Annotated in this window: 89 protein-coding genes (1 of these 89 running past the window's edge); 30 read left to right on the forward strand and 59 right to left on the reverse strand. The window is 43.3% G+C overall.

Annotated elements, in window-relative coordinates:
• Window positions 1-219: 219 nt before the first annotated feature.
• Entirely contained in the window at window positions 220-645 is a 426-nt protein-coding gene (locus Q4546_RS08500; RefSeq protein ID WP_303446092.1) for a septal ring lytic transglycosylase RlpA family protein, read from the reverse strand.
• Window positions 646-950: 305 nt separating this feature from the next.
• Window positions 951-2,276 (reverse strand): aminotransferase class V-fold PLP-dependent enzyme, encoded by a 1,326-nt coding sequence (locus Q4546_RS08505; RefSeq protein WP_303446093.1) that lies wholly within the window; start codon window positions 2,274-2,276, stop codon window positions 951-953.
• A 270-nt stretch (window positions 2,277-2,546) separates the two neighbouring features.
• On the opposite strand from Q4546_RS08505, the gene Q4546_RS08510 reads away from it, so the two are divergent.
• Window positions 2,547-3,038, forward strand: a complete 492-nt coding sequence (locus tag Q4546_RS08510; RefSeq protein WP_102439310.1) for a TIGR00645 family protein — start codon at window positions 2,547-2,549, stop codon at window positions 3,036-3,038.
• Between the two features lie 159 nt (window positions 3,039-3,197).
• Here Q4546_RS08510 and Q4546_RS08515 read toward each other — a convergent pair whose 3' ends face one another.
• The 5 genes from Q4546_RS08515 to Q4546_RS08535 all read right to left on the reverse strand — a co-directional run bounded on the left by Q4546_RS08515 (window position 3,198) and on the right by Q4546_RS08535 (window position 9,420).
• Window positions 3,198-4,499, reverse strand: a complete 1,302-nt coding sequence (locus tag Q4546_RS08515) for an anaerobic C4-dicarboxylate transporter (RefSeq protein WP_102475487.1) — start codon at window positions 4,497-4,499, stop codon at window positions 3,198-3,200.
• A gap of 418 nt (window positions 4,500-4,917) precedes the next feature.
• Window positions 4,918-5,898, reverse strand: a complete 981-nt coding sequence (locus Q4546_RS08520) for a helix-turn-helix domain-containing protein (protein ID WP_303446094.1) — start codon at window positions 5,896-5,898, stop codon at window positions 4,918-4,920.
• A 526-nt stretch (window positions 5,899-6,424) separates the two neighbouring features.
• Entirely contained in the window at window positions 6,425-7,165 is a 741-nt protein-coding gene (locus Q4546_RS08525) for a zinc metallopeptidase (protein ID WP_303446095.1), read from the reverse strand.
• Between the two features lie 269 nt (window positions 7,166-7,434).
• Window positions 7,435-9,078, reverse strand: a complete 1,644-nt coding sequence (gene groL, locus Q4546_RS08530; RefSeq protein WP_102439565.1) for a chaperonin GroEL — start codon at window positions 9,076-9,078, stop codon at window positions 7,435-7,437.
• 51 nt (window positions 9,079-9,129) lie between these two features.
• Window positions 9,130-9,420 (reverse strand): co-chaperone GroES, encoded by a 291-nt coding sequence (locus Q4546_RS08535; protein ID WP_076538652.1) that lies wholly within the window; start codon window positions 9,418-9,420, stop codon window positions 9,130-9,132.
• A 225-nt stretch (window positions 9,421-9,645) separates the two neighbouring features.
• On the opposite strand from Q4546_RS08535, the gene Q4546_RS08540 reads away from it, so the two are divergent.
• Window positions 9,646-11,025, forward strand: a complete 1,380-nt coding sequence (locus tag Q4546_RS08540) for an MATE family efflux transporter (RefSeq protein WP_102475480.1) — start codon at window positions 9,646-9,648, stop codon at window positions 11,023-11,025.
• A gap of 26 nt (window positions 11,026-11,051) precedes the next feature.
• Window positions 11,052-11,420, forward strand: a complete 369-nt coding sequence (locus tag Q4546_RS08545; protein ID WP_102475479.1) for a hypothetical protein — start codon at window positions 11,052-11,054, stop codon at window positions 11,418-11,420.
• A 90-nt stretch (window positions 11,421-11,510) separates the two neighbouring features.
• Here Q4546_RS08545 and Q4546_RS08550 read toward each other — a convergent pair whose 3' ends face one another.
• Complete coding sequence (locus Q4546_RS08550) at window positions 11,511-12,116, reverse strand: FxsA family protein (RefSeq protein WP_303411823.1); 606 nt, start codon at window positions 12,114-12,116, stop codon at window positions 11,511-11,513.
• Window positions 12,117-12,352: 236 nt separating this feature from the next.
• On the opposite strand from Q4546_RS08550, the gene cutA reads away from it, so the two are divergent.
• From cutA to Q4546_RS08575, 5 genes are all read left to right on the forward strand, one after another.
• The gene (gene cutA / locus Q4546_RS08555) at window positions 12,353-12,676 is read left to right on the forward strand and encodes a divalent-cation tolerance protein CutA (RefSeq protein ID WP_303446096.1); all 324 of its coding nucleotides are present in this window, start codon (window positions 12,353-12,355) and stop codon (window positions 12,674-12,676) included.
• On the forward strand, window positions 12,673-14,523 hold the full coding sequence (locus Q4546_RS08560) for a protein-disulfide reductase DsbD (RefSeq protein WP_303446097.1): 1,851 nt from the start codon (window positions 12,673-12,675) through the stop codon (window positions 14,521-14,523). Before cutA ends, Q4546_RS08560 begins: the two co-directional genes overlap by 4 nt.
• Before the next feature lie 152 nt (window positions 14,524-14,675).
• Entirely contained in the window at window positions 14,676-16,334 is a 1,659-nt protein-coding gene (locus Q4546_RS08565) for a cation:proton antiporter family protein (protein WP_102439570.1), read from the forward strand.
• A 414-nt stretch (window positions 16,335-16,748) separates the two neighbouring features.
• Window positions 16,749-17,891, forward strand: a complete 1,143-nt coding sequence (galK, locus tag Q4546_RS08570; RefSeq protein ID WP_102531477.1) for a galactokinase — start codon at window positions 16,749-16,751, stop codon at window positions 17,889-17,891.
• Between the two features lie 27 nt (window positions 17,892-17,918).
• Window positions 17,919-18,950 carry an aldose epimerase family protein gene (locus tag Q4546_RS08575; RefSeq protein ID WP_102531478.1) on the forward strand — a complete coding sequence of 344 codons (1,032 nt, stop codon included), beginning with the start codon at window positions 17,919-17,921 and terminating at the stop codon, window positions 18,948-18,950.
• Between the two features lie 104 nt (window positions 18,951-19,054).
• Here the strand turns inward: Q4546_RS08575 and Q4546_RS08580 are convergent, their stop codons facing one another.
• Window positions 19,055-19,480, reverse strand: a complete 426-nt coding sequence (locus Q4546_RS08580) for a hypothetical protein (RefSeq protein WP_102439573.1) — start codon at window positions 19,478-19,480, stop codon at window positions 19,055-19,057.
• Between the two features lie 411 nt (window positions 19,481-19,891).
• On the reverse strand, window positions 19,892-20,893 hold the full coding sequence (locus Q4546_RS08585) for an NAD(P)H-quinone oxidoreductase (RefSeq protein WP_102439574.1): 1,002 nt from the start codon (window positions 20,891-20,893) through the stop codon (window positions 19,892-19,894).
• A gap of 215 nt (window positions 20,894-21,108) precedes the next feature.
• Between Q4546_RS08585 and Q4546_RS08590 the strand changes: the two genes are divergently transcribed.
• The 6 genes from Q4546_RS08590 to Q4546_RS08615 all read left to right on the forward strand — a co-directional run bounded on the left by Q4546_RS08590 (window position 21,109) and on the right by Q4546_RS08615 (window position 25,415).
• On the forward strand, window positions 21,109-21,861 hold the full coding sequence (locus Q4546_RS08590; protein ID WP_102475474.1) for an ABC transporter substrate-binding protein: 753 nt from the start codon (window positions 21,109-21,111) through the stop codon (window positions 21,859-21,861).
• Window positions 21,862-22,221: 360 nt separating this feature from the next.
• The gene (locus Q4546_RS08595; RefSeq protein ID WP_303446098.1) at window positions 22,222-22,767 is read left to right on the forward strand and encodes a DUF6702 family protein; all 546 of its coding nucleotides are present in this window, start codon (window positions 22,222-22,224) and stop codon (window positions 22,765-22,767) included.
• Between the two features lie 315 nt (window positions 22,768-23,082).
• Window positions 23,083-23,814 carry a DUF1538 domain-containing protein gene (locus Q4546_RS08600; protein WP_076538618.1) on the forward strand — a complete coding sequence of 244 codons (732 nt, stop codon included), beginning with the start codon at window positions 23,083-23,085 and terminating at the stop codon, window positions 23,812-23,814.
• Between the two features lie 69 nt (window positions 23,815-23,883).
• Window positions 23,884-24,657, forward strand: coding sequence for a DUF1538 domain-containing protein (locus tag Q4546_RS08605; RefSeq protein ID WP_102439577.1), 774 nt, complete (start codon window positions 23,884-23,886; stop codon window positions 24,655-24,657).
• Window positions 24,658-24,660: 3 nt separating this feature from the next.
• On the forward strand, window positions 24,661-25,011 hold the full coding sequence (locus tag Q4546_RS08610) for a P-II family nitrogen regulator (RefSeq protein ID WP_076538613.1): 351 nt from the start codon (window positions 24,661-24,663) through the stop codon (window positions 25,009-25,011).
• The gene (locus Q4546_RS08615; protein WP_102439578.1) at window positions 25,008-25,415 is read left to right on the forward strand and encodes a CBS domain-containing protein; all 408 of its coding nucleotides are present in this window, start codon (window positions 25,008-25,010) and stop codon (window positions 25,413-25,415) included. The genes Q4546_RS08610 and Q4546_RS08615 overlap by 4 nt, the downstream gene beginning before the upstream one ends.
• Before the next feature lie 143 nt (window positions 25,416-25,558).
• Here Q4546_RS08615 and Q4546_RS08620 read toward each other — a convergent pair whose 3' ends face one another.
• Together Q4546_RS08620 and Q4546_RS08625 are read right to left on the reverse strand one after the other, a co-directional pair.
• Window positions 25,559-26,281: a single-stranded DNA-binding protein gene (locus Q4546_RS08620; protein WP_102439974.1), complete on the reverse strand. Its 723-nt coding sequence runs from the start codon at window positions 26,279-26,281 to the stop codon at window positions 25,559-25,561.
• Window positions 26,282-26,346: 65 nt separating this feature from the next.
• Window positions 26,347-27,714, reverse strand: coding sequence for an MFS transporter (locus tag Q4546_RS08625; protein WP_102475472.1), 1,368 nt, complete (start codon window positions 27,712-27,714; stop codon window positions 26,347-26,349).
• A 340-nt stretch (window positions 27,715-28,054) separates the two neighbouring features.
• Between Q4546_RS08625 and uvrA the strand changes: the two genes are divergently transcribed.
• From uvrA to Q4546_RS08640, 3 genes are all read left to right on the forward strand, one after another.
• Window positions 28,055-30,973: an excinuclease ABC subunit UvrA gene (uvrA, locus tag Q4546_RS08630; RefSeq protein WP_102439976.1), complete on the forward strand. Its 2,919-nt coding sequence runs from the start codon at window positions 28,055-28,057 to the stop codon at window positions 30,971-30,973.
• An 89-nt stretch (window positions 30,974-31,062) separates the two neighbouring features.
• Window positions 31,063-32,103, forward strand: a complete 1,041-nt coding sequence (locus Q4546_RS08635) for a M20/M25/M40 family metallo-hydrolase (protein WP_303446099.1) — start codon at window positions 31,063-31,065, stop codon at window positions 32,101-32,103.
• Between the two features lie 326 nt (window positions 32,104-32,429).
• Entirely contained in the window at window positions 32,430-34,259 is a 1,830-nt protein-coding gene (locus Q4546_RS08640; protein WP_102439978.1) for a DEAD/DEAH box helicase, read from the forward strand.
• Window positions 34,260-34,391: 132 nt separating this feature from the next.
• Here the strand turns inward: Q4546_RS08640 and Q4546_RS08645 are convergent, their stop codons facing one another.
• Complete coding sequence (locus tag Q4546_RS08645; protein ID WP_102475503.1) at window positions 34,392-35,327, reverse strand: DMT family transporter; 936 nt, start codon at window positions 35,325-35,327, stop codon at window positions 34,392-34,394.
• A gap of 269 nt (window positions 35,328-35,596) precedes the next feature.
• On the opposite strand from Q4546_RS08645, the gene Q4546_RS08650 reads away from it, so the two are divergent.
• Entirely contained in the window at window positions 35,597-36,700 is a 1,104-nt protein-coding gene (locus tag Q4546_RS08650; protein WP_102439979.1) for a phosphoribosylaminoimidazolesuccinocarboxamide synthase, read from the forward strand.
• Window positions 36,701-36,790: 90 nt separating this feature from the next.
• Here the strand turns inward: Q4546_RS08650 and Q4546_RS08655 are convergent, their stop codons facing one another.
• The 3 genes from Q4546_RS08655 to Q4546_RS08665 all read right to left on the reverse strand — a co-directional run bounded on the left by Q4546_RS08655 (window position 36,791) and on the right by Q4546_RS08665 (window position 42,080).
• Window positions 36,791-37,924 (reverse strand): DUF1624 domain-containing protein, encoded by a 1,134-nt coding sequence (locus Q4546_RS08655; RefSeq protein ID WP_102439980.1) that lies wholly within the window; start codon window positions 37,922-37,924, stop codon window positions 36,791-36,793.
• Between the two features lie 228 nt (window positions 37,925-38,152).
• Window positions 38,153-40,309 (reverse strand): ExeM/NucH family extracellular endonuclease, encoded by a 2,157-nt coding sequence (locus tag Q4546_RS08660; RefSeq protein WP_303446100.1) that lies wholly within the window; start codon window positions 40,307-40,309, stop codon window positions 38,153-38,155.
• Window positions 40,310-40,535: 226 nt separating this feature from the next.
• On the reverse strand, window positions 40,536-42,080 hold the full coding sequence (locus tag Q4546_RS08665) for a S10 family peptidase (RefSeq protein ID WP_303446101.1): 1,545 nt from the start codon (window positions 42,078-42,080) through the stop codon (window positions 40,536-40,538).
• Between the two features lie 264 nt (window positions 42,081-42,344).
• Between Q4546_RS08665 and Q4546_RS08670 the strand changes: the two genes are divergently transcribed.
• Entirely contained in the window at window positions 42,345-43,361 is a 1,017-nt protein-coding gene (locus Q4546_RS08670; RefSeq protein ID WP_102439983.1) for a phosphotransferase, read from the forward strand.
• A gap of 110 nt (window positions 43,362-43,471) precedes the next feature.
• On the opposite strand, the gene Q4546_RS08675 is transcribed toward Q4546_RS08670, so the two are convergent.
• Both Q4546_RS08675 and pmbA read right to left on the reverse strand, forming a co-directional pair.
• A complete protein-coding gene (locus tag Q4546_RS08675; protein WP_303446102.1) occupies window positions 43,472-44,836 on the reverse strand; it encodes a hypothetical protein in 1,365 nt (454 codons plus the stop codon).
• Between the two features lie 194 nt (window positions 44,837-45,030).
• Window positions 45,031-46,374: a metalloprotease PmbA gene (gene pmbA / locus Q4546_RS08680; RefSeq protein WP_102439985.1), complete on the reverse strand. Its 1,344-nt coding sequence runs from the start codon at window positions 46,372-46,374 to the stop codon at window positions 45,031-45,033.
• Between the two features lie 355 nt (window positions 46,375-46,729).
• Between pmbA and yjgA the strand changes: the two genes are divergently transcribed.
• The 4 genes from yjgA to Q4546_RS08700 all read left to right on the forward strand — a co-directional run bounded on the left by yjgA (window position 46,730) and on the right by Q4546_RS08700 (window position 51,657).
• Window positions 46,730-47,263, forward strand: coding sequence for a ribosome biogenesis factor YjgA (yjgA, locus tag Q4546_RS08685; protein WP_303446135.1), 534 nt, complete (start codon window positions 46,730-46,732; stop codon window positions 47,261-47,263).
• A 24-nt stretch (window positions 47,264-47,287) separates the two neighbouring features.
• Window positions 47,288-49,885 (forward strand): Ig-like domain-containing protein, encoded by a 2,598-nt coding sequence (locus Q4546_RS08690; RefSeq protein ID WP_303446103.1) that lies wholly within the window; start codon window positions 47,288-47,290, stop codon window positions 49,883-49,885.
• Between the two features lie 245 nt (window positions 49,886-50,130).
• Window positions 50,131-51,009 carry a LysR substrate-binding domain-containing protein gene (locus tag Q4546_RS08695; protein ID WP_303446104.1) on the forward strand — a complete coding sequence of 293 codons (879 nt, stop codon included), beginning with the start codon at window positions 50,131-50,133 and terminating at the stop codon, window positions 51,007-51,009.
• A 150-nt stretch (window positions 51,010-51,159) separates the two neighbouring features.
• The gene (locus Q4546_RS08700) at window positions 51,160-51,657 is read left to right on the forward strand and encodes a hypothetical protein (protein WP_102475466.1); all 498 of its coding nucleotides are present in this window, start codon (window positions 51,160-51,162) and stop codon (window positions 51,655-51,657) included.
• Window positions 51,658-51,854: 197 nt separating this feature from the next.
• Here the strand turns inward: Q4546_RS08700 and Q4546_RS08705 are convergent, their stop codons facing one another.
• From Q4546_RS08705 to Q4546_RS08875, 35 genes are all read right to left on the reverse strand, one after another.
• Window positions 51,855-53,003 carry an ABC transporter permease gene (locus tag Q4546_RS08705; protein ID WP_303446105.1) on the reverse strand — a complete coding sequence of 383 codons (1,149 nt, stop codon included), beginning with the start codon at window positions 53,001-53,003 and terminating at the stop codon, window positions 51,855-51,857.
• Window positions 53,000-54,184, reverse strand: coding sequence for an ABC transporter permease (locus Q4546_RS08710; protein WP_102439990.1), 1,185 nt, complete (start codon window positions 54,182-54,184; stop codon window positions 53,000-53,002). The genes Q4546_RS08705 and Q4546_RS08710 overlap by 4 nt, the downstream gene beginning before the upstream one ends.
• A gap of 38 nt (window positions 54,185-54,222) precedes the next feature.
• Entirely contained in the window at window positions 54,223-55,197 is a 975-nt protein-coding gene (locus Q4546_RS08715) for an HlyD family secretion protein (protein WP_303446106.1), read from the reverse strand.
• Window positions 55,187-56,587: a TolC family protein gene (locus Q4546_RS08720; protein WP_303446136.1), complete on the reverse strand. Its 1,401-nt coding sequence runs from the start codon at window positions 56,585-56,587 to the stop codon at window positions 55,187-55,189. Before Q4546_RS08720 ends, Q4546_RS08715 begins: the two co-directional genes overlap by 11 nt.
• Before the next feature lie 193 nt (window positions 56,588-56,780).
• Window positions 56,781-58,229, reverse strand: coding sequence for a metalloprotease TldD (gene tldD / locus Q4546_RS08725; protein ID WP_102439992.1), 1,449 nt, complete (start codon window positions 58,227-58,229; stop codon window positions 56,781-56,783).
• An 89-nt stretch (window positions 58,230-58,318) separates the two neighbouring features.
• The gene (locus Q4546_RS08730; protein ID WP_303411861.1) at window positions 58,319-59,149 is read right to left on the reverse strand and encodes a carbon-nitrogen hydrolase family protein; all 831 of its coding nucleotides are present in this window, start codon (window positions 59,147-59,149) and stop codon (window positions 58,319-58,321) included.
• On the reverse strand, window positions 59,073-63,455 hold the full coding sequence (locus Q4546_RS08735) for a YhdP family protein (RefSeq protein WP_303446107.1): 4,383 nt from the start codon (window positions 63,453-63,455) through the stop codon (window positions 59,073-59,075). Before Q4546_RS08735 ends, Q4546_RS08730 begins: the two co-directional genes overlap by 77 nt.
• Window positions 63,455-64,945: a ribonuclease G gene (gene rng, locus Q4546_RS08740; RefSeq protein WP_102439994.1), complete on the reverse strand. Its 1,491-nt coding sequence runs from the start codon at window positions 64,943-64,945 to the stop codon at window positions 63,455-63,457. Before rng ends, Q4546_RS08735 begins: the two co-directional genes overlap by 1 nt.
• Before the next feature lie 94 nt (window positions 64,946-65,039).
• On the reverse strand, window positions 65,040-65,627 hold the full coding sequence (locus Q4546_RS08745; protein WP_102520456.1) for a nucleoside triphosphate pyrophosphatase: 588 nt from the start codon (window positions 65,625-65,627) through the stop codon (window positions 65,040-65,042).
• A gap of 2 nt (window positions 65,628-65,629) precedes the next feature.
• Window positions 65,630-66,118, reverse strand: coding sequence for a rod shape-determining protein MreD (gene mreD, locus Q4546_RS08750; RefSeq protein WP_102475458.1), 489 nt, complete (start codon window positions 66,116-66,118; stop codon window positions 65,630-65,632).
• Window positions 66,115-67,017 carry a rod shape-determining protein MreC gene (gene mreC / locus Q4546_RS08755; RefSeq protein WP_303446109.1) on the reverse strand — a complete coding sequence of 301 codons (903 nt, stop codon included), beginning with the start codon at window positions 67,015-67,017 and terminating at the stop codon, window positions 66,115-66,117. Before mreC ends, mreD begins: the two co-directional genes overlap by 4 nt.
• A gap of 63 nt (window positions 67,018-67,080) precedes the next feature.
• Complete coding sequence (locus tag Q4546_RS08760) at window positions 67,081-68,130, reverse strand: rod shape-determining protein (RefSeq protein ID WP_076538556.1); 1,050 nt, start codon at window positions 68,128-68,130, stop codon at window positions 67,081-67,083.
• 309 nt (window positions 68,131-68,439) lie between these two features.
• Complete coding sequence (locus Q4546_RS08765) at window positions 68,440-72,219, reverse strand: DUF6701 domain-containing protein (protein ID WP_303446110.1); 3,780 nt, start codon at window positions 72,217-72,219, stop codon at window positions 68,440-68,442.
• A gap of 49 nt (window positions 72,220-72,268) precedes the next feature.
• Entirely contained in the window at window positions 72,269-72,745 is a 477-nt protein-coding gene (locus Q4546_RS08770; RefSeq protein WP_303446111.1) for an MSHA biogenesis protein MshP, read from the reverse strand.
• Window positions 72,735-73,601 (reverse strand): PilW family protein, encoded by an 867-nt coding sequence (locus Q4546_RS08775; RefSeq protein ID WP_303446112.1) that lies wholly within the window; start codon window positions 73,599-73,601, stop codon window positions 72,735-72,737. Before Q4546_RS08775 ends, Q4546_RS08770 begins: the two co-directional genes overlap by 11 nt.
• Window positions 73,601-74,128, reverse strand: a complete 528-nt coding sequence (locus tag Q4546_RS08780; RefSeq protein WP_102440001.1) for a prepilin-type N-terminal cleavage/methylation domain-containing protein — start codon at window positions 74,126-74,128, stop codon at window positions 73,601-73,603. Before Q4546_RS08780 ends, Q4546_RS08775 begins: the two co-directional genes overlap by 1 nt.
• Complete coding sequence (locus tag Q4546_RS08785; protein WP_102520487.1) at window positions 74,118-74,621, reverse strand: Tfp pilus assembly protein FimT/FimU; 504 nt, start codon at window positions 74,619-74,621, stop codon at window positions 74,118-74,120. Before Q4546_RS08785 ends, Q4546_RS08780 begins: the two co-directional genes overlap by 11 nt.
• Window positions 74,622-74,808: 187 nt before the next feature.
• The gene (locus Q4546_RS08790; RefSeq protein ID WP_303446113.1) at window positions 74,809-75,273 is read right to left on the reverse strand and encodes a type II secretion system protein; all 465 of its coding nucleotides are present in this window, start codon (window positions 75,271-75,273) and stop codon (window positions 74,809-74,811) included.
• 181 nt (window positions 75,274-75,454) lie between these two features.
• Window positions 75,455-75,958 carry a type II secretion system protein gene (locus Q4546_RS08795; protein WP_303446114.1) on the reverse strand — a complete coding sequence of 168 codons (504 nt, stop codon included), beginning with the start codon at window positions 75,956-75,958 and terminating at the stop codon, window positions 75,455-75,457.
• A gap of 184 nt (window positions 75,959-76,142) precedes the next feature.
• Window positions 76,143-76,664 carry a type II secretion system protein gene (locus Q4546_RS08800; protein WP_303446115.1) on the reverse strand — a complete coding sequence of 174 codons (522 nt, stop codon included), beginning with the start codon at window positions 76,662-76,664 and terminating at the stop codon, window positions 76,143-76,145.
• A 121-nt stretch (window positions 76,665-76,785) separates the two neighbouring features.
• Window positions 76,786-77,400: a prepilin-type N-terminal cleavage/methylation domain-containing protein gene (locus Q4546_RS08805; protein WP_303446116.1), complete on the reverse strand. Its 615-nt coding sequence runs from the start codon at window positions 77,398-77,400 to the stop codon at window positions 76,786-76,788.
• Between the two features lie 129 nt (window positions 77,401-77,529).
• Window positions 77,530-78,048: an MSHA biogenesis protein MshF gene (locus Q4546_RS08810; protein ID WP_303446117.1), complete on the reverse strand. Its 519-nt coding sequence runs from the start codon at window positions 78,046-78,048 to the stop codon at window positions 77,530-77,532.
• A 37-nt stretch (window positions 78,049-78,085) separates the two neighbouring features.
• Window positions 78,086-79,303, reverse strand: a complete 1,218-nt coding sequence (locus Q4546_RS08815; protein ID WP_102475451.1) for a type II secretion system F family protein — start codon at window positions 79,301-79,303, stop codon at window positions 78,086-78,088.
• Window positions 79,304-79,305: 2 nt separating this feature from the next.
• On the reverse strand, window positions 79,306-81,060 hold the full coding sequence (locus tag Q4546_RS08820; protein ID WP_102520449.1) for a GspE/PulE family protein: 1,755 nt from the start codon (window positions 81,058-81,060) through the stop codon (window positions 79,306-79,308).
• Window positions 81,057-82,352, reverse strand: coding sequence for a lipopolysaccharide assembly protein LapB (locus Q4546_RS08825; RefSeq protein ID WP_102475450.1), 1,296 nt, complete (start codon window positions 82,350-82,352; stop codon window positions 81,057-81,059). Before Q4546_RS08825 ends, Q4546_RS08820 begins: the two co-directional genes overlap by 4 nt.
• Complete coding sequence (locus Q4546_RS08830; RefSeq protein ID WP_102440009.1) at window positions 82,349-83,281, reverse strand: ExeA family protein; 933 nt, start codon at window positions 83,279-83,281, stop codon at window positions 82,349-82,351. Before Q4546_RS08830 ends, Q4546_RS08825 begins: the two co-directional genes overlap by 4 nt.
• A gap of 23 nt (window positions 83,282-83,304) precedes the next feature.
• Window positions 83,305-84,981: a pilus (MSHA type) biogenesis protein MshL gene (gene mshL / locus Q4546_RS08835; protein WP_102440010.1), complete on the reverse strand. Its 1,677-nt coding sequence runs from the start codon at window positions 84,979-84,981 to the stop codon at window positions 83,305-83,307.
• Between the two features lie 13 nt (window positions 84,982-84,994).
• A complete protein-coding gene (locus Q4546_RS08840) occupies window positions 84,995-85,306 on the reverse strand; it encodes an MSHA biogenesis protein MshK (RefSeq protein ID WP_102440049.1) in 312 nt (103 codons plus the stop codon).
• Between the two features lie 4 nt (window positions 85,307-85,310).
• A complete protein-coding gene (locus tag Q4546_RS08845) occupies window positions 85,311-85,961 on the reverse strand; it encodes an MSHA biogenesis protein MshJ (RefSeq protein WP_102440011.1) in 651 nt (216 codons plus the stop codon).
• On the reverse strand, window positions 85,958-86,560 hold the full coding sequence (locus Q4546_RS08850; RefSeq protein WP_102475449.1) for a fimbrial assembly protein: 603 nt from the start codon (window positions 86,558-86,560) through the stop codon (window positions 85,958-85,960). Before Q4546_RS08850 ends, Q4546_RS08845 begins: the two co-directional genes overlap by 4 nt.
• A complete protein-coding gene (locus Q4546_RS08855; protein WP_303446118.1) occupies window positions 86,557-87,486 on the reverse strand; it encodes an MSHA biogenesis protein MshI in 930 nt (309 codons plus the stop codon). Before Q4546_RS08855 ends, Q4546_RS08850 begins: the two co-directional genes overlap by 4 nt.
• Window positions 87,487-87,940: 454 nt before the next feature.
• Window positions 87,941-89,863 (reverse strand): RNase E specificity factor CsrD, encoded by a 1,923-nt coding sequence (gene csrD, locus Q4546_RS08860; RefSeq protein WP_102440014.1) that lies wholly within the window; start codon window positions 89,861-89,863, stop codon window positions 87,941-87,943.
• Window positions 89,864-90,275: 412 nt separating this feature from the next.
• Window positions 90,276-91,517: a malic enzyme-like NAD(P)-binding protein gene (locus tag Q4546_RS08865; protein ID WP_102440015.1), complete on the reverse strand. Its 1,242-nt coding sequence runs from the start codon at window positions 91,515-91,517 to the stop codon at window positions 90,276-90,278.
• Window positions 91,518-91,955: 438 nt separating this feature from the next.
• Entirely contained in the window at window positions 91,956-92,168 is a 213-nt protein-coding gene (gene rpmE / locus Q4546_RS08870) for a 50S ribosomal protein L31 (RefSeq protein ID WP_076538513.1), read from the reverse strand.
• Between the two features lie 126 nt (window positions 92,169-92,294).
• Window positions 92,295-93,059, reverse strand: coding sequence for a FimV/HubP family polar landmark protein (locus tag Q4546_RS08875; protein WP_102440016.1), 765 nt, complete (start codon window positions 93,057-93,059; stop codon window positions 92,295-92,297).
• A gap of 77 nt (window positions 93,060-93,136) precedes the next feature.
• Here Q4546_RS08875 and priA point away from each other — a divergent pair, with 77 nt between their 5' ends.
• The 6 genes from priA (at window position 93,137) to Q4546_RS08905 (ending at window position 100,444) form a co-directional block, all read left to right on the forward strand.
• Window positions 93,137-95,332, forward strand: a complete 2,196-nt coding sequence (gene priA, locus Q4546_RS08880) for a primosomal protein N' (RefSeq protein WP_303446119.1) — start codon at window positions 93,137-93,139, stop codon at window positions 95,330-95,332.
• Between the two features lie 154 nt (window positions 95,333-95,486).
• The gene (gene argS / locus Q4546_RS08885) at window positions 95,487-97,232 is read left to right on the forward strand and encodes an arginine--tRNA ligase (RefSeq protein WP_303446120.1); all 1,746 of its coding nucleotides are present in this window, start codon (window positions 95,487-95,489) and stop codon (window positions 97,230-97,232) included.
• Window positions 97,233-97,817: an SPOR domain-containing protein gene (locus Q4546_RS08890; protein ID WP_303446121.1), complete on the forward strand. Its 585-nt coding sequence runs from the start codon at window positions 97,233-97,235 to the stop codon at window positions 97,815-97,817. It abuts the gene before it with no gap.
• Between the two features lie 175 nt (window positions 97,818-97,992).
• Window positions 97,993-98,517: an ATP-dependent protease subunit HslV gene (hslV, locus tag Q4546_RS08895; RefSeq protein WP_076538501.1), complete on the forward strand. Its 525-nt coding sequence runs from the start codon at window positions 97,993-97,995 to the stop codon at window positions 98,515-98,517.
• 22 nt (window positions 98,518-98,539) lie between these two features.
• Window positions 98,540-99,865 (forward strand): ATP-dependent protease ATPase subunit HslU, encoded by a 1,326-nt coding sequence (gene hslU / locus Q4546_RS08900; protein ID WP_303446122.1) that lies wholly within the window; start codon window positions 98,540-98,542, stop codon window positions 99,863-99,865.
• 186 nt (window positions 99,866-100,051) lie between these two features.
• On the forward strand, window positions 100,052-100,444 hold the full coding sequence (locus tag Q4546_RS08905) for a gamma-butyrobetaine hydroxylase-like domain-containing protein (protein ID WP_303446137.1): 393 nt from the start codon (window positions 100,052-100,054) through the stop codon (window positions 100,442-100,444).
• Between the two features lie 151 nt (window positions 100,445-100,595).
• Here Q4546_RS08905 and acnB read toward each other — a convergent pair whose 3' ends face one another.
• On the reverse strand, window positions 100,596-103,193 hold the full coding sequence (gene acnB / locus Q4546_RS08910; RefSeq protein WP_303446123.1) for a bifunctional aconitate hydratase 2/2-methylisocitrate dehydratase: 2,598 nt from the start codon (window positions 103,191-103,193) through the stop codon (window positions 100,596-100,598).
• Between the two features lie 436 nt (window positions 103,194-103,629).
• Between acnB and hxpB the strand changes: the two genes are divergently transcribed.
• A complete protein-coding gene (hxpB, locus tag Q4546_RS08915; RefSeq protein ID WP_303446124.1) occupies window positions 103,630-104,292 on the forward strand; it encodes a hexitol phosphatase HxpB in 663 nt (220 codons plus the stop codon).
• A gap of 82 nt (window positions 104,293-104,374) precedes the next feature.
• Here the strand turns inward: hxpB and Q4546_RS08920 are convergent, their stop codons facing one another.
• The 5 genes from Q4546_RS08920 to aceE form a co-directional block, all read right to left on the reverse strand.
• Complete coding sequence (locus Q4546_RS08920) at window positions 104,375-106,588, reverse strand: patatin-like phospholipase family protein (protein WP_102440027.1); 2,214 nt, start codon at window positions 106,586-106,588, stop codon at window positions 104,375-104,377.
• Between the two features lie 107 nt (window positions 106,589-106,695).
• Entirely contained in the window at window positions 106,696-111,138 is a 4,443-nt protein-coding gene (locus tag Q4546_RS08925; RefSeq protein WP_303446125.1) for an EAL domain-containing protein, read from the reverse strand.
• A 194-nt stretch (window positions 111,139-111,332) separates the two neighbouring features.
• A complete protein-coding gene (lpdA, locus tag Q4546_RS08930) occupies window positions 111,333-112,763 on the reverse strand; it encodes a dihydrolipoyl dehydrogenase (protein ID WP_303446126.1) in 1,431 nt (476 codons plus the stop codon).
• Window positions 112,764-112,921: 158 nt separating this feature from the next.
• Window positions 112,922-114,904 (reverse strand): dihydrolipoyllysine-residue acetyltransferase, encoded by a 1,983-nt coding sequence (gene aceF, locus Q4546_RS08935; RefSeq protein WP_303446127.1) that lies wholly within the window; start codon window positions 114,902-114,904, stop codon window positions 112,922-112,924.
• Window positions 114,905-114,915: 11 nt separating this feature from the next.
• On the reverse strand, window positions 114,916-115,343 hold the end of the coding sequence (gene aceE / locus Q4546_RS08940) for a pyruvate dehydrogenase (acetyl-transferring), homodimeric type (protein ID WP_102440031.1). 2,236 nt of this gene lie beyond the right edge of the window; 428 of the gene's 2,664 nt are visible here — the last part of the coding sequence; its start codon lies off the right edge, out of view; the stop codon is at window positions 114,916-114,918.

Here is a 115,343-nt window from a genome sequence, read left to right on the forward strand (position 1 = left end):
CTAAATGCTAAATGCTAAATGCTAAATGCTAAATGCTAAATGCTAAATGCTAAATGCTAAATGCTAAATGCTAAATGCTAAATGTTGAATGCTAAATGTTGAATGCTAAAGAGAAGAGCTTTAAACAAATGACGCGAGATAGGTCATAAAGAACAGAGAGATTAACTAAGATGTTGAGCCTAGTTAAACAGAGTCAAATAGTGGCTCGCGATGGCAAGGTTAATGTTTGTATCTAAAGGTATTGCTGTCGTCTAGAATGTCAATTTTGATCGCTACAATCCCTTGATCAACACTGGCTATTTGTTGAAACGCTTTTTGAGAAAGATCGATCACTCGGCCTTTAACAAATGGGCCGCGATCGTTAATTTTTACATCGATGCTTTTATTATTACCGGTATTGGTCACCCTCACTATAGTGCCAAATGGCAAGGTTTTATGGGCTGCGGTATAGGCTCTCATATTGTATTTTTCACCACTTGCCGTCAGTCTGCCGTGAAATTTACTGCCATACCAAGAAGCTTGCCCTGCTAGCACATGAGATGTTGAATATTGTGTTGTTTTAGAAGCATCGATGGGCACTCGTGATGAACAGCCTGTTGCCATAGCAAGGAGTAACACACTAAACATAAGCTTAAATTTAATCATTGTGTTTACTACTCGCTCTTTAAAATAATGCTTCATTTTATTCGCTGCCTTGTAAGCACAAAATGCTCTCAGACAACTCGCTAACCTTAGCCTGCAGTGTAGATGAGAACATTTAAGCTGTCACTCAAGATGACTTATAACACCACCATAGCAAGCGCAGCATCACATAAACCCTGCTCATGTTCACTCCCTTGTTCATGTAGTAGCTGCTGGAGCCTATATGTTATGGCTCGCTAGCAACCGTGGATTCTGCCCCCCCGTTATTACACTGACTTGCACTTATGACACTTTTTAAAAGCAAAACCTTATGCCAACGCTTGTATCTCAGAGAGTGCTTTATCAATCTCGGCTTCGTTATTAATTAAGCTCGGCGCAAAACGCGCGTATGAGTCACGATAAGGCGTCGAGCTCATAATGATGCCCTTAGTGTGCATATGCTCTACCACCTGTTGCGGTGACAAACCATCGACATCAAAACACACCAGCCCCGATGATAGTTCAGTGGCCATTGGCGTATACAAGGTGACATGTGACATTTTTGCCAAGCCTTGCTTGGTTTGGGTATTGAGCTGATGAATACGCTGTTGCACATTGGCTTTACCCAAACGCATATGTAGCTCAAACGCTGCAGGCAATGCCCAGCGATGTTCAAAGGAGTGAAAGCCTCCTGGTGACATATGTTCACCCATTGGTACTTGCGCTTGGGTGCTATTACCTAGCCACACATCGTAGGATAGGCTGAAACTTGGGATCACTGCGCTGCAGTTATTCCAGCCGCGCTTTGAGCCCCATATAATGCCAGTGCCACGTGGGCCAAAGATCCACTTATGAGTGCCAGCAATAAAAAAATCACAGCCTAATGTACTCACATCAACATCCTCGATGCCAAAGCCATGTACGCCATCGACACAAAATAGGATTTTATCAGCTTCAGAACGTGAGCTGTTGGCTTTGGCAATCACATCTGCCATAGCGCGGATAGGTAATTTAACCCCAGTGGAAGAGTGAACCCAAGTCACAGCCACCACCTTAGTCTTTTGATTAATGGCCTTTGCCAAGTTATCGATAACTTGCAAGCTTGTCACTGTGGCAGGGGTGTCATATAACGTAATACGGCGCACGTTAGCCCCTGTTCTTTCTGCACGCAGTTTTAAAGACAGATCGGTAGAGTAATGATCGTGTACGGTTTGCACTACTTCATCATTAGGGCGTAATTTAAGCCCGCTGTATACCAAAGATAACCCCATCGTTGTACTGTCAGTGAGGGCAATTTGTTCGGCTTCACCACCCATATAGCTTGCTGCCGCAGCGGATATTTTTCCATCAATGGTTTCAAAGTGTTTATGCCAATAATCTGAAGGATTGGCATCTAAGCCTTTGCGGTGTCGCTCAATTTCATCTGCCACAGGTTTAGGGTGAGAAGCCAACAAAAAGGTAGAAAGGTGAATGTAATCGTCAGTTAAGAGGAAAAGCTGTCGCAGCGCAGTCCAATCTCCAGCATTGATATTATCAGGCATTAACGCTGCTTTATTGCCCTCAGCAGCGGCATCAGCTGCATTGCCTATGCTTGTCCCAATGACACTTCCAGCTAAGGCTAAACCCATTCGACTTAAAAAATTACGACGTAACATAGATAACTCTTTATTAATCGCTGTGTACCGTTAATAAAAAGTAGCAACCGAATGCAGGAGTGTCTATTAATTGACCGCAAGTGTCACTGCGGCGCCGAAAAGTCAGTCTTAAACATGATTAAGCCTGTTTGATAATGTACAAGTTGGGTAAGTGGGGAGATGATCTCGCTTGCTAGTGTAGGTAAGCACAGTTAAAGTGCACTCTGTTTTGATCTAACAATCATCAACTTGATTGATTGCAGCGTTTTTTATCTGAAAGGTTAACTATATATGGAAAAAGTGTTTGAAAAATTAATGTATGCATCACGCTGGATCATGGCACCGATTTATTTAGGTTTAAGCCTTGTCCTATTTGCGTTAGGTATCAAGTTCTTTCAAGAGATTTTTCACATCCTACCGATGATTTTTGAGATGAAAGAAGTTGACCTGATCTTGATTACACTATCGCTAATCGATATCACTTTAGTGGGCGGCCTTCTGGTGATGGTGATGTTTTCAGGCTATGAAAACTTCGTTTCACAGCTAGATGTGGGCGAAAACAGTGACAAACTAAGCTGGCTTGGAAAAATGGATTCAGGCTCACTTAAAAACAAGGTAGCCGCATCAATTGTGGCCATATCGTCAATTCATTTACTTAAAGTTTTTATGAATGCCGAAAATATCGATAACGACAAAATCATGTGGTACTTACTGATCCACATTACCTTTGTATTATCGGCCTTTGCCATGGGCTACTTGGATAAAATTAGTCGCACAAAGTAGCTGCTGACCTTAAGTTGCAAATCCAAATAAAAAAAAGCCTCGATACGGTTAAGCATCGGGGCTTTTTTCGGCTTGCAGTTTGTCGGCATTAAAGCTGACACCTGAAAGCATGCTGCATTATTGCTCCAAAGAAACGCCTTAAGTAGATTGTAAATACACCTACAAAATAATCTCAGCTAATACAAATCCAATCATCACCGAGCTAACAATCGTCACCACACCGGGTACCACAAAAGGATGGTTAAATACCCACTGGCCAATACGGGTAGAACCTGTGTCATCCATTTCAACAGCCGCCAACAAGGTTGGATACGTTGGCAATACAAATAAGGCACTCACCGCAGCAAAAGAAGCAATAGCAGCCTCAGGGCTAACCCCTAGCATAAATGCCGATGGCATTAACGCCGCTGTGGTTGCGGCTTGCGAGTACAACAACATGCTGGCTAAAAACAAAATGATCGCCAACATCCACGAATGCTCTTCTAGCAAGCCACCCGATAGCGCTTTAATCTCTTCTAAATGCCCAGCAACAAAGGTGTCACCTAGCCACGCAACACCTAATACACAAATACACGCACTCATGCCCGATTTAAAGGTCGCCGCATTAAGCACCTCAGCTGTATCCACTTTACAAAACAGGGTAATCGCCGTCGCTGCCGTTAGCATAAACACCATAATCGCTTCATTTCGCGGCAATGTCGGATTATCAATAAGACCTACAGCATCACTAATCGCCGTGGCGTAAAACACCACTGCCACAATTGCTACCAGAAAAACCATCACCGAACGCTTAGCCCCTGCTGGTAACTCAGTGCTGTTCACCTCGCGTTTGCTCACTAAGCCATGAGCTAAACGGTCTTGATAAACGGGGTCATCTTTCAACTCTTTACCCATAAATTGGGCAACAAAAGCGCCGACCATACAAGCAATAAAAGTAGCGGGAATACAAATCATCAATAAGCTGATATAGCCCACGCCTTTGCTTTCAAGCATGCCGCTCATTAGCACAACCGCAGCTGAAATAGGTGAAGCCGTAATCGCAATTTGAGAGGCAACAACTGCAATACTTAATGGCCGTGAAGGACGAATGCCCTGCTCTTTCGCCACCTCAGCGATGACAGGTAAAGTAGAAAACGCGGTGTGGCCCGTACCCGCAAACAGTGTCATGGTATAAGTGACAATCGGAGCTAAAAAAGTCACCTGCTTAGGATTTTTACGTAAAACACGCTCAGCGATATTCACCAAATATTGCAAACCACCCGCAACTTGCATCGCCGCAATAGCCGCGATGACCGACATAATAATCAAAATCACATCAATAGGAATGGTGCCAGGTGTCATCCCTAAGCCAAGAGTTAACACCAACACACCCAAACCGCCAGCAAAGCCAATGCCAATGCCGCCTATTCGTGCGCCGATAAAAATGGCAGCCAATACCACCACTAACTCAATTGTTACCATAAATCCTCCCAAGCATTAATTGCGCGCACTCTACTGCAAAGTTAATAGACCCAATAGATGATTAAATCAATAAAACCTTAATTAGCAGAACAATTATCAATAAGTGTTAACTAGGGCATGTTGTTCTTTGCGGGTTGATTTTGTTCGAGATAAAACGGATTAAGCGCGGCGAGTGAATTGCCGCCTAGCAATCTAAGCACTCTTTGTTCGCAAAAAATTCGCTCAACAATGCAGAATCCGATTTAGCCGCCCCCTTCGGGCAGCGTTTGTTGTCCATTTTTACTACGTTATCGGGTTTTTATGTAGAATAAAATGTGTTGTGCGCAAAAGAGGTTTACGCTTGGCGACTTACTCCGAGCTTATTTCGACGCACTGACTTTGTGCCCTTATTTCCCACACCTTATTTCCCACACCTTACTTAAGGCGTGTCTTTGTGAAGTAATTCCATCAAGCCAACGAGTGCGGCAAACAGCACGGCGCCAACAGGCCAAATAATCCAAGTGATGCCCCAAGCCATTGTCCAAAAGCTCCAGCCAAGATAGATAGCAATGAGCAAGGGCCAATAAAATCCAGCCAACTTCTCGGCTCGTTTAGTACGTCTACTTGTTTCTGTCTCTTTCACTGTTTCTTTCAATACATTGCTATAGGCATCATATTTTGCAGAAACCGGTAAAATAATGAATAGACCAACCGCAATGATAAAAAGCAGTACATCTATCATTAATAAAACAATGTCTTGCTCAAAAGAAAAAATACTCACGCACAGCAGCGGAACAAAACTAACAATAAAACAGAAAATACCTACAGATAAGCGCAAATTATAAGCTGGCCTAAACTGTTTACGTTTTTCATGAAACACGCTGTGAACACCATAAGCGAGTTCAAATGGTTCATCTTCTATCGCCGCTATTTCATCTTTATATTGGTTTGTCTTGATAAAAAAGCTCACCCCAACTGACACCAAAATCAACACACTCACAATACCCAACGCCGCTGCGATATCACCCGTCATGTTAAATCGGTTTGTTTCCGCCATAGCCATAAAGAAAAATAACGGCATTGCAGAACAAACACACAAAACCACGCCTTTGGTGACAACATTGGTCATTGCGATTTTATGCTCAACATACTCAGTCGCTTGCTCTAGGGTAATATGGTTAATGCCTAGTTCTTTGGCTTCAGTAGCAACTTTAAATTCCTCGTTCTCATCCTTTAGTAAGAAGTCTGTAGACACATCAAAAATCTGTGAAAGCATAACGATTTTATTTAAATCAGGAATGCTATTTGCCCCTTCCCATTTAGAAACAGACTGACGAGAAACATTCATTTTCTCAGCCAACTCTTCCTGAGACCAACCCAGTTTCTTCCTTAATCTAATAATCTTATCTGCAAGTATCATTAGTGAATCCCTTTAATCAATAATTGAGCCACAAGCATAAGAAATCAGCCAGTTGCTCACTAGCAAGCCAGCTTGTTAATCTGTCAACCAGCAGTTGCGTTATTGATTATTAAGCCATAATTCGGCTATTTTTTGTATCTAATTGCTCAATTAGCGATTGAGTGTAGGCTATGAAGCAAAGAAAGAATTTAATCAGTCACCCGATTTGAAATCGCTTAAAGAGTCGAGACTAATCCAATTAATTTGATTTGTATCAGCTCACCATGACATTCACTCACCGACACGCCGTAAACTCATCCATGAGGGCTCGAACATCCCATCCATGGGATGAACGGTCGTCTCGCTAATACTCATGGTTCACCTATTGAATATCAGTTTAATCCTCAGCCTTTTAACACGTTCAGCAAAAATACCAAAGTCAGTAAGCACAAAGCCCCGAACAGCCAAGATTATGGTTGTGTTTAATAATTTGATTGAGGAAATAGAAAAAGTTTACTCTGCCCCTAACAAAACCCCAGTGATTCTATTAGCGACGCAGTACCGCTATCCAGCGGCCAAGATTGAGCAAGCTGGCTAGCGAGCCAGCCACGTAGGTCAGCGCCGCCGCTTTGAGAATCTTCTCCGCATGCTTTATGTCACCGTCGTGCAGGTAATTGCCCTCTTTGAGTATGGGCAGCGCCTTGCCATAACTGGCGTCAAACTCCACCGGCAAGGTCACCAGATGCACAATAGTGCTCAACCCCATCGACAGCACGCCGATTAAAATGGTCAACGCGCCCGCCTGTGGTATACGGGTGAGCATTAAGACCACTGGCGCCGCGAACATCATTATGCCGGCGATACGCTCACCGACCATAGCGGTTCTAGCGAGCTTCTGTCGCATCAAAAACAAAGACTCGCCGCGAGAATCCTGTAGCGCATGCCCTACCTCGTGGGCAGCGACAGTCACAGCAGTCAGGGAGTGACCAGAATAGTTATCCGGCGTAAGGCGAACAGTCTTAGCGGCGGGATCATAATGATCGCCGTCAGGCGTCTCTTCAACCTTAACGTCATTTAGGCCAAAACGATCTAGAATATGGCGAGCAAATTCTCCACCGCTACCTTGATGACGGTAGCGATCAGTGGGCTGTTGGTACTTGCTCATGATGTGCTTGACCCACAAGCCAGGCAAGAATACACAGGCCGCAATGACAATAATTAGAATAATCCATAGCATGAAAACCAGTATGCCATAAACCTTGGTATAACTCTCACGGCTTTTACTCAAAGCCAGTACTGTGGATGCGTGTAGTCGCCTGCAAAAAATAAGTATTTTATAACAAAATTTAAAGCCAACAAAAAGCCCCGATACAGTTAGGTATCGGGGCTTTCAATTTCTTTTACAAGAAGTTCGGTTCTAAGCTTTTAGGCTTTAGACCAACATAATCATCTAACGCAGGAAAAATCGCTTTAGAGCAAGGCTTCTTGCCACGACGTTTAGCTTTTCATAAACGAGTGGCAAGGTAACGCAGCTATAAACGATTTTAACCAGTTAGATTACATCATGCCGCCCATTCCACCCATACCACCGCCCATACCGCCCATATCTGGCGCTGCAGCTTCTTGTGGAATTTCAGCTACCATTGCTTCGGTGGTGATCATTAGACCGGCAATTGATGCTGCAAACTGTAATGCACTACGGGTTACTTTAGTTGGATCAAGAATACCCATTTCTAACATGTCACCGTAAGTGTCGTTACCAGCGTTGTAACCGTAGTTGCCGCTGCCGTTTTTAACAGTGTTTGCAACAACTGAGGCTTCTTCACCTGCGTTGGTTGCGATTTGACGAAGTGGTGCTTCCATTGCACGTAGTGCGATGATTACGCCGTGCTTTTGGTCTTCGTTGATCACTTCAACTTCAGAAATCTTAGACGCTACACGTACTAGTGCAACCCCACCGCCAGGAACCACACCTTCTTCAACGGCTGCACGTGTTGCATGTAATGCATCTTCAACACGGGCTTTTTTCTCTTTCATTTCAACTTCTGTTGCTGCGCCAACTTTGATTACTGCAACACCGCCAGCAAGTTTTGCCATACGCTCTTGAAGTTTTTCTTTGTCGTAGTCAGATGTTGACTCTTCAACTTGTTGTTTGATTTGCGAAACACGGCCAGAGATTTGCGCTTGCTCGCCGTTACCATCGATGATGGTGGTGCTGTCTTTAGTGATAACAACACGTTTTGCTGTACCTAAGTCTTCTAGGGCTGCTTTTTCAAGTTCTAGACCGATTTCTTCAGCGATAACAGTACCGCCAGTTAGGATAGCGATATCTTGTAGCATTGCTTTACGACGGTCACCAAAGCCAGGTGCTTTAACAGCAGCTACTTTAACGATACCGCGCATGTTGTTGACAACTAATGTTGCTAATGCTTCGCCTTCAACGTCTTCTGCAACAATAAGCAGTGGCTTACCTGTTTTAGCTAGACCTTCAAGGATTGGTAATAATTCACGGATGTTAGAGATTTTCTTATCAACTAATAAGATGAAAGGAGAATCTAACTCAACGCTGCCTGTTTCAGCTTTGTTGATGAAGTAAGGAGAAAGGTAACCGCGGTCAAACTGCATACCTTCTACAACGTCTAATTCGTTTTCAAGGGCTTGGCCTTCTTCAACGGTAATAACGCCTTCTTTGCCTACTTTTTCCATTGCTGTTGCAATGATTTCACCGATTGATTCATCAGAGTTAGCAGAGATAGTACCTACTTGAGCAATGGCTTTAGAATCTGCACATTCTTGCGAAAGTGCTTTAAGCTCAGCAACGGCTGCAATAACTGCTTTGTCGATACCACGCTTAAGATCCATTGGGTTCATGCCAGCAGCGACTGCTTTAAGGCCTTCAACCACAATTGATTGTGCTAATACGGTTGCAGTAGTTGTACCGTCACCAGCCGCATCATTGGCTTTAGAAGCAACTTCTTTCACCATTTGTGCGCCCATGTTTTCGAACTTGTCTTCTAGTTCGATTTCTTTCGCTACCGATACACCATCTTTAGTGATTAGCGGTGAGCCAAAGCTTTTGTCTAAAACGACGTTACGACCTTTTGGGCCTAATGTTACTTTTACTGCGTTAGCAAGAATGTTGACGCCGTTAAGCATTTTAACGCGACCGTCACTACCAAATAATACTTCTTTTGCTGACATTGTTATGTTCCTTCAAATTTGTTGATGATTGCAAAGGGTTAATGTTTAAAATTAACCTACAACAGCCATTAGGTCTGACTCAGATAAGATAAGGACTTCTTCACCATCAATCTTTTCTTTTTTCACGCCGTAACCTTCGTTGAAAATCACTACGTCGCCAACTTTAACGTCAAGGGCTTTAACTTCACCGTTTTCTAAAATGCGACCATTGCCTACTGCTAGGATTTCACCACGAGTTGATACTTCTGCAGCGCTACCAGTTAATACAATGCCACCAGCTGATTTTGATTCAACTTCTAAACGTTTAACGATTACGCGGTCATGTAATGGACGAATATTCATCTACGGACTCTCCTAATGATTTGGTGCCCTAAAACGAGGCGGTTTTAACAAAATGATAAGGGCATTACCCCTTTGATGAATGATATATGGGGGTCGATGTTGACAGTTCCAAGTGTATTTTAAAAAAAACTGCGATTTAATTGTAAAATTTGTGGCTGCTAATATTTAAACCATCTTGAATGCTGCTAGAATTTGGCTCCCGTTTTCGTGTTTAAGTCGAGATAGATGAAAGATAAACATGGGTTGCTTAACGCACCAATAGGTCGTGTGCTATTCAATATGAGCCTCCCCAACCTTATCGGTATTCTCACCATTTATGGTGGCAGCCTTATAGATACATATTTCATCAGTCTTTTGGGCACTGAATCATTAGCGGCGGTAAGTTTTACGTTTCCGGTGGCGATTATTTTTTCCAGTATTGCCATTGGCATTGGCGCGGCGGTTTCCACTAACCTCGCCCGCTTAATTGGCGCAGGTAATCAACCCCAAGCTAAAGCGTTTTTGTTTGATGCCTTGTTGCTAACATTTTTATTGGTGAGCGCGTTAGTGTGCATCGGGATTATGGCCATTGACCCGCTATTCACCCTACTGGGCGCTAATGAGTTAAGTTTGCCACTTATTCATGATTATATGCTGGTGTGGTTTTTAGGGGCGCCATTATTGGTGTTATTGATGGTGGGCAATCAGGGCATTCGCGCCACCGGTGATACTTACTCCCCTGCGATCATTATGTCGGTGGCAGCAATTATCAACCTTATACTCGACCCTTTACTTATTTTTGGTCTTGGGCCTTTCCCTGAGCTGGGTATTCAAGGCGCGGCCATTGCCACTTCAATATCCTGGTTATTTTCAGCCTCTGTGGCTGTGTATATCTTGGTATTCAAAAAACAAATTTTGGTCTTCACCAAATTAAGTAAGCACCGGATTATCAAAAACTGGTGCAAGCTGGGGCATATTGCCCGCCCTGCGGCTTTAATGAATATGATTAACCCTATTGCCAACGGCATTATTTTGGCCATGCTTGCCAGAGTCGATCAAGCTGCGGTGGCGGCTTATGGTGCAGGGGTGCGCTTAGAAACCTTATTTATTTTGGGGATCATGGCCCTTAACTCCAGTTTAATGCCGTTTGTGGGGCAAAACTTGGGGGCGGGGCAACATCAGCGGGCTAAAGATGCCATGATGCTGTCACTGCGGTTTGCTCTTGTGCTGCAAACCTTACTGTATCTGCCTATCTTTTTGAGTGCTGATTTTATTGCGCAGTTATTCAGTAATGATGCTGTGGTGATCGATTGGTTGAGCTTTTATATTAAAGCCTTACCCGCAGCCTATGGGCCATTAGCAGTGGTGATTATCTTCGCCACTTGTTTAAATGCCTACCATAGACCGATCCAGTCGTTAGTGATTAACTTAGTCAGGCTGTTTATTTTAATGCTGCCATTGGCGGCCATTGGCTTATACTTTGGCGGGGTAAAAGGTTTATTAATTGCGCTGCCAATAACCAATACCATTATGGGCATTGCCTGCTATGTGATGGCCAGTCGGATCACTGAGCCAGAGTCCGTTACCGCGTCAACGGCCACTAAGTCAATTAACACCATAAATTAACAGGGATGCACAAGGGTTAATACACAATGAAAAGATCAATCAACGCCGCGCTATTGTCAGCTTTTGTGTGCCCGGGTACAGGGCACTTATACATAGGTAAAAAAGCCATAGGTTGGGGCATTATTCTGGCTTGTTTTATCAGTTTATGCGCCATCATGACCGTGCTGATGCAGCGCGCTCAAGCGGTGGCTGATGATATTGTCGCGGGAAATATTGCGCTGGACTTCAACAGTCTTTATGCCGCAGTGCACGACAGCGTGACCCTTGATTTACCCCCTTCAGTATCGATGGCCACTTGGGTGTTATTTATTTGCTGGGTTGGGAGTACGGTTAGCGCGTATTGGATGGCTGAGCAGCTAGACAAACCTTCAAAGGATTCGACTCTCGCACCTTAAGTTAATGCCGTAAACAAGCAGCTGAATTATTTGAGCCATAAAAAACGCTAGCCTTGCTAGCGTTTTTTCATTGAGTCACCAAGCTAACAATTAGTCTTTTTTGGGCTTATCTTGCTCGCCCTTTTGCTCACTATCTGCGCGAGGCTCATCCTGTGGGGTGATATCTTTAATTTCTACCTGATGGGTTTCAGGGGTTAAATCATTTGGATCAAATTTGCGTTCAAAATCACCGTCAAAGGTATTGCCGCCTTGGTTAAATGGGCCATTTTGCCCAAATGGATTTTGGCCTGGTTGACCTTGTGGACCAAAGCCGCCCTGAAAACCGCCACCAGCAACCACGCGCATTTGCATACGTTTAAAGATATAGCTGGCAATCGGTGAGCGAGTAATTGGGGTTAGCAATAACAAACCGATAAAGTCAGTCACAAAGCCCGGAAACAATAACAGTAAGCCTGCCGCGGCGAGCATCATGCCTTCGACAATTTCTTTACCCGGCGCTTCACCGCGCTCAAGCTTAGATTGCACTGACATTAAGGTGCTTAAGCCTTGGCTGCGCACTAGTGATACTCCCACAATCGCAGTGAAAAACACTAATGCGATGGTATTCCAGGTGCCAAGCACATCGCCCACAGAAATTAATACTGACAACTCAATGGTCGGAACGATAATAAATACAAACAATAAAACAAATAACATGTGGGCCTCAATTTTTTCACTGGCTATGAAAACTAAATGGGGGTTATCCGGTCTTAATTCAAGACGTGTCACGATTATCATCAATGACTAATGCAAGCGCTTACGAAAAAACGTACAGTATTGCACTATTGAAATCGCGATAAACATAACATTAGCAACAACAATAAAGATAAACCGCAGTTTATGTTATTAAGCTTAAGCTAACTTTAAGGCAACCAATAGATGATAGCATTCCAATGCCAGCAACTTACTTATTAGTTATAACAACTTGCCCTGATAACGCCAGTGCAAAACGCATTGCATCAACGCTAGTGGAAACTAAAGCGGCTGCTTGTGTGCAATTAATTCCACAAATAGAGTCAGTTTATGTGTGGGATGATGAGGTCTGTCATAGTAGTGAAGTCGCTTTACACATAAAATGTATTGCTAAAAATTATGATGCAATTCAACAAATAGTGACCCAACAGCATCCCTATGAAGTACCTGAATTAATCGCTATGCCTATTACTCAAGGCTTGCCAAATTATTTAAAATGGATAGAAGAAACTTCCCAATCATGAAAAAAATATTTGCGCTTATTTTTACCTCTTTACTCCTGCTAACGCCATTAGCTCACAGTGAAGGCATTTTTAGCAGTAATAAGTTCAGCTTCCTTCAGGGCGAGCCAGAGTTAATGCCTGTTGAAGAGGCTTTTGTATTTGATTATCAGCAAAAAGATAATCAATTAGCCATTAGCTTTGTGATTGCCGATGGTTATTACATGTACCGTGACAAGTTGCAGTTTTCTGCCGACGGCGCAGTGATTGGCGATATAGACCTACCCCGAGGCAAGGTTCATAACGATGAATATTTTGGCGAACAAGAAGTGTATTACACCTTTGTTGAGCTGCCGTTAGCCCTTAAAGAAGCCGCCCAAGGCAGCCTAGTACAAGTGACCTTTATGGGTTGCGCTGAAGGCAAGCTGTGTTATCCGCCTACCAAACGTGATGTTAAGCTAGATGCTGTTGCTGCTAACGATGGCAAGGTAAAGGGCAAAAAAGCCATTATTGGTGATACGCCAGCTAAAGCGGAATCAGCGACAGCGAGCAATACGACAGCGCCTATCACCCAGCAAGACAGCTTAAGCCAAATGCTGGCCAACGATAGTTTAATGTGGACCTTAGTTATCTTCTTTGGTTTAGGTATTGGTTTAGCCTTAACCCCTTGTGTGTTCCCAATGTACCCGATTTTGTCAGGCATTATTGTGGGGCAAGGGAAAAAGTTATCTACCGCTAAAGCCTTCACACTATCAATGGCCTACGTTCAAGGTATGGCGATTACCTATTCATTATTAGGTTTAGTGGTTGCCTCTGCGGGCATGAAATTTCAAGCGGCATTGCAACACCCTGCTATTTTGATTTTCTTAGCGGTAATGTTTGTACTGCTGAGTTTATCTATGTTTGGTATGTATGAATTACGCCTGCCGGGCAAATTCCAAGACAAGATGAATACCCTGTCGAATAACCAAAAAGGTGGCAACCTTGTTGGGGTGTTCTTTATGGGCGTTATTTCAGGTTTAGTGGCGTCGCCTTGTACCACTGCGCCGCTGTCTGGTGCGCTGATTTATGTTGCCCAAAGTGGCGACTTACTACAGGGCTTCTTGGCGCTGTATGTATTAAGCATGGGTATGGGGGTACCATTACTGATCATTGGTACTTCTGGTGGTAAATTACTGCCGCGCGCCGGCGCATGGATGGATATCATTAAGACCATTTTTGGCTTCTTGCTGATTTCTGTCTCAATCGTGATGATTGGCCGCATCTGGCCAGGACTGGTATCTGATGTATTGTGGTCAATTTGGGGGATTAGCTTAACGGGCTACCTCATACACCAGAACAAACTATCAGAGTTTAACTGGAAGCAAACCACCCGTGGCATCATACTTACGCTGACTTTACTCGCCAGTTTCTCTTATGGTTTCCAAGCGGTAATGACTGCATTGGGCCATCAGGCGCCATCAATCAGCAATGAGACTAACCAAAGCAAGCAAATTAGCCATGGTGAGTTATTCATTCAAATTAAGTCACTAGAAGACTTAGAAGTTGAGCTAGATAAAGCCAGCCTTAGCGGTAAAACCGTGATGCTAGATTTATACGCTGACTGGTGTGTGGCCTGTAAAGAGTTTGAGGCGATTACCTTTGCTAATCCAATAGTATTAGAGCGTTTAGATCAAATGGTGTTACTGCAAGCCGATGTCACTAAAAGTGATGCCATTGATATTGAACTGCTTGAGCACTTCAACGTATTAGGCTTACCGACCCTATTAATGTTCGATGAAAATGGCAATCAGCGTGAAGATTTACGCGTAACCGGCTTTATGGGGCCTAAACCCTTTGCTGAGCACTTGGATTTATTGCTGAATAAATAAATTTATTCTCAACTAAGATATTGAAAATGGTCAATTTATTTATTAGATTGGCCATTTTTTTAATCCTGAGCTATTTTTTAATACCAAGTTGATTCTTTTCTTATACAATCTACTTACCTACAACCTAGTTTCAACAAATCGAATAAGGCCTTATGGAACCCGCAATTCTCATTGTTACGCTATTATGTGGCATGCTTGTTAGTCGAGTCGGTTTACCACCACTAATTGGTTATCTTGCAGCAGGTTTTTTACTGTTTATTTTTGGGATCCAAGATGAAAGCTTGCCACTGCTGCAGGAACTAGCTGACCTCGGCGTCATGTTACTGCTGTTTGCTATTGGGCTTAAATTAGATGTCAAAAGTTTACTCAAATCTGAGGTGTGGGCCAGTTCCAGTTTGCACTTAATTGGCTCGATATTATTCTTTTTACCCATCTTAAAATTGCTGGGATTAGTAGGGCTAGACAGGCTAGTTGATTTAGATATTGATCAGCTGTTACTACTGAGCTTTGCCTTAAGTTTTTCAAGTACCGTATTTGCCGTCAAAGTGCTGGATGAAAACGGTGATAGCCAAGCCTTGTATGGCCGTATCGCCATTGGTATCTTGATTATGCAAGATATCTTCGCAGTGCTATTCCTCACCATTTCAAAGGGTGATTTCCCCTCCATTTACGCCTTAGGTTTATTGCTGTTACCACTAGTTAAACCACTAATTTATAAAATATTCGACCGCGTTGGCCACGGCGAAATGTTGATTTTATTTGGCCTGACTATGGCATTAGTCATGGGCGCTTGGCTGTTTGAAGCCGTTGGCTTAAAGCCGGATCTAGGCGCATTGATTATTGGTATTTTACTGGCAGGCCACGCTAAAGCGTCCGAGCTTTCTAAATCAATTTACTACTTTAAAGAGCTGTTTTTAGTCGCGTTTTTCTTAACCATTGGTTTAAATGGTTTGCCAACCATTGCCGATGTGGGCCTAGCTGGGTTACTGGTGCTATTAGTGCCGTTTAAAATCATGCTGTTCTTTATATTATTGACCCGCTTTAAGTTGCGTTCTCGTACCTCGCTATTTGCCTCATTCAATCTAGGTAACTACAGTGAGTTTGGCTTGATTGTTGCTGCGGTAGCCGCATCAAAAGGCTGGTTACCTGCCGAGTGGTTAATCATTTTAGCAGTAGCCTTGAGCATCAGTTTCTTAATTGCTGCGCCCCTTAATGCGGCGGTCAACAAGTTCTATCAGCGCTACCATAAAACCTTTATCACCCTTGAAAAACACCCGCTACACCCTGAGGATAGACAAATTCCTGTGGGTAATCCGCGCTTTTTGATTTTAGGGATGGGCCGGATTGGCTCAGGTGCTTACGATGAGCTGCGCGCTAAATACTCAGGCGAAATACTGGGGATTGAACACAAGCAAGAACTGGTGGATTTTCATCGCTCTGAAGGCCGCAATGTTGTGCAAGGCGATGCTAGCGATACCGATTTTTGGGAAAAGCTTGAGCGGGCACCGGGGCTTGAATTGGTGCTATTAGCCATGCCACACCATATTGGTAATATGTTTGCGGTAGAGCAACTTAAAAAGCTCGATTACCAAGGTAAGATCAGCGCCATTGTGCAATATTCTGAAGATGCAGAGTCACTGAAAGAGCAAGGGGTTAACAGCGTTTATAACCTTTACGAAGCTGCAGGTGCTGGTTTTGTGGACAATGTTATTCATGAATTACTTGAGCCAAACACAGAAGAAGAATCAGAAGCGAGCGTTGATAAAGCCAGCGCAGCCACTGAAATCACCCCTAACTTGAGCAAGCCATAAGCGTAAATAGTTAGCGATATCCTCTATTCGCTATGCTAAACCGATAAGCGCCTTATTAACATTAAGGCGCTTTTTTATTGTTTAAAATGCGCTTTTATATCAATCAGCCAAGGTTAGCCAGCGTCGCTATTTGGGTGGTTATAAAGCCAGTTTATACCTCAAATTTGTTCTGCCAATAAAACAGTCAACGTAAACCCTTACATTAACATACCTCTTTAGTAGTACAAAGGCATTGAAATTACTGTTATTTCCACAAAACCGACTACTCTTAAGCTGCAAATTGTATCAATCGAGTTTTCAGTAGTTACAGCCACTGGCAAGTCGTGATATAAATCACATTATCAATTTAAAATTTAATACTTTTATACCGCTTAGGTAACTTCGTAACTCGACATTCTTTGGAACTGTAACTGTATGTCAAATCCTGCTCAAAAAGCCATGAAGTTGTTTGTACAAACATTTGGAACTACGGCTGACGACCTGTATCAAGCACCAGGTCGTGTCAATATTATTGGCGAACACACGGATTATAACGAAGGATTCGTTTTACCCGCTGCAATTAATTTTCACACTGTTATTGCGGTTAAACATCGTAGTGATAACACCTTTAGAGCCGTGACTGATGCCTTTGCTGGGCAAATCGAACAATGGCGTTTTGGTGAAGAAAACGCCATTGAAGATAAAGGCAGTTGGGGAAATTACCTAAAAGGCTTTACCGCCTCAATGGCTCAATCTGGGCTTAAAGCTAAAGGCATGGATATTGCCATTGTCGGCAATGTGCCACTGGGCGCAGGCATGTCGTCATCAGCAGCTCTTGAGGTGGCCTTTGGCACTGCCATTAGCTACGCCAGCCAACTGCATTTATCGCCATTAGCCATTGCACAAATTGCCCAACGTGGAGAGCACAGGTTCATAAAGTCAGAATCTGGCATTATGGATCAAACCATTAGCGCACTGGCGGTGGCCGATCACGCCTTATTGATTGACTGCTTAGAGTTAGACGGCCGCGCAATAGCGATTCCTGACAGCTTAAGTTTGCTGATTGTCGATCCTAGCATCGATCGCCAGCTGTTAATTGACCGCTTTGATGCCCGTAAACTGCAATGTCATCAGATTAATGAATTGCTTGGAGTTGAGTCACTAAGGGAAGTCAGCCTTGGCCAGCTAAACAGTGCTAAAGCTAGCTTAGGTGATGAACTTTATCATCGAGCTAAGCATGTACTAACTGAAAACCAACGCACTGTGAATGCCGCCCGCGCTCTAGAGCAACAAGATACTGCCCGTTTCGGCCAATTAATGGCCCAATCACAACAATCCATGCGCGATGATTTTGACATCAGCACCCCTGAGATTGATGCCTTAGTGAAAATAATTAAAGATATCATTGGCACCAAAGGCGGCGTAAGAATGAGTGATGGTTGCGTGGTAGCGCTTATTGATCATGAGCTAACCGATGCTGTGGTCAATGCCGTTGAGCAGCTATATCCACAACAAACATCCTTAGAACCAATTATCTATTTATGCTCTGCCAGTGGCGGCGCAGGCAGAATTGAATAAGCAATTCTATTGCTATAAGAGGCATTAATGTTACAAATCACCACACTTGAACCATGGCAAGATCCTCGCGGAGGATGGGTAGAACGTATTCGAGTCGACAACGGCAAGGTTGCTATTGAAGTGTTAAGTCTAGGGGGAATTATAAACGCCTTATGGACTGAAGATAACCAAGGCCAGCGAGATAACATCGTTTTAGGCTGTGATAGCGTCAGCGATTATTTAAACCAGCCGGCTTATTTAGGCGCCATTGCAGGGCGATACTCTAACCGCATTGCTAATGGTCAGTTGCAGTATCAAGGCAACCACTATCAGCTCGATATAAACCAAGCGACCAATTGCTTACACGGTGGCGCTGAAGGTTTTCATTTAAAGCATTGGCATATGCAAGCCCTTGAAGACGGGGTGAGATTAACCCTTGATAGCCCAGATGGTGATATGGGCTTTCCGGGTAATTGTACGGTGCAATTAGATTATCGCTTGGCTGACAATAGTTTACTCATTGAAATGCAAGCAAGTGTCGATAAGGCCTGCCCTATTAGCCTCACCCAGCACAGTTATTTTAATTTAGAAGGCGCTGATAGCTTAACTAATGCAGCGCATTTGATCCAAGTGGATGCCAAGCAATATTTGCCAATGAATGAAGTGGGTATTCCAACTTCAATTGCTGCGACCACTGGCAGCGATTTAGATTTAGCCCAAGCCACTGCATTTGCTGTGCAAACTCATCGACCTGCTCTTGCTGCCACCAATGGTTTTGATCATTGTTATGTGCTTAACAATGCTGAGCAAGTCTGTCGATTTGGCTGTCTTTCAAGCCCTAAAACTGGCCGCACCATGACGATTTACACCAATCAACCTGGGGTGCAGCTGTATGGCGCAAACTTCCTTGAAGGCGTAAAAGGCTTTGACGGCCGTATTTACCAGTCTCACCAAGCGGTATGTATTGAACCACAAATGCTGCCAGACTCACCTAATCAAGCCGATTTACCCGGTAAGCCTTGGATAGAGCCAGGACAAGTTTATCGCCATGTGAGCCGTTACGAGTTTGGGGTGATTTAAGCCTAAGCGATTACTGTTGAGCGATTGATTTACTAATAAACAGCCAATAAAAATGGAGCTATGATTTATTATCATGCTCCATTTTTTGTCTTTAGCGCTTTATGCTAATCGTCACTGTCATCACTGATACCGAAGTCGGCATCAGCATCTTCAAATTCCATTTCACTGTCATCGACATCGATAATCTCATCCACCGCTGCAACTTTTTTGGCTTTTGAGGCTGGCGCAGAGTCTGGCACTGAAGATAATTCGATATGCGCTTCATGTTTTGCCATAAACTCAGCTCTAGCAGCAAGCCATGCTGCTTCATGCTCAGCTTTGGCGGCTGTTAACTGCTGGGGTTCCAGCTCATGCAGGTTAACCTTAACGATATCCTCTACGTACTCGCCAATCGTGTTACGACTAACATTAAATAAGTAGATTCGACCGGGAGACGCATCGGGGAGTCGGTTGTCATGGACGACAATTGAGGTGCCACGTGGAGTACGAAGCTCACCATACCAAACTTGTTTTTTTGCAGTGTTATACATATATGCTAATGCCCTTAAATCAACACATACCTAAAAAATGTGCATTTTAGCAGCACACAGTTTATTTACTAACCTCTACGCAACGCGCATGATTATTGAGGATAATTAATCAAAAACTTATGAAAAAATCAATATATTATTAATGAAGTTTTTTATATTTTTGCCATTTTTTGCCAGTGCCATATCGCCATCGTCTTATGCTGCAAATCATCTGAGTTATGATTTTCCCAAAGTGTTATGCACCCAGTCTAATTTAGCGGCGCTGCAAGCTCTAATTTAGTTCAAATATGACAGCCTTCAAGTCAGCTATGATAAAAAGACTGTTTTGAATTTGATGCCTTACTATTGCCTAATTCTTGCTTAGGTCTTGTTTGTTTACATCTTACTTGTTTAGGTTTTGCTCATTTAGGTTTAGGCTTCGCCTAGCTGCAGAATAATCTTGCCTCTATGCTGACCTGACTCCATATATTGATGCGCTTTTACGACCTCATCAAACGGGAACACTTTATCAACCCGGATCTGCACTTGTTTAGCATCCAGTAATGGCCATAGCTGTGCTAATAATCCAGCGGCGATGTCAGCCTTAGCCTCGACACTTTGCGGCCTAAGCGTTGAGCCAGTCCATTGAATGCGTTTGGCCATAATACTAAAAATATTCACTTCTGCTTTAGCGCCGCGCTGGGTTGCCACTGACACCATGCGGCCATCAAAAGCCAATACCTTTAAATTGCGGTTGATGAAATCACCACCCGCAATATCTAGCACCACATTGACCCCTTCAGCTTGTGTTGCTGCAAGGATAGGCTCAACAAAATCATCTTTATGGTAATTAACCGCCATACTCGCCCCTTGGTCGAGACAATATTGGCATTTTTCATCGCTACCTGAGGTAACAAACACTTTAGCGCCTAGGGCTTTGGCAACTTGTATGGCGGTGGTGCCAATACCGCCAGAGGCGCCGTGGATCAGCACTGTTTCACCGGCTTTAAGCTTGGCGCGATTAACCAAGTTTCCCCAAACCGTGAAACAGGTTTCCGGTAAGGCCGCCGCTTGTACAAAGCTGTAGCCTTTGGGGAGCGGTAAGCAATGTGAGGCGTAAGTGATCACTTGCTCTGCATAGCCACCGCCAGGCACTAAGGCACAGATCTTGTCGCCGATTTGCCATTGCGTGACATCTTTAGCCATTGCAATGACTTCCCCTGCCACTTCCAAGCCTAATATCGGGCTAGCACCTTTTGGCGGCGGATATGCGCCTTCTCGCTGCTTAATGTCTGGGCCATTAACCCCTGCTGCATGTACTTTTATGATCACTTGCCCAGCTTTAAGCCTAGGTAATGCTGAATGGTTAAAGCGCATCACTTCAGCTGCGCCCGTTTCATTGTAAATCACATGCTTTATGCTGTTTACGATCATTTGGCCCGTCCATATTATTTATTGCGTCACAAAAAAATTAACTTTTCGCTAGCAAACTGTCGTTTTAGGTTACTATATTTACTGAAAGTGGCTAGATTTAATTCAACTAACTGAATTTAAGCAAGCACTAGGTTTAATAGCGGAGCATAGTGCGGTGAAAACTAGCTAAGTAAGGCTGCGCCATTAGCACTTATTCTATTGAGGCCAACACTACCGTGAAATATATTATCTCTCTACTACTACTGGTTTCTTCATCCCTTGCAGCCAAGCCTGTATTGATCGCATCGGATATTTGGTGCCCTTATATTTGCCAGGATCACACCGGTTATGTCACTGAACTGACTCGGCGCTCATTTGAAGTCATGGATCAACAGGTGCATTTTATTGCGGTACCTTTTAATCGCGCTTTAAAGGAAGTTAAAATTGGTAATATCGATGCCATTCTTGCAGTTACACCAACCCATATTGAACAATTTAATTTATATACCGACACACTGATTGTTGGCTATACCAGCACGGATTTTTATACTCGCGCAGACGCTTCATGGTCATTTCAGCAATTAGACAGTCTTGATGGTGCGCTAGTGGGGATTATCGGAGGTTATGACTACGGCGAGCAGCTCAATGATAAAATTAGCCGTTCAACCGACTTTTACGCCGCCACGGGAGAGCAACCCATGATGTTGAACATTAAGCGCCTCGTAAATGGCCGATTTGATGTGATACTGGGTAATAAAGTCGCTATTGAATATACTGCATACAAAAATGATGTAGCTAATCAAATCAAATACGCCGGTTCATATGGTGAGCCAACGCCTTTATATGTAGGCTTTAATCCTAATCAAAGCCGTATCGCAGATGTGTATGCTCAAGGTATTGCTAAATTAAAGCGCTCTGGTGAGTTTCAACAAATTTTAGATAAATACCAAATTAAAGCACCTGAAAATATGCCGCCATTAGGCCTTTAATGATTAAATTTAACCAAAGCCATTTAAACAACATACTTTATAAACCATATACTTAGACATTCACCAATAAGCATTCAGCTTATATTAGCCCGAGTCAATACCGGCCATGAGCCTCAATCATAGTCAGATAATCAATTCGCGATAACCGCGTTCAAGCTGTGCCTAACCTCCTATTTAACATTGAAAACTTTGATAATAGATTTTACTAATACTATATATTGACCTATGGTATTTAATTAGTATTTGCTGTTAATGCCAGCTTATTTTCCGCGTATCAATATTTATTAATTACCAACAGGCTCAAATCATGCAGCAGCTCAACACTGCTTTTTAAACAGCTAGCAATAAAGGAATATAATAATGTTTTGGATAATTATTGCTCTAATATGGTTTATCACCCTTGCAGGCTTGTTATTATTTAATTTTCAGGCTTCTGCTAATAGAAAAAAAGAAAGCTATACCAATGTGCTGTTTAATGCCAAAAGCGGGAATGTCGCTATTCAACACTGCTTTTATTTAGCTGATGCCCAGCAAACAGCTAAACGCATCATTGGGGCTGATAGCGATTTAGTCAAAAACCCACAAAGCAGAAAAGCGTTTGCTGACTACGTGCAGACAAACTTTCACATTGCAGATAACAATCAGCAATTATTGCAGCTTGAATACCTAAATTGTGAAATCAAAGGTGACTACCTATGGCTTTACCAACAAACCACGCTAGCAAAAAGCGTTATCGGCAACGATCCCAAGTCGGTGGGCTTTTACATCAAAATCGCCAATCAGTTAACATTGTGTCCCAGCCAATTGAGCAATATTAATGTTGAGCACAACAAACAAGTCAAATTAATGCATATCAGCGCCGATAACAAATGGCAACACTTAGCATTAGACACAGATGTCGCCTAAGTGGATCTGCTAGGCCTTATGCAGCACGCAACACTGACATATTAATCGCTGACAAAAGAGACTATATGGTCTCTTTTTTATTGGTAGAAAAGAAACTCTTTAGCCTTAAAAAGTCCCTCTTTAATCCTCTCCTACTAGGATCTTTTTTAGACAAATTGATCTAGCTCAAAGATATTGCAACTTGTGTTAATTTAATGTTGCCTTACAACTATAAACAGGCAAACTGGAACTAGCTAAAAACAATAAATAAACCTTTTAGGCTAGTAAGTTAACACGCTGTTTGGCGGTTAGTATTTAGCAATCAAAGGAGAAGGAATGACAGGGTTAGTTAAGCTTTTACAATCCATGCTCGGCAGTTTTAAAGATCTTATTCCCATCATAGTCGTGGTGAGTTTCTTTGAAATATTTATCCTCCAACAAGCACCCGATAACTTATTTTCCATTCTTGTAGGCTTAGTATTTATTGTTCTTGGGCTAACCTTTTTTGTCTTTGGTTTAGAAATGGGCTTATTCCCCATTGGTGAATCATTGGCACACGCACTCGCCCGTAAAGGCAGTACCTTCTGGCTGGTGACCTTCTCCTTTTCATTAGGTTTTGGCACCACCTTAGCAGAACCCGCCTTAACCGCTGTCGCCGCTGAAGCAGCCCAAGTTGCAGCAGATGGTGGCGCCATCAAGGCCACTGAGGCTGCCATGGACAGCTATGCGATGGGACTGAGATTAACCGTAGCGGTGTCAGTAGGTTTAGCGATTTTATTAGGGGTTATTCGCATTGTAAAAGGCTGGCCAATTCATTATTTGATCATTGGCGGCTACATCATAGTGATGGTGCTCACCAGCTTTGCCCCTGAAAATATTATTGGTATCGCCTATGACTCTGGTGGCGTCACCACGTCAACCATTACTGTACCGCTGGTAACGGCTCTCGGCGTTGGCTTAGCCACTGTGATTAAAGGACGTAATCCCATGCTTGATGGCTTTGGGCTGATTGCCTTTGCCAGTTTAACCCCAGTTATTTTTGTACTGCTTTACGGGATGATCCTGTAATGACATTCCGCAACAGCCCTGTTTTAGCTGACGTTGTAATAAATCAAAGCTGCGCCTACAAGGAGTATTATGGAGTGGATTAACCAGCTATTGGCAACCTTACTGCTTACCATGCGTGATGTGGTGCCAATTGCGACAATTTTATTTGGCTTTCAACTGGGTGTACTCAAGCGTCCCATTGCCAATTGGAAAACCGTGGTCTTAGGTTTTGTGTATGTGATCTTAGGCTTAAGCTTTTTCCTGGTCGGCTTAGAGTTAGCGCTATTTCCCATTGGTGAAAACTTAGCGGATCAACTCACCTCCCCCAGTATTTTGCACCCTGATGGCTCCGCTGGACCGTTCATTTGGCAAGATTACCTGTGGGTTTATGTGTTTGCAGCTGCCATTGGCTTTAGTACCACCATTGCTGAGCCGTCATTAATTGCGGTGGCGATAAAAGCCAATGAAGTCTCTGGTGGCACCATTAGTATTCAAGGCTTGAGAATTTCTGTGGCCATTGGGGTCGCTTTTGGGATCTCACTAGGTTGTTTTCGTATTGTGGTTGGTGATCCTATTCACTACTACATCATGGCTGGCTATGTGGTAGTTGTAATTCAAACATTTTTCGCGCCGAAATCGATTATTCCTTTAGCTTATGATTCCGGCGGCGTCACCACTTCTACCGTGACTGTGCCCCTCGTGGCCGCACTCGGTTTAGGGCTTGCCTCTAATGTTGAAGGCCGCAATCCCCTTATTGATGGTTTTGGCTTAATTGCCTTTGCTAGCTTATTTCCAATCATTGCCGTCATGAGCTACGCCCAAATCGTAGCCTTTGTTGACCAACGAAAATCCGCCAAGGAGTAACCCATGCGATTTAAATTAATTGTCGCTTTTGTTGATGATATTAGTACTGAAGCGGTACTGGATGCCGCCAGAGAAGCTGGTGCCACAGGTGCCACTGTAATTAACCATGCTCGCGGTGAAGGACTAACTAAAAAGAAAACCTTCATGGGGCTAGGCTTAGATGTACAACGGGACGTCATTTTATGGCTAGTTGAAGAGCATATGAGCCGACATATTTTAGAAACGATCTGTGAGGTGGGCGGCTTTAATACTCACCCAGGTCAAGGAATAGCAATTCAAATTGATGTTGAAGATGCCGTTGGTGTTGCTCACCAAGTTGCAAAACTCACTGATGATATAAAGGATCAAATATGAAACCATCAACGCCAATAAAAAACCGTGATATTTTGATGAATGATTACGCCATGATTGATGGCCTACTTACCGTCAGTGAAGCCATTAATATTGCGATGGCAAAAAACGTCACTATTTTAGTGATTAACAAACGCCATGAGCATGATGAATACGGCATATTGTTACTCAGTGATATTGCCAGAAAAGTATTAGCCACTGATAAGTCACCAGAGCGGGTTAATGTTTATGAAATCATGATAAAGCCTGTGATGTCAGTATGCCCAGATATGGATATTCGCTATACCGCCCGCTTATTTGATCAATTCCAGATCAACAAAGCTCCTGTCATTGAACAAGGCAATATTATTGGCTTTGTCACCTATAACAATATTGTCTTAAAAGGCATGGTTAACAATGCCAGTTGATCACTCAAGATCGTGACTCGTCACCTCTAAATAGCTATCGCAGCCAATAAAAAACCCAGCAAAAATGCTGGGTTCCTCATAATAATTCGTAAAATACGTGTTTAATTTAACACTTTTATCTACATAATTAGATTTACTGTGAATTAGAACGGGATATCATCATCCCAATCACCGCCTAAATCAGGTGTAGTATTTTGTGGCTGTGGCGTTGGCGCTGGGCGCTGTGCTGGAGCTGGTTGTTGAAAACCACCTTGCTGCTGCGCAGGAGCAGCTTGCTGATATCCACCTTGTGCAGGTTGGTGAGCTGGCGCTTGTTGGAAGCCACCTTGTGCTTGTTGGGCAGGCTGCTGAGCTGGCGCTTGAGGCTTAGGCGTGTAAGCAGGCTTTTGCGCTTGAGCTGGTTGTTGGAAACCACCTTGAGCTTGTTGCTGCTGACCATAACCACCTTGAGCTTGCTGAGGAGCACTTTGTTGCGGCGCGTTACCGTAACCTTGGTTCATGCCACCTTGCTGACCACCACCTTGACCGCGGCTATCAAGCATTTGCATTTCCATCGCATTGATTTCAGTTTTATAGCGATCTTGACCTGTAGTCTGATCTTGCCATTTACTGGTTTGCAATTTGCCTTCTAAATAAACTTTAGAACCTTTCTTTAGGTATTCGCCAGCAACTTCAGCTAAACGACGGTACATGACGATATTGTGCCACTCGGTGCGCTCTTGCTGCTGACCCTGTTGGTCTTTCCAAGTTTCACTTGTAGCTACAGTAAAGTTGGCTACGGCATTACCGTTTGGCATGTAACGAACTTCAGGATCTTTACCTAAATTACCAACCAAAATTACTTTATTTACACCACGACTGGCCATCGAAAATCTCCTGCGATTTTATCTATTATCTAATCTAAATTACAAAACTGAGCGATCAAAACGATCTAATTGACAGAGCCTAACACAGCTCGCGCTTCACTCAAATCGAATTGATCATCAACTTTCAAATAAGCTGCTCTCTCTTCCATGACGACAATGGCTTCTGCTACCCCAGATAGCAGTGATAGCTGGGTTGCCATGTCTTTCGCCTGATTTCTATCTTTAACTTGTGCCTCAAGGGTATAGCTTTTTAGCAGTACGGGTTTTTCCATGCCTATGGTTAATAATAACCAAATAAACATCAGTCCAAGTGCCACATAAAATACCCCTGCAGCGCCAACCAGCTGATAAGCTCCGCCACCTAGCATACCGCCACAAAATGCCCCTAAAAATTGGCTAGTGGAATAAACGCCCATAGCTGAGCCTTTATCGCCCACCGGACAAAATTTAGCAATTAAACTAGGCAATGACGCCTCAAGATAATTAAAACCAGTGAAAAATAACACCACAGCGGCACTTAATACCCAGAGGTTATCAGCATAAGATCCCATAGCTGCCAATGCCAGCATCATGATCATTAGTGATATTTGGAACATGGTTTTAGTGTTGTTACGTTTAACACCAATAATAATTAACGGCACCATTAAGAAAAACGCGCCGATAAAGGCAGGGAAATACAGCATCCAGTGTTTTTCTTTTACTAAACCTGCATCCACTAAATCTAATGGCAAGGCCACAAATACGGCGGTAAGCACTAAATGCAAAATAAAAATCCCTGCATCGAGTCTGAACAGTTGCGGGTCCATTAACATACGCTTTAATTTAGTGGGCGTAGCAACAGTATCGCCTTTGGGCGCTTGTGAGACTGGGTTAGGTACCAACACCTGCACAATGATCATGCCCACTACCGCTAAGATAGCGGTTAAAAAGAATAGCCCTTCTAAACCTGCATATTGGGCCACTATCGGCCCTGCAAGCAATGACAATGCAAACGAGAAACCAATACACATGCCAATAATAGCCATCACTTTAGTGCGTTGCTCATCGCGGGTTAAATCGGCGGCCAGCGCTAACACTGCAGCGGCAATAGCACCCATCCCTTGAATGGCTCGGCCAAGCACAACCCCATAAATATGATCTGACATTGCAGCAACCACGCTACCTATAGCAAACACCACCAGCCCAGCCAAAATAATCGGCTTACGGCCATATTTATCTGACAACATGCCCATGGGAATTTGTAACACTGCTTGGGTCAAGCCATAAGCACCGATAGCGATACCCACCCATAGAGGTGAAAAACCCTCTAAATGTTGACCGTAAAGCGCGAATACGGGCATGATCATGAATAAGCCCATCATTCGTAAACCAAACACGCTGGCTAACGAAAATGCGACTTTCTTCTCAATGCCTGATAATCCATTGTTGGCCATTCAGTTGCCCTTAAATTGTGTATCTATAGAAAAATGCGAGTTGCGCATATTATCACAGCGTTCTAATTTAGCTCAAAAGGAATAATGAACCAACAGGCAACTGTTTGTCGTATTTGTTAATAAGGTTAAACAAACAGGTTATAATGTGTTTTATATCCCAGTCGTTTTTTTATGGTTTCAGCCGCTATTAGTCTGGCTCCCTGGGTACATTTAGTGTCACCAACACTGTATAAAACACTGTATAAGCTAGTTAATTAACGATACACTAACGGCTATTTACTAAGCTAACTTAAATTTTGCTACTTTGACAAGATAGCCAAACCAACCTCTAGAGTGATGAATGGATACCATTGAAATTCGCGGTGCACGAACCCACAATCTTAAAAACTTTGATTTAACCATCCCCCGAGACAAACTTATTGTCATCACAGGTTTATCTGGCTCAGGTAAGTCATCGTTAGCCTTTGATACCTTATATGCCGAAGGCCAGCGCCGTTATGTTGAGTCACTATCAGCCTATGCGCGCCAGTTTTTAAGTTTGATGGAAAAGCCTGATGTGGATCATATCGAAGGCTTAAGTCCTGCAATTTCAATTGAGCAAAAATCCACATCCCATAATCCACGCTCAACCGTGGGTACCATCACTGAGATTTATGATTATCTTAGACTGCTGTTTGCCCGTGTTGGTGAGCCGCGCTGCCCAACCCACGGCCAAGCATTAACCGCGCAAACGGTCAGCCAAATGGTAGATAAAGTATTGGAACTGCCTGAAGGTAGTCGCCAAATGCTATTAGCTCCCGTGGTCAAAGCCCGTAAAGGTGAACATGTAAAATTACTCGAAAGTTTGGCTGCTCAAGGTTATGTGCGCGCCAGAATTGACGGTGAGGTTTGTGATTTATCCGATCCGCCAACCCTTGAGCTACATGTTAAACACACCATTGAAGTGGTGGTTGATCGCTTTAAAGTGCGTGATGATTTAAAGCAGCGCTTAGCAGAGTCTTTTGAAACGACGTTAGAGTTATCAGGCGGTATTGCTATTATTGCCGACATGGCCGGAGAAGCAGACGAGTTGATGTTCTCGGCTAACTTTGCCTGTCCATATTGTGGCTACTCCATGGCAGAGCTTGAGCCACGTATTTTCTCATTCAATAATCCCGCTGGCGCTTGTCAAACCTGTGATGGTTTAGGTGTGCAGCAGTACTTTGATGCAGAAAGAGTGATTGCCAATAGCGAGCTGTCATTAGCAGGCGGGGCGATTAGAGGCTGGGATAAACGTAATTTCTATTACTTTCAAATGCTCAGCTCCTTAGCTGAACATTATAAATTTGATGTCGAAACCCCCTTTGAGCAGTTAAGCGCTAAAGTACAAAAAATTATTCTATCTGGCTCAGGTAAGCAAAACATTGCCTTTAAGTACATTAACGATCGTGGTGATGTGGTTATTCGTAATCATCCATTTGAGGGGATCCTCAATAATATGGATCGCCGCTACCGCGAAACTGAAAGTAACTCGGTACGTGAAGAGCTATCAAAGTTTATTAATACCCAATCCTGTAAAAGCTGTGACGGCTCGCGTTTGCGTGAAGAAGCCCGTAACGTATTTATTGGCGAGTTAAACTTACCGCAGCTGACTCAGTGGTCCATCGGTGAAGCCATGAGCTATTTCACTGAGATTAAATTCGAAGGGCAAAAAGCGCAGATCGCTGAAAAAATTCTTAAAGAAGTTGGCGATCGTTTAGGCTTCTTGGTCAATGTCGGCCTTAACTACCTAAGCTTAGACCGCTCAGCAGATACTTTATCAGGGGGTGAAGCCCAGCGTATTCGCTTAGCCAGTCAAATTGGTGCCGGCCTTGTGGGCGTAATGTACGTGCTGGATGAACCTTCAATTGGCTTGCATCAGCGCGATAACGAACGTTTACTGCAAACGCTAATACACCTGCGTGATCTCGGTAATACCGTGATTGTGGTTGAGCATGATGAAGACGCAATTCGCATGGCTGATCATGTGATTGATATTGGCCCCGGCGCAGGCGTTCACGGCGGCGAAATCATTTGCTCTGGGCCTCTGCAGGCCATTCTCGACTGTAAAGAGTCTGTCACTGGCCAATATATTTCTGGCACCAAGCAAATCCACATTAGTGATAAACGCACCCCAATGGATCCGAAAAAAGTCATTGAGCTATGCGGCGCCACTGGTAATAACCTTAAAAATGTCGACTTAACCATTCCTATTGGTTTATTTACCTGTATTACTGGGGTATCAGGTTCGGGTAAATCAACCTTAATTAACGACACCTTTTATAAAATTGCCCACAGAATGCTAAACGGCGCTACCATTGATGAGCCAGCAGCCCATAAAAGCATTACCGGCATGGAGCAATGCGATAAGGTGGTTGATATTGATCAAAGCCCAATCGGGCGAACACCGCGTTCAAATCCTGCTACTTACACCGGCATATTTACCCCTATTCGTGAATTATTTGCTGCAACTCAAGAGTCTCGAAGCCGCGGTTACTTACCGGGTCGCTTCTCTTTTAACGTTAAAGGTGGCCGCTGTGAAGCCTGTCAGGGTGATGGCTTAATCAAGGTTGAGATGCACTTTTTACCAGATGTGTATGTGCCTTGTGATTCCTGTAAAGGTAAACGCTATAACCGCGAAACCTTAGATGTTAAATACAAGGGCAAAAATATTCACGAAGTGCTGCAAATGACCATTGAAGAAGCGCGTGTTTTCTTTGATCCAATCCCTGCGATCGCAAGAAAACTGCAAACCTTAGTGGATGTAGGCTTGGCGTATATTTGTTTAGGTCAAAGTGCGACAACACTGTCCGGTGGTGAAGCTCAACGAGTGAAGTTAGCAAAAGAGTTATCCAAACGTGATACCGGCAAAACCTTATACATTCTTGATGAGCCCACTACAGGCTTGCACTTTGCTGATATTCAGCTGCTACTAGATGTGCTGCATCGCTTAAAAGCCAAAGGCAACACCATAGTGGTCATTGAGCATAATCTTGATGTGATTAAAACGGCAGATTGGCTAGTGGATCTAGGCCCTGAAGGCGGCTCCGGCGGCGGCACTATTTTGGCAAGCGGAACCCCTGAAGAGGTGGCAAAACATAAAACCTCCCATACTGCACGCTTTTTAAAGCCGCTATTGACCAAGAAGGCTGCGGCCCCAAAAGGTGTCGCTAATAAAGGTGTCACCAATAAAAGTAGCGTGAAGAAAACTCCAGCAAAGAAGGCCACTAAAGCCAAATAGCGATTACACTGTTAGTAATTGCACAGAATACACCTGCTGCGGTATGCGCACCATTGAGTTAGTTTACTCATCAAGCCAGAGGGATATAAATGGAATTTTACCAAAATACTCTGGCTTATTTATCCTCGGTATTAGCATCATTTCTGCAAAAATGTCATGTTCAAAAACCACCCTGTTTCACTGTGTCGATTAGATTGACGCCAGTGGCATTGTGTTTTTTGCTAAGCGGCTGCGCTTCGCAAAACTGTGGAAATGACACCTCCAGTCAATGGGCTGATAAAAATCAACTCATCGAAGATATTCGCATATTAACCAGTGATGATTTGGCTGGCCGTAAAACCAATACCATAGGTGCAGAAAAAACCCGCCAATACCTAAGTGCGCGCTTTATTGAACTGGGGTTATCACCTTGGCAAAAAGAATTTATGCTGCCATTTGTTTATCGGCAAAACTTTGCTGATAAACAGGGTATTAACCTCATTGCCACGATTAAATCAAAGCAAGCATCCCAGCGCTGGCGCATTATTACCGCCCACTATGACCATTTAGGCAGTCGTGGCAGTAAAGTCTTTGCTGGGGCTGATGATAATGCTTCAGGCATTGCTGCAATGTTAGCGATTGCAAAGCAATGGCAGCAAGATGGCGATCCGGCGGTTAACTTAATGCTAGTTGCCACCGATGCTGAAGAGCCGGGGTTATTTGGCTCATACGCGCTAGTTCAGCAACTGTTAACACTGCCAGATATGCAGCTAGAAATGTCGCTAAACTTAGACATGATTGGCCACCCTTCTAGACCCAAAGCCATTTATATTGAAGGGGAGCAAAATGTATCTCAATTTAAGCAGATAAAACACCAGCTCCAAGACTATAATAATCTATGTGTGAGACAGAGTCGTTCAAGGCTAAATGATGGCAGTATGCTCAAAATTAATTGGCTGCGAGCATCAGATCATTACCCGTTCCACAAAGCTGGTATTCCTTGGCTCTATTTAGGCGTGCCAACCCATAAGCAATATCACACTGTTGAAGACACCTTAGATACTATCGATATTAACTTTTTAGCAGCAGTCACTGAAACGGCATTCACGCTACTTAAACTGGATAAACAGCGCATCATTGTAAAGCGCTAGAAATTGAGCACTAAGGCGATTACTGCAACTGCATTTGCGAAAAGGCTTGTTTATCCGCTATAAAAAAATGGATTTAATGAATCACGGCCATAAAATAACCGTTTCTGATTTAATTACGTCAAAAGTTACTTAGTTAATCGCTCAGTAAGCGCTACAATAATCAGGCCAATTTTAGTTATTTGTTAAAATTAGATAGTCAACGAGGCCAAAGCTTGCTATAATATCGCCCCTTTGACGCGGGAAATCGACACGGGGTTGATTTTCTGTCTGTGAAACTCTAGTACGAATGCCAATAACTTCGTACGCATCCACAAGGCTACAACTCAATGTCATCCGATGAAAGAACTTTCCGCGAACTTGGTTTATCCGAGAATTTGCTTCGTGCCCTTGACGATCTAGGTTACGAAAAACCAACTCCAATTCAGTCTGCTAGTATCGATCCTTTAATGGAAGGTAAAGATATTTTAGGCCAAGCTCAAACAGGTACAGGTAAAACAGGTGCTTTCGCACTGCCTTTACTAAGTAATGTTGACCAAAAGCTGAATGCTCCTCAAATCCTAGTGCTTGCACCAACACGTGAACTTGCTGTTCAGGTTGCTGAAGCATTTGGTAGCTACGCTAAACACATGAAAGGCTTCCATGTACTACCTATTTATGGTGGTCAAAGCATGCATCAACAATTAAGTGCGCTACGTCGTGGCCCACAAGTTGTTGTTGGTACGCCAGGTCGTGTAATGGACCACATGCGTCGTGGCACTCTTAAACTTGATGCACTACAAGCACTTGTTCTTGATGAAGCTGATGAAATGCTAAAAATGGGCTTCATCGATGATATCGAATGGGTTCTTGAGCACAAACCAAAAGACAGTCAACTTGCCCTTTTCTCTGCGACTATGCCAGAGCAAATCAAGCGCGTTGCGAACAAGCACTTAAACAACCCTGTTCACATTAGTATTGCTGCTAGCCATACTACTGTTGAGTCAATTGATCAGCGTTATGTTCAAGTATCACAACACAACAAACTTGAAGCGTTAGTACGTGTTTTAGAAGTTGAAAATACTGAAGGTATTATCATCTTCGTACGTACCCGTAACAGCTGTGTTGAACTTGCTGAAAAACTTGAAGCGCGTGGCTATGCATCTTCACCATTACACGGTGATATGAACCAACAAGCTCGTGAACGTGCTGTTGACCAACTTAAACGCGGCAAGTTAGACATCCTAATTGCTACTGACGTTGCGGCCCGTGGTCTTGACGTTGAACGTATTGGTCACGTAGTTAACTACGATATCCCATATGATTCAGAAGCTTATGTACACCGTATTGGCCGTACAGGTCGTGCTGGTCGTACAGGTATGGCAATTCTTTTCGTTACCAACCGTGAAATGCGTATGCTTCGCACTATCGAACGTGCAACGAACAGCCGTATCTCGCCAATGAAAGTACCTAGCCCTGAAACTGTTGCTGAGCGTCGTTTATCACGCTTAGGTGAGCAAATCCAAGAAACCGTTAACGGTGACTTAGATTTCATGAAAAATGCAGTGGCTCAGTTATGTCAGCAGCTTGAAATTGACACTGACTTACTCGCAGCAGCATTACTTCAACAAGTACAGGCTGAGCGTCCATTACAACTTCCTGCGATTCAAGAGCGTCAACGTGATTCACGTGACCGTGATGATCGTGGTCCTCGCGACGCTGGTCGTGAGCGTCCTCGTCGTGATTCACGCGGCAGCCGTCCATTGCCAACAAGCTTTGGTAGCGCTGAAGGCCTGAAAGATAAGCCTGATGTTAAAATGTGCCGTTACGTAATCGATGTAGGTCGTGATAACGGTGTTGGTGTAGGTAATATCGTTGGCGCCATCGCTAACGAAGCAAACATTGACAGCCAGTTCATTGGTCAAATTCAATTATTTGATCAAGTTACTTCAATTGACTTGCCAGACGGCATGCCAAAAGATGTACTAGGCCACTTAAGAAAAGTACGTGTTTGTGGTAAAGCATTAAACATTCGTGAAGCGAGTGATGCCTCTTTCCCAGCTGAAGCACCACGTCGTCCACGTAGTGACCGTCCTCGTAGCGACCGCCCTCGTGGTGATCGTCCACGTAGTGACCGCCCTCGTAGCGACCGTCCACGTAAGCCACGTGACAGCGAGTAAATACTTGCAGTCCAACTAACGTTGGTTTAACGCATAAAAATGGAGCCTTGTGGCTCCATTTTTTATGGCTGAAATAAAACTCATCCTACAAGCACTAATAACGCTAAAGTTATTGCGATAAACGCTTTGGTCTTAAACGCTTTCGCCTTCGACATGGGCTTGCCGCTTTTGCTTGTTGCCCACATACAAGGGCCATAGTTGCATGGTAAACACAGCGCCAACAATCAATACAATCCCCAGCAGCGACCACAGATCAATCACATCAACCTTAAACACCTCAGGCCACCAGCCTAAATACACCACTAAAGCGTTAACGCTAAAACTGAGCACTGGCGTCAGCGCGAGCATGGCACTCACTTGCGCCGTGGGCCAGTACTTCATCGCCTGACCAAAACAGCCATAAGCAATTAAGGTATTGATGGCACAAAAACCGACGATCAACCAATGGCTGCTATCCATAAGCCCAAAGTGACTAAACTCGCTAAAAGGCGCCATCACAAGGATCCCTAAGCCATAGATACATAGCAACACATTATTGGGTGTTAGCTTAGTAAACAATGACTTTTGCAGTAAGGCATAACTCGTCCACGACAACACTGAAAACTGCACAATCAGCACCCCAAATAGAATTTGACTGCTATTTTCTGCCGACACATCAAGGCTTGGGTGAAAGAACAGCAACACCCCTAATGCCAGAGCTGCAAAACAGCTTAGCTGCACCGCCGTGAGCCGCTCTTTAAAAAACAGTGCGCCACCAAAGGCTAAAAAGAACGGTGCAGTTTGAAAGTTAAGTTGCGCAGTACCTGGTGATAAGTAATCCAGTGAATACACAAAAGAGGTGTAATTGAGCATCAGTAAAATACCTGCAGCAGCAAGCTTTAGCCAATCCCCCCCCTGCAGTTGACTAAATTGCTTCAAATTACCAAAGCGCCATAGCAGAATAAAGGTCACCACAAAGGCCACTAAAAACCTAAACCAAGTTAACGTAACCGGATCAATAAACCCTCCGGATAACTTAAGCGCTATGGGTAATATCCCCCAAAACACAACGGCAACGCTGACAAACATAAGACCTAAACGGGTATGGCTCACAAGATATTCGCTCTTTAATGGTAAAGCTGCAGAAAATTCATTCTAAAGAGCTATGCCAATAAAGCCAATGGCGAATAGCGAGTTTAATTTGCCTCAGTATTCGCTATACAGGATTAAGAGTTTAGCCGCCTGATAAGCATGGAAATCTGCCTTAATACAGGTAAAATAGCCGCCATAAAAATACCTAACTATCCTTATCAATAAAGGATATCTCCCTACACTCAATTTCTTAAGGAATACTGGCCATGAGTCTTGCTGATTCAGTTCTCGCTATCAATAACGATTTGCCGATCCGAACCGATAAGCCAGTACACAGCGGTAAAGTTCGCAGTGTATATTGGTTAACTGAGGCTGATAGCCGCCGCTTAATTGCCGATAAAGGCTATAACGTGCCAGCTGATACCCCATTAGCGATAATGGTGATCAGCGATCGCATTTCAGCATTTGATTGTATTTTTCATGGTGAAGGTAATTTACAGGGCATTCCAGGTAAAGGGGCGGCACTTAACGCTATCTCTAATCATTGGTTTAAGTTGTTTGCTGAAAATGGTTTAGCCGATAGCCATATTCTTGATATCCCACACCCATTTGTATGGATTGTGCAAAAAGCGCGTCCAATTAAAGTTGAAGCGATTTGTCGTCAATACATTACCGGTTCAATGTGGCGCGCTTATGCCAAAGGCGAACGCGAATTTTGCGGTATCACACTGCCTGAAGGGTTAACCAAAGATCAAAAACTACCAGAGTTATTGATAACCCCTTCAACCAAAGGCATTTTAACCGGTATTCCAGGTGTGCCTGAGCAAGATGATGTCAACATTAGCCGCGCCGATATTGAAGCCAACTACCAAGCCTTTGGCTTTGAAAAACCAGCCGATATCGACTTATATGAAGTATTATTAAAGCAAGGCTTTAAGGTCATCTCAGATGCGCTAGCCACCCACGACCAAATGTTTGTCGATACTAAATTTGAATTTGGCTACGTCAATGACAAAGACGGTAACTCCAAACTGATTTACATGGATGAAGTGGGCACACCAGACTCGTCACGTATTTGGGATGGCGCAGCGTATCGTGATAGCAAGATTGTTGAAAACTCCAAAGAAGGCTTTCGTCAATTTCTGCTCAATCATTTTGACGATGCCGATATTCTGCTTAACAAAGATAGAATGCCTGAGCGTGAAGCCCTCGCCCGTGATAACGACTTACCATTAGATGCGATGATGAATGTCTCTCGCACATACACTGGCGTGGCAGAAAAGGTAACCGGCACTAGCATCTCGCTACCTGACAACCCAAAAGCGGATATTATTAACGTTTTAGCCGAGCAATATGACTTAATCGACTAATCCTAAATCCACACATAAAACGAAAAAGGCGCTTAATGCGCCTTTTTACTATCTACTGATTAACCACAACATTTTGGTTAACGCCATTGTCTAGAAATACTTAATCCAGCCCTGTTTACTTTGATGCTTGTACTGACTAAACCACTTAGTTGGAAAGTACAACAGCAGCGCCAATATCACCGTCACCGCCCACACCCAGCTTATATCGGTAAAGCCATATAAATCGCCATAGTTAGGCCCAATGACATTAACGGCAAAGCGGTACATAAACAGTAATAAATATAAGTGCACAATATAGAAAAACATTGGCGCTGATCCAAAGGTTGATAACACTTTACCATAGCGCGGGTTCAGCTTTTCAAGCGTCCGTAAACACAATAATGTGCCGCCAAGAGTCACCAGTAAAAAGTCCAATGAAGGTGGATATTTGGTTAAGTTAAATACCGACTTTAATGTCATTACTAGGGTTTCACCTTGCTGCCAATCAAGTGTTTCGCCGTAAATATTAAAACCGCGTAAGACTGCAAAAATCGCAAAGCAGCTTAAGCCAAGCCCAATGAGCAGGTTATGACGTTTGTTATCATCAAAGCTTGCACTGTAAATCGGTGCTATCACATAGCCTAACAAAATCACCCCTATCCAAGGTAGTACCGGATAACTGGCTCTAATGCCGATAAAGTCATTGGTTAAGATATTGCCGCGGTCATGCAATATGGCCCATAACGTATAACCCCACTCCCCTGGCGAGAAGCTAATGGGCGTAAGCATGTTATGACCAAATACGATCACTAAGCCAATAAGCCCAAGCCAAAATCTCGGTAAGCCGATTAATAACGCTAGCGCCAACATACTGATGCCAATTGCCCACATGACTTGCAGCCAAATCATCTCGTAATTGCCCATCCACTGAAACGTAATCACTGTGCACTCTAATGCGATAATAAACAGGCCACGCTTGATTAAAAATGACCTTGCGGAGCGCTGTGGGCCAAATTGCGGATGGCTATATAACCACGCTGATACTCCGGTTAAAAACACAAAAGTAGGCGCACAAAAATGCGCAGCAAATCGGCTTATAAATAATCCGGTACTGGTGCTATCCAGTGTCATCGGATCGGTGACTTGCTCATGAAAGAAAAACCGCTCTCTAACATGATCCAGCAGCATGATAAGCATTACAATGCCGCGCATAATATCGATACTATCAATTCGCTTTTTTAACATTGGAGCGGTTACGGTATTCAACTTTTCGACTCTCTTTAACACTCAAAAAACACAGCCATTAAATGGTGCAATTACTAGCACAACACTATAACAGGCGTTTTTTTTATCACGGTGATTTAAAGTAAATTGCCTGTAAAGCAAGCACAAAGCGCAATAAAATACGCTCAAAAAATTTACAAACCACCACCGATTTTAAATGATAATAATTTCTATTAAATAATACATCGATTAGGCTTTAGGGCGAAAACCTAAAGCAGACAAGAGCAATAAGCCTAAGTAACCTAAGCTACCGCCATCATCTTTGGCTGTCATTATAGCATCTGCATCTTTAGTATCCTGTACTTCGGGATATGCCAGGGCGATGATCACCGGATCGTGATCTGATGATGAATAGCCATTGTCAGACTTAACTAAATCGCCGGTGTATTTGCTACTGTATTCAAACAAGCTCGATTCAACCGCATTGATATGCCAGTCTTCAATCGCCACTACCCGAGCCGCTAAGCTTGTATTACCTAAAGCATGGTCTAAATTACCTAACTCACCACCATAACTGTACGAGTATGTAGCAGGCCCATGTGCTTGGGTGTTTAAGTTGATTAGCCCATAGCCCTTCTCAATCACACGTCCTTGTGCATCATGCTCTGCGCCATTTAAGCTGGTGTGTGAGGCGGTTTTTATCACATGTTCAGTTAGGCTGGCATCATAGTCAGTGAGTACTGCTAACGGATCTTCTTTGCCATAGGCATTTAAATCGCCAATCACCAGCACATCACCGTTTAAGCCGGTTACCGACTCACCGATCACTTTAGCAGCAGAAACGCGAAAGGCATTACACTTGCCCTGTAAATCTACAGGCTCTGAATCTTCATTAAAGCTTAACCAATCTTCTAAACAGCCTGAGCCTTTAGATTTAAAATGATTAACCACAATCGTCAGCTTGTTACCATTAATGCTAAAGCTTTGCATTAGGCTGTGGCGCTGATATTTATGGTAGGCGGGATTTGTTTCTGTTACGCCCTCATTGATACGGGTTAGCGCTCCTTCTGCCACGTGTTGCTCAGGGGTCGCGATTATTTGAGCTGCGTCAGCTAAAGCAACAACGGCGGGTCGATATAATATGCCGACTGCGATAGCATCAGTGCCGATGAAACCGTCATTGTCAGTGACTTTAACAAATTGATAAGCCTGCTCAGGTGCCAGCTTGGCATTAAGGGCATCAACTAGATTTTGAATGGCACTTAACTTACCAAAGCCATTATTTTCAACTTCCATTAAGCCAATAATATCGGCATTCATCGCCGCCATCGCATTCACGATTTTTGTGCGCTGCAGCAGCATTTCAGACTCAAGCTTTGCCCCGCGATTGTGGCCTAATGGGTTTTTATCACCGCCAAACTCACTATTAAAGAAGTTCAGTACATTAAAACTTGCTACCCGTAAGTCACCTTGGGCCGCAATGGCTGGCGCTACGGTGCGATCATGATGGCGAATAAAATCACTGGCACTAATGTCATTGGTTGGCATAAAGCGATATTGCTCATAACTATAGCCAATCACACCTTCAATATTGGTCAACTGATCGCCAACCCGAATATAGCCGTTATCGGCATTAAAGCTTGGGAAATACGGCACCTCGCCATGTTCAGCTTTATAGTCTGACTCAACCACCAGCTGGTTGGCGATATTGGCGCGATTCAATGCTATCGCCTCTGCTGATAATGGTGCATAAACCTGCGTGGCTTTCATCAGTGGCGCTTTATGTGATAACACCATGTTGTTGCGATATGAGTCATAATCTAGGCTAAATGAACGGGTAACTTTCATGTCACTTGCGGTGTCTAATAGCACTTTCATGCCTTCAACACGCTCCAGCGCTTCGGCAAGTGATTGACCATCAGCAATATGTAACGGGGTCGCTGGCAACTCACCAACATAGTTACCTAAGTGAAATTGTTGCTGCTGTGCAATATTGATTTGGGTAAAGCCTGCATATTCTTGTACTTTACCAGTGACGCAAATCTGCATCCCCGGGACAATTTCTGCTGGCGCAGTGTCTCCCCAATGGACAAAAATACCATCAGATGTCAAAGGCGAGCCGTCACCTTGGGGATCTTGAATAAAAAAACCTTTATATAATCTTTCTGCCCGCGCAGTAACCACACCTTTAGTGGTCACTTCATGAATGGATTCATCCGCGCCTGCAGCGATAAATGGACTCATCTCACCAGCGCCTTGGATCTCATAGATAGGAACAGTGGTTTTGCCTTCACATGAAAACTCATTCGCTGTCACGTCTTGTGTCGTTACGGCTTTGGCCTGTGCCTGCATACTCATAACCAATGTGATGGCTAACGATATTGCAGATAACTTGCTTACTCTCATTTAACACTCCAACTTATTATTCTTATGCTTATTGAAGCCATATTACAACGGACTATTTAATCGCTAATTGGTTAAATTACAATCTTAAAATGGCATTGTGCACACAGCTATTTATTCGCATTCATTTCGCTGAGTTTAATATCGAAAAAGGAGCCGAAGCTCCTCTTTAATCAATAGCTCAGCCACCTAAAATGAGTGCGACTTTGCTATTTTTAAACATTAGCAGTTAATATTTTGCTGCCGCATCTTCTTTTGGCAAACTGTTCTCAATAAACTCACGTAAGTCTTGATTTGATTGCTTTAAATCTTCGGCACGTAAATACATCATATGACCGCTGCGGTAGCCTTTAAAGCTAAGGCGTTGTTTCATTTTGCTGCTCGGATCTAATTGCCACATGCTATATTTGGCATCGAAGTAGTTCGTCGCGCCGTCATAGTAACCCGCTTGAAATAACACATTTAAATATGGGTTTTGCGCCATCGCCTGACGTAGGTTTTCACCGGTTTTATTTTCGGTGCGATCCCACGGGTGTACATCACCCAGCATGTAATATTTTACATCGGTTTTGTAATTTAGCTCTTCACGCATGTAAGCATTAATTGCAGGGGTAAAGGAGTGTAACCAAGACATAAGTTCAGCGTTAAAGTCTGGGCTATCACCGACATCTTGTTTATCTATGCCAATATAACGTGAGTCTAAACGGCCAATGGTTTGCCCACGCTCACGCAGTAACTCTTTCCAAAAGTATCGAGTTGACACATCAAGGTTTGATTTCAAAATAACATCAACACTGAGGCCTGAATACAGCGCCACTTTCTCTGCAATTTTTTGTTTATGATCTGGAGCGATAAAGCCGCCCATAGCTAGTGCAGGGATATATTCATTAATGGTAAAGGCTTCAACTTCAGGCAAAAAATCAGCAAGGTCGGCTTGTTGAAGTTCAGCAGTTAAGGCTTTGTGATACCAAGCCGCTGCTGCGAAATACGGTAAGCGGTTAGCTGATTTAACCGGGCCTTTGCGCTCAATACCCATGTCAGTCGGCGAGACTAAAATAACCCCATTCACATACATCCATTGGCGATTTTGTAACTCAAGTGCCAACCCAGCAACTCGGGTGGTGCCATAGCTTTCACCAATCAGATATTTAGGTGAGCGCCAGCGTTCAGTACGACTGACAAAGGTATTGACCCATTCAGCTAAATATTTGATGTCAGCGTTAACCCCAAAGAACATCTCTTGTTGCTCATCTTTGCTTGGCATTTCACCGTCTTTATTAGCTAATACCCTTGAATAGCCGGTATTGACCGGGTTTACATAAACAATGTCGGCAATATCTAAAATCGAGTATGGATTGGTTTTCACCCCATAAGGTTGTAATGGATAACCCTCATCATCGACATTAATCGCACGCGGGCCGGTATAGCCAATATCCATCCACACAGAAGCAGAACCAGGGCCACCGTTAAATGAAATCAGTAGTGGTCTTTTGGCAGTATTTTTTACATTATCTCTTTGATAATAGGTATAACTTAATGTCGCAACCGCCTCGCCTTTTTTATTCCATACTGGCTGTGTTCCAACCGTTGCAGTATAGGAGAAGCTATTACCGTTAACTTTGGTTTTATGGCTGGTGACAACACTACTGTCGACAGGAATGTGACGACTATAATCCTGCTTTTTAGGTGTCACTTGCTCTTCAGCAAACGTGATTGTGGATACAGAACATAACAATAGGCTTGCTATGATGGCTGTAATCGTCTGTGTTTTCATACCTTCTCTCTTATTATTGATATTGTCGATTTATCGTAGGTTGTAGTAATTAAAGATTCAATGATACATTTATGTGAATCCATTTAATGTCCATATGATTAAAAGTGCAACACGCATGCATTAAACAACACGACAAATAGTTAAAATATCCCTATTTATTAATTATTTAACTGTTAACATTAATCGTAAGCAAACGTACACTCACATTTAACATAACGGCAAGGCGATGCTGAAACCGACAATAACAAAAATAGAATCCAAATAATGACTTCCCCCATAGCGCAAAAGCGTCTGCAACAGAATCAACAAACACCTCATCAACTCCCCTTGCAAACATGGCAAGCTTCAAGTTGGCCTAAAGCAGCAAACCTTTGGGTAACATCTGTATTGGCAGCTCATAATATTGAGCCAATAGGTGACCTTGTAGAAATAAAGTGCTGGTCTCTAGGGCAGGTTTTACAGCAAGCAACCACTCAAGGTGATGTGTATTTTAAAGCGACGGCTTATTTACCATTATTTTCAAATGAAGCGAAACTTTGTCAAAAGCTGGGTCAATTATTTCCGCAACAGTCGGCCAAAGTGATAGCGATTGATGAAGCAAAGCAATGGATGCTGACAGAGGATTTTGGCGTAGCCTATGAAGATACTGTGCAGCTCACCGCATGGGCTGAGGCTTTTGCTTCGTTTGCACAAATGCAAATACACAGTGCTGATCATATTGACGCAATAGCTCAATCAGGTTGTTTAACTCGCGATATACACAACTTACCGCTACAACTCAAAAGCATATTTGATGATGACAGTATTTTAACAAGGCTGCCAACGTCGATGGCGCTTACCCATCAACAATATCAGGCGATATTAATCTCACTTCAACACTCAATTACAGCCTTGGCGCAATTCAATTTACCCAATACGCTAGTGCATAGTGATTTACACATTGAGAACATCGCTAAGGTAAACGGTCGGCATATTTTCTTTGACTGGAGTGATGGCTGCATTAGTCACCCATTTATTGATGGCACTTACTTATATCGAATGAAAACCACTAATGAACAACAGGCTGTAGTTCATCAGTACTTATCACAATGGCGCCATTTACTCTCAATAGAGCAATTACATGACGCATGGAATATCGCTGAAGTCGTTTGCTATGCCCATCAAGCGGTGTCTTATGCACACATGATCAATCAACTACCGCCACAGGGTGTTGAGGATGTACAAACTGCTTTTGAAAATGCCTTTAAGCGATTGTTTAATATGGCGTTAACGGCAACTTGAATGACATAATTAATTGCTGTTAAAGCTCGCGGCGAGACTCAAATTTAAAAAAATGCCGATAATATTTATCGGCATTTTGATTGATTTACTGTTTTTATGACTCTCAATAACTAAAGCTGTACCAAGTTATACCCAAAAGAGCTGCTGCTATCTGGCATTAATACAAAGCTGTAATTACTTTCACCGTCAAAGCTAATAAAATCAGATTGATATAATAAGGTTTTAGTACCGTTATCTGACTCATAAACCACATTAACTTCATAATTATCATGGAGTAATACTAAGCTATCTTGATCGGTAAAATCCAAATCCGTGATGCTATATTCTGCCGACTCAATCGTCTCCGAACTGCGAACAAAATACACGCTTAAATCATCATAATCCTGCGATAAATTCACGATATCAACGTTGTTTTCAAAGGCTCTTGGGCGCAAATCATGTTCAATGACCATGCCTTTAATTGTGTCATCTTGGTATAGCAATAAGGTACGGACATCATCTTGATTAAAGGTCACTAGTACATTGTCTAACAGTATTTCTGCAGTGGCTGAATCTGTGACACTGACGCCATAATCATTAAAACCGGTTTGTTGGTAATCGCTTACAGTAAAAGGAGCGATATCAAGTAAGTAATGCGACTCAGCTTTACTGATCACATCGACATCTAAACTACGTTGCTCTAGCCCGTTAAAGACCCGAAAATCTGCAGTAGCATCGATGTTAGTGTAAGACGTTGGCGTTGTGGTTGAATCGACACTGTCGATCACCACTTTTAAATCACCTGAACCAAAACTGTTTCTAATCATAAATTTATAAACAGTTTCTGTGGTTAAGCTCATACTGCTTGTGGTGTAGACCACATTATCTGTACCCTTGTCGGTGAGATAAACAATATAGTCATCAGTGTCGAGCATCAATTCTGAGGTGACCCCACGGTAATCGACACTACCAATCATAGTGGCATCGGCGTATGAGTCAGTGTCGAGGGAAATGTAAGCATCAAATGCCATTTCCTCTGCAGTAACATTGGCAACCAGCACCTGCATTTTACTGTATTCATTATCTTCATCGTTATTGAGGTCATCCATATCCGCGCGGTCATAAATAACCTTGAGTAGCTCCGGCGAGTGATAATCACCATAAAGGACAAATAAATGATTCTCTTCTTTATCTAGATCCATGTCCTCAGAATAAATACTGCTTGAATCACCATTTTCATCTGAACCATAGATCTCCATGGTGACACTACCAGTAGCGTAACTATAGCGGGGCATACTGTCGCTAAACGCCACCGAAGTGTATTCATACTCGTCCATCACCAATGATGTGGCTGTGCTGTTAGCCGACGCATTATAAAACTGGATATAAGCACTATCAGTTTCACTGTTATCATCACTATCAGAAGAATCACAGCCCATCAGAGTTAAGGAGCTCAGTCCCAACATCATTAATCCACACATTTTTTTATCAAACATAACAACTCCATTAACGATTTAACTACATATTAATGGATAGGACTAAGCTTGAGCGTAATCGATTGTCAAGAAGTGTAAAGCTCATAAAGACTATGTAAATTAGAGGGTTCCATTACTCTGACAAAAACAAAAAAACACCGACAAGTCGGTGTTTTAAAGGTTAAGACAGTAAACTTATTACTGCAGTGCAGCGCTTAGCTACCGGCTATTTTCATTTCACTCAGTAAGATACCGCCAGTGCGAATAGATGAACGTAAGTCTCTATCCTTAGCCACACCTTGAATGCCCATGAACATGTCTCTTAAATTGCCTGCAATGGTGATTTCTTCTACTGGGAACTGAATTTCACCGTTCTCAACATAAAATCCAGCAGCGCCGCGAGAGTAATCGCCTGTGACCATATTGACACCTTGGCCCATCACTTCTGTGACGATAAGACCTGTGCCCATGGCTTTTACTAATTCATCAAAGGTTTGGCCGCTATGACTTAAGGTCCAGTTATAAATGCCACCAGCATGACCTGTATTGACTAAATCTAACTTGCGCGCTGAATAACTGGTTAGCAGGTAAGTGGATAAATGGCCAGCATCGATAATATTACGCTGCTGGGTAGCCACACCTTCACTATCATAATTTGCACTGGCTAAAGCGCCAATAAGATGTGGGTTTTCCTCGATGTTAAACCATTCAGGAAACAGCTGCGTATTAATCGAATCTTGTAAAAAACTCGATTTACGGTACAGACTGCTACCACTTATCGCACCGATCAAATGACCCATTAAACCAGTGGCGATTTCAGGCGAAAATAGTACAGGCAGTTTAGCCGTGGGAATTTTACGGGCATTGAGACGACTAGCCGTTTTGTTAGCGGCTAAAATCCCCACTGACTCAGGCGTCATTAACTCATTATATTTACGTGCAATGGTGTAATCATAGTCACGCTGCATGTTGCCATCGTCTTCTTCACCGATCACCACACAACTTAAGCTATAGCGTGAGCTGCAATAGCCTTTTAAAAATCCGTGACTATTGCCATAGACCTTGGCTGCAGTATGAGCATTAGCGGTCGCGCCATCAGAATGCTGCACCCGACTGTCTACTGACAAACTGGCTTCTTCGGCGCGAATGGCTAATTGAGCTAGTTCATCAGGAGTAATATCTTGAGGATGGTATAAATCTAAATCGCGGATGGTTTGCGCCATTAACGCTTTATCAGCAAGGCCACTAAAAGGGTCTGATGAGGTATAACGGGCAATATCATCAGCGGCTTTAACGGCAACGGCAATGGCTTCAGGACTAAGGTCAGAAGTTGAAGAGCTGCCCTTACAACCATCACGATAAACCGTAATACCTAAAGCACCATCTTTATTAAATTCAACGGTTTCAACTTCTTTTTCACGGGTTGAAACCGACAAACCTTGTTGTTTGCTAATGGCAACTTCAGCCGCACTCGTGCCTAACTTTTTTGCATGCTCTAATGCGACAGCAACGGCATCTTGTAACGCCGTTAATTCAGTATCAATATTATTGGTAGACACAAATTTACTCTTTAGTTTCCATTGTTAGGCTTAGCATATCAAATTCAAAACTGTATTGATAACCATCAAAACAAGGATTTACCCACCACAATGGCGCTAAATAAACTAACCTTAAGTTAATCAGTGAGTATCATATTGAATTCTCGCAGATTGATTCTATGAAGCTGGTTGATAAATCGGTCTCTACAGGCTTGCTCTTTTGGCAAGCTGAAGACGATGGTAAGCATCAAAGATTGACCAGCCTTAACATATTTAAAAAATATTCATCGGCTTAAGCTTGAAAACCCGTTATACAGTGGCCTACACCACCCTGAAAGTGCTATTATTCGCCGATATTTATGAGAGGTTTATTACTATGAAAATTGTCGGCGATTCAGATCACTTTAAACAGCCATACGACAATGACGATGAATACGTCAGCAGAACAGAATTTAAAAAAGAAAGCGAAGAAGCTCAAGAGCTTGGCATGCGCTTAATTGCATTAAGTAAAACGCAGCTTGATAAAGTCGAGCTAGAAGAGTTTTTATACGATGCAGTATTAAAAGCCAAAAATATTAAGCAAAAAACAGAAGCCTATCGTCGTCATTTACAATACATTGGCAAACTAATGCGTGGCTATGATCATGAGCCAATCATTAAATCAATCGATAATGTATTGAATAAAAACAATAATGAATCTGCACAGGTTCATAAAATTGAGAAGTTACGTGCCCGCTTATTAGAAAACCCAAACGAAGAAGTTGAAACTTTGCTGGCTGAATATCCGCTTTTTGAACGTCAAAAATTGCGTCAATTAATCAGACAAACCAATAAAGAACTCGCTAAAGGCCCTGAGTCAAAATCATTTATCGAGTTGTTTAAATATTTACGTGCTGGAATAACCGAATAAACACCACTTACAAGGATGTTGCTGATGCTGCTAAAAACAATAATACGCGCACTGCCTTTTTCTATTGCTTCTCTATTTTTAATGACCGCTTGTAATGGGCCTTCTGATGATAACGATACTGGCAGTGGAGGCGAAGGCAGTTACAGCATTAGCCTAAGCTACCAAAGCGTTGTTAATGGTCAATGCGCTGAAACCACTGATGAATTACGCTTTGATGTAACTGAGAGTTTTTGCGCAGTAGCCCAGTTAAAGCAATCCAATAGCAACGTCAGTGGCGCCATTGTCAGCTTTGCCCCAAGTTTTGGTCAAGCCAGTGTCGATAGCACACTAACAAACAGCAGTGGTATCGCCAGCGTATTCATCAGCACCACAGATAATACTGTCGGCGCAGGTACCTTAGTGGTGTCTCATACCCCTACAGATACTGAATCCGAAACTGATGACAGTGTTTCTGCCTCGCGTAATTTTGAATTTATTAATTCAACCACCACGCCAACACCTGAAACTATCACAATCAATGCCAGTATTACTCAGGCAGGGCAAACGGTAACCCGTTTTAAGATTGATCAAGCCGTATTGCTTACGGCAGCAGTTTTAGATGGCAGCAATCAACCAATAGCGGATCAATTAGTGAGCTTCCAGGCTGGCAGCGCCAGTTTATCGCCAAATACCGCCTTAACCTCTACTGATGGTATTGCTACTGTTAGCTACACCCCAAACAGCAGTGAACTTGGCGCTTATAGCTTAATTGCCAGCACTGACTTTGATGGCACCACTGTTTCAGGCAGCAGTGCCTATGAAGTGCTAAGTGGCGATGAAGTGATTCCTGAAGGCACGATTAAGTTTGGTTATATTGTTGACGATGAGACATTCATTGAAAGCAAGCTTGGTTCAACCTTACCCGCTGATGACCCCGAAGCAGATCCTCTAACCTACACCATTGGTGCTGGGGCAAGTTTTGGCGTTTATGCTGATGTGATTATTGAAGCGGCTGACGGTACATTCGAGCCATTACAAACACCCGTAAGCGTATCGTTTAGTTCTGATTGCGTCGCCAATGGTGATGCGAGTCTTGATACTCCGGTTACGACATCCTCAGGCAGAGCCAACTCAACCTTTCAAGATACAAGTTGCAGTGGCAACAGTGTCCGCAGTCAACAAATTATCGCTGCAGCCGTTATTGGTAATGACACCTACAACGCCAGCTTTGATTTCTCTTTAGATCGCCAAACTTTAGGTAGCTTGAGCTTTATCTCTGCAGAGCCAAACCAAATTCGCATTAAAGGCGCTGGCGGTACTGGCTCCACTGAAAGCTCATTAGTGACTTTCTTAGTCAGTAGCGCTAATGGTCAACCTGCAGCGCAGCAAAAGGTGACCTTTGGTTTAGACACCGTTATCGGCGGCTTAAAGTTTGCCAATGGTGATGAGGCTATTAGTAATGCCAACGGATTAGTTAGCGTTACAGTGCAATCAGGCACAGTGCCTACACCAGTGAGAGTGTCAGCATCTGCAGAAGATACAGATTCGGGCATCATCATTACCACTCAATCAGAGCAGTTAACGGTTAACACAGGCCTGCCTCAACAACTGGGCTTTAACATTTCCCCTTCTTTGTTCAACCCAGAAGCTGCTGATGTTAATGGTGTTGAAGTCACCATGACCGCCTATGCCTCTGATAGCTTTGGCAATCCTGCGCCTGATGACACCACCATTAACTTCACCGCAGAAGGTGGCCAAATTCAGCCATCTTGTTCTACGATAAACGGTAGCTGTTCAGTGGTTTGGACTTCAACCGACCCACGTCCTATAGATCATCGCGTGACCGTATTGGCTTATGCATTAGGTCATGAGACATTCTTTGACACAAACGGCAATAATATCTTTGATAAAGATGACGGTGGCGTTATCACTAACGCATGTTTAGATATCGAGGGTAAAGAAACAGCTTGTACTGGTAACGGTATGGATATCGAAACTTATCATCAAGGTGGTTTTAGTGATTTAGGCGATGCCTTTAGGGATGATGATGAAACTGGTATTCGCCGTGATGGTGAACCTTATTTCAATACATCAGGAAAGTCATATAACTCACATTGTGATGAGATTGACTGTGAAAATCCCTTCAGCGGTGATGGTATGTTCAATGGCCCACAGTGTGATGATACTTCTGAAGGTGAAGATGATAAGTTTTGCGGAATCGAACAAGCCAATAAAACTTACATTCGTGCCGCAACGGTATTAACGCTATCAGGTTCTAAAGCGACCATTATCACCACTGATACTGATGAAGACAGAACACCATTCACAAAACTCACCGTCTCACCTGAGAGCATGACTACGGTGAAAGTTGAACTGTATGACAGTGCCAATCAAATGATGCCAGCAGGTTCAACTTTAACGGTTGCAGCAGTCAATGGATCTATCACCTTTAGTGGCTACGCCGTACCCAATGCGACTTGTTTCAGTTACAAAAGTATTACGCCTCCATTGTCATGTGATGTAGAAGCGACTCAGTTTAGCTATACCGCAGCAGATGAAACTGGTGAAGACATAATTACCTTAACCGTTACCACTCCGCGCGGCATTAAGACAGAAGCATCAATTACGGTTACAGTGCAGTAGCACTGCTAAAACCCCATTACGATCTGAAACTATTAAGGCCTGCTAATGCAGGCCTTAATTTTATGTGGCCTTACCTTATTCAGGAAAAGTCACCACATCAAGCTAATGCACCAAATAAGTGCTTAAAGAAGCACTATTGGTAACTGTGACTAATAATTAAACTTTTAAATATCTGTTTTATCTACAATATTTAGTTGGTCTAGTCTTTGCTTAGCCTGCATCGACTTTAGTAAAAAGGATTTTAAATGCTACCTTTACATACCTCATTACGAGGTTTGCGTTGTTTTTGTGTTGCAGCCGAATGTCTCAGTTTTAAAGAGACTGCTCAAAAATTATTTCTCACCCCTTCAGCGGTGAGCCATCAAATTAAACAGCTAGAAGAAAACCTACAACAGCAATTATTTATTCGCCAAACTCGCTCAATCACTTTGACAGAAACAGGAATGCGCTTTTATCAACAAATTACCCCGTTAATGCTGCAGCTGACCGAAACAGTCAATAACTTCAATAATGCCCACACCATGCATGAAGTCAGTATTTCCATGCCAGAATTTTTTGCCAGTGAGCTGTTTGTACCGCAACTGGTGGGTTGGTCAAACAAATACCCTAATATTAATTTAAAGCTCGAAACCGTTAAAACCCGCGCCAAACAAACGGCCAATACAGATCTGTCGATCGTGTTATCTGGTAGTCGCCAAGACCCTGATAAATCGTATGATTTATTTCCGCTTAATTATGTTCCAGCCTGTAACCCAGCACTGTTTAACAGGCTTGAACATAAAGGCTTTAGCGCCCTGTTAGAAGTCCCGTTAATCATGCATCAGGCAAGACCCTATGCCTGGCATCAATGGGCTGAAAGTGTTGGCCTTGATCATTTCAAACCCAAACAAATAATTCAATTAGATAGTATGTTTAGCGTCGCAAGAGCTGCTGAGCAAGGTTTAGGCATCGCATTAATCCCACTGCCTATCAGTAAATCATGGTTTGAAAACAATCAGTTAATTTCATTATTTGAGCAATCTTTAACCAGTCACGACCGCTACTATCTGATCAACCATAACAATGTCACCAAGCCTGAAGTGCAGTTACTTATTGATTGGGTTGTCGCCCGCTTCCATTTTTAAACCACCTCACCAGGGCTGACTAATAGGTTAACCACTGCATGAGTGAATAAATCTCACTTATCAAATTGATTTATCTCGTTTGTCAGCCTCAGACTTTTTTCCTAAATTAGCCCTGTAGCAACTAGCTACTACCTATAAAGGAATATAACCATGAAAAAATCAACACTCTCTATCATCACCGCAGCTGGTTTATTATTATCAAGCTCTGCTGTGATGGCCAATGCCATCGAAACGAGCAAATATAAAATGGTACTTATTGAAGACACACCTGGAGTTGATGCCATTCAATCTGGTGACATCAGTGAAGGCATCGCGCTAACAGAAGCTGCCACCGCCACTGTCATTGACAAATACACTCGCAGTTTGAGTCTTTGTGTTGGCTACACTAAGCTTTCAAAGTTTGATATTGCTGAAACAGCTTGTACTGAAGCGGTAGAAATGGCCAATAAGGCTGCTAAGTTACCCTCAATGCAAATGCGAGCTTATGCCTACAATAACCGTGGTGTTATGAAGTTAATGGCTAATGATAATCTAGGCGCACTGGCTGATTTTAAGAAAGCAGCAAAAGCCAACCATGAGCCAATTTACCAACATAACTTAAGTCGCTTAGAAGCGGAATTAAGTCGCTCTGAAACAGGAACGTTATAATTTGGAAGACGATCAACAGCGACAGCAAAGCTTAATGATTAAGCTCAAAGACATGAAAAACAAAATAGGTATATTTCATCTGAATATACCTATTTTTATTTATCAAAAAAATATCAATATCACGATCACTGGATAATTAAGCTCAATACGCCATGATTAACCAGCTAATTCACAGCCCTAAAGGCCGCTACTCAAAACTAAACACTGGCCCCTTCCTTACTAAATAATCGACGTCTTACGCCAATATAAGCCAGCAAGCTAAACAGTAAAAATAAGCCCCACATTTGCAGCCACATTGGCATGATGGCATCCCATGAGGCGCCCATTTGATTTAACTGCAACATACCCATAATGGCAGGTACAGCAGGGATAATTTGCGAAGCTTGCACTAACGGCTCAGGAATTAATGCCAGCGGCCACACAAAGCCTGAGACAAATAAAATCGGCATTGAGACCAATAATAATACTTGAGTGGGTAAGTCACGCCTGACAAACAAACAGCTTAATGCAACCCCGCACGCCGCAGTCGATAATATAAATGGCACCATAAACAGCAACACTTGGCCTAAACTCGCTTGCACACTAACGCCGTAAAAGTAGTAGCAACAGCCCAAATAAAAACATGAAAAAAAGCTATAAATTAAACTGAAAACGGCTATTCGTGCGGTGATCAACGCCAGTGGCGATACCTGCTGCCAATAGCCCTGTTTACGCCATTGGCCTGCGCCTAAAATACTGGCACCTATCAAGAGGGTTTGATGCAAGATCAGTAAAAATAATCCCGGCACCACATAAGGGGTATAGCCTAAACTTGGATTAAATGCCGGCACACTATTTAAATTGACTGAATTAAGATCTTGTTGAATTTGCTGCGGATTCTCGCCCCGCGCCAGTAAGCCTATCATTTGCACTTGTTTACTGGCATCCATGCCTGCTGCCACTAACCCTTCTGCTACCGCAGAATAAATTAAGAAGTAACTGGCATCACCACCGTAACTTAAGGTTGCCCCTTTACCCAGCAGTAGGTTACGCCTAAAGCCTTCTGGAATAACCAATAAACCAAAGGCATCGCCGTTTGAAATCCACTGCTGCGCCTCATTGATGCTGGCCACTTGGCTGACTATTTTGATTTTGGGGCTGGCATCGGCATGACGCACTAACTGTCTGCTCAATGAAGAGTTATCATGATCTACCACGACAATTTTTTGCTCGGTAGGGACTTGATGTAAATAAGGCAGAGGGTATAACACCGAGTAAAACAGTAAGCCGCCAAAAACCGTCAGTACAATGTCTTTATCACTTAACAGCGCTTTAAAATCAGCGATAACAAGTTGCAACCAATTCATCGTGCCTCCTGCTGTTGGCTCACAACAGCTAACGACTCAGCACTATTTACCGGCGCTTGTTTTTGACGAATGATTTTTGCTAATAACCAAGCAATAGGCAATAACACGAGAAAATATAACAAGGAGCTAGATTGCAATAATACCTGCCCAGCCTCGGCGCCATAGCTAACCACAATAACATGGGTGTCCATATAATGACTTGAAGGCATTAACAATCGCCACCACTGCGCCAATTGCGGCATATCATTAACTGGAAATGTAATCCCCATAAAGGCAAATGCTGGCGCAAACATCGCCGAGCCCATACTGATACTGCCAGCAGGCTCGCGCATAACCACCACCACTAATATGACCAATAGCCACAAGGCCCCTAGCATCATGGCCTGAGTCAGTACTAACAAGCCTAAGCTGCCAGCAATGGGTAAGCCTAAATAGCCATATAACCAAACTAAAATAAAGCCGCCATGGAGCAACATGATTGGCGTGTAGAGCATGACTTTAGTGGCCACTAATTGCCAAAAATTATCAGGCAATAAGCATTTATCTTCACCTTTGATCAAACTAGCATTTAAGCTATTCACGAACACCATCATTGATAATAACTGCAGCAATGCAATTAATACTGGCGGCACTAAAAATCCGACGTAGTTATTATTACGATTAAATAAAGCCGTGGTTTGACTGGTCACTGGGGATAAATTTACTGCAACAGATGCTTTATTGGCACCGCCTAAAAGTTGTTTTAGCCCCGCCACTTGCATTAACCCTGAGCCAAGGCTTAATTGTAATTGACTGGATAACAACTTACCGACTAATAAGAACTGGCTGTTATAACGAATATCTATGGTCGGGCTAGCGCCTGTTAATAAGCCATGCTTAAACTGATGGGGGTACACTACCAGCGCATAGACCTCTGCAGTACTCATAGCTTCTTGAGCCAGTGCCAGATTAGGATAAGTTTTAGGGCTGATAACGGAGTTAGCACTGAGGTTGCGAGTCAATGTTCGCGTTAGCTGGCTGTTATCTAAATCAACCACTGCTACGGGTAATTGTCGTGGTAAACCTGCACTAAATAGCCACCATAAACACAACATGCTGATGATGGGAATGTAAGTCACCAAGGCTAATTGCCAAGGTGAGTTCCACAGTGTCTTGAGTTCTTTCTGTAATAAAGCTCCCATGAGCGCCTCTAGCCTCTACTGGCTTGTAAATGCTGAGATTAATCTAATGTCAGTAATACTGACATGCCCACTCTAAGATCATCAATGGCTTCATTGGGGCGCAGCTCGACTTGAAAAGTACGCATATCAAAGTCGTGACCACTTTCAGTGGAGCGCCAAGTCGCAAAACTGCCCATCACACTGATGTGCGCCACTGTAAAGTCCGTGGTCAGTTTTAATGCCGGAATGGTTAGCGACACAACATTGCCCACTTTAAACTCAGCCAATTGGTCTTCACGTAGTTGCAATACGGCCCAGGCATCCGACATATCAATTAAACTGACCACAGGAAAACCACTTGGGGCTAACTCACCCGCTTGCAATAACACTTCACTGACCTCAGCCACTTTAGGCGAGCGCATTTGGCTGTCGGCTAAAATGGCATTCACTTCTTTGACTGCACCTTCTGCCATACGGGCATTACCCGCCGCAGCAGCTTTAGTCTCGACTCGGGCGCCTTCATCGGCCATTTCATACATAGCTAACGCCGCTTGCTCAGTGTATTTAGCTGCTTGCCATTGGGTAAAGGCTTCATCGCGCTTTTGTCTGGCAACCACTCCTTCATTAAACAAGTTTTCAACTCGCTGATAGGTGGTTTGCATTAACTCTGTCGCCGCCTTAGCTTTGAGCCATTGCTCCTTTGCTGCGGTAACTTGCTGTTGTCTTGCGCCGTTATCCGCCTCTTGTTGCATGGCATTGGCGGCGTCACGACCGCCCTCCGCTTGCATTAATTTAGCGGCTAATTCCGGGCTATTAATGGCAAATAATAAGTCGCCAATGGCCACTTTGTCGCCGCGCCTAACCATGACTTGCTCAACGCGGCCGGGCACTTTAGAGGAGATATTGTATTCTCTGGCCTCTATTTGCCCCTGCAATACACTGGGTTTAGGCTCAAATGCCAATCTCAAGCCGTTAGCTAATATGCCCACCAAAAAAATAATGGCGATAACTGCAATAATCTTATTAGTCCGCATGCTGGCTCTCCTGTAATTGGGTTCGACCGATAAATTCATCCACTTGACCGCTGATGGCCATTAATCTGGCATATGCTTGTACATAGCGATATTGCGCCCCCAGTTGCTGGGTTTTAACAGCGCTGAGTTTAAGCTCTGCATCCACCCGATCGATTGAGGTTGATAGACCTTGATTAAAGGCAAGTTCACGTAATCTCAGGTTTTCGGTAGCGAGAGCTAAAGAGGCATTAAGGGCGTTAACTTCTTCATCTGCTTGCTGGAGTTGGCGATAGCTTTGATCCACCAGCAGGCTTAAGTCTTGCTGAGTTTGCGCCTTAGTATGCTTAGCTTGCAACAAGGCGCTTTGGGCGGCTTTGACTTTACCGCTGCGGCCATCACGGCTAAATATTGGCACATTTACGCCTAATCCAACCATCCAGTCGGGTTCAATTTGCGAAAATAAACTATCGTCCTCGTAAAGGGTGTAATTACCGTATAAAAATACGGTGGGATGATACTTACCCTTTTCGAGTTTAATTAGCCCATTCGCTTGGGTTTCTTTAGCCTCCAGCAGTTTTAGCGCAGGGTGCTGGCTGATGGTTAACTGGCTTAAGCGCGGCAATGATGGCGGCTGCGCCAGTGAGAATAACCCCGATGTAGGAGTAGCATTGCTCAGCTGCAACATTCTCGATAAAGCAATGGTCGACATTTCATATTGGCGTTGGGAGCTGCCTAAATTAACTTTGGCATTTTCTAGCGCCACTTGGGCATTTAAGCGCTCAACTTTGGCAATCTGCCCTTCGCGCTCTAATTTCTGCGCGTGTGACGCGTGCTCGGTTAACGAATCAACCAACTGTTGATTCGTTTGCACTAAGGTTTTGGTCACTGCTACTGCAAAGTAGCGATCGACAAGCTGGGTAAACAGCTCGCGGCTGACTAAGGCGTACTGATGCTTTTTTTCTTCCACTTGGGCGGCTTGAATACCTTGAGCCGCAGTAATTTGTCCACCAGTATAAATTGGCCACATGGCTTTTAAACTGGCTCGAAAAACGTCTTGCTCGGTAAACGGGGTCACAAACAGTGAGCCGGGGATCGCACCAATGATATTGCCAAGGGCTGGCGGCAGAGCGGCGGGATCTAATGATGCAATGGGATTAAGATCCCGTAAATCAAGTTCTACGGGTTTTTCTAAGCGGGTATAACTTCCTGATAGATCAAGCGAGGGCAAACTTAAGTCTTTGCCCGCATCTTGCTCCGCTTCAGCGCGGCTGACTTCTTGAGATTGCGCCTTTAACTTATCACTGACCGTTAGCAGTTGTTGCCAAGCCTGATTAAAAGCCAAGGGCTCAGCCTGAGCTGCGCTAATAACGCTGATCCCCACAACTAAAAATGCGGCAAAACGACTGCACATAATACGATTACAAATGACCAAATAGCCCATTACACCACCCTGATTAGATTTTTTACTCTATGTTATTAGCAAGTCGTGACTAACTTTACTTTTTACATCAACAACAGTTAGTTAAGTGTAGCTAAATATAAAGCAATGTCGATTAGAATGGCCTAAATAACTAAGGTGCTATTAAGGCACCTTGGTTTCATTGTTAAGCAGTGCCGCCAACGGTTAAACTGTCTAACTTCAAGGTAGGTTGCCCCACCCCAACTGGTACACTTTGACCATCTTTACCGCACACGCCGACACCTTGATCTAAGGCCAGATCATTACCCACCATAGATATTTGGCTCATGGCTTCTGGGCCGTTGCCAATAAGCGTAGCCCCTTTAATTGCTTGGGTGACTTCGCCATTTTCAATCAGGTAGGCTTCTGAGGCTGAGAACACAAATTTGCCTGAGGTAATATCCACTTGGCCGCCACCAAAATTAGGCGCATAAATGCCTTTCTCTACTGACTTGATCATTTCTTCAGGCGTTGAAGTGCCAGCTTCCATATAGGTATTAGTCATACGTGGCATTGGCAGGTGCGCATAAGATTCACGGCGGCCGTTACCGGTTGTCGGCTCGCCCATTAGACGCGCATTAAGCTTATCTTGCATATAGCCCTTTAAAATACCATTTTCGATTAAGGTGGTCTTTTGGGTTGGCACCCCTTCATCATCAATACTTAATGAACCACGGCGATTAACAATGGTGCCATCATCCACTACGGTAACTAATTCTGAGGCCACTTGCTGACCGACTTTACCGCTAAAGGCACTGCTGCCTTTACGGTTAAAGTCACCTTCTAAACCGTGACCTACTGCTTCATGCAGCAATACGCCAGGCCAGCCGTTACCCAGTACTACGGCCATTTCACCTGCTGGGGCATCAATAGCATTGATATTCACTTGGGCTTGACGCACCGCTTCACGGGCAAAGTCAAAACACACAGGTAAACCGGCGTCATCAGTTGCCATAAATACGCTGTAATCATGACGACCGCCGCCACCGGCACTGCCGCGCTCACGCTTACCGTTATCTTCTAAAATAACACTACAATTAAAGCGCACTAACGGACGAATATCCGCCGCTAAGGTGCCATCACTGGCAGCCACTAAAATTTCTTCATGTACGCCAGACAAGCTCACTACCACTTGAATAATGCGGCTATCTAGGCTACGAATATAGGCATCAGTTTGCTTGAGCAAATTAATTTTTGGCGCTTCTTCCATGGCCGCTATGGGGTCATCACTACTGTAAAGCTTATGGGTGTCATGACGTTTAAAGGCATGTACTTTGTGCTCTTGGCCCGCCAAGGCAATGCCTCTTGCCGCTTCTGCTGCTGCGCGTAATGCTGCTGGATTAATTTCATCAGCATAAGCGAAACCGGTTTTCTCGCCAGTAATGGCACGAACACCGACTCCGCGCTCAATATGAAAGCTACCTTCTTTGATAATGCCATCTTCAAGCGCCCAGGTTTCATGGCGGCTGCCTTGAAAATATAAATCTGAAAAATCAATATTATGCTGATGAATAATGTTCAGATAATCTTGCAGCCCGTCAAGGGTGAGTGCGCCTTGTAATAAACTTTGTTCTACTTGAGCTAAAAATGGCATTAATTCTCTCTTTAAGCCCCATGGCCTGTATGTGGATTCTTGTCTCACCGAACTTAATTCATCGCTCGATATGTTAGCTAATTCAGTATTTATTTTAATTGGGGCGCAATAAAGCGATTGTGCGCCGCCACTGGAATTTGTTGTCTTATGGTCGCTAAGGCGGCTAAATCAAGCTGGGCTTGCACCCAACCTAGACCGGTCTTTTTCTCAGCGATAATCTTGCCCCAAGGGTCTACTATCATACTTTGGCCCCAGGTTTCTCGGCTACCTTGGTTATGCTGACCCCATTGATCGGCAGCCAGAAAATAACACTGGGTTTCAATCGCCCTTGCTTGGATCAAGGTTTGCCAATGGGCTGCGCCTGTTACCTTAGTAAATGCAGATGGCAAGGCAATAATTTCTGCCCCCGCTAACCTTAATGCCCTGAATAAGTCAGCAAAACGTATATCGTAGCAAATGGCTAAGCCTACCTTGCCAAATGGGGTGTCAATGACAGTGATACGATCCCCTGGGCAAAAAGTATCACTTTCTCGATAGGATTGCGTTTTATCGGCAACCTCAACATCAAATAAGTGTAACTTATCATAGCTGCCTAAGGTATTGCCTTCATCATCAAATAAGTAACTGCGACTATAGACCCTAGCTGCATCTGCAGAAATCGGGATAGTTCCGGCCACCATATAAACATGATGACGCTGAGCTAATGCGGCCAGTTGCTGTTTAAGTTTGCTGGATTCTTCCACAGCAGCAACAGCTAATTGCTGCTGCTCGTGACCACCAAATAGCAAACTGCACTCAGGCAGTACTACCAGTTGCGGTTCATTAGCCTTTCGAGGTAATACACTAAGCTGCGAGTCGATAAAGGCCAGATTGGCTTTGACATCTGTGCTGCTTTGACATTGCAATAAACTGACTTGCATTGGCGCCTCCTTGGCATTGTCGATGATACAGGCTAAAGGACACGATATTGGCTGCGGCCTCTGTGGCTGCTTCATCTGCTTTAAGGTTTATGTCAGTAGCATCTACTTCATTAACACCAGCGTCATTAACACCAGCGTCATTAACATTAGCTTTATTAACATTAGCTTTATTAACATCAGTTGCATTCGGCTGATTTTCAGAGCGGTTTAGTTCTACACTCTCAACTTTAGAGCTAATAGCTTCCGAGCTTACCGTACCTGCCCCGACCTTATCAGGGCTGACTTGTGTTGCTGGCGTTCTTGGCAAAATTGATTCTGGGATTTCGATTTCTTTACTTTTTCGCTCAAGCTCTTCTAATTGTGGCTCGGTCATAGTACCACCAAGGCGAAAACGAATTTCAGAAATAACCTCAATCACAGGCTCTAATACCTTGGTCAAGGCAAAGGCACCTAAGCCTAAAGTCCATGCGCTGGTACTGAGCAATACCACTGTAGGCACACTTGATGCCAATTGCGGAATAAAGCGAATATCATAATTTAAACTTTGGGTGGTTAAATCAGTATAACCACGCACTTTCATATTACCGGCAATCGCATCCATTTCAGTGTCAGTGGTTTTAACCACACCGTTATCGATATTAAGTGAGCCCCCGAACGAGTCAAAGTGTAACCCTTTACCAAACACATCAGAAAAATCTAAAGATAACTTACGCACTATAGAATCTAGGCTAAATAGCGAGAATATCCGCGCACCTTTATCACTAATTTCAGATAAGTAACCTTTGCCCATATCAAAACGTAATTTACCGTTTAGGGTGTCTAATGAGAAACCATAAGGCGGGCCCTGCCATGAAAACTCACCAACTAAATCAAGGGGGGCGTCTTTTAAGCCGGGGTTAATCCCAAGGACTTCTGACAATGCATCAAATTTACTGGCTTTCAATTTAACATCAAACTTAGTCAGGTTTTTGCCATCTTTAAAGGTCCAATCGCCAGTAGCTTGCAAGCTAACAATGGGCCGGGTGAGGGTTAATGTTTGAAAGCGATAACCGTCTTCATAAGGAATACCCTGCAGCACTAAATGGCCCAGACGCCTATCGTAGATGCCAAAATCATCCACATCCACAGCTAATGGCGGTAAATTATCGAGCATATTATCTGGGCTGAACTCCGCTTCTTCAGCAGGTTTAACCCTGGGCGTTAAATGCAATTTACTGGCAACAACTTTTAAGCCTTGTTCACGCCAACTGGAATAAAAATCAATCCGCCCATCAAATTCTTGTGACAAAACATCAAAACGCCATACATGCTCTAACGGCTTGGCGCTAAAACTCAGTTGATTAAAGTCTTGGGCTAAAATATCTAATTTACCCACCTTGGCATCAATTAACGCTAGCGGCGGGAAGAAGCTAGCTTTTGGCCGCGTTAGGGTAGCTTCTGTGGTGCTAGGCTGGTTTTCAGTGGGCGCTGAGGTTTCCGCTGCATGGGCTGTCACAGTATCAACCACGGCTGACTCAGCTGCAGGCTTATTGGCAAAAATACTGGCCATTTCCTCTTCAGTATTTACCAGTGCCGCAGCCGTGGTATCTGGAAGATCGATACTTGAGCTTGCCTTATCGGTAAATTGACTGATGATCGGCAGCCACTGAGTCAGCACCGCATCAGGTAAATCAATAATGATATGACCTTGGTCTTTGGCAAGCTTGTCGCCTAACTTAAACTGACGCCCCAAGATCAGATCATAATGGGCTAAATTATCACCACTTTGTTGATTGAAGCCGCCCCAAAACTCAGCTTGTTTCGCTAGTTTAAGCCCCAATGAGGCCTGTTTATTATCGCCAATAAGCTCTGCACTTAATCGGGTAGGCGTAGCGGCTGCTTTTGTAAACGGCGCAGGTAAGGATAATTCAGCGCCAACTAAGTCTGAGTTAAGCTGTACTTGCAGGCTGTAACCTGTGGCATCAAATATCATAGTGACCCCGCCATCCCAATCCAGTTGACCGGAATAATAGTCAGATAACGGGTTATCAATATAATCAGGTAGATTGTCTAAATCCCACAATCCTTTTAAACCAACGCTTAAGGCTAAATCATCAGCTGAGGTTTTGTTGGTGCCAAAATCAAATGTCAGTGGCTGCTCAAATAAATCTGCGTTGATTTGATTGCCGTTAACTTCAGCATTAATAAATGCCACAGTGCCATTTACTTTTTCCAAGTTAAGCCCTGGTGTGGCGATAAACACCTGGTTATCGTTAAAATGAATTAAGCCTTTATTGTCAGCAACACCGCCCTCATACATCGGAATGGTTAAATCTAAATCACTGATAATATCCCCTGAAATTTGCACCACATCCAAGGTCGTCCCCACAGATGATTGCAAAGGCGAGTTATCAATAAGCGTTTTTGCAGCCGCTGCTGTTGCCGCGATTTCAGCTTCAATTTTTAAGGTGGTATCTTTACCCATAAACGGAATATAAACATGGGCGCCAGCAGCATTTACGTCTAATAATTTGCCCTTATTAATCATGATATCCATGGCGGCATTTTCAAATAAGGCATATAAGCTCAAATCATCAACTTTGGGCCAATCAGGCTGAAACTCAAATGCGCCGTCATTAAGGTTAAACCCAGCTTGAAAAATACCTGAACTGTCTTGATAAGGAAAACCGCTTAGATCACCATGCCACACAACTTGCGCATCAGGAATATGACCTTTGAGAATAGCCTGGTTTAGATAACTGACTAAATCATCACTCATGGTTTTAAGAGGGAAATAACGCCCTGCATTGGCAGCATTGCTGATAGCCACATTAGCATTTAACGCCAAGTGCGCTTGCGCAGCCATATCCAGCTGCATTGATGCGGCGAGATCAATATCATCATTGTAAAAATGGACTTTGGGTAAGGTAAGCCGTGATTTAGCTAAACTATACTGCGCTTTAAATGCATCAGCCGATAATGTTAGCGGCGCTTCAAAACCATCTTGAAAATCTAGCTGATATTGCTGCGCAGGAAACTCGGCACTTAATAGATTATTAGCCCAAGAAAGGCTGCCATCAATGGGTTTACTGCCGGGAATATTCCCCGCAGGTTGCCATTGCAGTTGTTTAATATCAGTTTTAAACAATAGCGGTTTATCGGCAACTTTGAGTAATTGCAGTGGCCCAATACTGCCCTGTGGTTGCAATTTACCCCATTGCTCAACCCCTTTAAGGCCCATTGACGGGATTAACGGCAATAATGGTGTCAGCATTTCTGGGGCGATTTGATTAACGCTAACGGATAAGTCACGGTAGTTGGTTTTTAAAGATAGTTGTAATTCAGGCCAAGCTTGCTCATTCGATTTAAAATCAAGGTCATAGCTATTAATCTGCCAGCCGTTATCACTGGGCTGCCAAGTTAACGCGCCGCCACCAATTTCAAATTTCTGCGACTCAGTAGTCCCATGCCATTGTAGCCAACTTGGCTCAAAGACTAATAAACCAGTATTAATGGTGCGGTGCTCAAACCCGAGCCAAGCTTTTAAATTTACAATGCCTTCAAATTCAATACTATCAAGCTTTAACTCTTTCTCATGTTGTCTTGATGCCCATTCCCCCAAGTCCAACGACTCAGCCGAGATATACACTTGGCCCTTAAGATTATCGGGTTGATAACCACTGCCTTTTAAATCAACTCTTAAAGCCAGTAGCTCTTTTTCTGAAGCTTGCTCATCAAGATGTATAAAGCCTTTAGCTCTGTGCATGCCCGCCATATTATGCCAAGTTAAATTACTAATAAATATCGGCCGATAATCATGGCTGTTACTGAGTAATTGTAAGGTGCCATCACTGATTGAAAAAGTCTCTAGTTGCTCTAACAATAGCGCATAGAGCCAATCGAGATCTGTGGCAGCAGCTGAGGTGGCCTCAGAGCTTGCAAGCGCATCCATGTTCAATGCCACATGAATGCCATCAAACTTGACCGTTTCGATTTGCGGGCTAAGGCTAAGTAGCGTTTGCCAAAAATCCAGTTTTAGATGTACCTTGCTGGCAATTGCAGTCACTGGTATAGCTTGCTGCGGCGGGATCACGATATTACTGACGGTTAAAGCGGGGCCATAGGCCTGCCATTCAGCAGAAACCTCACCCACTTGAACCTCAAGCTGATATTGCTGATATAAATAATCAACAATTTCTGAACGCACTTCAGGTAAATGTGGCAGTAAACCGCGGATAAGACTGACCGCTAGCGCGAATAGTACCAAGACTACGGCTACTGATTGAAAGCATATTCTGCACGCAATTAAGGTTTTACTCTTGGGCACTACACCATCACCACGTCATACTTATTTTGGGTATATAAGGTTTCATTTTGCAGTCTAATACGTTTACCGATATACACTTCAAGCTCGGCTAATAAATGCCCTTCTTCATTGCTTAAGCTCTTATAAACCGCAGGCGAGCAATACAATAAAAACTCATCTGCTTGGTAAGCACGATTCAAGCGAATGATTTCTCTAAACACTTCATAAGAAACAGTTTCAACGGTTTTCATTGAGCCAGTACCTTGGCAAGCTGGGCACTCGCCGCAGACGACGTGCTCTAAACTTTCACGGGTGCGCTTACGGGTCATTTCCACTAAACCTAAACCCGAAAAACCGCTGACACTGGTTTTAACTCTGTCGTTCGCTAAAGCGCTATTTAAGCTGTCTAGCACCCGCTTTTTATGTTCATCATTTAGCATATCAATAAAGTCGATAATGATAATGCCACCTAAATTACGTAACCGCAGCTGCCTAGCAATCGCTTGAGTGGCTTCAAGGTTAGTATTAAAAATGGTCTCGGCTAAGTTACGATGTCCCACAAAAGCGCCGGTATTAATATCGACTGTGGTCATAGCTTCAGTTTGATCAATAATTAAATAGCCGCCAGACTTTAATTCGACTTTACGCCCCAATGCGCGCTGAATTTCATTTTCAACGTCATAGAGTTCAAAAATGGGGGCTGGCCCTGAGTAATGTTCGAGCTTTTCAGCAATTTCAGGCATAAATTCTTGGGCAAAACCCTGCAGCTCTGCAAAAGTGCGTCGAGAATCCACTTGAATATGGTCAAGTTCGGCGCCAACAAAGTCACGAATAATCCGCACCTGTAGGGCTAAGTCTTGATACAACAAAGTCGCGCCTTTGCGCTTTCTACGCTCGCAGACTTTTTTCCATACCCGGCGCAAAAACGCCGCGTCTTGAGCCAGTTCATCATCGCCTACGCCTTCAGCAGCGGTGCGAATAATAAAACCACCATCTTCATCAACATAAGGTTCGGTAATCGCTTTTAAGCGAGCCCGCTCAGTCTCTTCTTCAATCCGCTGAGATACACCCACATGGCTTGAACCTGGCATAAAGACTAAGTAGCGTGAAGGCAAAGTGATATCGGTAGTCAGGCGGGCGCCTTTAGTGCCAAGGGGATCTTTCACCACTTGCACTATGATGTCCTGACCTTGCCTGACTAATTCGGCAATATCACGCACCACAAAGTTGCCTTTTTCAACATCGGCAACACATTCGGTATGGGGAACAATATCTGAGGCATGTAAAAATGCAGCTTTTTCAAGACCAATATCCACAAAAGCGGCTTGCATGCCAGGTAGCACCCGACTGATTTTACCTTTGTAAATATTACCCACTAAACCACGCTTCATACGTCGTTCAATATGGACTTCTTGCAGTACGCCATGCTCAACCAGCGCGACTCTCGCTTCTGTTGGCGTCACGTTAATCAGTAATTCAGAGCCTTTTTTACGCTGAGCTTTAGTTTGCATAAGCCACCTGTTTAACGTCTTGTTATACGATATGGGTTATCGAGCCAACTTCTGCAGCTCAGTGTCAAAGACAGATAACCTAAAGGAGTGTTATTTATTTAATCAGGTTCATTTCAATGAGTAGTTCGCGAGTCTCTACTAACGGTAACCCGACAACGGCAGAATAACTGCCTGTAATTGCCTGTACAAAACAGCCACCTAATCCTTGAATACCATAAGCGCCAGCTTTATCCATTGGCTCTTGGGTATCAATATAGGCATCAATAGTCTGGGCGGATAACTCACAAAAGGTTACCGCCGTTTGGCAAAGCCTTGTTAGGGTTGTAGTGCCATCAGTCACTGCAACAGCTGTCATGACTTGATGGGTTTGCCCCGACAATGACGCTAAAATAGCTTGAGCATCTTGTCTGTCTACTGGCTTACCTAAAATCTGTTCACCTAGCACCACTATCGTATCTGAGCCTAATACTTTGGCATCGTCGATTTCAGTACACAAGGCCAAGCCTGCAGCGGCTTTTTCTTTAGCTAATCGCAGCACGAAATCGGCGGCTGACTCACCAGCAATATGTGATTCATCAATATCAGGTGCTACCTGCTTAAAAGAAAATCCAGCATCTGAAAACCCAGCTTGGGCCAGTAACTCTTTGCGGCGTGGCGATGTTGAAGCAAGAACCCAACTCATACTTAGCGAACCTTATAACGTCGACGAATGTTGCGTAGCACCCAAAAAAACCACCACCACATGAAAATACTGGAGATCGCAGGTAAGAACATTGACCAATCGAAGCCAACACCGTTAATTACAAATTCGACCCAATAAATAATAAAATGATATAAACACACAAACAGCGCCACTAATATAGACTGCTGCCAGCGGGTAAAGTTACGTAACCTTTGGGATTGGATCACAATAAGATAAATGACAATCGAAAAGGCTAACGAGCGCACCCCTAAGGTTGCGCCAAGCAGCACATCAAGCAGCACGCCAACGACCCATGCGGTAAGTACGCTATAACGATGTGGCAGTGCCATCGCCCAATAAATCATTACCATTAACAACCAATCTGGTCGCCAAGCTTCAACAATGGGCGGCAGCGGCATGATTTGAAACATCATACTGACAAAAATGGTGATCAACACCACCATGCGGCCATTGGCAATATGCGCACTCATTGGCTCACCTCAGTATCGGTCACTAATTCAGCATCTGCCTCAAGGGGAGGAATATCGGAGACTAATGTTGGCTTGAGAGACTCAAGGTCTTCATCAGGCCAAATCAATAATACATAACGGATACGGTCTAAGGCCGCTAATGGCTGCGCAGAGATAATAGAATAGCTTTGGCCAGCATCACGAGAAATGTTCATCACTCGCGCCACAGGGTAACCTTCAGGAAAACGCTTCCCAAGACCCGATGTCACCAGTAAGTCACCCACTTTAACGTCGGTACTTTTAGCCACATGGCGTAATTCGATTTCATCGATATCACCGGTGCCCTGAGCAATGGCGCGAACATCATTACGGGTAATTCGCACCGGAATACCGTGGCTGGTATCAGTCAATAATAATACTCGACTGGTAAGTTCACTCACTTCAACCACTTGGCCAACAACGCCTTTGGCATCAACAACCGACTGGCCGACGAATACCCCTGTGCGAGCGCCGTGGTTAAGTACCACATAATGCCTGAAAGGATCGCTTGCCACTTCCATCACTTCTGCGACCACTTTACGCGAGTCCATGTGCACCGGTGAGCCGAGTAAGGCTCTAAGGCGCTCATTTTCTTGTCTCAAGTGTTCAAAACGTTGTAAACGCTCAGACATCAGTAATTGCTGGCGCATCAACTCTTTGTTTTGTATTGCCAACATATTACGGGTAGCAATAGAATCGGCAGACCAATCCAGCATCACACCAGGGACATTAGCTAAATATTGAAGCGGGCTTAAAACAGAAGAAATGGACTGACGAAGAGGTTCTAGGCGATCATTAGCGATAAGTAATACCACCGACAAGATAATTGCCAGTGTTAATCTAAATTGTTGCGATATACCACGAACAAAAATTGGTTTCATAATTATCAGGCGGTGACATTTTAGCTATAGAAGTCAAAATATACACCGCCATTGGTTCGCTCTTTAGTTCTCTTCAGAGAATAAGTCGCCACCGTGCATGTCGATCATCTCTAGCGCTTTACCGCCACCACGAGCAACACAGGTTAGCGGATCTTCAGCAACCATCACCGGGATACCGGTTTCTTGCATTAGCAAACGGTCAAGATCACGCAATAATGCGCCACCACCGGTTAATACCATGCCACGCTCAGAAATATCTGAAGCCAGCTCTGGTGGAGACTGCTCTAATGCAACCATTACCGCACTCACAATACCTGATAACGGCTCTTGTAGCGCTTCTAAGATTTCATTGCTATTTAGGGTAAAGCTTCTTGGTACACCTTCGGCAAGGTTACGACCACGTACTTCAATTTCAAGTACTTCGTCGCCAGGATATGCAGTACCAATAGTGTGCTTAATACGCTCAGCCGTTGCTTCACCGATTAAGCTACCGTAGTTACGGCGTACGTAGTTAATGATGGCATCGTCAAATTTGTCACCACCAATGCGTACTGATGACGAGTAAACCACACCGTTTAACGAGATAATCGCCACTTCAGTAGTACCACCACCAATATCAACAACCATTGAACCTGTAGCTTCTGATACTGGTAAACCAGCACCGATTGCAGCAGCCATTGGCTCTTCAATTAAGTAAACTTCACGCGCACCAGCGCCCATGGCTGATTCACGAATGGCACGACGCTCAACTTGTGTTGCGCCAACTGGCACACAAACAAGGACACGCGGGCTTGGACGGAAAAAGCTATTGTTATGCACTTGCTTAATGAAGTGCTGTAGCATTTTTTCAGTCACGTAAAAGTCAGCAATTACGCCATCTTTCATTGGGCGAATTGCTTGAATATTTCCAGGAGTACGGCCTAGCATTTGCTTTGCATCTGTACCCACAGCAGCTACTGATTTTTGTCCGCTGCTGCCACGCTCGCCACGAATCGCGACCACCGATGGCTCGTTTAGCACGATCCCCTCGTCACGAACGTAAATTAATGTATTTGCCGTACCTAAATCGATCGATAGGTCATTTGAAAAAACGCCACGCAGCTTTTTGAACATGTATCTAGCCTGTATTCTGTATCGTCAGAAGAAAGAAAAATCAGGTAACTTTATCAATGCCGCTGGCTTTCCACAAGACCGAACAGGTTAACAATCGCTAATCTAGGGTTTTTTTTTCTATATTAGGCAAATTAATTAAATTTTGACTTAAAACAGCCTATAAACGCTGAAAAAAACATCAAAAACCAACCTCCATGGAATCGCGATATCCAAGACTCACGGCTTAACAGCAGTAAGTTTTGGTCAGCGTTAGCTCAAAAGTAGTATTAATGACATTAAGGCAAATGACCTAAGCGCTAAAATCAGCAGCTAACGGACTTCGCGCCAATAGATAATCCGATCATGACCACGATAGCGACCAAAAAAAGCGCTAGCTCTTGGGTCATAAAGGGTGGTGGAAGATAAATCGTCCCAATCCCAATACCATTGCAGCCACACTGGCACAGTTAAAGGCGCGCTAACTTGGCCTCTATAATCATTAGGGCCAGTGATAAGTGCATTCCATAACAAGGTAAACTCACCGTTAGCAAAACTGCTTGATTGACCAGTTCGCTCAATCGCTTGGCCAGACGTTAATGCCGGTTCAAATTGATAACCCAATGCAGCATCATCAGTTTGACGAGTTAATGCTGGCGTAACCACACTACAACTATCTTCAACATTTGTAGCCCAGTCACTGCCATTCCAATATTCAGCACGAATTGGCATTTTTAGGGTATCGTTTTCAGCACCATAGGTATTATCCATCACGATGCGTCCATGGCGAAAACGCTGAGTAGAAAGCAATTTAGCATCACAATTGCTGCCACAAATGCCCGAGGTGGCCGCATTCATATCAGGGTTGGCCACAAAGGCGAAATCACCATCGTTGTCATCGACAATAACCCCAATATCAAAACTGTCAAAAGGGCCATCTTTACCAGGAGCAGCAAGCCTGCTCAGTGTCGCCATATAGCTACTATCCACAGTTGCGACACCTGCAACCCAAGAGCTTGCGGATATTGGCAATGCGCTCAAGCGATTGCGTTTATCATCGCCATCATCACTGTCTTCACCCACTAATAACGCAGTGGCTTTAGAGAAATTGCCTTGATAATTTTTAGTTACCTCACTGCCAATATTAAAGGCACTGATATTCATTGCCAGTGGGAATGGCTGGTCCATATAACTAAAGCCTGTGCAGCTAGGTAAAACACTCACGCCACTAATGGCGAATCTATCAGGTACAAAGCGGCCTATATTGCCCGAGCTTGCCAGTGGGATATCGTAAAAACTTGAACCTTCATAAGTGGATGGCGACTTAACTGTAAACTCAAATACCCCTACTTCACTGATAGATTGCGTAATAGTATTGGTATTATTAGTCGCAGCAATATGGTTGTAATTACCAATACTAAGACTGCCTTGCTCACCAGGTATTGGCGACACCAGTTCACTGCCCAAAGTCATCCCACTATGGATATAGTTAGGCGTAGTTAAGTTGTCACAAAAATCGCCATCATTATCAGACTGCCAAGCCATACCTTGTATCGTTAAATCAAACTCCTCACCGGCTTTTTTATATACATTGCAACTGCTATCGCCCGCTGCACAGCTAGCATTGGCATCAACAGGTTTAACGCATAAACCCACAGGAAAGCTGACAAATGAGTCTGCGCCCACCATCACTAATCCATCTTCCTCGCCAGTGCCATCGTATTGCGCATTTAATTGCATCTGACCCGCATCAGGGTAATTCACGCTAATATCGGCTTCGCCATTAGCATCAAAATCCAGCGATATCAGTGTGCGTGCGCCAACGGATGTCCCTATATCAGTTGCTGCGCCATTACCGGTTACTGCAACTTGCGCCCCAGATATAACTGAACTCGGCGAAACGTAATCGCTCCAAAAGCCCACATCTTTAGTCACATCAGCAAATTGCGGTACGCACGCTTGTGAGGCATCATCTTTTTTCACCGCAGAAACGCTAATACCAGAGGCAGGTTTATTCGCCAGCTTGTCCGGCACAGTAAAAATAAAACCGCTATCGGCAAAATTAAAGGTACATTGCGCTGCAGTGGGCGTATTTCCGGCAATGCTACATAAAGTGGGGTTAATGGGGGTAGGCACTGAATTAATAATCCCAACGGTCACACTACCCGTAGTGTTGCGCCTTAAATCAACTTGAGTCGAGTCACTAAAGCTAACACTATTGCCGCCAACCCAGCCTCCGCCACCAGTAATAGTTGCTGGGCTTAAGTTCGCTGATACAGTATCTGAAACCGTGGTGCTACAACTGGCATCAGCGCAAGCTTTCAGGGTTAATGTTTCTGCTGAACAGGTTAACGCTGAGCCTGAGTGGGTATATTCAAAATGATCTATGGCTGCGGTTATCGCAGTCGTTTCAAGAGCGACAAAGCTGTAATGTTCCCAAATATGACGGCGATCGGTATCGCGATAAGTATCTTCATCAACCACCATACTGACTGTATCATTGGTCAACTGACAACGGCGCAGCCAGCCTCCATCACCGCCACGTCGACTGGTTTTTCCTGACACTAAGACTGGCGCATCGCTAAAGCCCGTTAAACTAGTAGTGAAGTTACACTGATAATCTAAGTCCTGAATATTTGCCGCAGTAAAAGTCTGCGCATTACCAAAATGAAAATTTGTACTTTCACCATTTAACTCAATAGTACCGTTACCTGCCTTTAACGACATATACGCTACGGTTTCGGCTTGAAGCCCATTATTATCTAACCCACCGTCCATACACTGACTCGGATTTGTCACCCTAACCTCAGATGCTTCTAAAGCAACTTCAGCCCCAGTCGTTGTAAATTGCGAGGTAGTGGTAAGCCAACAATTATTAACCTGAGTTTGTATTTGGTGCAAAAAGATATCTTGGGTGTCGGGTAATATCACATCGGTATAAGGTGAGTTTGATCCAATTAGCGCATCATCTACAGCCACAGTTCCGGCGATCAATTCGGTGCCATTGGATAAGTCATGGGTGCCCTCCGTCACTGCAATCCAGTGCACCTCAGTCATAGGTTTTGAATCAACCTTTCGATTTCCTGAGGTAGGTGGCTCTTGTTGCTCCCAGCTAAAGCCTGATGTGCTAACACTGTTTTGAGTTAAATAAACTGAAGCGGGGCCATCACCATTTGCATCAGTTTCAGAAATGGTCGGCATTAAAAAGATTAGCGGTGTTGAACCTGCGGGGAAAGGCGTCTCAAAACTAACACTCCCTGTTGTAGCTCCAGTATTCGGATCAGTTATAGATATAGACTTACCGTATTGAATATGGAATGGAATGACAGGGTTGGATGATGCATCATTGATAGTCGATGATTTCATATTTAACACTTTAGCGGTAACACGACCATTAATAATTGACTGATTGGTCATTGACAAGGTCCCATCAACAAAAATCAACCCATTAACCGTAGTGCCACTGGCTAGTGTTAGTGAACTATAGGTAATTAATTGCAATTCAAAGTTATTACCATCATTCAGCTTTACTCGATCACTCCAAGTCGCAGACTGGTTAACAAAAATTCTCACATCGCCAAGTAACTCAATGGATGAGTCGCTACCTAAAAGTAATTCATCGACCCAGTAATCACCACCCGACAAGATCAATTTACCCCGATTAGTCAGTTCAAGTTTATCAAAACGATATTCATTAAAGTCATTTGTAATAGTAGCCGTACAATTATCTAGCTTAATCTCTGTAAATTCATTTTCACCGTCATCACCCAATGTTATTTGAGCATTGTTATTACAAGAATCACTACCAGCCCCGCCATTACTAGTCTCAAATTTGTTAGTGCCGTTCATCGCTAAGCCACGGATATCTCTACCGGTAATAGTACAAGTGCGATCACCGCCAGCAGCAGTATCGCAGCTTCTCCCATTACCATTTACAATGCTAATAGAACAAAACTGTAAATCATCTCCATTAGTACCATTAATTCGACTTTGATCACTTAACGATAACTGTGTGCCTGAAGCACAGCTACCGTTATTATTATCACGATGCCCCTGCGTCACATCAGCCCAAATATCACTCTGGTCAATAACTTCAAATGCATAAGCTGGCATTATCAAAAAACAACACATAACTAACGCTGTGACACTACTTTTTAGAAAACTAATCACCACGGGCTTCTACCTCAACTTGTCGATTAACCCGCAGGCAATCTGTTGTAGCCGCATCGCCGCTACAATTACCGGTTTCACAAACTGCATAGCTAAGAATGCTATATTGGGTCACGCCGTTAGCCACCGTAGGGGTACAAATCACTGAAACGCTACAGCCGTGAAAACCAACGGTTGATGGCGCTATCCAATCGTGGCGAACTGAATTACAAACACCAACGCCACCAGCAACCGGAAATAAACTTGCTAATTCAGCATCTGCGCCGCTATTGGCGGCAAATAAGGCTCTGGCGCCCCACACTTCGAGGTTCACAGCATCATCGCTATCTTCCAGCATCCGAATTAATGTGCCAGCCAGTAAAAACATGACAATTAAGACAAAAATAGCAATCACCAAGGCGCTGCCTCGTTGACGTCTTGCTATTAAGCCACTAGCGCTTAGTGCCTTGTTTAAGGGGTTATGGAACATTCGTCACCTTAACTTGATGCTGATATTTGAACGTTTCGCCATTAACACTAAATCTGGGTTCAATATGGACTATGGCATTTCGCATTAGGTTTTGTTCAGTCAGTTTAATAGCAGGCTCTAGTAGCAGATTGTTACTAACATTTTCTGCCATCAATACCGCAGTGCCCATTTGCGATGGTGCTGGCTGACTGGCTAAGTAACCATATTCAGCATAACGATAAAGTTTTACCTCACTATTGCCTATAGGGCTTTCAAAACAATAACTAATAGGCTGACTAGCAAGGTAAATCCGCTTAATCGGCGACTGCTCCGCAAACTGAACTAGGCCAGTAAATGTTAGCGTAAGCACATTGGCAGAACTTGAACTTGATTGCAGTTCAAAGCGTTTGTTTCTGCTAGCTTGATATACATCATTAACGCCGCTGCTATTGCTAGCGAGTGGGTAAACCAGCGCATATTGCCCTGCATTAATGCTAATGCCATTATCAATCACTGTGCCGCTGACAAGGGCATCATCAGGGTAAATGGGCAGCTCAAGGTAACTGGTGCTGGAATCAATGGGCAATAATTCAATACATTGATAACTGCCGCCTGTTGCAGTGCGTAATCTGACGCTATTTGGCACTGCATTACGAATATCACGGGTCATGCGTTCAACCGCAAAACGGCTTTGGCTAAGCACTTGATCAATCGAGCTTGATTCAACAAAAATACGGGTACCAAAAATAATAAAACCGCTGACTCCAACCACCAATATGCCCAAAATCAAAATCACGGTGACCATTTCAATTAAGGTAAAACCAGCTTGTTTAGCGCCTATATTTGATAAAGGTTTTGCCCGTTGCAGTATGCCCATTAGTAATTACTCCTTACCGCTTGGTAAGTGATCACTTCACCAGCAGGTGTAGTGACATCTACAGTAATTAATTTTTCGGCTTGGCCGTTAAGGTATGACACATCAACTTCTAACTCATAGCCCAAATACACCTCGGCGTAGGTCTGGTTTGAGTCAAGCATGAGACTGCTAATATTCAAGCCTTTGTAATCATCCACATCATTGAAATTATTACGGCTTTCACCGTTTGGCCCCAGCGTGGTTGAACAAGCTACCCCAGCAGCAGAATTACACGCTGGTATACCACCATTTGGATCGGTATTTTCATCAAAGCGCTTACCCCAAATCTCATTCATCACCGAATGGGCAAGCTCAGCAGAGCGAACCCGTGAAAGTGTTTCAACGGCGCGATCAGCTTGGGGTAACAGCATTGAGGTCATCAGTACAATGGATATGCTCAACACAAGCATACCCACCACTAGTTCAATCAAAGTAAAACCTGATTTTTTAGTTGTAAAAGCATTAAATGGGGATAATTTATAAGCCATGAATATAGCCCTCAGATTCCATTGCAATACCTAAGGTTTCATCGGCTACCGCATTAAAACACAAGCCTGAACAATTGATATTTGAGCGGCCATAATTATCAAAATCTAAAAAGAAGGTCGTCGCGCTTGTACTGGCCAGCTCGATATAAGCGCCACCCTGAAAAGCTTGTTCCACTTCTGTTCTCAACAGGTTTGCGGTATTACAGCTTGCGGAGGCGGTGTTAATCGTTTGCGAATAGTGGCTAAGCTGATAACCCGTTGGCGACACACTAATACGATAACAACGATCGCTATTATTCATTGCTCTTAACTGCACTTGGCGCAGCTCACTAATAAATTCGTTTCGCAAAGAATACGCGCTATAGCTGGACTGGGGGATGAGCCTTGGGATCACAAACACAGCGATAATCCCTACGATTAGAATCGTAGTCACCAGCTCAACTAAGGTAAAGCCACAATGAACGCGTTTATGTTTAAGCCCGAGTGAAAAGATCGTTACCACCTATCAAAAAGTAAATCAGTTATATAGTATGGCAAAATATAGCACAAACGTCTTGATATCCTTTATTAAAATTGCCATCTAGCTGATTGGTAATGTTAGCCAATATTTAGCGTAAATACTGAAATACTGCCAATAAAAAAGCCTGCGTAAGCAGGCTTAGTATTAAGTTAGATCAATATTAACAAGCTGAAGCTGTTGGTAATGTTACAAATGTTGGGAGTTTATTCTCTCCAGCACTTTCTTTATAAGTCAATTTGCAAGCTTCAGGAGCGCCTACTTGAACTATCTCAATAGAATTTGGGGTGCCAGATACCTCAGTAAAATCCCATTCATCGTCTGAAATATCTACCGCTTTTAATAATTCAGTTTTTGTTGCTGCAACATAACCAAATACTGTTTTAGCATCCGCTGCAGCACCAATACTTACTGAACCTGGGTTGTTCTTTTCTTCACCAGCAAGGATTGCTTTTGAATATACAAGGCTATTAGCACCTTGAATCGCCGCTTTTACGCCTTGCAGTGTCGAAACACGGGCATCGCCTTGCAAATTGATAAATTTAGGCGCTGCGGTAACCGCTAAAATACCTAAAATAATAATGACTACCACTAATTCAATTAGCGTAAAACCTTGTTGCTTTTGCATATATAAAAACCTTGAATAAAATTGAATAACATCAGCTCAAAAATTACGAGCTTACCCCTTTATGGCAACAATTTTATCACTTTCACATGAGTATCATGTGTTACCAAGGTTACACAGCAGCAAAAAATTCCTTTTAAAAACAAAAAAGCCTGCATAAGCAGGCTTTTTTAAGTAATTCAGATTAACAATTAGTAGCGTCTGGTATAGGAGAATATACAGGTAACGAAGTTGTAGCATCAGTCGATGTATATTTAATAAAACACGCTGCAGGCGCCCCCGCTTGCCAAAACTTTACATCTGTACCATCTGAATGAAGAGCCCAATCACCAGTAGAAGTAACGTTACCAGTAGTAATATCATCCGTTTTTATCTCTACACTAATATCTAAAGCTGTAGAGAAGTTAGCAGCTGTAGCATCCATATAGCCAAAAATGGTTGAAACACTTTCGGTGTCAGAAAGGTCAACGTCAATAGCCACTGTACTTTTCTCAGATCCAGCTATGGCAGCCTTTGAGTATACTAAAGTATTTGCGCCTTGAACGGCAGCCTTCAAACCACTTAATGCAGATGCTCTAGCATCACCTTGCAGATTAATAAATTTAGGTGCTGCGGTTACCGCTAGAATACCTAAAATGATGATCACCACCACTAATTCAATTAGCGTAAAACCTTGTTGCTTTTGCATATATAAAAACCTTGAATAAAATTGAATAACATCAGCTCAAAAATTACGAGCTTACCCCTTTATGGCAACAATTTTATCACTTTCACATGAGTATCATGTGTTACCAAGGTTACACAGCAGCAAAAAATTCCTTTTAAAAACAAAAAAGCCTGCAAAAGCAGGCTTTTTATTCATATTTACCAGATTAACACTTAGTTTCGTCTGTTTGAGCTACATATGTAGGTAGAGTTGTCGCGTTCGCAGCTTGCTTGTAAGTCATCTTGCAATCTGCCGGTGCGCCAGCCTGCCAAATATCAACACTTGCAGGATTTCCCGCATTTACTTTGAGAATCCAATCTGCACCTGTTGCGGTTGCTGGAGTTGCCACACCATCTGCCCCTAAATCAAACAACGCTTCCATAGCACGTTCGAGATCAAGCTTAGTTGCCGCTGTATAACCATAAACAATATTGTGATCTGCTGTTCCAGAACCAATATCAATCGTTGCAGTACCACTTTTTTCTTCACCAGCTAAAGCAGCCTTGGAATAAACTAATGTATTTGAACCTTGAATTGCCGCCTTCATACCAGCTAAAGCAGACACACGCGCATCACCCTGCAAATTAATAAACTTAGGCGCTGCGGTTACCGCTAAAATACCAAGAATGATAATAACTACTACTAGCTCAATTAATGTAAAACCTTGTTGCTTACGTTTGATTTGCATAATGTCGACCCTCTTTAAAAAATAAAATTTATGGCATTTACAACATTACTGAATAATCCTTATTCAGTAATTAACTATTACTTTCAGCGTGATTAAGGCTTTAGTTACCTTAATCATTAAACTAATCGTTACTAAAACTTAGTACTTGCCCTGTACCTGGGTTATAAGTCACACCCTTTGCACCCGCTGTGGTTAAATCAGGTACTGGAGATGGTCTGCCATTACCTTGGTCCAAAACTAATGATGCCACTTGGTGATAAACACATAAGTCGATATTCGCCACTGTGCTGCCATCGATGCCGGTGGCTGGTCCACCCACACCGTTTTCAACTTTTACGGTATAGCGTTGATCGCGAGCATCCTCATTAAAAATGACATTTCGAGGTGCACTTTGCAGTACGTTATCAAACACTTCTTGGCATGTTTGGTTAGTCATTGCTGTAACACTGGTATTGCCACTATCGCTACTGCCTGTCGGGAAACCAAAGCGGGTATCCAGTGACACGCTAGTACCATCTAAAATAACAGAAGTATTTCGGCGACCATCAACTTCCCATTGGGCTCTAACAAAACCCACCGCAGTCGCTAAACCACCGGCAACACCTTCAACACTGGCGTTTTGCGCATCCTCAGTGACATTTAAAAAACGTGGAATTGCGGTTGCCGCTAACAAGCCTAGAATGACAATAACAATAACCAGTTCGATTAAAGAAAAGCCTTGTTGCTTCATTTTCATATAAAATACCTCTATTGAGACTGACACCTATTTGAGCTGCAGTCATATTGCCTATTGTTAACTAGCTAAAGCTTATATGTAAATAATTTTAGCACTTAATGTAGATTAAACACCTGTATCGATTAAAATTTAATCTGACCCGGTAAAAATAACCCGCCCCGATGAAACCTGATAACTAATGCTACCACTTTGCGCTGTAGCGAAATGACAAATCTCTAATTCGGTTTGGTAATTTACCTTAACTCCCATATCTAGCAAGTTGCTTGCCATCAATTGTTGCCATAACTCAACACAACCCTGTGCGGAGGCGGATTTTAGCATTGGCCAGCCAAAAGTCGACATCAAAATAATATTATCCTCCCCAGCCAACTTATCATTTTTAAGTTGTTTAGCTGAACCTGACGCTAGGTTTTCCCAACTTAACTTCAAGCGCTGAGGCTTGCCCTGACTAAGCCACTGGCTTTTTACCATCGCCAGCACATACAGCAGCCGATTATGTTCTCGGTGGATACTTTGAGCGCCGATACTCTCGACGCTTGCAAAATGTTTCGCTCCGATAACAACCATAATCACGAGCACTAAGGTGATGCTGATAATACGGATATAGCTCTTAACCAAATTATTTTCTGATTGCTGTTGTTTTTGCATTATGCAATTAACTCAAACATTGTGGCGTTATGCATTGTTAGCCACCTTTGACCACATTGAGCATATCCCACATTGGCAGATAAATACCCAAGGCCAAAATTAATACAATGCCTGCTACAAAGCCAATTAAAATCGGCTCTAATTTGGCGGTTAAATTCTTTAAATCGTAATCCACTTCACCTTCATAAAAATCAGCAGCATCATTAAGTAATTTATCGATTTGACCGGTTTCTTCGCCTACTGCCACCATCTGCAGCACTAATGGTGTAAATAAACCACTGTGGTTTGACACCCTTAGCATTGATTCACCAGATTCAATTCCGCGGCGCATGGCAACAATACGGTCATGCATATAACTATTATCTACGGCATCTGCCACTAAACTGAGCGCTTGAGTCATAGGCACACCCGCTCCCAACATCATCGAGAAACTGCGGCAGTAGCGCGATAAGGTTGAGCGTTCAATGATTGAGCCCACCGCAGGAATATGTAATTTCCATTTGTCCCATTGTCGCTCACCTTTTTCGGTGTGATGCCAATATCGAATGCTGACAATAATGGCCACTAAAACCACTGTCATTACATGCCAATAATTAACAAATAAATTAGAGGTGTTAATTAAAATTTTAGTTGCCCACGGCAGTTCGGCGCCAAAACGGGAAAACATATCAGCAAACTTTGGAATAACCATGATGTTCAACACCACCATGGCAATACCGATGGCTATCAGTACGAATATCGGATAACGCATAGCTGACTTTATTCGGCGGCGAGTCTCTTGCTCTCGTTCGATATAGCCAGATAACTGAATAAAAGCATCTTCCAATTTACCGGTGTTTTCACCCACATGAACCATAGAGATAAAAAGCGAATCAAAAATATCTTGATGCTGATTCATGGCGGCAGATAAAGGGCGACCTGAGGTTAATTGCTCTGAAATATCATTAAGGGCATCTTTCATTCGTTGGGAATGCGTGGTTTCAGCCAAACCTGCAATAGCACGCAAAATTGGAATGCCAGAGCGAGTTAACGAATACATTTGCCGAGTAAAAATTTGTAGCTCTTCTAATGACACCTTTTGAGTAAAAATACCGCCAAGATTAAAAGGCTTGGTCGGTTTTACTTCACGCAGCTCAAGGGGAATAATGCCACGAGACATTAACGCATCTGCGGCGCTATTCTCGTTAGCTGACTCAATTAAGGCAGTAACGGCAGCGCCTTGGGAGTTTCGTCCTCGATACTGGAATGTCGGCATGATTAGACCCCTGAAGCAATATTATGCAGAGCGGGGGGCTCCATTCGCAGCTCACTGACATCTTCAACCAGTTTGGCTACCTCTTCTATGGTTGTCATGCCATTAAATAGATATTCAAATGCTGAGTCTGCCAGCGGCACAAAACTTGGGCTTTGCTTGGCGGCATGGGCAAAGTCTTGCGGGTTACCGGTGCGCATCGCATCCACCATGGCATCATCAAGCTCAAGAATTTCAAAAATACCTATACGACCACGGTAGCCGGAGCCATTACAGCTTTGACAACCTGTACCTACTTTAAAGTTGGCTTGGCTAGGATCTTTTTTGCTTACGGCGTTAATCCAGGCTAATTCGCCTGCTGTAGCTTGGTAATCAGTCACACAGTTCGCACATACGCGGCGCACTAACCGCTGGGCAATAATCACCCTTAGCGCACTGGCAACTAGGTAACTGGCTGCGCCCATATCGAGTAAACGTAGCGCACTGGTAATAGCATCATTGGTATGCAAGGTCGATAACACAAAGTGACCGGTTAATGCGCCTCGAAGGCCAATTTCGACGGTTTCTTGATCACGCATCTCACCCACCATGATGATATCGGGATCTTGACGTAAGGTGGTACGTAGTACATTGGAAAAATCTAAGCCTATCTTATGATTTACCTGTACTTGGTTAATCCGCGGCAATTGGTATTCCACCGGATCTTCAACGGTAATGATCTTAGTATCAGCTTTGTTCAACTCACTTAAAATGCCATACAAGGTGGTGGTTTTACCGCTACCAGTTGGCCCTGTAACTAACAGCATGCCGTGAGGTCGCTTAATCTGTTTACGAATGCGCTGCAAAATATGGTCCGGCATACCGGTTTCATTCAACGTCAGTAAGCCTGCTGATTGATCCAATAAACGCATTACCACCGACTCACCATGATAAATCGGCATGGTAGACATACGTATATCAATTTTGTGGCCTTTTACCTCTATATTAAAACGGCCATCTTGTGGCATACGCTTTTCAGAGATATCAAGTCCAGCCATTAGCTTTAAACGCAGTACTAATGCTGAGGCAATATTGACTTCATCTAAGGTGTTTTCATGTAACTGACCATCGATACGCTGACGAATACGCAGTACTTTTTCACCGGGTTCAATATGAATATCCGAGGCACGCATTTGCACAGCATCTTCAAAAATCGACTGTAATAATTTAACCACTGTGGTTTCATTATCACTGTCACTGTTGGTGATACTGGCCAAATCGAACATGTCATCTGCGGCATATTCTTCTTCTAATTCACCCGCGATTTTTGCAATTTCATCGGTGCGTCGATAGAGGTTATCGAAGGCATCCAGTAACTGTCGCTCTGGCGTCACCGCAATGGTCAATTTTTTCGGCGCGACAAACACTTCAAGGTGATCGATTGCTTGTAAATCAGCAGGATCGCTCATCGCCAAGGTCACGCTGTCAGCGGTGGCTTCAACGACTAAGGCGCGATACCGGCGCGCCTGTACTTCAGGGATCAAACTGACCACTTCAGCAGGAATAGAAAGACGACTGATATCTAAATAAGGCAGATTAAGCTGCTGGGATAAAAACTTCAGTAATTGATCTTCAGTAATACAGTTAAGATCAATTAAGGTACGACCGAGTTTTTTACCGGAATTACGCTGCTCCGCTAAAGCCTGCATTAACTGATCGTTTGAAATAATGTGTTCTTGAACTAGTAGATCGCCCAAACGCATTTTCAATTTAGGTTTCATTGGCTACCTCCTAGTTGAATTAAACGCTGCTCTATATAAGTCATAGCACCCGTTGATAAACCTCGATATGACATCGCTTTTCGATAAGCATCTGCCGCCTGAGGGTATTGTTGTTGTGAATCTAACGCATAAGCTAAGCCCATCCACCAGCGCGCTTGCGAGGGTTCAATGGAAAGTAATGAGCGATAAGCCGCTTCTGCCAGTGCAAATTGACCTTCTTGTTGTGCAATATCACTTTGTAACATCCACTTGTCTCTGGCCCATTCGCTGTTATCGTCTATCTCACTCAAGGTATTGAGCGCTTTATTGGGACTAAACGCGGCGATTTGCACTTTTGCCTTTAAGATGGCTAATTCAACCTCTTCAGGAAAAAGGCTCACCCCTTGGGCTAAAATTTGCTCGGCTCTGCCTAAGTTATTGACTGAGTAATACAGCGCGGCGAGTTGCTTTCTTGCTTGATGCATAGAAGGCTGCAGTACTAAAGCTTCATAATAATTTTTAATCGCTTGATCAATTTTTTGCTGCTGCTCAGCCACTTCTGCTGCGTCGAATTTTTTCTTCGCTAATTGTTCATTAGTTAAGGTCACTTCTTTAACCGCCATGTGACCTTTTTGATTTACATTGGCCACGGTTGCACTGCTGCTTGAACGGCGATGTTGGGCAAAATGCACTTTTACATCCGCCGTTTTATCAGCCACTTTGACGGCTTCAGGCTCAACCAGCGTTTGGTGTTGTGTTACTGCCTTAGCTTCTGCGCTGAGGCTTGCTGGCTCACTAACGACTATGTCTTGTTGCTCAGCTAACGCTACATTTACTAGCTCTACATTTGCTAGCTTTGATTGCTGGTTAGCATCAGTTTCATTTAGCTTACTTTTATTTAGATCACTTTCTTTTAGCTCAGCGCCTGCAAGCTGATCCGAGGCTTTAATCTCAGCCTCAGTAATATTATTCTCAGTCTCTTGCTGCGCTATGGTTACCTTCGCACTGGCATTGCTAGTATCAGCCTTAGACTGAAGATTATGCTCAGCCAAAGGCTGCAGGTTTTGTAATTGCTTACCTTGTTGATAAAGCATGAAGCCTAATATCAACATGGTAATTATCATCACCAGCGCGATGAATAAGCCTCGGTTCGCCCCCATTGCTGAGCCAGATGTTGATTCTGGTTGCAACTGACTGTGGAATTGCACTTTGGGAGTAACAAAAGCCTCAGTCGTATTGGCAGCGCCATTTTCATCTACTGCGGTTTGCTGGCGCTTATCTAAATCTTTTAAAACTTTATTTATTACGCTCATATTGACTCACTTAAAACAGCTAACCAGTCAACATCGACAATATATAAACATGTCAGTGATGCGCTAATAATTAATATAAAAAATACCCAAGCATTTATGGTATTGCTGGGTGATAGATGTGTGGCATCTTCAGTATCGGCAATGGCTGCGCGGCAATGTGATGTGCTTATTTGCGCTCGCCCTTCTGCATAACACAGCAACATGGCTTTATTAGCAATTACATTAACTAACCGTGGTATGCCTCTTGCCGCTTGGGCGATTAATTTAATGTCTTTATCACTAAACAAACCTTTGCCTTGGTAGCCTGCAACACTTAAGCGATAATTAAGGTACGCTTTAATTTCATCCCATACTAATGGCCTAAGGCTATAACTAAAGGTGATCCGCTGTTTTAGCTGCCGTATTGCTGGGTCTTGTAAGCGCTTATCTAGTTCTGGCTGACCAAACAACACCACTTGAATTAACTTGGCGCTTTCAGTTTCTAAATTGGTAAATAGCCGCAGCGTTTCTAAACTGTTATTAGGTAAGGCTTGAGCTTCATCGAGCACCAGAATCACTTTAAAGCCTTGGCTGTTGAGCTCAAGTAAACGGCTTTGAATTAAGCTGGTAAGTTGCTGCTGATTGAGGTTTTCAGTTAATAAAACCCCGAGCTCCGCCGCTAACGCCCAACGAAGCTCGTCAGGGGTTAAATAAGGGTTCGGTACATATGCGCAGTGATAATTAGTCGGTAAATCGTTCATCAGCTTACGACAAATCAGCGTTTTACCTGTCCCTACCTCACCAGTTACTTTAATAAAGCCTTCACCGTTAGCGATGGCAGTTTGCAGCACTTGTAACGCCTCCACATGGGGCGTCAAACCAAAGAAAAACTGTGTATTTGGCGTAAGCGTAAACGGTAACTGACTCAGGCCAAAGTGCTGCTGATACATAATGTTTGCTCGTGCTTACATCGCTATTCTTGCTCTGGGTACCAACGATCTAACAGGTCTTTTGAACGTTTTAGCTCATTGGTCCAGGTGTCTGCGCCAACAACCGTAGGCTTAAGCATAATGATAAGCTCGGTTTTTTTGGTTGATTTACTGCGGTTGGTAAATGCTTCCCCTAAGAAAGGAATATCACCCAGTAGCGGCACTCTAGAGACAATTTCAATATTCTCGCTCTTCATTAGGCCACCGATCACCACCACATCACCTGATGACGCTTTTATCACAGTGTCAGATTCACGGATTTCACTTTGCGCTAATGGCAGCTCTAATGATGAGCCACTCACTTTAATTTCTTTGATTTGCTCAGACACATCAATCACTGATGGATGAACATGCAACAAGACATTGCCTTCACCATCAATTTGCGGGGTCACATCTAAGGCTATCCCCGAAAAAAATGGCGTGAGTTCAACTTGCGGCGTGGTCACTGGCGTTGTTCCTGCAACCGTGGTTGATGATACGTCAGTAACAAAGTACTCATCATTACCCACTTTGATCACTGCTTTTTGGTTGTTAGATGCGGTCACCCGAGGGCTTGAAAGTACATCTACATCCCCTTGGGTATCCAGCAGGCTTATCATGGTGCTAAAGTCGGTACCGGTTAAGCTGACAGAGGTCACCCCACCTATCACATTAGTAATTTGATCGCTTAAGCCATTACCCGGTGAAGTGCCAAAACTAATGTCTGTGCTACCTGCATGGCCTAATACGTTATCCCATTGAATACCTTGCTGATAACCATCAGATAAGGTCACTTCTAAAATCTTGGCTTCCAGAATAACCTGACGCTGTAAGTGGGTTTCTGCAATATTTAAAAAGGTGCTGACTTGGCGTAGCTCGTTTGGAAAAGCCCTCACAGTTACTAAGCCAGCTTGAGGGGTAATCACCACTTGGCGTCCACCACCGGTATCGCCAATAATTGATACTAAGGTTTTTTCTAGCTCACCCCAAAAATTTGACTTGGTGGTCGAGCGAATAAAGGTGCCGTTGGTATTATCGTTACCATCGTTATTGCTATTATTACTGCTGTTATTTGAGCTATTGCTATTACTGTTATTTGAACTATTGCTGTTTGAATTAGAGTTTGAGTTGTCATTACTATCTGAGATACGGCCAGAACTGACAGAGGTTAGTGATAAGCCTTCACGTTCCATATAAATATAATTTAACGGATAGGTTTCAGTGCGCATGCCCGCTGGGAAGATCCGTAAAATACGGCCATCTTGGCTAACTTCATAACCATAAATGTCTTCAATCACTTTAATCACTTCAGAAAGCGTCACGCCATTGAGCGATACAGAAATAGAGCCCGTCACATCAGGATGCACCGCCACACTTAAAGGGGTGCCTTGGACTAAACTTGGGAAAAACACTTTTGCATCAACATCGTTAGCAGACACATCAAAGCGGCGCTCAGTCGGTAAAGATGCACTGGTTCTGCCAAGGGAACTTGAACCATTTAATTCACGCTGCACATCTTCAGGCATTTGCGCTGGCGGCGGGACAATATTTTGCGCCGCTTGTGCTTGCTCAAGAGATTGACTCAGCTCACTTTTAGACGTGGTTGGATCGGGTCTGTCTGTGGTTTGACAACCTAGCAAACATAGAGATAGCAGAGGGGTTATATACTTAATTACATTCATTGTTATTGATTTCCTATCGCTCTGTTATCGATTGAAATAGCGTTAATTTTCTGCCATCAGCTAAATTAACGTATTGCTTTCCAATATATTCAATTCGTACCCCTTCGACGCGATCACCAACAAAAAATATTTTGTTGTTAATCACCGCATGGGGTTTATTACTATGCATTATGCTATTAAGTACTAATGAGCCCGGACGATTAACTTGAGTCGATGACACTGCGTAGCCTTTGCCTGGTAGTGTCGGATCTCTCAATGCTTTTGCAAAACTTAAGCTACTGAATAGCAGAAAGCTTAGGCTGATAGCACAGGTGATTATGAGTATCTGCTTATTGTGCAACACTAATAAACTCCTTATTAATACTTAAGGTATAAAGCTCTATTTCTACTGTGGCATTGGGGTGTTGCTCAACATGGTAATCGAGACGCTTCCAATATAATTTGTCTGGCATCGCTTCAATGGACTGAATAAATTTTAAAATAGCAAAATAGCGCCCTTCTAGGGTCAAGCGAATACCATGGCTATATAAGTTCATTTTGTCTTCTTCGCCCACCTCAATAAGTGGCTGCGGGGCGATAGAGGAAAATGACACTAACTTCACATCGTTAATATTACCCAGCAAAGTGGTTAATACTGTCGGCATATAATTGGCTGGCACCATGGAGATCATCTGGCTTTCTAAATTGGCATCCATCTGCTGATTTTGCTGCTCAATCATGGTCAATCTATTGCGATAATCGCTATTAGGATCCATGGCTAATCGCTGCTGATAAAGCGCAATTTGTTGCTCTGAAATATCATTTTCAGATTCAATTTGCGTGACTTGATGTGACAGCTTTAATCTTTCTTTCCAGATAGTTTCAACCGGAATATAAAGCAGCATTGCGACAACAATTATGCTGGCAAGGGCAATCAATACTCTTTCGCGCTGACTAAGCTCATTAAACTGAGTGGCGAGTTTTTGCCATGTTTGCTTCATTGCTTCGCCCCCTGTTCAGCAGTGCTCGCCAACTTAAACGCCAAAGGCTGGTTTTCGCCTCTATCCATTGTCATGGTGGCAAAGGCATAACCTTTAAGGGTTTCAGTGGTTTTTAATCGCTCAACCCATAGCGGAATGCTCTGGGGGTGAGAGCCAAAACCTTCAAATTCAAAATATTGCTGATTAATCACGATACGGTTTAGCCACACAGAACTATCAGATACAGAGGCAAGATCGGTGAGCAGGCCTGCGTAGCCATGACTTATCATGTTATCTCGTTGTTTTATTTCATCTGATAATAATTGCTTTAACTCTAGACGTTGCTGCTCAAGCTCGACTTTAGCAACTAAATCCGCATCCGGTTGACGGGTGGATAATTGCAGCTCTAACGCCGCTTTTTGGTTGTCTAATTGCAACTTTTGCTTTGATAATGCGCCGTGCTGACTGGCAAGAGTCGACTCCAACCAAAAACCAACACCCCAGGCGATAAGGCTGAGCACAACTACGGCGGCAACCGCCAGCATCATGCGCTCAAAAGATAGCCTTAACTTGGCGGGCAATAAGTCTACGCTAAACAGGTTAACCGTGGTTTTGATCACTTAACACCTCCAGCGAGTTGCGCATATGCCATGGCGGCAAAATGACCATTTACTGAGTCGTGTGAGATCACACTGACCGTTTGATTAAAGTTTTGTGCAACCAAAGGCACCAAGGCTTGGGATTCACCACTGATAAGTAAATTAATCGAATGAACTGGCGCTTGGCGTAATTGGCTCTCGAAGTAATCCATTGAGCGTTGGATTTCTAAACTCAAATTATCGGCTAATCCATATTGTAAGTCTTGGGCACTGGCGCTATCTATTTGACTGAAACCGCGCACTCGGCGCTGCATTAATAGCTCGCCTTGCTTAACCACGGTTAATAGCAACTCTTGCCCTGATACATGACTAACAATCATGTGGGCTGACTCATCGTCAAATAAGTGGGTCATGGCAAGTTCTTCAATGCTGATGCCGCTAATGACAAAACCATGATGCTCACAAGCTTGTGCCAATTGTGACAGCTGCGCTTTATTGGCTACCACCACATTAATTTTTCCGGATGTATTTAACGAAGACTCAAAGTAATCTAATTGAATGTTGCCAACAGGCTCTGAAACTAAATCTTTAACCGACCACAATAGCGCCTGAGTTAACTCTTGTGCTTGTACATTGGGTTTGTCGGCAGTGACTAACTGATAAAAGGCTTCGCTCAAAACAATTTGAAGCTTAGCTGCACCAAATTCTTGCTGTAGCATTTCAAAGGCTTTTGAGTAATTATCGCCATTAAAAGCGATTTGATGAATAACACTGTTTTTAGCCGAGTTTACAAAGGATTTTGTTTTTGAATCAGTTTGTTGTTCAGCATTGCTGACAATATTAGTCTGAAAAACTGAAATCGTATCCGCGCCAAGGTATAAGCCTAACTCTGTAGTAGGCTGAGGCTTGCGCCAAAAAGCTAATGTGTTCAAAAAACCATTTTTCATTCAAAACCCTGTGCTTCAATGACTCGCAAATGTAATGACATAGAAAAGCAACTCTACGCAGCCAAAATCAAACCAATTATACAACATCAAAATAGCGCACTTACCGAGATGTCATAACGACTATAGCCAACTAAGACTAAAAAAGTGTCAAAAAAATAACGCGTGTCATTTTAACCTTTAGTCCCTTAATTTTATAGGGGAATATTTGGCTAATTTTCCATTATACATAAGATAGGTTGTTAAACGAAGATACACAAGTTTCACACTTGTTCATCAAACATGCTATCACTGTTAAATGTGCTAAAATCTGCTGAGTAAATGGCCAAAATCTATCATTGCTCCCAGAACGGCTACCGATAACGACCCACTATGAGTCGTTACTGATACAGTAAGATACAATTATTGTACCAATTTATAGCAAAACGCTTTTAAGCTAGCCCAAACAAGGTCAATACTAATGGTTAAAAAAGTCACCTTGGGCGGCACTAACACCGAGAATTTTTAAAGTTTGCCACTCTTCAAAACTGCTGACACCTTCAGCAAATACCTGCACTTCAGCGCGATATAAGCCACCAATTAAGCTACGAATAAACAATTGGTTTTCTGACTTTAAATGGATTTGGTGAATAATAGAGCGATGCAATTTTACTAAGTCAAAATGACACTCTTGAATATAGTGAGTGCCCACAACTTGCAAGCCCACATGGTCAACACACAACCTGGCTCCTATTTTGCGAAGCATTTCGAGCGTGGCTACCAAGTCTTGTTGATGTTTGACCACAATATTTTCAGCCACTTCAAAAGTAAGCCTTGATGCTAAAGGGCGATGCTCAAGTAATGTGGTTTGTAGCCAGCGCGTAAAAGCGCGACTGGTTAGCGAATCGAGGCTTAAATTAACACTAAAATGCTGTTGGTTATTAGCCATTAGCTCGAACAATACAGTTTCAATTAATTGCCGCTCAATTTGCGGCATCAAGCCACATTTGTTGGCCATAGGTATAAATAACGTCGCCCTAACCTCATTACCTTGATTATCAATAGCCCGGCTAAAGACTTCCTGATGACAAGTTGCGCCATCGCTATCAATCACTTTTTTAGTAACAGTCACAAAGCGGCGGTTAACTAAGGTGCTTTCTAAGAAACTGCGCCAACGCACCGATCCTTTGGCGATCTCTTTATCCACAGCGCCTTTGTCATACATAAACCAGTTATTATTTCGTTGCAATTGCGCTGCTTTCAAGGCCATTTCGACTTCTTCAACGATCTGCTGCTGCTGATCGCCAGCCTTATAAAAGGCCGCCCCCAAATGAATATAGTTATCTTGAGAGTCAGACTGATTTTGTAATTGGCTAATGCCAATTTTAAGCAGTTTGCCGGCTAAACTGTCCGCTTCAGCAAGGGAAAGTTGCGGCGCTACCACGACAAATTGATTAAAACTGTAGCGAGCAAAAATGGACTCTTCAAATCTCACCAGCAACCTTTGTACAGCTTGCACTAAGTCATTAAGCTGCTCATTCACTTCTTCAACACCATGTTGTTGCTGCAATAAATCTAAGTCGTCAAAGTTCATCAGCACCACTACTCCATGAGCAATCATGGTTTCTTGGTGCGTTAACGCCTCCAAACGGTTTTCAAAAAATATGCGGTTACCAATGCGGGTGCTGGGATCCAAAAAGGTATTCGAGCGAATAAACTGATCAAAACGGCCACGCTCTTTTTGGGCATCTTGCAGTTGCACAAGTAACTTTGTCATGGCACGGTTAATCAGTCGTGGTCTGGCCTTAGCCGCATATTGCAATGCTTGTTGATGCTCTCCATCCAAAATCAAATGACTACGCTGAGCAATATGTTCAATGCCGTCTAACTCTTCAGTAAACCAGCGCAATCCAAAACGGACAAACAGTCCAATGGCGCTTAAAGCAATAAACAAGCTGATATATTCATACCACCCCAATTGTTGTACTAGATAAGGCTGAGGCAAATTTAGCTCCATCGCTAAATTAGACGACTTATCAAGCGTATGCTTATATAGAGTGGGATATTGATCTGCCGTAGGGGAGTAATACTCAAATAAAATATCATCACCACGGGTCAACTTAAATGAATTGGCGTTAAAAGCCATCAGCATAGGCGGTAGCCATGCATGTAAATCCCACTGATACTTGGGTTGGCTCTTGGATTGGTTTGCGGATTGGCTCTTAGATTGATAGTGTTCAACTAACATCAACCCTAACTTATCGACTTTTTGCTGCTGAAATTTATAGGTCAGTTGCGTGAAACTGACCATAGCACCCACCAAAAAAATAAAGCCCACAGCCGTGAGCGATAACAGCCAAAAACTGATCAGCTTTTTGGTTAGCATTTTCGTTAATTTCATTTATCAGCATCCTGCTTAAACACAGCACTCAAGGGGAATTAGTTATTGTTATTTTATTGCGAGTACATTTTTATTATTAGAGAAATAGTTTAGAAAAATAATATTAAAATCACATGTTCAGTTTATGCTAAACGCGTTTACTTTATACTAATAGTCTCGCCTTATATTGAACGCGTCATACTATCACTTGTTTAATAAAAAAATGCTGTCGCAGTTTTAAAAAAGTGAGCTTAGGCTTAATAATCTTATTTAGCTATATTATCTGCTGCAATCTTGCAAAAATAATAGTGACATTTACTCAGCATCATTTAATTATAGCAATCAAACTCGTTTATTATTAACGCCATTTTCAGCCAATAAAAAAGGGGCTAATGCCCCTTCTAACTAAGGTGAATATCTAACCATTAATAGATTAATAGTCAGTGGGTACCTTATCTAATACCGCGACACCTGAATCAATGGCCGCCTGAGATACCGCACTGGCGATATTTTTCAATAAACGAGGGTCCATTGGCTTAGGCAGCACGTACTCTGGGCCAAAGCTTAATGAATTAACATGTGGGTAGGCTGCTAATACTTCTGCGGGAACCGGTTCTTTAGCAATTGCCGCTAACGCTTTAACTGCAGCAATTTTCATTTCATCATTAATGACACTGGCTCGAACGTCTAATGCGCCCCTGAAAATGAAAGGAAAACACAATACGTTATTCACTTGGTTTGGGTAATCACTACGGCCGGTACCCATAATCAAATCTTGACGGATTGAGTGAGCCAACTCAGGTTTAATTTCAGGATCTGGGTTTGAACAAGCAAAAATAACCGGTTTTGGTGCCATTAGCGCAATGTCATCAGCAGTTAATAAATCAGCGCCAGAAAGCCCCAAGAATACGTCGGCATCCTTAATCACATCTTGTAAGGTACGCTTGTCTGTGTTGTTAGCAAACAAGGCTTTGTATTCGTTAATGTCTTCACGGCGAGTATGGATCACGCCTTGTCTGTCGAGCATGTAAACATTTTCACGCTGAGCGCCACACTTAACAATCATGGTCATACAAGCAATGGCCGCAGCACCTGCACCTAAACAAACAAATACTGCGTCTTCAATTTTTTTGCCTTGAATTTCAAGTGCGTTCAACATGCCTGCTGCAGTTACGATAGCCGTACCATGTTGATCATCATGAAACACAGGCACATTACAACGGGCAATAAGCTCTCTTTCAATTTCAAAACACTCAGGCGCTTTGATATCTTCTAAATTAATGCCGCCAAAGGTATCTGCAATCGACTCAACCGTATTAATAAAATCTGCCGTAGTTCTGTGCTTCACTTCAATATCAACTGAATCAATATTGGCGAAACGCTTAAACAGTAATGCCTTACCTTCCATTACAGGTTTTGATGCTAATGGGCCTAAGTTACCTAAGCCTAAAATTGCCGTACCGTTAGAAATCACCGCAACGGTATTACCTTTATTAGTATAACGATATGCGTCATCAGGGTTTGCCGCAATTTCTCTTACCGGCTCTGCCACACCAGGACTGTATGCCAGCGACAGATCATGACTGGTTTGCGCTGGTTTAGTGAGGGTTACAGCAGTTTTACCTGCAACTGGGAATTCATGGTAATCGAGAGCTTGTTGGCGAAAATCTGGCATTGTATTTTCCTGAGTGAGGCAAGTGATACGGCGAAGTAAAAGTAATTCTGCGAAAACGAGGCCAGTTAAAAATAACTTGAGATCAAACTAATCCGTCAGCGATCGCTTTCTGCTGGGATTATAAATCAAAAAATAACAAAAGTTACCTTTAATAATTAGAATTTGGTCAAGTTATATTTTTTAATCAAAAAATTAACCATCACATTAAGAATCAAGGACTTAAAAATGTAGACAAATAACAAGATTTGCTAATAAAAACCGTAAAATGCTACTTAAACTTGTCAAAAGTTTGTCTAAATAACAATATTATTAACTCAGTTGAGTTTATATAATTTATAACCAAAAACTTTATTCAGCTGAAAATAAATTTGTGTAAAAAGTGACAGCTACAAAAAAAGACGCCGAAGCGTCTTTTTCTTAAAATAATTGCAAGAGCAATTATTTTTTACCAAGTGCACCAAAGCGCTTGTTGAATTTGTCGATACGACCACCAGTGTCTACAACTTTCTGAGTACCAGTGTAGAATGGGTGACATGCGCCACATACGTCCAAGTGCAAGTTTTTACCAGCAGTTGAATTTACTTTAATGATGTTACCACAAGTACAAGTTGCAGTAATTTCAGCGTAGTCTGGGTGGATACCTGTTTTCATTTGGATTACCTTTTAATAGAGGCCACGTCGCTCTCCCAACCCGAAGTTGAGCACCACATGCGTTAATAACAATAGTGTTTTAGGCGCGCAATAGTACAGTATGTGTCCAGACCAAACAAGTGCTATTTATTGGCTACGGTGTTTAGCTTCTATCGACTCAAATTCAAGCTTCGCATCAGCCTTTGTTATATATTGATTCAACTGAACTTTTGTCGGGCATCGCAATGGCACATCTTGTTTGATTAAGTGAATTTTCTGCTGAGAAAACGCCTGAGGATTGGCCTCATAAAGCGCTAACATCGCCCCATAAACATGGGTATTCCACGATGTCGCATAACGTGACGCAATCCCCCATAAGGTCTCAGTGTTATTACGCTCAACCATACAAGCTTGACTGTTATTGCTGTTATTACTCGCCGTTACAATAATAGGATCCTTTTCGGCTGGTGTTGCAGCTAACGGGACTTTTTTGAGTGCTTTAGCGGCATCGATTTTAATATCACTGCGACCATTTGGCTTTATGTAAGGGGCATCAAATACCGACAATACCGCATACTGCTGCCAGCTATTGCCCTTATATTCACTGACAATCAGCTTAGCATTAGGGTCACTGACATCATCAACACCTATGGCATAGAGCATAAAGCGACTCACAGGTTGCAGCATTAACTCCTCAACAACCTCATTTGCTCCAACGGTTTGACGTAAGTGAAAACTCAGCCGTGAAAGATCATCGTTAGCGGCCACAATATTAAGCTTTAATTGCGGATGCTGATCTAGCTTAAAATGGCGGCTATTGATACTGATATGACTCAGCGCTGCTTGGGCACTAAACGAAAATAAAAACACAGACAGTGCTAGGGTATGTTTGCTAAATAATCCTTTTAACATCAATTTTCTCTTATCCTATTTATTTACGGTCTAGCTGGAGTAAACTAGAGCTTCACAATTCTGAATGATGATGACTTATGCCTGTGTTTGTTGAGGTTGCATTGCCCGTTCCCATGCGGCAAACCTTTAGTTACCAAATCCCTGAAGCCAACGTAGCACAAATAAAGCTTGGACTGCGGGTAAAAGTGCCTTTTGGTCGACAGCAACTAATTGGGCTTATTACTGCCATTAAAGATGACTGCGACGTGCCAGCAAACAAGATTAAAGCTATCACTGAACTGCTGGATGATAAACCGTTACTGCCTGAAAGTTTGTACAAATTAACACTTTGGGCGGCAAGATATTACTTTGCCAGCCAAGGGCAAATGCTCAGCCAAGCCTTACCGGTTGCCCTGCGTAAAGGGTCAAGTGCTCAACCGCAGACTGTGACTGTATTTGCGTTAAACGAGCAAGGCAAGCAAGTCGATATCAGCGTGCTCAAAAGAGCGCCAGCACAAAAGAAATTATTCGAATTACTGCAGCAGTCGGCCATCAGCCAAGATGAATTTACCACCCAAGAGCTCAGTAAAGTGGCCTTAAAAGCCCTTGAAGATAAAGGCTGGGTTGAGCGCCAACACATCACCAATGCCGCCGACTTAAGCTGGCGTCAACAATTGGTCATGACAGAAACCCCACTTAAACTTAATAAACAGCAAGCAGTGGCAGTATCTATCCTTAATCAGCAGCAAGGGTTTCATTGCAGTTTATTAGAGGGCATTACTGGATCTGGTAAAACCGAAGTCTATTTGTCAGTATTAGAAACTATCCTAAAGCAAGGTAAACAAGCGCTGATTTTGGTGCCTGAAATAGGCTTAACACCGCAAACCATTAACCGCTTTAAGCGCCGATTTGATGTCAATATTGCCGTTATTCACTCCGCATTAACTGACAACCAGCGTTTAGAGGCTTGGCGTCAGGCCCGTAGCGGTGAAGCCGCGATTATTATCGGCACTCGCTCGGCATTATTTACCCCAATGGCATATCCGGGGCTTATCATTCTTGATGAAGAACATGACAGCAGCTTTAAGCAGCAAGAAGGGGTGCGTTATCACGCCCGCGATTTAGCTGTTATGCGCGGCCACTTAGAAGATATTCAAGTGATTTTAGGTTCGGCAACGCCATCGCTAGAATCGCTACAGAATGCCATTTCAGGCCGTTATGCCCACTTAGAACTCGGCGAACGCGCAGGTGCAGCCCAAAAAGTGAAGCAAGGAATTATCGATATTCGCTCCCATCCGCTTAAGGCCGGCATGAGCGCCTCAATGATCAATGAAATGCGTATGCACCTAGATGCGGGCAACCAAGTATTACTATTTCTAAACCGCCGTGGCTTTTCGCCAGCCCTACTTTGTCATGAGTGCGGACATTTGCATGAATGCGATCGCTGCGATGCCTTTTTTACTGTTCATCAAGGTTTAAATGAAATCTGCTGTCACCATTGTGGCAATCAATATGCTATTCCTCATCAATGCCATGAGTGCGGCAGCACCATGTTAATGGGCCATGGCACCGGCACAGAGCAATTGGCACAAGCCTTAGAACAAGAGTTTCCCCAATATCCGGTAGTGAGGATCGATCGTGACACCACCCGCAGAAAAGGCTCATTAGAAAAACAGCTCAACGGCATTTTAAAAGGTGAATATAAAATTTTAGTGGGCACCCAAATGCTAGCTAAAGGGCATCATTTTCCAGATGTGACTTTAGTGGGATTAATGGATGTCGATGGCGCTTTATTCAGCGCTGACTTTCGAGCGCCAGAGCGCTTTGCGCAGCTTTATACCCAGGTTTCAGGCCGCGCCGGCCGTGCTGATAAGCCCGGTAAAGTATTACTACAAACCCATCAAAGTGATAACCCCATATTAAGGGATTTACTGCAGCACGGTTATGGTAAGTTTGCCCGCGGGCAATTACTTGAGCGCCAACAAGCCCTGCTACCACCCGCTTGGCACATGGTGCTGCTTAGAGCCGATGCCCATTTAGCAGAAGATGCCGATAGCTTTCTCAATCAGGTGGCCAGCTTATTACCCCAAGATAAAGAGTTTGAAATCATTGGCCCAATGCCTGCGCCACTGGATCGTAAAGCGGGCAAATACCGCCGTCAGTTATTATTTCAAGCTAAAAATAGACAACGATTACAACAGGTTTTTGAGCAAGTACTGCCAACCATTGAAGCATTGCCTGAAAGTAAAAAATGCCGCTGGAGCATTGACCGCGACCCGCAAGATTTAATGTAATCAGCTTGTCTGATCCAACAATTAAATTCGCGTTGCTGAATTTTTTAAAAAATCTCGAATAAAAACACTATCGAGATAGCATTCGAGTATCAAAAGCGGCTAAAATAGTCGGTTACTCCTGTCTTTTACTTTAAGTTAGTGCTGATAAACGCCCATGAAATCACATATTGCATCTTTACTAGAACAAACCGTCGACTCTTTTAAGCAACAAGGCATTGTCCCAGCTGATTTTCAGGCTCGCATTCAAGTTGAGCGCACTAAAGATAAAACTCATGGTGATTTAGCCACTAACTTAGCGATGATGCTAACCAAAGTTGCTAAAAAGAACCCGCGCGATATCGCTCAGCTAATCATCGACAACCTACCGGCATCTAGCCATGTGGCTAAAGTTGAAATTGCAGGCCCTGGTTTCATCAACTTCTTTATTGATGAAAATGCCTTAGCGAATCAACTGCAAGATGCATTAAACAGTGAGCATTTAGGGATCACCTTACCTGAATCACAAACCATTGTAGTTGATTACTCATCACCAAACCTTGCCAAAGAAATGCACGTAGGTCATCTACGTTCAACCATTATTGGTGACAGTGTAGTACGCGCACTAGAATTTTTAGGCCATAAGGTCATTCGTCAAAACCATGTGGGTGACTGGGGCACTCAGTTCGGCATGTTACTGGCATATATGGAAGAGCTTCGCGCAGCTCATGGCGAACAAGCTGATCTTGAGCTATCTGATTTAGAAACCTTCTACCGTGAAGCAAAAGTACGTTTTGATGAATCAAGCGACTTTGCTACCCGCGCCCGTAACTTAGTCGTATCACTGCAATCAGGTGATGAATACTGCAACAAACTATGGCGTGAATTTAATGATATTTCGTTAGCCCATTGTCATGACGTATATAAACGCCTTGGGGTGACCTTAACCCGTGAAGATGTTCATGGCGAAAGCGCTTACAACGATGACCTAGCACAAGTAGTTAAAGACTTAGATGCCAAAGGGTTACTAAGTGAAAGTAATGGCGCTAAAGTGGTATTCCAAGAAGAGTTTCGCACCAAAGAAGGCGAGCCTCTGCCGGTTATTATTCAAAAAGCAGATGGCGGCTACTTATATGCTACTTCTGATTTAGCCGCAATGCGTTATCGCTCAAATGTACTAAAAGCCGATCGCGCCCTGTACTTTGTCGACTTGCGCCAAGCACTGCATTTCCAACAAGTATTCAAACTGGCTAATACTGCCGGTTTCGTCCGTGAAGGTTTATCGCTAGAGCACACAGGTTTCGGCACCATGAATGGCCCTGATGGTCGTCCATTTAAAACCCGTAGTGGTGGCGTCGTTAAGTTAGTGGATTTACTCGATGAAGCAAACACTCGCGCCGTTGAATTAGTGCGTAGCAAAAACCCTGATATGGACGAAGAGACACTCCTTGAAGTGGCTCGCGTTGTAGGAATAAGCTCGGTTAAATATGCTGACCTTTCAAAAAACCGCGCCAGCGATTATATCTTTAGCTTTGAGCAAATGCTCAGCTTTGAAGGTAATACCGCTCCGTACCTACTTTATGCTTACACCCGTGTTGCAGGCATCTTTAAACGTGCAGCAGATGTTGACTTAAGTCAGGCTAAAATCGTGCTTGAACACGATAAAGAAAAGCAACTCGGCACTAAGCTTGCTCAGTTTGGCGAAGTATTAACTCGCATGACAGAAAAAGGCTTGCCACATGTTATGTGTGCCTATGTTTATGAGCTAGCCAGTGAATTCTCAAGTTTTTATGAAGCTTGCCCTGTGCTTGCCGCTGAAACTGAAGCGCAAAAACAAAGCCGTTTATTATTGGCGCAGTTAACTTCAAAAACCTTAAAAACCGGTTTGTCGCTGTTAGGCATCGAAACCTTAGAGCGTATGTAAATGAGCCGAGATTACGCTAATAAAAAGCCTAGTCCCAAAAAACGTTCGGCATCTAAAAAGAGAGGCGCAGCTCAGCAAAAGCGCTCTATTCCTTATTTGCCGACCTTGGTGGTCATTTTACTGTTAGGCGGTTTTGGTTATTTCTTGTGGTTTATCAGTGGTAGTTCTGATGATGCTACGCCTGAGTCAGCACCAGCAAGCCAAGTGGTTGAAAAGCCAATGCCAAAACCTGCGAAAAAAGACCCTAATGCCCTGCCGCCAAAGCCAACGGAGCAGTGGACTTATTTGGAAGAGCTAGAAAATAAAAGTATTGATATTGAAGTGCCAGAAGGTGCGATGAAGTCTCAAGGCCCTTACCAAATGCAATGCGCCTCATTTAGAAAGCTTGCTCAGGCTGAAGAAATGAAAGCCGTGATTGCCTTTCAAGGTCTAGAAGCCCAAGTGAGAGCGACCCAAGGCACGACTGGCGTGTGGCATAAAGTGATCTTAGGGCCATTTGAGTCAAAACGTGCCGCAGAGCGTGCCAGACATAAATTGCAGCGTGCTAGCATTAATGGCTGCCAAATTTGGCTATGGGAATACTAAACTTAGCGAAGTGAGAGTTCAGCCTCAGTAGCCAAGAACTTATAAACAACTCAAAAAAGACGCTAACATTGTTAGCGTCTTTTTTATTCCCTTGAATTTCTATTAACCACCCCCATATCTAGTTTATCAACCAGCAGCAGACTATTTTACGCTGCAGTCGTTAAGAGGATTTACCGTGACTACTATCGTTTCCGTTCGCCGCAATAATCAAGTTGTCATCGCAGGTGATGGCCAAGTATCCCTTGGCAATACCGTCATGAAAGGCAATGCACGTAAGGTGCGTCGCTTATACCAAAATAAAGTTATCGCAGGTTTTGCTGGCGGCACAGCCGATGCATTTACTCTTTTTGAGCGTTTTGAAACCAAGCTCGAAATGCATCAAGGCCATTTATTAAAATCAGCCGTTGAACTCGCCAAAGATTGGCGCACCGACAAAATGCTCCGCAACCTTGAAGCCATGCTTATTGTCGCCGACACCAAAGAATCATTAATCATTACCGGTAACGGCGATGTGGTTCAGCCTGAGCATGACCTAATTGCAATTGGTTCTGGTGGCAACTATGCCCACGCTTCTGCGCTAGCCTTATTACAAAATACCGATTTAAGTGCCCGTGACATTGCAGAAAAATCATTAACGATTGCCGGTGATATATGTGTATTCACCAACCAACATAAAACCGTTGAGCAAATCGACTACTAAATTAGCACGTAAGGAATTATCTATGTCTGAAATGACCCCACGCGAGATTGTCCATGAGCTAGACTCGCACATCATTGGTCAAAAAAATGCTAAACGTTCTGTAGCCGTTGCGCTTCGTAACCGTTGGAGACGCATGCAACTTGAAGCCTCATTTCGCCAAGAAGTGACGCCAAAGAATATTTTAATGATTGGCCCAACCGGTGTCGGTAAAACTGAAATTGCCCGCCGCTTAGCAAAACTAGCTAATGCGCCTTTCATTAAAGTAGAAGCCACTAAATTCACTGAAGTGGGTTATGTCGGTAAAGAAGTTGAGCAAATCATCCGTGATTTAACTGACTCAGCCGTGAAAATGACCCGCGAACAGCAAATGAAAAAAGGCCGTCATCGCGCTGAAGAGCTTGCAGAAGAGCGCATCCTTGATGCCCTATTGCCTAAGCCAAAAGAAGACTGGGATACTGAAAAGAAAGATGATTCAAATACCCGTCAAATCTTCCGTAAGAAATTACGTGAAGGCCAGCTAGACGATAAAGAAATTGATATCGACTTAGCCGCGCCGCAAGTGGGTGTTGAGATCATGTCACCTCCAGGCATGGAAGAGATGACTAATCAGCTTCAAAGTATGTTCCAAAACATGGGGCAAACTAAAGAAAACCGTAAAAAGGTTAAAATTAAAGAAGCCTTCAAGCTGCTTATCGAAGAAGAAGCTGCAAAACTTGTCAATCAAGAAGACATGAAAGAGCAAGCTATCGACTTGGTAGAGCAAAACGGTATCGTATTTTTAGATGAAATCGACAAGATTTGTAAGCGCGGCGAAAGCTCAGGCCCTGACGTATCACGTGAAGGGGTTCAACGTGACTTACTGCCATTAATCGAAGGTTGTACTGTGACCACTAAACACGGCATGGTCAAAACCGACCACATCTTGTTTATCGCCTCAGGTGCATTCCAGATGTCTAAGCCATCGGATTTAATCCCTGAGCTTCAAGGTCGTTTACCAATCCGTGTTGAGCTAAGTGCACTCACCGCTGATGACTTTAAACGTATTCTAACTGAGCCACATGCATCATTAACCGAGCAATATGTGGCGTTAATGGGGACTGAAGGCGTTAAAGTTGAATTTAGTGAATGTGGTATTGAACGCATTGCTAAAGCGGCTTGGCAAGTGAACGAGACCACTGAAAACATCGGTGCTCGTCGCCTGCATACTGTGATGGAAAAGCTGATGGAAGAGATTTCATATGACGCTTCTGAAAAATCAGGTAGCTCATTCATGATTGATGCTGAATATGTCAATGATCACCTAGACGCCTTAGTGGAAGATGAAGACTTAAGTCGCTTCATTCTTTAAGCGCTGCTTGAATTTACTTTTGCAGTAAGCTAAAGCGTTCTGTGATCTAAAACTAATTTAGCATCGACAGGATTAGCAAAATAAAGGTGATTAGTGCCACAATGGCCTATCACCTTTTTTATTGTCTATCATTGCCAGCAAGCGAACTTAACTGTTGCTGACAGCATCTTAAAAGAGAGCTATTTCATGAGCCAGCAAGACAAAAGCCCAGTTGTTACTAATCTAAAGTTAAAGCGTAAATCTAAACTGCTTGAAGTGAGCTTTGAAAGCGGTGAAGTATTCAATATCAGTTGTGAAATGTTACGGGTTCACTCCCCTTCTGCTGAAGTGCAGCGCCATGGTAACCCTATTCTTGTGACTCATAAGAAAGCCGTCAATATCACTGGCATTGAACCAGTAGGCAATTACGCGGTAAAGATCACTTTTGATGATGGCCATGATACCGGCTTGTTTTCGTGGAAGATTTTATTTGAACTGGGTAATCAACAAGTGGAAATCTGGGAACGGTATTTAGCACGACTTCGTGCCGAAAAAGGTTCACGTGAACCCTTGATTGATATGAATATCAAATACTCTTAGTTTGGTATTTCCAAACTTGGTTTGGGCATTTTTAGTCATCAAAAAGTAATGGCTATCCGCTCAAAATCCCAATTCCAAGACACAAAAATGCCAGCTTAATCGCTGGCATTTTTCAGTTGACGCTTTTAAACGTCAGTCATCTTTTTAAAGATTAAAGCGCAGTTTGGAAAATCACGCTGTCAGCTTTCTTAGTGTAAGAATCAATTTGATCAAAGTTCAAGTAACGGTAAGTATCAGACGCTGTAGCATCTAATTCTTTGGCGTAGTCTTGGTACTCTCCAGGTGACGGTAGACGGCCTAATAATGCCGCTACTGCTGCTAACTCAGCTGATGCTAAGTACACATTTGCACCTGTACCTAAACGGTTAGGGAAGTTACGTGTTGAAGTTGAAACAACGGTCGCACCTTCAGCAACACGTGCCTGGTTACCCATACACAGTGAACAACCTGGGATTTCAATACGCGCACCAACACGGCCAAAGATCGCGTAGTAACCTTCTTCAGTTAACTGGTCTTTATCCATCTTAGTTGGCGGTGCAATCCATAAGCGAGTCGGCAAGGTCGTGGCAAACTTCTCTAGCATTTTACCGGTTGCGCGGAAATGACCAATGTTAGTCATACAAGAACCAACAAACACTTCGTCAATTTTTGTTTCTGCAACTGATGATAGTAATACCGCATCATCTGGATCGTTTGGCGCACAAAGAATTGGCTCTTTGATATCGTTCAAATCGATTTCAATAATTTCAGCATATTCAGCATCTGCATCTGCTTCCATTAGCTCTGGGTTTGCTAACCACTCTTGCATCGCTGTAATACGACGCTCGATGGTACGGCGGTCACCATAACCTTCAGAAATCATCCACTTCAACATCACGATGTTAGAGTTTAGGTATTCAATGATTGGCTCTTTATCTAGCTTAATCGTACAACCTGCAGCACTTCGTTCTGCTGATGCATCAGATAATTCGAATGCTTGTTCAACTTTAAGTTGCTCAAGACCTTCAATTTCTAATACGCGGCCAGAGAAAGCGTTAATTTTGCCTTTCTTCTCTACCGTTAACAGACCCATTTCAATGGCTTTAAGCGGGATAGAATGAACTAGGTCACGTAAGGTGATACCTGGTTGCATTTCACCTTTAAAGCGCACCAAAATTGATTCAGGCATATCAAGAGGCATAACACCTGTTGCAGCAGCAAATGCTACTAGGCCAGAACCGGCTGGGAATGAAATACCGATTGGGAAACGGGTATGTGAATCACCACCAGTACCAACGGTATCAGGTAGTAACATTCGGTTTAACCAAGAGTGAATAACCCCGTCACCTGGACGCAGTGCAACACCGCCACGATTCATGATGAAATCAGGTAAGGTGTGGTGAGTGTTCACATCGATAGGTTTAGGATAAGCCGCAGTGTGGCAGAAAGACTGCATGGTTAAATCGGCGCTAAAGCCCAAACATGCTAAATCTTTCAGTTCGTCACGGGTCATTGGGCCTGTGGTGTCTTGTGAACCAACTGAAGTCATTTTAGGTTCGCAGTATTGACCTGGGCGAATACCTTTAACACCACATGCTTTACCAACCATTTTTTGTGCCAGCGTAAAGCCTTTATTGGTTGCAACCACATCTTGTGGGCGAACAAACACTTCAGAAGCCGCAAGGCCTAATGTTTCACGGGCACGGTCAGTTAACCCGCGGCCAATGATCAATGGAATACGGCCACCAGCACGTACTTCATCAAGCAGTACCTCGGTTTTTAGCTCGAACGTAGAGATAACTTCATCGCTACCGTTACGCTTAACGACGCCTTCGTATGGATAGATGTCGATAACATCGCCCATGTTCATCTTGTCTACGTTAAGCTCGATTGGTAGCGCGCCTGCATCTTCCATGGTGTTGAAAAAGATAGGGGCAATTTTACCACCTAAGCAGAAACCACCTGCACGCTTGTTTGGCGCATAAGGGATATCATCGCCCATGAACCATAGTACTGAGTTAGTCGCTGATTTACGTGAAGAGCCGGTACCAACAACATCACCCACATAAACAAGCGGGTAACCTTTGCCTTTAAGGGCTTCGATTTCTTTAACTGGACCAACAGCGCCAGCAACATCAGGTACAATACCGTCACGGGCATTTTTCAGCATCGCTAAAGCATGTAATGGGATGTCTGGACGAGACCATGCATCAGGAGCCGGAGACAAGTCATCTGTGTTTGTCTCGCCTGATACTTTAAATACGGTCAAGGTGATCTTTTCAGCTAATTTAGGACGGTTTAAGAACCATTCTGCTTCGGCCCAAGACTCAACAACTTGCTTAGCAAAAGCATTACCTTTTTGCATTTTTTCTACCACGTCGTGGTAGGCATCAAACATCAACAAGGTGTTTGATAACGCAGTAACCGCGATTGGCGCAAGTGCATCATTATCTAATTGAGCGATAAGCGGTTCAATGTTGTAACCGCCCTGCATGGTACCTAATAGCTCGGTAGCACGCTCAGCTGAAAGGATGGGTGACGATACAGTGCCTTGAGCCACTGCATCTAAGAATGCTGCTTTTACGTAGGCAGCTTCATCAACACCTGGGGGAATACGATTCTCTAATAAGTCAAGAATCACGGCCTCTTCACCAGCAGGCGGCGTCTCAACTAACTTCACTAATTCAGCCACTTGTTGTGCATCTAATGGCTTAGGGACAACACCCTCTGCAGCACGTTCTGCGACGTGTTTACGATATGCTTCTAGCACGGCAACATTCCTCTTTGTTATTGCGCCTAACAGCGAAACTGAACGTCATTCAATATAGAGAATGACCATTCCACAGGTTCGGGCTTGAAATCCGACCCGTAGTATACTACAGGTTTGCAAAAGTATGAATTAGATCACACTCTATCGGAGGCGAAATCTATCTGAATTTTGAGTTCGATGGCTAATTTACAGCTCACTTTAAACAAATAAAATTAGACGATAGTTTAAAACATTATAAAAAATGATTTAATTCAATATATTAAATAATACATACAATTTAAACTTAACCGAGTCTACTTCAGCAAATTGTCGCTATTTTTTTGCAATTATTTTGACTGTTAGGCATAGTTATTTGGCTAATATTAATCACTTGCACCCACCAACATACTTATTCAACCTTATCGCTTAGATATTCAAAACAGTAAACAGGACTATTATGACATTGATAAAAATTAACGCGGTTATTTTTGATATGGATGGGGTCATTATTGATACCGAGCCCGCTTGGCAACGAGTCGAGGTGGCAGTATTAAGTCAATTGGGTGTGCCTATCACTCTTGCTGATGCCGAAAAAACCACCGGCATGAGAATTGATCTTCTGGTCCACTATTGGTATCAAAAATACCCTTGGCCTGAGTATGATAATCAAGCGGTTTCCCAACAAATTATTGATGGGGTTATTCACTTTATTGAAACTGAAGGCAAGCCGATGCAGGGGGTAGTGGCAGCATTACAAGCTTGTCAGCAGCAAGGGCTAAAAATTGGCTTAGCTACCTCATCGTCCAGTGACTTAATTGCTGCAGTAATGAATAAACTGGCTATTAGGGATTATTTTGAGGCCATAGCCTCTGCCGAAAAGCTGCAATATGGCAAACCCCACCCTGAGGTTTATTTAAATTGTGCCACGGCCTTAGGCGTTGAGCCCGCAACGTGCTTAGCTATTGAAGACTCATTTAATGGCCTGATCGCAGCAAGAGCGGCAAGCATGCAAACGGTGGCAATCCCTGCGACTGAATTCGCCGGTCAGTCTCGCTGGCAAGTGGCTCACCACCAGCTAGCACATTTAGGTCAGCTTAAATCATTGATTGAAAATATCTAGTAGTAGTGTCTTGCTAACATCTGCCATAAAAAAAGCTGCCTTATCTAAAGATACGGCAGCTTTTTATATTCAAACTGAACAATTAAAAGTTTTTACCTAAAAATAAGTAAAACGATTGCTCGCCAGTATCTGTCAAACCAAAGCCAAGTGCGGCAGGACCCCAGCTGGTATCAGTGCCTAAATATAAGCTACCTGCATAGATAAGGTCATCAAAGTCCACTGCATCACGATTAGTCCACACATTACCCGCTTCAAAGCTAGTACCTATGTATAACGGCACATCACTGAGTAACACATCTCGGCCTAAATCATATTGATAAATCAAGGCGCCAAAGGCTTTATGGGCACCTGCCAATGCGCCTTTATGAAAACCTGACAGATTTAAAAAGCCACCGAGCTCTGCAACATGTAAAGTAAAATCACGGTCCACATCAACGGTGGCTAAAGCGACTTTACCTACAATGGCATGGTTACCTAGCTTAAGCGCCCCTTTCCAATCCGCTTCAAACTGCCAAGATAGTTCATCAGAGTCATTAATAACCGCGCCTTTATAATCTTCATTTCTTACCGAGGCCGTAAACGTTAACCGCTGCCCTTCTGTAGGGAAACTAATGCTATTTAAGGTGTCAAAACTAAAGGAAAAATAGCCGCCATAAGAGCCATATTCAAGATCTTGGGCAGAAACGGCTTTATTACTTAAATCACCAATTTCACCCACTGCGCCAATCTCAATTAATCCAGCGTGGGAATAGTTATAACCCACTCCAAATGCCAATTGATTTAGGGTGTTTTTAAGCTCAAAGACTCGGTTGTTATCATCATAATAATCCCAGTTTTTGATCTCAAATTCGTATTTAGAACGAATGTAGAAGTCTTGGTCTCTGTCTAATGGCTGATAAAATTCTGAGCTAACTCGCTTGTCGTAACCTAACTGAACTTCATTGCGCCACTCACCGCCATTATCAGTCAGCTCACCCATGGTATAAGCCAGACTAAGGGTAATGGCTGAATCTAAGGTAAAGTCATCTTCCCAGTTAAAACCGGCGTCAAAATAATTTGGTCCCCAGGATTTGGCATGGGTGGTCACTGTTAATATGCGTCCAGCTTCTGTGTCTTCAAACTCGGCATCAACACGCTGAAACTTATTAAGGGAATAAAGCCGTTTTATGCCCTCATCTAAAGCTTCTTTGGTGATCACTGTGCCTTTTTTAAGAGCTAACTCTTCATCTAACAGGCTTTCACTCACTCTAGATTGATTATCAAATACAATCTTAATCACTGGGCGGTTAACTTGATTAACTAGTAGTAATTTGGCGCGTTGTTTATTGTCTTGATAGGCCTGATATTCTTCAGCGCTGACACTTAAATGTGTCAACATTGGCAGCGCTGCTTCGCCCGCCACTGTGCCGGCAGCTAATGCGTCAGGCATGATATCAAAGTCAGTGGTGCTCATGTCATCAATCGCAGGACGGATCAGCACATCATCATCGGTTAATAATGTTTTTTGATGCTCTGTGGTGGCTTTGGTCAAAATGGTTGAAAGCTGCTCCAACACCGCAATCGTGCCATTAAGTTGCTCTTTGCTGGCCAATGGTGAGCCAATATCAATGGCAATGACCACATCTGCGCCCATGGCTTTAATGACATCGACAGGCATGTTATTTGAGATGCCACCATCAACCAGTAGCTTGCCGTCTATTTCAGCCGGTTGTAATGCCCCGGGTACCGTTGCAGAGGCTTGCATGGCTTTAACGATACTGCCTTGAGCTAATACCACTGCATGACTAGTAACTAGATCAGTTGCCACAGCGCGATAAGGAATAGCTAGATCATCAAAATCGCCAAATTGCTCTACCACATCAGTTGATGAACGTAATAGTTGCGACATGGTTTGGCCAAGTAATAAGCCACTGGGGACGGCTAAGCCGCCATCTTTATAACCTACGTTAATGGGGATATTAAATTTGTCGCGGTGTTGTTTATCGCGGTAAGTAAGTACTTCTCGAGGAATGGTATCTGAGTAGCCATCAGCCCAAGGGGAGTTAAGCATAATGTGTTCGATTTCTGCGGCGCTATAACCTAAGGCATACATGCCGCCGACGTAGGAGCCGATACTGGTACCAGTAATATAATCAACCGGAATGCGATGCTGCTCTAACACCTTAAGCACCCCAATATGCGCCGCGCCTTTTGCGCCGCCACCACTTAATACTAATCCCACTGACTGGCGTTCTTTAGCCATTAAGTTGTGTGAAAATAAACTGAGTAGTAACAGCAGTGCAATCTTACGGCCCATATAAAGCATCCTATCTTTAATCATGATCTACCGCGTCATTCTAACAGAGAAAACTCACATGAATAAAACCTTTATAACTTACTGTTAACCATGCGAACTTCGCTTTATTACAGCTTTTTCCCAATCCCGATAAACTTATCCAGCTCAGCCTTTGGCATAGGTTTGGCAAAGAAATACCCTTGGATGATATAACAACCTCGGCTAAAAACTTGCTCCATTTGTGCGTGAGACTCTATCCCTTCTGCGACCACCTGTAATTTTAGGTTTCTTGCCAGTTCAATAATACTGCTCACAATGGCTTGATCAGCTTCATTAGTAGCAATATCAATTAAGAAGGAGCGATCGATTTTTAAGGTATTCACCTCAAAGCTTCTTAAATACGCCAGTGATGAATAACCGGTGCCAAAATCATCGATGGCCACCTCAATACCAAGCTGCTTAAGCTGGGTTAAATGCGATCTTGCCACCTGCAGCTCTTTCATCAACACCCCTTCGGTAATTTCCATAGCAAGGCACTTTGCCGGCATACCAGTATCGGCTAAGGTCGCTTTTAAATTCTCAATAAAATCAACTTGTCTAAACTGCACTGCAGACACATTGACTGACAGCTGAAAAGGCTGGTCGTAAAGGGCATGCCATCTTGCACCATCGATACAGGCTTGGCGCAGCACCCAGCGATCTATATCAATAATTAATCCACAAGATTCAGCCACCTTGATAAAGATATCTGGCCGAATAAAGCCCTCGATAGGGTGACGCCAGCGGAGCAGCGCTTCCATCCCTACAAATTTATCACCTTGGAGTATGTCTACCTGAGGTTGGTAATAAAGCTCAAAGTCGTTATTTTCGATGGCGCTACGTAAGTCAGCTTCAATTTTCAAATGATATTGCGCTTCAGCATTGCGCTCAGCAGAGTAATATTGAAAGTTACCTCGGCCTTCTTCTTTGGCGTGATACATGGCTAAATCAGCATTTTTAATTAAGGTTTCAGAATCTTGGCTATCTTCAGGCCACATGCTGATACCAATACTGGTTGAAACAAAAAACTCACGGCCAAATAATTTAAACGGCGTAGCAAACCTTTGTAAAATTTGCTCAGCAATCAAATTTATCTGATCAATAGAATCAGCATTTCGAACCAATATGACAAACTCATCACCACCAAAACGGCAAACCAGATGATCATCACCAACACTATTTTTTAAGCGTTTAGCCGCTTCAACGAGTAAAGCATCCCCCATGCTATGACCATAAGAGTCATTGACGTGCTTAAAGCGATCTAAATCCAAAAACAATAATGCTAACTTTTCATTAGTGTGGCTAGCTTGCTCAATAATCTGTTGTAACTGACGAGTAAACATCGCTCGATTAGCAAGGCCTGTAAGCACGTCATTATTGGCTAAGTGCCGTAAATTAGACTCGTATTGTTTTCGCTGGGTAATATCTGAAAACACCACCACATAGTGCTGTGAGATATCGCGCTTATCAGACATTTTAGAGATATTAGCCCAAACAGGAAAATGTTCATTATTCCCCCGTTTAAAGCTTAACTCGCCATTCCATGAGCGGCTATTTTGCAATAAATCATCGATATTTTTGGAGCCATGATCCACATACAATAATGACTCAAACCCCCTTCCATCAAGTGCTTCATGCTTGCTGGTAAAGATAGTTGCAGCTGCGGTATTTAGTAATTTCACCCGCTTGCGACTATCAAGAATTAACATGCCTTCTGAGGTGTTTTCAAATGCCTTGGCAAACAAATCAATTTCATTTTGAAGCTCACGTTGCTCAGACACCTCAGTATAAATACCGGCAACTTGCTCTAATTGCCCTGTAGTCTGATTGCGGGTAACTGCGCGGCCTCTGATGCGCAGCCAACCAATAGCCTCTTCACCACGGTGATACCTAAATTCTACATCAATGGTTTCTTTATCGCCCTTTAACAAAGCTCGCCATTGCTGCTGGAGGTTATCTTTATCGGCGGCAACAATCGGTATATCAGGCACGAGATAAGATAACTTTCTTCTCTCACCCAACAGACCCGATTTATTATCAAATTGGATTTGGTTAGTGCTAGCTTGCCACTCCCATAAATCTGAATCGCTACCGCGCAGTGATTGACGTAATTTGTCTTCACTTTCCCTTAATGCCTGATTAATACCAATAACACGGTTTATTTGTTTTTTACGAAGCCATAAAGAGGTAAATACCCCAAAAAGAATGGCAAAAAGCACTAAGGCTTTAAACCACTGTGACGCCCACCAAAATTGCTCAACCTTAAAACTAAATTGAAACGGACTGCTTGCCCACACCCCATGCTGTTTATGCAATAGCTCTAGGGTATATTTACCCGCTTTTAAGTCAGCAATATTAATCTGAGTTTGGCCTTGCAGATAAATATACTGGCTATCTAAGCTATTATGCTCATGAAGCAAACGGTACTTTAAGCTGATTGGCGTTTCATTCACGTAGTCGAAAGTGGTTATTTGAAAACTGATTAAGTTAGCCCCAGGGCGCACTAAGTTAAAGGATTCAGGTATCAAGTGATACTCTGTATTGTCCTCATAGTAAATCGCAATGGACTCAAGGGCGATATCATCATTACTTACTCGAGGTGCAAGCTTATCAATATCAACTAACATCGCCCCATTAGGGCCGCCAATATATAAGCCTGCATTAGGGTCATAATAAGCTGCTGACTCATTAAACTCATTACCAATAAATCCATCGCTAGTAAAAAATACATCAATGGCTTTTGTCTGTTTATTTTGTCTAATGACCGAAGAGCTGCAGCCAACCAAATGATCTTTTTCAGTTTGCTCGATAAAGTAAATCGTCGGGCAATCAACATGCCAATAGTCACTCATGGATGAAATCTCATGGGTTTGGGTGTCAAAAACAATGACCCCATTTTGGCGAGTCCCTAACCACAGGGTTGTATTATCAACTTGGTGGATATTAGTAATCATAATATCCTTGTGGTTAATGCCTAACGCTGCGTTTAATGAAGTGACATTATTATTGCTATCTATATAGCCAAATAGACCTGCGCCACCGATCCACAGACGATCATGATTTTCACGGAAAAAACTTCGAATGTTCACTGAGTGGGATAGAAGAATATGCTCTGTCGGTGACACAGTGACGATATTGTCTAACCCTGGCTGCCAATAATAAACATCATTATCTGCTCCCCACCAAACCCTGCCGCTAAACAGTGGGTCTGCATAGGAGTTAAATAACAATTTACCTTTTAGCGAGTCACTTGATGCAGCAAAATGGCTAAAATCAACTTGCTGATCAGTTTGTTTATTAATGACAAACAGTCCACTGGTTGTTGTTACCACAATATGCTGATTATCAAGCTCATTAACGCCGTAAATTGAATCTCTCGCTTCAAAGCCTGCAGGGATAAGATATTTTGAAGTCTTGGTTGATTTATCAACAATGGTCAAGCCACCATCACCGCCGAGCCAAACTTTATCTTGCTCGGCATAAATACTCCAAATCATGTCATCTTCAATTTGATAAGTTGATGAACGAGTGAAACTTTCCAATAAAAATTCAGGAGCTATTGCCAGTAACGCTAAACCTTCGCCTGCGCCGCCAAGCCAAATTAAACCATCGTCATCAACAGCCATATCGTCGATATAATCAACGTCAGCATCATTTTTTAATTCCTCTTTATATGAAATTGCCTTCGATGATTGCTTATCCCATGAAAATAGCCCACTTCTGGTATAAAGCCACAAATGACCACGACTACCTTCAACCGCGCCACGAATATCAAAAGGAAGCGCAGTGGTAGCAGTCATCCGATAGCTTTGAAGGGTTAGCTCATATAAGCCTTTGTTACTTAAGATCCAAATACGCTGTTCAGCATCTACAAATAGCTTTTTAATCAACATATTATCTATAGGTCGCTTAACTTGTTTTATCAATTCGCCCCAGGCATTTTTTATCACAACTTCATAGGCGGATGAGTAAATATAGCGGCCATCACTTAGCTGATTAACACTATTCCATTGCAATGTCTTATCCAATTCTTGGGCTGTTAGCGCTGAGATTGACAATGAATTCACATCAAACTCAAGCACCTGACCTAAACGGGTAAGCAGAATTAAGTTACCATTATCTAGACGTGTTTCGTCAACAATAGAATCATCACTAGTTATGAGGCCGGCAATAATGTCATCTGAAAAACGATTGAGTTTAATATCGTAGAGGTAAAGCGATGTGCCAGAAGCGACTAGAAGGCGCTGAGAAGTCACCTTAGCGATAAGATGAATGTTTTCTGCAGCTAATGCATTATCACTATCAGGTTGATCAATGCGGCGGGTAACAGTATCGCTAACACGAAATACTCCCTGCTCAGTTGCCAGCCAGACATAGCCATAATCATCAAATGCAATGTCATTGATAGTGTAATTAACCAGGCCATCTTTGATATTAAATAAACGTTGGACAAGATCGTCAGCCACGCTTGGAAAGCTGCAACTAAGGGTAAGAACGACCAAGGTGAGAAACGATTTAATTCCTTTTATCATTATGACTGGGTTACTCTTTTATTGATTTTATTATGCTAAGCGCTTCTATGTGAACCTATATGGCTTTATGCCTGCAACAACAAAAACAATTAAATTTAATACAATATTTGAATATATCACCTAAAAGTAAATTTAGAGCAAAAAAAAGCACCTCGAAAGGTGCTTTGATACAAATTGCTACAAATAGCTACATGTTACTTTTTCTTTTTTGCCTTCGGGTTTGGCAAATCAGTAATTGAACCTTCATAAACTTCAGCCGCAAGACCTACAGATTCATGTAACGTTGGGTGAGCATGGATGGTTAAGGCTAAATCTTCAGCATCACAACCCATTTCAATTGCTAGGCCGATTTCGCCAAGTAATTCACCGCCATTAACACCAACGATAGCACCACCGATAACGCGATGAGTTTCTTTATCGAAGATGAGCTTGGTCATACCGTCACTTGCATCAGAAGCAATTGCGCGGCCACTTGCAGCCCATGGGAATGATGCAGTTTCATAGGCTACGCCCTGCTCTTTGGCTTCTTTCTCAGTAAGACCAACCCACGCGACTTCAGGGTCTGTGTATGCAATTGAAGGAATAACTTTAGGGTCAAAGAAGTGCTTAAGACCAGAAATAACTTCAGCAGCAACATGACCTTCATGCACACCTTTGTGCGCAAGCATTGGTTGGCCAACGATATCACCGATAGCGAAGATATTAGGTACGTTAGTACGCATTTGCTTATCAACATTGATAAAGCCACGCTCATCTACATTTACGCCAGCTTTTTCAGCGTCTAGGCCTTTTCCGTTTGGTGTACGACCAATAGCAACTAATACTGCGTCGTAACGAACTGGCTCAGATGGGGCTTTCTTACCTTCCATAGAAACATAAATGCCGTCTTCTTTCGCTTCAACTGCAGTTACTTTGGTTTCTAAGATTAAGTTAAACTTCTTCTTAATCTTTTTAGTATAAATTCGAACGATATCTTTATCAGCAGCAGGAATAACTTGGTCGAACATTTCAACTACGTCAATTTGGCTACCTAAAGACGAGTAAACCGTACCCATTTCTAGGCCGATAATACCGCCGCCCATCACTAATAACTTTTCAGGAACTTCTTTCAGTTCTAAAGCATCAGTTGAATCCCAAATACGTGGGTCTTCATGTGGGATAAATGGCAGTTTAATTGGACGAGAACCCGCTGCAATAATGGCATTATCAAAGTTAATCACTGTTACAGTGCCATCTTCAGCTGTCACTTCCATTGTATTTGGGCTAGTGAATTTACCTAAACCATTTACCACATCAACTTTACGCATTTTAGACATTCCGCCTAAACCGCCAGTCAGTTGACCTACTACTTTTTCTTTAAAGCCGCGTAACTTGTCTAAATCAATTTTAGGCTCACCAAAAACAACACCGTGATCGGCAACGGCTTTAGCTTCTTCAATGACTTTAGAGACGTGTAAAAGTGCTTTTGATGGGATACAACCCACGTTCAAACATACACCACCAAGGGTGCTAAAACGTTCTACAATCACAGTCTCTAGACCTAAATCTGCAGCGCGGAAAGCTGCTGAATAACCTGCTGGGCCGGCACCTAGTACTACTACCTGAGTTTTGATTTCGTTACTCATGTTTTCCTCTATTTTATCTATCGTTGGCGGAAAAACCGTCCAAACTGCAAAATGTGGTCAAATCTTGTAAGGTGGCCGCATTTTACCCTTTGTTTGATACTGATCACAATCCTAGTGATAAGAATAAAAAGGCCGCTCAATATGAGCAGCCTTTTTGTTTACAAAATTAGCGTACGAATATCGCTAAGAATGCTTGATAATGTCACGCTAAATCTGGCAGCCATTGCCCCATCAATCACACGGTGGTCGTATGATAACGATAGTGGCAACATCAACTTAGGTTCAAAATCAGTGCCATTCCACTTCGGCTTCATTTCTGATTTTGATACCCCAAGAATAGCCACATCAGGATAGTTAACGATTGGGGTAAATGCTGTACCACCAATGCCACCTAAACTAGAGATAGTAAAACAGCTACCTTGCATGTCTGCTGACTTCAGCTTGCCATCACGGGCACGAATTGAAATATCCGTTAACTCACGAGAAAGCTCTACAATGCCTTTCTTATCGACATCACGAACCACTGGCACCATTAATCCGTTTGGCGTATCAACCGCTACACCAATATGGAAATATTTCTTCTGGATTAACGACTCGCCATCAGGGCTTAAACTTGAGTTAAATACAGGGAATTCAGCCAGTGTTTTCGCCACGGCTTTCATCATAAATACTAACGGAGTAATTTTGTAATCCGCTTTCTTCTTAGCTGCAAGTGTATTTTGTTCTTTACGGAATGCTTCTAATTCAGTGATATCAGCTTCATCAAATTGAGTCACATGTGGAATCGTCACCCAGTTACGATGCAAGTTAGGCCCAGAGATTTTCTGGATACGGCTTAATGGCACTTCTTCCACTTCACCAAACTTACTGAAATCAACTTTAGGCGCTGCAATCACATTCAAACCACCCGCGCCACCAGCAACCGCTGTGGCAGCACTCGCTTTAGGTCGGCTAAGTTCATATTTAATGAAGGCTTGAACGTCTTCTTTCAGAATACGTCCTTTACGGCCAGAGCCTTTCACTTGGGTTAAATCAGCGCCAAATTCGCGCGCTAAGCGGCGAACTGCAGGTGATGCATGTACAGCACCGGTTTTAGGTTGGCTACCAGCACTTGGATGATGCGGCACAGGCGGCTTACTTGCTGGCGCAGCGGTAACTGGTGCTGGTGTTGCTGCAGTAACTGCAGGAGCACTAGCTGCCGGAGCGGCTTGCAATGGAGCTGCTGGTGCGGTTGATTGCGTCTCAACCGTAGCAATAATGCTACCTTGAGATACTTTATCGCCAACATTAACCGTTAAACCAACCAGTTTTCCGGCAAATGGCGCTGGTACTTCCATGGTGGCTTTATCGGTTTCTAAGGTAATTAAACCTGTATCCACGTCAAGCATATCGCCAACAGCAACTAGCACTTCAATCACATCTACATCAGAGGCATCACCAATATCTGGTACTGCAACTTCTTTAACTTCAACAACCGATGTTGCAGGAGCAGAGCTTGCTGCAGGCGCTGATACTGCTTCAGCAACAGGCGCACTAGCACTAGTGCCTACTTCAAGCATCAGCACTAAAGAGCCTTGTGAAACCTTGTCGCCAACGTTCACTTTAAGTTCTTTCACCACACCTGCGGTTGGCGCAGGCACTTCCATGGTTGCTTTATCAGTTTCTAAGGTAATAAGCCCTGTGTCAGCTTCAATGGTTTCACCCACACTCACTAACACTTCGATAATATCAACATTATCAGCATCACCAATATCAGGCACATGCACTTCAATAACTTCAGTGCCACCCGCAACGGTTGCTGGCGCTTCTGCTACTGGAGCCGCGGTTTGAGCAGCAGCGGCTTGAACAGGCGCCGCTACCGGTGCAGCCACTTCAGCTGCAGGCGCTGGCGCATCGCCAGCCGCTTCTACAGAAAGTACCGCAATTAGCGAGCCTTCAGAAACGCTATCGCCCACAGCCACTTTCAGTTCAACTAATTTCCCAGCAAAGGGTGCTGGAATATCCATAGTCGCTTTATCCGTTTCAACTGTGATGATTGATGCTTCTTTTTCAAGCACTTCACCAATCTCAGCACAGATCTCAATAACCTGCACAGCATCAGTATCAAGGTTAGGAACCAAAACTTCTTTTAATTCAGCCATTTTGTTTCTCCCTATGCGAACTGTGGATTGATCTTATCAACGTCGATACCGTATTCAGTGATAGCTTTCGTTAGCACTTCTACAGGTAACTCTTTACGGTCAACAAGGGCTTTTAATGACGCGATGACAATGAACTTAGCGTCAACTTCAAAATGGTGACGTAAGTTTTCACGGCTATCACTGCGGCCAAAGCCGTCAGTACCTAGTACTTTATAATCAGTTGGAATGTAAGCACGTAATTGCTCACCATAAATCTTCATGTAATCCGTTGCTACAATAGCTGGCGCATCACTTGATAACACTTCAGAAATATAAGGCACTTTAGGCGTTTCAGTTGGGTGCAGCATGTTGTAACGCTCTGCAGCCTGACCATCACGGGTTAGCTCATTGAAGCTAGTCACGCTGTAAACGTCAGCAGTAATACCGAAGTCTTTCGATA

This window comes from Shewanella sp. 4_MG-2023, from assembly GCF_030548015.1.
In the GTDB taxonomy this organism is placed as follows: Bacteria; Pseudomonadota; Gammaproteobacteria; order Enterobacterales; family Shewanellaceae; genus Shewanella.

Coding starts and splice junctions, on each gene's coding strand:
- Q4546_RS08500 (WP_303446092.1), bottom strand. CDS start 645: ATGATTAAATTTAAGCTTATGTTTAGTGTGTTACTCCTTGCTATGGCA.
- Q4546_RS08505 (WP_303446093.1), bottom strand. CDS start 2,276: ATGTTACGTCGTAATTTTTTAAGTCGAATGGGTTTAGCCTTAGCTGGA.
- Q4546_RS08510 (WP_102439310.1), top strand. CDS start 2,547: ATGGAAAAAGTGTTTGAAAAATTAATGTATGCATCACGCTGGATCATG.
- Q4546_RS08515 (WP_102475487.1), bottom strand. CDS start 4,499: ATGGTAACAATTGAGTTAGTGGTGGTATTGGCTGCCATTTTTATCGGC.
- Q4546_RS08520 (WP_303446094.1), bottom strand. CDS start 5,898: ATGATACTTGCAGATAAGATTATTAGATTAAGGAAGAAACTGGGTTGG.
- groL (WP_102439565.1), bottom strand. CDS start 9,078: ATGTCAGCAAAAGAAGTATTATTTGGTAGTGACGGTCGCGTTAAAATG.
- Q4546_RS08535 (WP_076538652.1), bottom strand. CDS start 9,420: ATGAATATTCGTCCATTACATGACCGCGTAATCGTTAAACGTTTAGAA.
- Q4546_RS08540 (WP_102475480.1), top strand. CDS start 9,646: ATGAAAGATAAACATGGGTTGCTTAACGCACCAATAGGTCGTGTGCTA.
- Q4546_RS08545 (WP_102475479.1), top strand. CDS start 11,052: ATGAAAAGATCAATCAACGCCGCGCTATTGTCAGCTTTTGTGTGCCCG.
- Q4546_RS08550 (WP_303411823.1), bottom strand. CDS start 12,116: ATGTTATTTGTTTTATTGTTTGTATTTATTATCGTTCCGACCATTGAG.
- cutA (WP_303446096.1), top strand. CDS start 12,353: ATGCCAGCAACTTACTTATTAGTTATAACAACTTGCCCTGATAACGCC.
- Q4546_RS08560 (WP_303446097.1), top strand. CDS start 12,673: ATGAAAAAAATATTTGCGCTTATTTTTACCTCTTTACTCCTGCTAACG.
- Q4546_RS08565 (WP_102439570.1), top strand. CDS start 14,676: ATGGAACCCGCAATTCTCATTGTTACGCTATTATGTGGCATGCTTGTT.
- galK (WP_102531477.1), top strand. CDS start 16,749: ATGTCAAATCCTGCTCAAAAAGCCATGAAGTTGTTTGTACAAACATTT.
- Q4546_RS08575 (WP_102531478.1), top strand. CDS start 17,919: ATGTTACAAATCACCACACTTGAACCATGGCAAGATCCTCGCGGAGGA.
- Q4546_RS08580 (WP_102439573.1), bottom strand. CDS start 19,480: ATGTATAACACTGCAAAAAAACAAGTTTGGTATGGTGAGCTTCGTACT.
- Q4546_RS08585 (WP_102439574.1), bottom strand. CDS start 20,893: ATGATCGTAAACAGCATAAAGCATGTGATTTACAATGAAACGGGCGCA.
- Q4546_RS08595 (WP_303446098.1), top strand. CDS start 22,222: ATGTTTTGGATAATTATTGCTCTAATATGGTTTATCACCCTTGCAGGC.
- Q4546_RS08600 (WP_076538618.1), top strand. CDS start 23,083: ATGACAGGGTTAGTTAAGCTTTTACAATCCATGCTCGGCAGTTTTAAA.
- Q4546_RS08605 (WP_102439577.1), top strand. CDS start 23,884: ATGGAGTGGATTAACCAGCTATTGGCAACCTTACTGCTTACCATGCGT.
- Q4546_RS08610 (WP_076538613.1), top strand. CDS start 24,661: ATGCGATTTAAATTAATTGTCGCTTTTGTTGATGATATTAGTACTGAA.
- Q4546_RS08615 (WP_102439578.1), top strand. CDS start 25,008: ATGAAACCATCAACGCCAATAAAAAACCGTGATATTTTGATGAATGAT.
- Q4546_RS08620 (WP_102439974.1), bottom strand. CDS start 26,281: ATGGCCAGTCGTGGTGTAAATAAAGTAATTTTGGTTGGTAATTTAGGT.
- Q4546_RS08625 (WP_102475472.1), bottom strand. CDS start 27,714: ATGGCCAACAATGGATTATCAGGCATTGAGAAGAAAGTCGCATTTTCG.
- uvrA (WP_102439976.1), top strand. CDS start 28,055: ATGGATACCATTGAAATTCGCGGTGCACGAACCCACAATCTTAAAAAC.
- Q4546_RS08635 (WP_303446099.1), top strand. CDS start 31,063: ATGGAATTTTACCAAAATACTCTGGCTTATTTATCCTCGGTATTAGCA.
- Q4546_RS08640 (WP_102439978.1), top strand. CDS start 32,430: ATGTCATCCGATGAAAGAACTTTCCGCGAACTTGGTTTATCCGAGAAT.
- Q4546_RS08645 (WP_102475503.1), bottom strand. CDS start 35,327: ATGTTTGTCAGCGTTGCCGTTGTGTTTTGGGGGATATTACCCATAGCG.
- Q4546_RS08650 (WP_102439979.1), top strand. CDS start 35,597: ATGAGTCTTGCTGATTCAGTTCTCGCTATCAATAACGATTTGCCGATC.
- Q4546_RS08655 (WP_102439980.1), bottom strand. CDS start 37,924: ATGTTAAAAAAGCGAATTGATAGTATCGATATTATGCGCGGCATTGTA.
- Q4546_RS08660 (WP_303446100.1), bottom strand. CDS start 40,309: ATGAGAGTAAGCAAGTTATCTGCAATATCGTTAGCCATCACATTGGTT.
- Q4546_RS08665 (WP_303446101.1), bottom strand. CDS start 42,080: ATGAAAACACAGACGATTACAGCCATCATAGCAAGCCTATTGTTATGT.
- Q4546_RS08670 (WP_102439983.1), top strand. CDS start 42,345: ATGACTTCCCCCATAGCGCAAAAGCGTCTGCAACAGAATCAACAAACA.
- Q4546_RS08675 (WP_303446102.1), bottom strand. CDS start 44,836: ATGTTTGATAAAAAAATGTGTGGATTAATGATGTTGGGACTGAGCTCC.
- yjgA (WP_303446135.1), top strand. CDS start 46,730: ATGAAAATTGTCGGCGATTCAGATCACTTTAAACAGCCATACGACAAT.
- Q4546_RS08690 (WP_303446103.1), top strand. CDS start 47,288: ATGCTGCTAAAAACAATAATACGCGCACTGCCTTTTTCTATTGCTTCT.
- Q4546_RS08695 (WP_303446104.1), top strand. CDS start 50,131: ATGCTACCTTTACATACCTCATTACGAGGTTTGCGTTGTTTTTGTGTT.
- Q4546_RS08700 (WP_102475466.1), top strand. CDS start 51,160: ATGAAAAAATCAACACTCTCTATCATCACCGCAGCTGGTTTATTATTA.
- Q4546_RS08705 (WP_303446105.1), bottom strand. CDS start 53,003: ATGAATTGGTTGCAACTTGTTATCGCTGATTTTAAAGCGCTGTTAAGT.
- Q4546_RS08710 (WP_102439990.1), bottom strand. CDS start 54,184: ATGGGAGCTTTATTACAGAAAGAACTCAAGACACTGTGGAACTCACCT.
- Q4546_RS08715 (WP_303446106.1), bottom strand. CDS start 55,197: ATGCGGACTAATAAGATTATTGCAGTTATCGCCATTATTTTTTTGGTG.
- Q4546_RS08720 (WP_303446136.1), bottom strand. CDS start 56,587: ATGTGCAGTCGTTTTGCCGCATTTTTAGTTGTGGGGATCAGCGTTATT.
- tldD (WP_102439992.1), bottom strand. CDS start 58,229: ATGCCATTTTTAGCTCAAGTAGAACAAAGTTTATTACAAGGCGCACTC.
- Q4546_RS08730 (WP_303411861.1), bottom strand. CDS start 59,149: ATGCAAGTCAGTTTATTGCAATGTCAAAGCAGCACAGATGTCAAAGCC.
- rng (WP_102439994.1), bottom strand. CDS start 64,945: ATGCAAACTAAAGCTCAGCGTAAAAAAGGCTCTGAATTACTGATTAAC.
- Q4546_RS08745 (WP_102520456.1), bottom strand. CDS start 65,627: ATGAGTTGGGTTCTTGCTTCAACATCGCCACGCCGCAAAGAGTTACTG.
- mreD (WP_102475458.1), bottom strand. CDS start 66,118: ATGAGTGCGCATATTGCCAATGGCCGCATGGTGGTGTTGATCACCATT.
- mreC (WP_303446109.1), bottom strand. CDS start 67,017: ATGAAACCAATTTTTGTTCGTGGTATATCGCAACAATTTAGATTAACA.
- Q4546_RS08760 (WP_076538556.1), bottom strand. CDS start 68,130: ATGTTCAAAAAGCTGCGTGGCGTTTTTTCAAATGACCTATCGATCGAT.
- Q4546_RS08765 (WP_303446110.1), bottom strand. CDS start 72,219: ATGCCAGCTTATGCATTTGAAGTTATTGACCAGAGTGATATTTGGGCT.
- Q4546_RS08770 (WP_303446111.1), bottom strand. CDS start 72,745: ATGTTCCATAACCCCTTAAACAAGGCACTAAGCGCTAGTGGCTTAATA.
- Q4546_RS08775 (WP_303446112.1), bottom strand. CDS start 73,601: ATGGGCATACTGCAACGGGCAAAACCTTTATCAAATATAGGCGCTAAA.
- Q4546_RS08780 (WP_102440001.1), bottom strand. CDS start 74,128: ATGGCTTATAAATTATCCCCATTTAATGCTTTTACAACTAAAAAATCA.
- Q4546_RS08790 (WP_303446113.1), bottom strand. CDS start 75,273: ATGCAAAAGCAACAAGGTTTTACGCTAATTGAATTAGTGGTAGTCATT.
- Q4546_RS08795 (WP_303446114.1), bottom strand. CDS start 75,958: ATGCAAAAGCAACAAGGTTTTACGCTAATTGAATTAGTGGTGGTGATC.
- Q4546_RS08800 (WP_303446115.1), bottom strand. CDS start 76,664: ATGCAAATCAAACGTAAGCAACAAGGTTTTACATTAATTGAGCTAGTA.
- Q4546_RS08805 (WP_303446116.1), bottom strand. CDS start 77,400: ATGAAAATGAAGCAACAAGGCTTTTCTTTAATCGAACTGGTTATTGTT.
- Q4546_RS08810 (WP_303446117.1), bottom strand. CDS start 78,048: ATGCAAAAACAACAGCAATCAGAAAATAATTTGGTTAAGAGCTATATC.
- Q4546_RS08815 (WP_102475451.1), bottom strand. CDS start 79,303: ATGCCGACATTCCAGTATCGAGGACGAAACTCCCAAGGCGCTGCCGTT.
- Q4546_RS08820 (WP_102520449.1), bottom strand. CDS start 81,060: ATGAAACCTAAATTGAAAATGCGTTTGGGCGATCTACTAGTTCAAGAA.
- Q4546_RS08825 (WP_102475450.1), bottom strand. CDS start 82,352: ATGAGCGTAATAAATAAAGTTTTAAAAGATTTAGATAAGCGCCAGCAA.
- Q4546_RS08830 (WP_102440009.1), bottom strand. CDS start 83,281: ATGTATCAGCAGCACTTTGGCCTGAGTCAGTTACCGTTTACGCTTACG.
- mshL (WP_102440010.1), bottom strand. CDS start 84,981: ATGAATGTAATTAAGTATATAACCCCTCTGCTATCTCTATGTTTGCTA.
- Q4546_RS08845 (WP_102440011.1), bottom strand. CDS start 85,961: ATGAAGCAAACATGGCAAAAACTCGCCACTCAGTTTAATGAGCTTAGT.
- Q4546_RS08855 (WP_303446118.1), bottom strand. CDS start 87,486: ATGAAAAATGGTTTTTTGAACACATTAGCTTTTTGGCGCAAGCCTCAG.
- csrD (WP_102440014.1), bottom strand. CDS start 89,863: ATGAAATTAACGAAAATGCTAACCAAAAAGCTGATCAGTTTTTGGCTG.
- Q4546_RS08865 (WP_102440015.1), bottom strand. CDS start 91,517: ATGCCAGATTTTCGCCAACAAGCTCTCGATTACCATGAATTCCCAGTT.
- rpmE (WP_076538513.1), bottom strand. CDS start 92,168: ATGAAAACAGGTATCCACCCAGACTACGCTGAAATTACTGCAACTTGT.
- Q4546_RS08875 (WP_102440016.1), bottom strand. CDS start 93,059: ATGTTAAAAGGATTATTTAGCAAACATACCCTAGCACTGTCTGTGTTT.
- priA (WP_303446119.1), top strand. CDS start 93,137: ATGCCTGTGTTTGTTGAGGTTGCATTGCCCGTTCCCATGCGGCAAACC.
- argS (WP_303446120.1), top strand. CDS start 95,487: ATGAAATCACATATTGCATCTTTACTAGAACAAACCGTCGACTCTTTT.
- Q4546_RS08890 (WP_303446121.1), top strand. CDS start 97,233: ATGAGCCGAGATTACGCTAATAAAAAGCCTAGTCCCAAAAAACGTTCG.
- hslU (WP_303446122.1), top strand. CDS start 98,540: ATGTCTGAAATGACCCCACGCGAGATTGTCCATGAGCTAGACTCGCAC.
- Q4546_RS08905 (WP_303446137.1), top strand. CDS start 100,052: ATGAGCCAGCAAGACAAAAGCCCAGTTGTTACTAATCTAAAGTTAAAG.
- hxpB (WP_303446124.1), top strand. CDS start 103,630: ATGACATTGATAAAAATTAACGCGGTTATTTTTGATATGGATGGGGTC.
- Q4546_RS08920 (WP_102440027.1), bottom strand. CDS start 106,588: ATGGGCCGTAAGATTGCACTGCTGTTACTACTCAGTTTATTTTCACAC.
- Q4546_RS08925 (WP_303446125.1), bottom strand. CDS start 111,138: ATGATAAAAGGAATTAAATCGTTTCTCACCTTGGTCGTTCTTACCCTT.
- lpdA (WP_303446126.1), bottom strand. CDS start 112,763: ATGAGTAACGAAATCAAAACTCAGGTAGTAGTACTAGGTGCCGGCCCA.
- aceF (WP_303446127.1), bottom strand. CDS start 114,904: ATGGCTGAATTAAAAGAAGTTTTGGTTCCTAACCTTGATACTGATGCT.